Annotated in this window: 75 protein-coding genes and 1 pseudogene (2 of these 76 cut by a window edge); 48 read left to right on the top strand and 28 right to left on the bottom strand. The window is 47.7% G+C overall.

The genetic code is table 11. The features are described 5' to 3' along the window. From GK108_RS18210 to GK108_RS18180, 7 genes are all read right to left on the bottom strand, one after another. Positions 1-2,327: the 5' portion of a carboxypeptidase-like regulatory domain-containing protein gene (locus GK108_RS18210; protein ID WP_163951685.1), read on the bottom strand. It extends 1,021 nt beyond the left edge of the window; 2,327 of the gene's 3,348 nt are visible here — the first part of the coding sequence; it begins with the start codon at positions 2,325-2,327; its stop codon lies beyond the left edge, outside the window. A 40-nt stretch (positions 2,328-2,367) separates the two neighbouring features. After that, entirely contained in the window at positions 2,368-3,606 is a 1,239-nt protein-coding gene (locus GK108_RS18205) for a DUF4249 domain-containing protein (protein ID WP_163951683.1), read from the bottom strand. Between the two features lie 54 nt (positions 3,607-3,660). Further along, positions 3,661-4,722: a beta-alanine-activating enzyme beta-propeller domain-containing protein gene (locus GK108_RS18200; protein ID WP_163951681.1), complete on the bottom strand. Its 1,062-nt coding sequence runs from the start codon at positions 4,720-4,722 to the stop codon at positions 3,661-3,663. Between the two features lie 274 nt (positions 4,723-4,996). Continuing rightward, complete coding sequence (locus tag GK108_RS18195; protein ID WP_163951679.1) at positions 4,997-6,310, bottom strand: cryptochrome/photolyase family protein; 1,314 nt, start codon at positions 6,308-6,310, stop codon at positions 4,997-4,999. A 110-nt stretch (positions 6,311-6,420) separates the two neighbouring features. Further along, positions 6,421-6,768, bottom strand: a complete 348-nt coding sequence (locus GK108_RS18190) for a hypothetical protein (RefSeq protein WP_163951677.1) — start codon at positions 6,766-6,768, stop codon at positions 6,421-6,423. 383 nt (positions 6,769-7,151) lie between these two features. Beyond that, positions 7,152-9,413, bottom strand: coding sequence for a heavy metal translocating P-type ATPase (locus GK108_RS18185; protein ID WP_163951675.1), 2,262 nt, complete (start codon positions 9,411-9,413; stop codon positions 7,152-7,154). A gap of 13 nt (positions 9,414-9,426) precedes the next feature. Further along, complete coding sequence (locus tag GK108_RS18180; RefSeq protein ID WP_163951673.1) at positions 9,427-9,642, bottom strand: heavy-metal-associated domain-containing protein; 216 nt, start codon at positions 9,640-9,642, stop codon at positions 9,427-9,429. A 291-nt stretch (positions 9,643-9,933) separates the two neighbouring features. Between GK108_RS18180 and GK108_RS18175 the strand changes: the two genes are divergently transcribed. Next, entirely contained in the window at positions 9,934-11,490 is a 1,557-nt protein-coding gene (locus tag GK108_RS18175; RefSeq protein ID WP_163951671.1) for a sensor histidine kinase, read from the top strand. A gap of 67 nt (positions 11,491-11,557) precedes the next feature. Here the strand turns inward: GK108_RS18175 and GK108_RS18170 are convergent, their stop codons facing one another. Both GK108_RS18170 and GK108_RS18165 read right to left on the bottom strand, forming a co-directional pair. Next, complete coding sequence (locus tag GK108_RS18170; RefSeq protein ID WP_163951668.1) at positions 11,558-11,920, bottom strand: hypothetical protein; 363 nt, start codon at positions 11,918-11,920, stop codon at positions 11,558-11,560. Positions 11,921-11,999: 79 nt separating this feature from the next. Continuing rightward, on the bottom strand, positions 12,000-14,237 hold the full coding sequence (locus GK108_RS18165) for a T9SS type A sorting domain-containing protein (protein WP_163951666.1): 2,238 nt from the start codon (positions 14,235-14,237) through the stop codon (positions 12,000-12,002). Between the two features lie 139 nt (positions 14,238-14,376). Between GK108_RS18165 and GK108_RS18160 the strand changes: the two genes are divergently transcribed. The 13 genes from GK108_RS18160 (at position 14,377) to purQ (ending at position 32,044) form a co-directional block, all read left to right on the top strand. Then, the gene (locus GK108_RS18160; RefSeq protein WP_163951664.1) at positions 14,377-15,681 is read left to right on the top strand and encodes a UDP-N-acetylmuramoyl-tripeptide--D-alanyl-D-alanine ligase; all 1,305 of its coding nucleotides are present in this window, start codon (positions 14,377-14,379) and stop codon (positions 15,679-15,681) included. Positions 15,682-15,746: 65 nt separating this feature from the next. Further along, positions 15,747-16,391 (top strand): GDSL-type esterase/lipase family protein, encoded by a 645-nt coding sequence (locus GK108_RS18155; RefSeq protein ID WP_163951662.1) that lies wholly within the window; start codon positions 15,747-15,749, stop codon positions 16,389-16,391. A 58-nt stretch (positions 16,392-16,449) separates the two neighbouring features. After that, positions 16,450-18,309 carry an outer membrane protein assembly factor BamB family protein gene (locus GK108_RS18150; RefSeq protein ID WP_163951659.1) on the top strand — a complete coding sequence of 620 codons (1,860 nt, stop codon included), beginning with the start codon at positions 16,450-16,452 and terminating at the stop codon, positions 18,307-18,309. 138 nt (positions 18,310-18,447) lie between these two features. After that, complete coding sequence (locus GK108_RS18145; protein WP_163951657.1) at positions 18,448-19,176, top strand: LytR/AlgR family response regulator transcription factor; 729 nt, start codon at positions 18,448-18,450, stop codon at positions 19,174-19,176. A gap of 27 nt (positions 19,177-19,203) precedes the next feature. Further along, entirely contained in the window at positions 19,204-20,457 is a 1,254-nt protein-coding gene (locus GK108_RS18140; protein WP_163951655.1) for a hypothetical protein, read from the top strand. A 12-nt stretch (positions 20,458-20,469) separates the two neighbouring features. After that, positions 20,470-21,246 (top strand): sensor histidine kinase, encoded by a 777-nt coding sequence (locus tag GK108_RS18135; protein WP_163951653.1) that lies wholly within the window; start codon positions 20,470-20,472, stop codon positions 21,244-21,246. A gap of 303 nt (positions 21,247-21,549) precedes the next feature. After that, positions 21,550-24,492, top strand: a complete 2,943-nt coding sequence (locus tag GK108_RS18130; protein ID WP_163951651.1) for a hypothetical protein — start codon at positions 21,550-21,552, stop codon at positions 24,490-24,492. 1,284 nt (positions 24,493-25,776) lie between these two features. After that, on the top strand, positions 25,777-26,628 hold the full coding sequence (locus GK108_RS18125; protein WP_163951649.1) for a hypothetical protein: 852 nt from the start codon (positions 25,777-25,779) through the stop codon (positions 26,626-26,628). 249 nt (positions 26,629-26,877) lie between these two features. Then, entirely contained in the window at positions 26,878-28,188 is a 1,311-nt protein-coding gene (ahcY, locus tag GK108_RS18120) for an adenosylhomocysteinase (RefSeq protein ID WP_163951646.1), read from the top strand. 193 nt (positions 28,189-28,381) lie between these two features. Beyond that, positions 28,382-29,527 carry a hypothetical protein gene (locus GK108_RS18115; protein WP_163951645.1) on the top strand — a complete coding sequence of 382 codons (1,146 nt, stop codon included), beginning with the start codon at positions 28,382-28,384 and terminating at the stop codon, positions 29,525-29,527. Positions 29,528-29,609: 82 nt separating this feature from the next. After that, entirely contained in the window at positions 29,610-30,350 is a 741-nt protein-coding gene (locus tag GK108_RS18110; protein WP_163951642.1) for a 5'-nucleotidase C-terminal domain-containing protein, read from the top strand. Next, positions 30,328-31,257, top strand: coding sequence for a bifunctional metallophosphatase/5'-nucleotidase (locus tag GK108_RS18105; protein WP_163951640.1), 930 nt, complete (start codon positions 30,328-30,330; stop codon positions 31,255-31,257). Before GK108_RS18110 ends, GK108_RS18105 begins: the two co-directional genes overlap by 23 nt. Positions 31,258-31,357: 100 nt before the next feature. After that, complete coding sequence (purQ, locus tag GK108_RS18100) at positions 31,358-32,044, top strand: phosphoribosylformylglycinamidine synthase subunit PurQ (RefSeq protein WP_163951876.1); 687 nt, start codon at positions 31,358-31,360, stop codon at positions 32,042-32,044. Between the two features lie 115 nt (positions 32,045-32,159). Here purQ and GK108_RS18095 read toward each other — a convergent pair whose 3' ends face one another. From GK108_RS18095 to GK108_RS18055, 9 genes are all read right to left on the bottom strand, one after another. Further along, positions 32,160-33,233 (bottom strand): LacI family DNA-binding transcriptional regulator, encoded by a 1,074-nt coding sequence (locus tag GK108_RS18095; protein ID WP_163951638.1) that lies wholly within the window; start codon positions 33,231-33,233, stop codon positions 32,160-32,162. A 161-nt stretch (positions 33,234-33,394) separates the two neighbouring features. After that, positions 33,395-34,687, bottom strand: a complete 1,293-nt coding sequence (locus GK108_RS18090) for an MFS transporter (RefSeq protein WP_163951636.1) — start codon at positions 34,685-34,687, stop codon at positions 33,395-33,397. Beyond that, a complete protein-coding gene (locus tag GK108_RS18085) occupies positions 34,677-35,444 on the bottom strand; it encodes a 6-phosphogluconolactonase (protein WP_212592831.1) in 768 nt (255 codons plus the stop codon). Before GK108_RS18085 ends, GK108_RS18090 begins: the two co-directional genes overlap by 11 nt. Positions 35,445-35,500: 56 nt before the next feature. Beyond that, positions 35,501-38,335: a TonB-dependent receptor gene (locus GK108_RS18080; RefSeq protein ID WP_163951632.1), complete on the bottom strand. Its 2,835-nt coding sequence runs from the start codon at positions 38,333-38,335 to the stop codon at positions 35,501-35,503. 29 nt (positions 38,336-38,364) lie between these two features. Continuing rightward, the gene (locus GK108_RS18075) at positions 38,365-39,609 is read right to left on the bottom strand and encodes a hypothetical protein (RefSeq protein ID WP_163951630.1); all 1,245 of its coding nucleotides are present in this window, start codon (positions 39,607-39,609) and stop codon (positions 38,365-38,367) included. Further along, the gene (locus GK108_RS18070; RefSeq protein WP_163951628.1) at positions 39,596-42,175 is read right to left on the bottom strand and encodes a glycoside hydrolase family 20 zincin-like fold domain-containing protein; all 2,580 of its coding nucleotides are present in this window, start codon (positions 42,173-42,175) and stop codon (positions 39,596-39,598) included. The genes GK108_RS18075 and GK108_RS18070 overlap by 14 nt, the downstream gene beginning before the upstream one ends. Positions 42,176-42,244: 69 nt before the next feature. Beyond that, positions 42,245-43,726, bottom strand: a complete 1,482-nt coding sequence (locus GK108_RS18065; RefSeq protein ID WP_163951626.1) for a glycoside hydrolase family 28 protein — start codon at positions 43,724-43,726, stop codon at positions 42,245-42,247. 397 nt (positions 43,727-44,123) lie between these two features. After that, positions 44,124-45,215 (bottom strand): alkene reductase, encoded by a 1,092-nt coding sequence (locus GK108_RS18060; protein WP_163951624.1) that lies wholly within the window; start codon positions 45,213-45,215, stop codon positions 44,124-44,126. Positions 45,216-45,305: 90 nt separating this feature from the next. After that, a complete protein-coding gene (locus GK108_RS18055; protein WP_163951622.1) occupies positions 45,306-45,575 on the bottom strand; it encodes an ArsR/SmtB family transcription factor in 270 nt (89 codons plus the stop codon). 267 nt (positions 45,576-45,842) lie between these two features. On the opposite strand from GK108_RS18055, the gene GK108_RS18050 reads away from it, so the two are divergent. After that, complete coding sequence (locus GK108_RS18050; protein ID WP_163951620.1) at positions 45,843-46,721, top strand: c-type cytochrome; 879 nt, start codon at positions 45,843-45,845, stop codon at positions 46,719-46,721. Positions 46,722-46,742: 21 nt separating this feature from the next. After that, positions 46,743-47,294 (top strand): cupin domain-containing protein, encoded by a 552-nt coding sequence (locus tag GK108_RS18045; protein WP_163951618.1) that lies wholly within the window; start codon positions 46,743-46,745, stop codon positions 47,292-47,294. A 59-nt stretch (positions 47,295-47,353) separates the two neighbouring features. Here GK108_RS18045 and GK108_RS18040 read toward each other — a convergent pair whose 3' ends face one another. From GK108_RS18040 to GK108_RS18015, 5 genes and pseudogenes are all read right to left on the bottom strand, one after another. Then, complete coding sequence (locus GK108_RS18040; RefSeq protein ID WP_163951616.1) at positions 47,354-49,132, bottom strand: hypothetical protein; 1,779 nt, start codon at positions 49,130-49,132, stop codon at positions 47,354-47,356. Between the two features lie 380 nt (positions 49,133-49,512). Beyond that, positions 49,513-50,439, bottom strand: a complete 927-nt coding sequence (locus GK108_RS18035) for a universal stress protein (protein ID WP_163951615.1) — start codon at positions 50,437-50,439, stop codon at positions 49,513-49,515. Positions 50,440-50,592: 153 nt separating this feature from the next. Then, positions 50,593-51,678: pseudogene (locus GK108_RS31315) on the bottom strand (AI-2E family transporter). A gap of 156 nt (positions 51,679-51,834) precedes the next feature. Beyond that, positions 51,835-52,521 (bottom strand): class I SAM-dependent methyltransferase, encoded by a 687-nt coding sequence (locus GK108_RS18020; RefSeq protein WP_163951608.1) that lies wholly within the window; start codon positions 52,519-52,521, stop codon positions 51,835-51,837. A gap of 49 nt (positions 52,522-52,570) precedes the next feature. Then, positions 52,571-52,786 (bottom strand): hypothetical protein, encoded by a 216-nt coding sequence (locus GK108_RS18015; RefSeq protein ID WP_163951606.1) that lies wholly within the window; start codon positions 52,784-52,786, stop codon positions 52,571-52,573. A 392-nt stretch (positions 52,787-53,178) separates the two neighbouring features. Between GK108_RS18015 and GK108_RS18010 the strand changes: the two genes are divergently transcribed. From GK108_RS18010 to GK108_RS17910, 21 genes are all read left to right on the top strand, one after another. Beyond that, entirely contained in the window at positions 53,179-53,769 is a 591-nt protein-coding gene (locus tag GK108_RS18010) for an RNA polymerase sigma factor (protein ID WP_163951604.1), read from the top strand. 58 nt (positions 53,770-53,827) lie between these two features. Then, complete coding sequence (locus GK108_RS18005) at positions 53,828-54,889, top strand: FecR family protein (protein ID WP_163951602.1); 1,062 nt, start codon at positions 53,828-53,830, stop codon at positions 54,887-54,889. 250 nt (positions 54,890-55,139) lie between these two features. Further along, entirely contained in the window at positions 55,140-58,604 is a 3,465-nt protein-coding gene (locus GK108_RS18000; RefSeq protein WP_163951874.1) for a TonB-dependent receptor, read from the top strand. A 14-nt stretch (positions 58,605-58,618) separates the two neighbouring features. Further along, on the top strand, positions 58,619-60,433 hold the full coding sequence (locus GK108_RS17995; RefSeq protein WP_163951600.1) for a RagB/SusD family nutrient uptake outer membrane protein: 1,815 nt from the start codon (positions 58,619-58,621) through the stop codon (positions 60,431-60,433). Positions 60,434-60,650: 217 nt separating this feature from the next. Further along, entirely contained in the window at positions 60,651-63,125 is a 2,475-nt protein-coding gene (locus tag GK108_RS17990; protein WP_163951598.1) for a glycoside hydrolase family 95 protein, read from the top strand. 155 nt (positions 63,126-63,280) lie between these two features. Beyond that, positions 63,281-64,960 carry a glycoside hydrolase family 43 protein gene (locus GK108_RS17985; protein ID WP_163951596.1) on the top strand — a complete coding sequence of 560 codons (1,680 nt, stop codon included), beginning with the start codon at positions 63,281-63,283 and terminating at the stop codon, positions 64,958-64,960. Positions 64,961-65,138: 178 nt separating this feature from the next. Continuing rightward, positions 65,139-65,471, top strand: coding sequence for a GIY-YIG nuclease family protein (locus tag GK108_RS17980; RefSeq protein WP_212592830.1), 333 nt, complete (start codon positions 65,139-65,141; stop codon positions 65,469-65,471). A 240-nt stretch (positions 65,472-65,711) separates the two neighbouring features. Next, on the top strand, positions 65,712-67,931 hold the full coding sequence (locus GK108_RS17975) for a glycoside hydrolase family 127 protein (RefSeq protein WP_394366282.1): 2,220 nt from the start codon (positions 65,712-65,714) through the stop codon (positions 67,929-67,931). A 201-nt stretch (positions 67,932-68,132) separates the two neighbouring features. After that, positions 68,133-68,654, top strand: coding sequence for a VOC family protein (locus tag GK108_RS17970; RefSeq protein WP_163951592.1), 522 nt, complete (start codon positions 68,133-68,135; stop codon positions 68,652-68,654). A gap of 29 nt (positions 68,655-68,683) precedes the next feature. Continuing rightward, the gene (locus GK108_RS17965) at positions 68,684-70,255 is read left to right on the top strand and encodes a glycoside hydrolase family 43 protein (protein WP_163951590.1); all 1,572 of its coding nucleotides are present in this window, start codon (positions 68,684-68,686) and stop codon (positions 70,253-70,255) included. Then, positions 70,248-71,102 carry a sialate O-acetylesterase gene (locus GK108_RS17960; RefSeq protein WP_163951588.1) on the top strand — a complete coding sequence of 285 codons (855 nt, stop codon included), beginning with the start codon at positions 70,248-70,250 and terminating at the stop codon, positions 71,100-71,102. The genes GK108_RS17965 and GK108_RS17960 overlap by 8 nt, the downstream gene beginning before the upstream one ends. A 30-nt stretch (positions 71,103-71,132) precedes the next feature. Further along, entirely contained in the window at positions 71,133-72,686 is a 1,554-nt protein-coding gene (locus GK108_RS17955) for a carboxylesterase/lipase family protein (RefSeq protein ID WP_163951586.1), read from the top strand. Between the two features lie 30 nt (positions 72,687-72,716). Continuing rightward, positions 72,717-73,889 (top strand): esterase, encoded by a 1,173-nt coding sequence (locus GK108_RS17950; RefSeq protein ID WP_163951584.1) that lies wholly within the window; start codon positions 72,717-72,719, stop codon positions 73,887-73,889. A gap of 98 nt (positions 73,890-73,987) precedes the next feature. Beyond that, positions 73,988-75,064 (top strand): alpha/beta hydrolase, encoded by a 1,077-nt coding sequence (locus GK108_RS17945; RefSeq protein WP_163951582.1) that lies wholly within the window; start codon positions 73,988-73,990, stop codon positions 75,062-75,064. A 29-nt stretch (positions 75,065-75,093) separates the two neighbouring features. Beyond that, a complete protein-coding gene (locus GK108_RS17940) occupies positions 75,094-76,209 on the top strand; it encodes an alpha/beta hydrolase-fold protein (RefSeq protein WP_163951580.1) in 1,116 nt (371 codons plus the stop codon). 216 nt (positions 76,210-76,425) lie between these two features. Then, positions 76,426-78,276, top strand: coding sequence for an alpha/beta hydrolase-fold protein (locus GK108_RS17935; RefSeq protein ID WP_394366281.1), 1,851 nt, complete (start codon positions 76,426-76,428; stop codon positions 78,274-78,276). 154 nt (positions 78,277-78,430) lie between these two features. After that, positions 78,431-79,546, top strand: coding sequence for an endo-1,4-beta-xylanase (locus GK108_RS17930; RefSeq protein ID WP_163951576.1), 1,116 nt, complete (start codon positions 78,431-78,433; stop codon positions 79,544-79,546). A gap of 259 nt (positions 79,547-79,805) precedes the next feature. Beyond that, complete coding sequence (locus GK108_RS17925; protein ID WP_212592837.1) at positions 79,806-80,819, top strand: glycoside hydrolase family 43 protein; 1,014 nt, start codon at positions 79,806-79,808, stop codon at positions 80,817-80,819. Between the two features lie 86 nt (positions 80,820-80,905). Beyond that, positions 80,906-81,967 carry an endo-1,4-beta-xylanase gene (locus tag GK108_RS17920; RefSeq protein ID WP_163951573.1) on the top strand — a complete coding sequence of 354 codons (1,062 nt, stop codon included), beginning with the start codon at positions 80,906-80,908 and terminating at the stop codon, positions 81,965-81,967. 111 nt (positions 81,968-82,078) lie between these two features. Then, positions 82,079-84,586 carry a glycosyl hydrolase 115 family protein gene (locus GK108_RS17915; RefSeq protein WP_163951571.1) on the top strand — a complete coding sequence of 836 codons (2,508 nt, stop codon included), beginning with the start codon at positions 82,079-82,081 and terminating at the stop codon, positions 84,584-84,586. Between the two features lie 74 nt (positions 84,587-84,660). Continuing rightward, positions 84,661-86,607, top strand: coding sequence for a sialate O-acetylesterase (locus GK108_RS17910; protein ID WP_163951568.1), 1,947 nt, complete (start codon positions 84,661-84,663; stop codon positions 86,605-86,607). An 82-nt stretch (positions 86,608-86,689) separates the two neighbouring features. On the opposite strand, the gene GK108_RS17905 is transcribed toward GK108_RS17910, so the two are convergent. Together GK108_RS17905 and GK108_RS17900 are read right to left on the bottom strand one after the other, a co-directional pair. Beyond that, entirely contained in the window at positions 86,690-89,215 is a 2,526-nt protein-coding gene (locus GK108_RS17905; protein WP_246224962.1) for an ABC transporter permease, read from the bottom strand. Between the two features lie 100 nt (positions 89,216-89,315). After that, positions 89,316-90,005 carry an ABC transporter ATP-binding protein gene (locus GK108_RS17900; RefSeq protein ID WP_163951565.1) on the bottom strand — a complete coding sequence of 230 codons (690 nt, stop codon included), beginning with the start codon at positions 90,003-90,005 and terminating at the stop codon, positions 89,316-89,318. A 124-nt stretch (positions 90,006-90,129) separates the two neighbouring features. On the opposite strand from GK108_RS17900, the gene GK108_RS17895 reads away from it, so the two are divergent. Continuing rightward, the gene (locus GK108_RS17895; RefSeq protein ID WP_163951563.1) at positions 90,130-90,843 is read left to right on the top strand and encodes an arylesterase; all 714 of its coding nucleotides are present in this window, start codon (positions 90,130-90,132) and stop codon (positions 90,841-90,843) included. 97 nt (positions 90,844-90,940) lie between these two features. On the opposite strand, the gene GK108_RS17890 is transcribed toward GK108_RS17895, so the two are convergent. From GK108_RS17890 to GK108_RS17880, 3 genes are all read right to left on the bottom strand, one after another. Continuing rightward, positions 90,941-95,626 (bottom strand): ATP-binding protein, encoded by a 4,686-nt coding sequence (locus GK108_RS17890; RefSeq protein WP_163951560.1) that lies wholly within the window; start codon positions 95,624-95,626, stop codon positions 90,941-90,943. Between the two features lie 424 nt (positions 95,627-96,050). Then, entirely contained in the window at positions 96,051-98,453 is a 2,403-nt protein-coding gene (gene tamL / locus GK108_RS17885) for a translocation and assembly module lipoprotein TamL (protein WP_163951558.1), read from the bottom strand. Positions 98,454-98,459: 6 nt separating this feature from the next. Continuing rightward, positions 98,460-103,553 (bottom strand): translocation/assembly module TamB domain-containing protein, encoded by a 5,094-nt coding sequence (locus GK108_RS17880; protein WP_212592829.1) that lies wholly within the window; start codon positions 103,551-103,553, stop codon positions 98,460-98,462. 458 nt (positions 103,554-104,011) lie between these two features. Between GK108_RS17880 and GK108_RS17875 the strand changes: the two genes are divergently transcribed. The 10 genes from GK108_RS17875 to GK108_RS17830 all read left to right on the top strand — a co-directional run. Then, a complete protein-coding gene (locus GK108_RS17875; protein ID WP_163951556.1) occupies positions 104,012-105,148 on the top strand; it encodes an outer membrane protein assembly factor BamB family protein in 1,137 nt (378 codons plus the stop codon). Between the two features lie 13 nt (positions 105,149-105,161). Then, entirely contained in the window at positions 105,162-105,944 is a 783-nt protein-coding gene (locus GK108_RS17870; RefSeq protein ID WP_163951554.1) for a hypothetical protein, read from the top strand. A 41-nt stretch (positions 105,945-105,985) separates the two neighbouring features. Further along, positions 105,986-107,146 (top strand): caspase family protein, encoded by a 1,161-nt coding sequence (locus GK108_RS17865; RefSeq protein ID WP_163951552.1) that lies wholly within the window; start codon positions 105,986-105,988, stop codon positions 107,144-107,146. A 55-nt stretch (positions 107,147-107,201) separates the two neighbouring features. Then, positions 107,202-109,397, top strand: a complete 2,196-nt coding sequence (locus GK108_RS17860) for a kelch repeat-containing protein (RefSeq protein WP_163951549.1) — start codon at positions 107,202-107,204, stop codon at positions 109,395-109,397. A gap of 31 nt (positions 109,398-109,428) precedes the next feature. Beyond that, entirely contained in the window at positions 109,429-110,217 is a 789-nt protein-coding gene (locus tag GK108_RS17855; protein ID WP_163951546.1) for a hypothetical protein, read from the top strand. 11 nt (positions 110,218-110,228) lie between these two features. Continuing rightward, entirely contained in the window at positions 110,229-110,753 is a 525-nt protein-coding gene (locus GK108_RS17850) for an OmpA family protein (RefSeq protein WP_246224960.1), read from the top strand. A 42-nt stretch (positions 110,754-110,795) separates the two neighbouring features. Then, positions 110,796-111,941, top strand: a complete 1,146-nt coding sequence (locus GK108_RS17845) for a caspase family protein (protein ID WP_163951541.1) — start codon at positions 110,796-110,798, stop codon at positions 111,939-111,941. 71 nt (positions 111,942-112,012) lie between these two features. Beyond that, the gene (locus GK108_RS17840) at positions 112,013-114,058 is read left to right on the top strand and encodes an outer membrane protein assembly factor BamB family protein (RefSeq protein ID WP_163951539.1); all 2,046 of its coding nucleotides are present in this window, start codon (positions 112,013-112,015) and stop codon (positions 114,056-114,058) included. 60 nt (positions 114,059-114,118) lie between these two features. After that, positions 114,119-114,901 (top strand): caspase family protein, encoded by a 783-nt coding sequence (locus GK108_RS17835; protein ID WP_163951537.1) that lies wholly within the window; start codon positions 114,119-114,121, stop codon positions 114,899-114,901. Positions 114,902-115,117: 216 nt separating this feature from the next. Further along, positions 115,118-115,343, top strand: the 5' portion of a protein-coding gene (locus tag GK108_RS17830; RefSeq protein ID WP_163951535.1) for an ATP-dependent Clp protease ATP-binding subunit. The gene runs 2,315 nt beyond the window's last position; the window shows 226 of its 2,541 coding nt (coding positions 1-226); the start codon lies at positions 115,118-115,120; its stop codon lies beyond the right edge, outside the window.

Below are 115,343 nucleotides of genomic sequence, written 5' to 3'. Positions count from 1 at the left end.
GCCAGTTTGTCGCCCAGACTCCGCTCATAATCGGCATACAGAGCCAGTTCCAACGCGTTTTCGGTAGGCGTTGTTACGTAATTGACACTTTCGCTTTGGCCGGGCAGCAACGTTCCTGGCTCTACCCGGTAATGCGTTCCACTAACACCCAGTTCCAGCTTCTGATTATTCAGTTGATAATTCAGGCTTGATTTCACCTGCCGCTGCAGAACCGATGACCGCAATGTTACGACGTTGCCACTTAATTCGGGCGATAAAATCCGTGGAACATAGTGAACATACGTACCGGTTGTTTGTAGATTGAGTCGTGGAGAAATCGACCGGAACCAGCGAGCCATCAGATTAAGTGTCTGGTGATCGTAGCGAGTTGCGGTTCCGTTGACATTGGGAAGATTAGCTAACAAATCGGTCTGAAAAGCATCTTTACTGGTGTACCCCATGAACGTCATTGTATTTTTATCATCCATCCGCCAGAAGGCTTTCAAGACAACATCACCGAATTTAGCCTTGATATTGGCCAGCTTATCGCTGATAACAGGCAATAGAAAATCGTTGAACGCCCCGCGTCCCGATACCAGTACACCCAGCTTTCCCTTCACAATGGGTATATCGGCGGTGAGCTTATTGGACACTACGCTGACTCCTCCCGACAGGCTGAACTGCTCCAGATTGGGATTACGTAATGATACGTCCAGCACGGAGGCTGCCCGCCCCCCAAATCGAGCCGGTACGTTTCCCTTGTATAGATCAACTGTACTGAGCACGTCGGAAGGGAATACCGAAAACAGCCCAAACATATGGGTTGGGTTGAAAATAGGCGTTTCGTCCAGCAAGATCAGGTTCTGATCAGTGGTGCCACCCCGAATATTAACCCCATTCGATGCTTCGCCAACGCTTGATACGCCCGGCAACATTTGCAAACCTCGCAGCAGATCTACTTCTCCCAGCACCGCCGGCAATTTTTTCAGTGCGTTAACATTCAACTGATTGACGCCCAGAATAGGCTGCCGAACCGTTTGATCGAATCCTTTGGTAGTTACCACAACTTCTTCGAGCTGACTCGCTACGGACACCATGGCTACGTTGACAGTTATTGGTTCACTTCGTACTTGAAAAATCTTCCGCACGGGTGTATAGCCAATGATTCTGGCAACCAGTAAATGCTCGCCAGGCGGCAAGTCGATGGAGTAATATCCCTTGCTATCCGTAGTGGTGCCCGTTAAACTTTTGCGATAATCGATTACGATAGCAGCTCCCGCCAACGGCTGACCAGTAGCGGAATCCCGAACGACCCCACTGATCCGGAATCCGCTAGCCTGATTTAAGGAAGGCTGTTTTTTCCGAAATACGACAGGCTCAGATTGGGTGACGGGCGCTTTAGCAACAGACGTTTTCACGACTGTCGTTGCCTCGTTTGTAGCCAACGTTTTTTCTGGCACTACGGTTTGGGCCTGGCTCTGCCCGGCAGTTGGTAGGGCTCGGTCTAGGTATCCCTGCGTACGTAGCCAGTTGACCAACTGATTGATCCAGATCGTCCAGGATTCACCAGACTGATCGATGGTTTTTCCATTCCCACCAGCGGCATAAATGTGTAATTCGGCCGAGCGACCTGCTTTAATCCAATGCTGATATAATTGCGTATGCTGAATGGCAGCCTGCTGCGTGTCTCCCGTTGTGATAACAACCCATAACGCGGGTGCATCAGGAGGCACCACGAGCGTTGATACTGATTGATTAGCAGTGTTAACCGAGGCTACAAAATCAGGCCGGCTAGCTGCTACGTATCGCTGGGCTAGTTGCAATACCAATTCCCCGCCAGCACCAAAACCGAGTAAGCCAATACGGGTAGTTTGTATTTTCAACCCTGTCGCATGCTGCCGAAGATATTCGATCGCCCGCGGGCCATCTTCAAGAGCCTGGGAAGCGGCACTCAGCGAATCGGCCTTACCTGTTCCTGAAAGACTTTGCTGTAGCGCTTTATGTTTTACTATGAATGCAGCGATCCCCGTATCAACTAGTCTTTTTGCTACGTTCAGGCTCAGGCTATCAATCGTCTGGCTTTTTAAATTGTTATCCGGAAAGATCAGAACAGCGGTTCCGGTGGCTTTTTTAGAATCAGGCAAAAAGGCCGTCAGCGTAGAGTCGTTCAACAGATAACTTAGCTTTCCCAGGCTATCGATACGTATCGCTACTTCCGATCCTCCCTTTTCCGAACCCAAAGCCCTCTCTTTATACAATCGGGTACTAGTCTGCGAATAAGCCGACACACCCGCCAACAAGCTTAGCCAAAGCAAAAGGATATTTTTTCCCATGTATAGCTGGTTCATAGGTAGATTTAAGGTTTCACGATTGCCATAATGGACCTATTTAATCATTCCAACCGGGGGGTAATTGATCCGTACGATTGCGGTTGGGCACACAAATGGACGACGTAGAGGCCCCTCCGAATGGACTAGGATTACCCGGCAATGATGATTCCAGATTTGGATAGCGACCATTTGTGGCATAAAATAACCCCTGAAAAATACCTGTCGTAACATCCTGTCGACCAATCTTATGTCGGCTCACCGATACCGAAGCCGCCGAAAAGTACCCGACCACATTCTCCGCTGAATTAGACAGGTTACGTATGTTTCCAACAATAGGTGCTGGTGGCGAATCAGCCAGTGTTCCCGTATTCTGCGTCTGATCGGCAAACAGTTTGTAGTAGCGATAGGCATTAGGCGATAAGGACAACAGCTCCACGACAATCAATGCCGGGTCGCGCTGATAAATAGGAACGCTGGCAACTTTATGGCCAACCTGTAGCTGCCCATTGCTGTATACGTCCGAAAAAACATCAATGTCGGTGCTATAAAAAATATCCCAGCAAAGGCCACGACACGGATAGTCAAACATATTAAATGTGCTTAACGTCGTATCCCGAACACAGCCAAGCACATTAATTGGGCCGCTTCCAACGGGCCCAATATCAACAGCCACGTACCTGCCCTGCTGGCAACTGGCACACCAGACTTGTGTTTCATAGAGCCGCCATCTCCATAAATAGAAGTTACGTTCCCCACCAGGGTCCTGCAAATCAACGTATACGTCATTCGCTGGTACGGCTAAGCCGTTTGCGTTTTTCTTGGGTCCTTCCGGATTAAATTGATCATAGGTTTTGGCGATGGATGGCACAGAAACCATTGTTTCTGTCGATGACTCATAGGTAGTGCCATCAGGAGTCTGAAACCGCAGTTGGTACGTACTCCCCACTTTCCCCTGAAAACCATCGGGAAAATTGTATATACCTGGCTGTTTTTCGAGCAGTCTGATCTGTTCAGTCCCATTAACCACCACCACCACAGAAGCACCCTGGATTGGCGTACTCACACTAGCACTGTCGGAGGAGGAGCGGGAACGGCTCAAACTGATTGTTTGAGGCTCGGCAAGATCAGTTACTATACCGCTCACAACAACCAGGTTCGCATTTAATGACAGAGTAGGGTCATAGGCTTCAATACACCCCTGCAAAACGACAACCATTCCCAAAAGAATGTACCAGCGACCATATGTAAGCTTTTGCCAAACGGTCTGATCAACTAAAGCTAGCCAGTTCTCCATCATAAACTATCGTAAACTCTATTCTACAGAAAGACTAAGCCACCTGTATTAACTGATTTATTTTCCGCCACCACTAATTGTTGGATACATACCGATTGTAGCATTCTTTTGGGCAATGACCGGACTGGACACGACAACATTGCCCGTACGAAACTTCCACCGAAGGCGACCCGTAGTTGCCTGTAACGCATATACGTTAAAGTCATTACTCCCTACGTAAACAGATCCATTCGTAACAACCGGCGTCGAGTAAATATCATAGTCTGTTGCGAATCGCCAGCGCTCCTGCCCCGTGGCGGCATCGATCGCATAAAGATTATGGTCTCGGCTGGCCTGATATACCATGCCATTGGCTACAACTGGGCTGGCGTACAATACATTATTTGTCTTAAATGCCCACCGCTGACTTCCCGTAGCGGCATCCAACGCATAGAGCTTACCATCCTGACTCCCCACATACACAACACCGCTGGCAACAACCGGACTGGCATCTACTCCACCACCCGTTGTAAATGCCCATCGCATTTTACCGGTGGCGGCCTCAATAGCATATAGTTTCTTATCCTGGCTTCCTACATAGACAACACCGTTAGCCACAATCGGACTCGACAAAATATAGGTTTGTGTCTTAAACTGCCACCGTAATACACCAGTAGTCGCATCAACAGCATATAGAAAATTATTCTGACTCCCGACGTATACCATACCATTAGCCACAGTAGGGCTGGAATAAAGGCCAAGTGGAGCAGTAAATACCCAAATCAATCCGCCAATTGTGGCATCAATGGCATAGAGTTTACCATCCTGACTCCCTACATAGACAATACCATTGGCAACAGTCGGGCTGGAATACACGATACCTCCCGTCCGAAACCTCCATCGCTCCTTGCCAGTACTGGCATCAATGGCATAGAGATGATTGTCATTACTACCAACATAAATCATTCCGTAGGCAACAACCGGGCTAGATTGTATAGACGTATCAGCCTGGAATGACCATCGTTGTGTTCCGGTAGTAGTGTCGAGCGCGTAGAGATGATTATCAAAACTGGCTACATAGATGAGCGGCTCCGTGACAGACACCGATGGCGGCTTAGTCACGGTTGACGATGTTGGCATCGTTACAATTGACGTAACCCCCGACGTAACAGATTCATCACAACCTGACAGCCCCCAAAGTAGACCTATACATACAACCCAAACTCCTATTAACCGAAGCACAGGGCAGACTAAGAGCATATAATGGCGTCTTTTCGTACAAATAATTATCAAGATTAAGCAATTTATCTTAAATCTAGATTAAATCTGTTTGCATGAAGACGTCAACAATGGCGGAGCGCTCCATCATTCTGGCCCAAATTGCGATGACAACACGTGTAACGACCAGACTCTCTTAGCCTTTAGCCAATGCTTTGCGATAGGCATCGATAGCGCGTTGCCGGGCGAAAGTATGCTCAACGATTGGATGAGGATAGTCTTTACTATCGACTTCGGGCACCCATTTTCGGATGTACTCGCCTTTTGGGTCAAACTTTTTGGCTTGCAAGGTTGGGTTAAACACCCGAAAATACGGCGCGGCATCCGTTCCTGAGCCAGCCGCCCACTGCCAGCCGCCGTTGTTCGCCGACAGGTCGTAGTCGCGAAGTTTTTTACCGAAATACGCTTCGCCCCATCGCCAGTCGATTAGCAGATGTTTACACAGAAAGCTGGCCGTAATCATCCGAACCCGGTTATGCATCCAGCCAATGCTATTAAGCTGCCGCATGCCCGCATCCACAATAGGGTAACCCGTTTCGCCACGGCACCATTTGTCAAACTCCTGCTCATTATTTCGCCATTCGATCCGGTCGTAATCGCGTCGAAACGACTCTTTTTCAACATGCGGAAAATGATCGAGCACCTGGAAGTAGAAATCGCGCCAGCATAACTCGTTCAGGAATGTTTTATCACTGGATTGTTGCGCCTGACGAGCCAGATCACGGATGCTGATTGTCCCGAATCGCAAATGGATGCTGAGTTCGCTCGTACTGTGTTTCAGAGCCGGTACGTCGCGCGTTTTTTTATAATTGTCCAGTAATTTATCGGATACCTTTCTTTCCGGAAAAGGGTTGCCTACCGCCTGGAAATCCATATCTTCCAGCGAAGGCATAGGCAACAGATCAGCCTTCCAAAGATGTTCGAAATAACGCTCTGTCGGATAAGCCTTTACGTAGAATGAAGTCAGCTTCTTATGCCAGGTGCGGCTGTAAGGTGTAAATACGGTGTATGACTTCCCAGTTTTCGTCAGGACCTCATCGCGTTCAAAAATCGTTTGGTCTTTGCTGGTGTGAAAGCCAATGCTACGTTCGGCCAGCAATTCGGCAACGGCCTTATCCCGATCCTTGGCATACACTTCATAGTCGTGGTTGGTGAATACATCGCCAATAGCATATTCTTTGATTAGCTCCTGCCACACATCAATTGGCTTTCCGTACCGAACGACGATCGCCGATCCCAGCTGACTTAACTCACTACGTAGTCGACTCACTTCCTCCACCAGAAATTCGACACGTCGGTCGCATCGATCCTCTAGTTGTTCCAGGATAAGCTGGTCGAAAATAAAAACGGGCAAAACAGGTCGGCCACTCTTCAGGGCGTGATACAAGGCAGCATTGTCGTGCAGACGCAGATCACGACGCAGCCAAACCAACGATAATGTTTCAGGCATAGTACGGAAAATAGACTGGGAGGCTAACTGGTAGTTTAGCCGAAATGTTCACTTACAAAAAAGCCAGCCAACCTGAGGGTTGACTGGCTGTAACTAAAACTTATAATCTATTACTCGGGCTGAAACCGAAGCCTCACCGTATGAAGCTCACTGGCATCAGTGCCATAGCCGTCCAGCTTTTTACCTGTTAACTGACGGAGTAATGCATTGTTGATCTGCTCATTCTGGCTAAACACCTCCAGCTGGCATAATTCGTTTTCTGCATTCACTCGAAACTGAATAACCACGACACCAGCACGCTGCGTTGGCTTAAGTGCGTCGGGGTAGGAAATGTACTTCGCTAACTGCTGCTCCATAGTAGCTTTAGGAGCTTTGGTTTTGCGGGTTTTGGTTGGCGTAGCGTAGGCTTGCACCGCCAGGAAGCCTACCAGCGTAAGAAGAAAAAAGGACTTTTTCATGACTTCGTTTTTTATGATTAATGAACAATGCCCAGTCGCCCAAATCCCTCTATCGAGTCGTAAGGACTAATGTTACTGTAATATTACTCAAATATTACCCAAATGTTACGTCGCTATAAAAACTTAATATTGGAACGTAACGCCCTGTCAGAACGCCCGGCACCAATAAGCCAGCAAATCACTAATAGTCAACATATTACAAATAATACGCACATACAAAGATGATTTTGACCATCACACCCAATGTTAAGCCAATGTTAACAATACGGATTTTATACGTAAACTCCCCCTGATCGATACGTCGTTTAAAGGCTATAGATAGGAAAACAAAAAGGGTCAGCCGAATTAAACAGCTGACCCTTTCCAATAAAAAAATAAACTTTTTAAAGATCCGTTACTCGCAAGCGTAAGCTATTTGTCACGACCGACACTGAACTCAATGCCATGGCAGCTCCGGCAATCATTGGATTGAGCAGGAAACCAAAGCCCGGATACAATACACCCGCAGCAATTGGGATTCCGACCAGGTTATAAATAAAGGCCCAGAACAAATTCTGACGTATCGTAGCAACCGTTTTTCGGGATAGCCGTAACGCTTTAGGAACACTCGTCAGATCAGATGTGATAAGCGTCATTTTCGCTACGTCCATAGCGATATCGGAGCCTTTCCCCATAGCGATGCTCACATCGGCCTGCGCCAGTGCTTCCGAATCGTTTATACCATCGCCTACCATTGCCACAACCTTGCCATTGGCCTGCAACTGTTTCACAAAGGAAGCTTTATCGGAAGGCAGCACATCGGCCTGAAAATGGCGGATACCCGTCTGGTGGGCTACAGCGGCAGCCGTTTGCGGGTTGTCGCCTGTCAGCATATAAACGTCTATACCCTGTTGATGCAGTTTATCAACGGCCTGGCGAGATGTTTGCTTAACCGGATCAGCAATGGCAATGATGGCCAGTATCTGCTCATTGCTGGCAAAAAAAACAACCGTTTTAGCCATCTCCCGTAGCCAATCGGCCTCTCTCTCAACCTGGTCGTTTAACGCTACGTTCTGCTTCTCAATCAATTTTCGATTACCGACAACATACGTAACGCCATCATATTGCGCTTGTACGCCATAGCCGGTGATACTCTCAAAGCTATTGACAGATGCAGCAGCAATACCCTTTTGCTTTATATGCTCGGTTACGGCCTCGGCCAGGGGGTGTTCTGATTGTGATTCCAGCGCATATAAAACGGATTCCAGCTGATTCTGCCCGTTGGGAATGCTTAACCAATGCAAATCCGTTACGACGGGCTTACCTTCGGTAATGGTTCCGGTTTTGTCGAGCACAACAGCATTTACTTTGTAGCCCAATTCCAGACTTTCTGCATCTTTGATCAGAATATTGTTCTCTGCTCCCTTGCCAACACCAACCATAATCGCCGTTGGCGTGGCCAATCCTAGTGCGCAGGGGCAGGCAATCACCAGAACCGTTACCGATGTGAGTAGAGCCGTTGTTAACGCGTTGGGGCCTCCTACAACCATCCACGTAATAAAGGTCAACACCGAAATACCCAGCACAACCGGCACAAAAATACCGGCAATTTTATCGACAAGTCGCTGAACAGGCGCTTTACTTCCCTGCGCTTCCTGTACCGTTTGAATGATACGTGCCAGTACGGTGTTGGCACCGACTTTTTCAGCCCGAAAACGAAAGCTCCCCTTCTGGTTGATCGTACCAGCAAATACAGCTCCGCCCATTGTTTTTTCGACCGGAATAGGCTCGCCACTAATCATACTCTCGTCGATGAATGACGATCCCATGACCACAACGCCATCGACCGGGATGCGCTCACCAGGCCGAACCAATACTATATTACCTGGTTGAACATCGGCAATGGGCAAATCACGTTCTGTTTCTCCATCAATGATACGTACTGTCTTGGGCTGTAACCCCATCAGCTTTTTAATCGCCGACGACGTAGTAGACTTAGCCCGTTCTTCCAGTAATTTCCCCAGGGAGATAAAGGCGATGATAACCGCAGCGGCCTCGAAATAAACGTGCGGGTGCTGCCCACGCATCATCCAGAAATGGGGATTGAACGTAGTAAAAGCACTAAACAAAAAGGCAATCCCTGTACTCAACGCCACCAGCGTATCCATGTTGGCATTGCCATGCCGAGCTTGCTTCCAGGCGTTTATGAAGTAAGACCGACCCAGCCAGAATATAACCGGCGCCGATAGAACCATCATGATATAGTTCCAGTAGCCTTCGGCCGAATCCATCACCGACATGCCAATCAACACAACTGGCACAGACAGGACAATGGCCAAAATCGTTCGCTTTTTCAGCGATTCGTAGTAGTCCCGCTGCGCTTCCTCCTGAACCTGCAACGGGTCTTCGGCATCAATGACAATATCATAACCGATTGAGCGAACAGCCGACTGTAGCTCCTGGGGCGATACGACTTTAGGGTTAAACTGCACCCAGGCATTTTGATTCGCATAATTAACGCCCGCATCACTCACTCCCGGCGTGTGTTTAAGCATCGACTCAACGCTGACTGCACAAGCCGCGCAGCTCATCTCCAGGACCGGATATGTCTTTTTGATGTCCGAAGCCGACGTTTTAGGCGTCGGTTCTCGGAAAATGGTGTCCATACCCACCTCACATTTAGTTTAAAAGTTCGGCTTGGTAGCCCGCCTTTTCGATAGACTGCTTAATTTCGGTAGCGGTAGCGGCCGACGTATCAGCGGTCAGGATTTTGTTAGGATCCTGAATATCTACCTGCCAGTGGCCCTCCCCTACTGTTTCGTTCAGAAACGGAGTAACCGTAGCAATACACCCACCACATTTGATATTTGTTTTAAACTTTACGGTCGTCTCCATAGTTGTAATTCTTTCCTACCTATTTACTACAAAGGTCTCTCGAATTCGAATCTGTTTTATTACAGAATTGCTGCCCACCTTTATAGAATAACCCCAAAGCAACAAATTCAGTTGCGCCTTTAGCTTTTGTACAACGGCTCCTCACGGTTTAGAAAATAGGGCTTACAGGCAAATTAGAAACCATTTTTCGCATTTTGTTTACCTATATCGGCAAATCCTGAAAACTAAAGGCTATGGAAATAGTTTACCTTCAAAAAGGTAAGCACCGTAAGCTCGTTAACTAACCTATTTATGAATGATTTATCCATGAACCCCACTGACGAATCGGCTATTTTCAGGGATGTATTCAATCTCGCTGACAGTGGTATAATGGTGTTTGAGTGGCCAGATTCAGCTAAGGGCGACATTGGTGATCTACGGCTGCTGCTGGCCAACCAATCGGCTCAAGCCATAACTGGTCTTACCGATTCAACATTACCCGATCAGGCACCAGCCCTGCTGTTTCCGTTGCTGACCGAAATTGAGCAAAATCTTCGTTACGTAGCTGAAACAGGAGAAAGTTATCAGACCGAACTGCTTTATCCCTCAACGAATCAGGAAAAGAGCACTTGGTATAACCTCTCAGCGCGTAAGCATGACAATAGTCTTGTTCTTTCGCTTACAGATATTAACGCGCTCAAGGCCGAATCAAACCTTGTCCAGGGCCTGCTATCGAGTTCGATTGACGCCATCATTGCTTACGAGGCTATGCGTGATGACGCGGGCAATATATATGACCTTCGCATTAAAGTAGCCAATGAAATAGCAGCCCGTACTGCTGGCATTCCGCTTGAAGAATTATTGAATAGCACGATAATTACGGAACTCCCTTCCATTGTTACATCGGGCTTGTTTGACCGCTATAAACACACGATTGAAACCGGAGAACCGCAGCAATTTGAATTTCAATACAATTTTGACAGTCAGGATAACTGGTATGAGATTATGACCAGTAAACTGAACGATGGATTGCTATTAACGTATCGGGATATTACGACGGCTAAACGGAACGAAAAGGATCTGCAGGAGTCAATCGAACGGTTAAAACAGTCGAATCAGAGTCTGGAGCAGTTCGCCTACATTGCCAGTCATGATTTACAGGAGCCTTTACGAAAAATTCAATCATTCGGCGACCTGTTACGTAAGCAGCAACAGGATAAACTCGACGAAGCCAGCCTTGATTTGGTCAATCGAATGCAGTCGGCCGCTCAACGAATGAATGTTCTTATTCACGATCTGCTGACATTTTCCCGATTGTCGTGGGAAAAGCTTCCCTTTAGAATTACGAACCTTCAGGACGTAATGAACGACGTAGTAGCTGATCTTGAAACCACTATCCGAACCAAACAGGCTGAACTGACAATTACATCCTTACCCACTATAATGGGTAATCCGGGCCAGCTACATCAGTTATTTCAAAACTTATTAAGTAATGCCCTCAAGTTTGTTCGGGCAGATATAAGGCCTACTATCGTAATCGATTGTAAGCAAGTAACGGGGCAGATTATTCCGTCTATTCTTGGTCAGCTCGTAACCTCACAGGATAAAGAACACACTTTCTACGCAATCAGTATTACCGATAACGGCATTGGATTTGACAGTAAATACGTTGATCGGATTTTCGCCGTTTTTCAGCGCCTGCACACCCGCAACGAATATCCCGGCACGGGAGTTGGGCTAAGCATTGTGCAGAAAGTAATTGAAAACCATCGGGGTTATATAAACGTAGAAAGTCAACCTGGCCACGGAGCAACATTCACGATCTATTTACGGGCAGGTATCGATGAGCAACCCACGCTAGACCTTTAGTACTGACTTTCAGCAGACAGGCGCTTTCCTTTCGGCTCGTTTCTGTCTGCTGAAACAGTCTATATTTTTAATATCGCTCGTTGCCTTCTTCCTCTTCTTCAGCCAACTCCGCGATTTCATTGTCCAGTTCGTCGTCGGAAATATCCTCCAGTAAATCGTCTGGCATCTCATCCATATCCTCGGCATTCGACACCTCATCGGTTGCATGCTGCGCCGTAATGGTATCAGTATAAAGCAACGTATCAGAGGCTTCTTCGTCGCCCGGATTCCAAATATCGGGGTCATTGTTTACGCCTAGCCCGGCGTAGACAACAGCGTCTTTTTCTACATCATTGTCAGGCACGTTTGTATTCTGGGGCGACATTCCTCCCAGTGGCCCGCCTGAGTTCTGATCGACTCGTTGCTGATCGGAGTTATTTGTATTTTCCATACTGGTTCAGTGGTTAGCTTCCTGTCATAAATAAATCAATCACTACATACCTAACCAGTTCTGGAAAAAAGAGTTTTCACTACTTCCACACAACGATCTTCTGTGTTTGAACTGGTCGATTTTCCCCCGACAACCGTAACAGATACGTACCGTCTGCCAGCCCTCCCAGATCGAGGGTCGTTTCATCGCTGGCTTTCACATCCTGCGCTGGCAACATCGCCTGACCCGTCAACGACAATACCTCTAAACGGCCGGCAAAGGGCGGGCGAACGGTCAGGAACCGATCCGTCGGATTTGGGTAAGCCCACGGGCCGGTTTTTTCTTCTGGCAGATTCGTAACAACTATTTTCTGAGACGTATTTTTCAGATAACGAACCCCGCCAGCCACGCTTCCCAGCATCAGATCGGGCAGTTGATCGCCGTCCAGATCGCCCGTTGCCGCAATCAGCCCCTTGCCCGGAAACCCCAGCGAAGGCAGTGAATCGAGTAAGATCAGCGGCTGATCCAGTTTATCCGGAAATTGATAAATCCGGATACGGCCGTTGTTCGAAGCCGCTATTAGTTCATTCTTCTGATCACCGTTGAGATCAACAATCACCAGCGACCTCGCCCGATCGTAGTATGAATTATCGCTATTGAATCCGCCAAAGTTCTGATTCTGCAGCTGTAATACAGGATTCGTGGCCGTTCCGGTATTCCGGTAATATTGAATCGTGCCGTCACTTTTACCGATCAATACGTCCGTTTTCCCATCCCGATCTATATCGAAAAGCGTTGGGCGTTCGCCGGGAATCATTTGCCCGCCTGGGTTTGGCCACAGAATAGCCCCGGAAGCAGTATACTGAACAGCAGTCCCTTTGGGCGCCGTATTCAGGAAGACTCGTATTTCCGCACTACGTCCTGTGCCGGTCAGCACAAGATCAAGACTTCCGTTACCATCAACATCCGTAAAAGCCGGAACTACATCACTCAATCCCAGACTTTGCGTTAAACCCAGGTAATCAGTTGTAATCAGCACAAACGCCGGATTCTGTGCCGTGCCTTTGTTCTCAAAATGCCACAGACCCGCCCGATACGTTGTTCCTGTACGAACACCACTGTAGCCAATCAACAAATCAAGATCACCATCACCATCCAGATCGGCCATAGCGGGAGCTGCGCTTTCGCCCAGATCAAGCATGTTATCCTGAAGAAAATCTTTCTGAACCAATTGAAAATTGGGTTTCTGATTCGTCCCCGTATTTCGATAAAACCAGCTCGACGCCCGAAAATCGTAGCCATAGTTTTCGTTAAAATCAGAAAATGTCGATGCCAGTAAGTCTTTAACACCGTCGCCGTCGGCATCTTCCCAGAACGTAGCTGCATAGGCGGGAAACTTTACTGGATTCTGAGCCGGATAGAGGCTATCAAAAGCCGTAAAATTCGCGTTTTCGTCGTTCGTTCCCGAGTTATACAAGGCGGCAATATTGTCGCAGGATACGAAGCCAAATAATATGTCTTTTTTGCCGTCACCATTCGCATCCAGAATAGCCATTGTGTTCCCAGCGTGTTTAGGCCTTGCCCCAGGGGTGCCGGGTTTAGACATTCCCATCGTACCATCGCATTGAATACCAAAGGTGAAGTCATTGCAGTATTCTTTGATAAAATGCCCCCAAATCTGACAGTTGGTCCGCTGAAAATCCAGACCATCTTTCTTACCGGTACGTTCTACACTCATATTCTGATGGTAGTCGATCAAATTACCAGTCGGATCAAAGGATAGAATGTCCACATCGCCATCGTCGTCATAATCAAGGATGGCGGGTAAATCGGTAGAGCCAGCATACAAAATCTGCCTACCCGCAAAACCAACCGTCATAACCGGATCAGCGGCTATCTGAAACGATACGTTCCCGTTTTGCAGTACGTTACGATACGCCCTGATATTTCCTCCACCTAGGGTGAACAAATCCTTCCGACCATCACCATCGAAATCGACCATGATAAGCCAACTGGAAATTTCAGGAAACAACCGCTCATACTCAGGCGCATGTTGCCAGGCGATTCCACTGCCCGCCGGATTATCGATTGCCAGAAACGTAGTGACTTTATTGGTTGTTCGGTCAAACACCACCAGATCGTCGCGTATATCATTGTTGAGCCGTACCGTTGCGTATTGGGTTGCATTCAATCCACCAGCCCAAGGATTGAGCAGAGCACGTCCATTTACAGTAACCGTTGGCCGCAAATCGTATTGAAAACCGAAGGCAGATGGTGCCGACTGAGCATAATTGATCAGCGGAATCATCAAAAAACAAAGCGTAAACAGCTTTTTCATCTAATTTTGGGCAATATCTCTGTAAAACGATAGGCTTGTCGACCTCACTAGACGTAGTATTAACCTAGTAAACCGGGTTTGACATACCAACCGAATTCACAGAGAACAACGAACTGCGACTACTTTTACGTCTACCAGTATGCTGTCAACGGCAGAACTTTATTCGAAATTTCAGGAATGCACCGGCATCTCAACCGATACGCGCCGGATTACAGCCGATTGTTTATTTGTTGCGCTCAAAGGGGCTAATTTCGACGGGAACCAGTTTGCGGAACAGGCCCTGGCTTCAGGAGCACGCTACGTTCTGGTCGATGATCCGGCGCTGGCAAACCGCGAGGGCTGCTTACTCGTTCCCGATAGCCTTACAGCCTTACAGGATTTGGCACGTTTTCACCGTCAGAACTTATCTATTCCTATTGTTGGTCTTACCGGATCGAACGGAAAAACCACTACCAAAGAGCTTATTGCGGGGGTATTAGCCAAGAATTACCGTACCTATGCTACGGTCGGTAATCTTAATAACCATATTGGTGTGCCCCTGACGGTGCTGTCGATCAATGAGCAGTACGAAATGGCGGTGGTTGAGATGGGGGCTAATCATCAGAAAGAAATTGAGCTACTTTGCTCGATTGCGCAACCAACCCACGGCCTGATTACCAACGTAGGGAAAGCGCATCTGGAAGGTTTCGGTGGCATTGAAGGGGTGCGCAAAGGCAAAGGTGAGCTATATGATTACCTGGCCAGAAACGGACGTACTGTTTTTATTAACTCCCGCGACACTACGTTAACGGCCATGTATCGCGAACGCCTGAAAGCGATCCGCTCCGAAACAACCTTTGCCGAAGCCATTTTTTATCCCGGCGAACCCATCGATTTAATTCAGGAATCGCCCGTCGTCATCTTCCGTACTGAATCAGGACAAGACGTAACAACCCATCTTCCAGGTCGGTATAACTTCGACAATATGCTGGCGGCACTGGCCATTGGACAGTACTTTGGTGTATCGCCAGAAGATGCGAATCGGGCGGTTGCAGATTACAATCCAACCAACAATCGCTCGCAGGTCATCTATAAAGGGTCAAATACTATTCTGCTGGACGCCTATAACGCAAACCCAAGTTCTATGGCAGCCGCTGTCCGGCAGTTTGCCGCCATGGCCGCTAAACGCAAGGTCGTTATTCTGGGCGATATGTATGAACTTGGTCAGGAAAGCGAAGCCGAACACGCGGCTCTGGGCAAATTAGTTGCCGAAAGCCAGTTCGACGTAGTGATTCTGGCCGGAAAAGATATGAAATTCGCCCTCGATTCACTGCCTAAAGCGTACTACATACCAGATAAGTTTTCACTCCATAACTGGCTTATGGATCACCCTATGACCGATACGCATATTCTGGTGAAAGGATCACGAGGTATGGGTTTAGAATCAGTAGTTCCATTTCTGTAAGTAAGGTCGTCTGGAAAGAAGCTTTATTAATCGTATTCACGTAGTAAAACGAGCTACAATTTATTATGACGAAAATCGGTTTGTTGGCTATTCTTTTATTCTCATTCATATGGGTCCAACCTCATCGGTTTGACAACGAAATAGCCGCTTTCGAAACGCAGGATAAGCAAACTCCTCCACCTACCAATCCAATCCTGTTTACAGGTAGTTCATCAATCCGGCTCTGGCCTGATCTACAACATTACTTTCCAGATAAAGTGGTGCTAAACCGGGGGTTTGGCGGATCGGAATTAAGCGATGTCCGTCACTTTGCCGACCGGGTTATTATTCGTTATAAACCCAAACAGGTTGTGGTATATGCCGGGGAAAACGATATCGCTTCGGGTAAGCTAACTGCTCAGCAAACCTATGCCAACTTCGTTGATCTGTTTCAATACGTCCGGCAGAAATTACCCAATGTGCCATTCGTATACATTGCCATTAAACTAAGTCCATCGCGTCGGCAATACTGGGCTGTTGTCAACGAAACCAATCAGTTAATTAGTGACTATATAGCCCGTCAGAAGAACGCGGCCTTTGTTGATATACGGCCATCTATGCTCGGCTCCGATAATCAGCCATTGCCCTCGCTCTTCAAAGCCGATAGCCTGCACATGACCGATGCGGGCTACCAACGGTGGGCTCCGGTTCTGAAGCCTTATCTCAAGTAACAGGCCGTAGCCATCCGCCAGCACGGCTATACGTAACGTAGCCTTTTGATTCTCAACAATGAAAAACCTGGTACCCTTTCTGCTACTGTGTATTTTCAGCAGTATCTGCTTAGCCCAGCCAATACGTTTTGCGTTTGTCACAGATACGCACGTTGGGGCTCCCGAAACAGCTGCCGAAGACCTGCAGCGGACGGTCAACGACATTAATACGTTACCCAATATCGATTTTGTGGTTTTCACGGGCGATGTCACTGACTATGGAGCCGACCATGAGTTTGCCGAAGCGAAACGTATTCTTGATGGCTTACACAAAAAGTGGTACATCTTTCCCGGAAATCATGACACAAAGTGGTCAGAAAATGGCTGTAACAGCTTCAAAAAAGTATTTGGAGCCGAGCACTTCGCCTTCAATTTTGGTAAATATCGATTTATTGGTTGCGGCAGTGGTCCGAACATGCGAATGTCGCCGGGGCTGGTCAGTCGGGAAGACATTCTCTGGCTACGTTCAGAAGTCAGTAAGCTCGAAAAATCGAATCAGCCGGTGATTTTTATGAATCATTATCCGCTCGACAATTCGCTGTCGAACTGGTATTTGGTTATCGATGAAATCAAAAAAACGAACGTTCAGGCGGCTCTCTGCGGTCATGGCCATGCTAATCTGAAACTGGATTTCGAAGGAATTCCCGGAACAATGGGTCGCTCAAACCTTCGGGCAAACGAAGCAGTTGGTGGTTATAACATCGTTACAATTCAGAACGATGAAATGTCGTTTGCGGTACGTACACCTACTGTGGGTAACAAGGCTGGTCAAACAGCTCCCCCCTGGCGTACCATAGCGTTGCAGAATCACAAGTTTAGTCAGGATAAGACACAGTACTCTCGGCCTTCCTATCAGATTAATGAAACCTACAAGCAGGTTTCCCGGACCTGGGAAAAGCAAGACGACAGCGACATTGGCGGGGGCATTATAGCCGACAAAAAAATGGGCTTCTACCCCAATACCAAAGGGCAACTGGTAGCATTGGATTTGAAAGATGGCTCCGCAAAATGGCGTTTTACCACGAATGGCAAAGTCTATTCGACACCTGTGTTGGATAAGAAGCGAATCGTTGTTGCCTCAACGGATGGCACCATCTATTGCCTCAATAAAAACACGGGCCTTCCAATCTGGAAAGTAGCCACCGGCAAACCAATAGTAGCCTGTCCAATTATTGATGGAAACACGATTTATATCGGGAGTTCGGAAGGCAAGTTCCGGGCATTATCAGTAAAAGATGGTTCTGAAAAATGGGCATTCAACGACGTAAAAGGATTTGTGGAGTCTGTACCCATCGTCGATAAATCAACCGTTTATTTTGGTTCGTGGGGTTCTACTTTTTACGCGTTGAACAAAAAAACCGGGCAGCCAACCTGGACCTGGACGAACAATAAAAGCCGCAATTTTTCACCGGCAGCCTGTACACCAGTGCTTACCAACGGACGAATCTTTCTGCAAACTCCCGACCGCACCGTTACGGCACTCAATGCAAAAAACGGTCAGGAAATCTGGAAGTCCAATCAGCACAAAGGTTTTGAAGCGAGCGGGCTTTCAGAAGATGGTTCGTTGTTCTACGTAAAATGCATGAGTGATACGGTATGGGCCTTTTCCACACAGGCCAACGTAGCGCAGCCAGCCTGGTTTGTCGATTGCAAATACGGCGCAGAAATAAGCCCTTCTCCCATTGTCGAACGTAACGGCACCGTCTTTGTACCCACCGACGAGGGCGTTTTGTATGCTATTGATCGAAAAACAAAGCAAATCAGTTGGGCCCACAAATTGTCAAATGCTATGATCAATCGGCTTTTTCCTCTCAGCAAACAAGAGGTGTTAATCACAACTATGGATGGCAAAATAGCCTTGCTACGTTATACTCCCTAACGTAATGCTACGTATCAGTTTATGCTACCTGCTCAGGAGAAATGACTGATTTAGATGTATACACTCTTTGATATTAAGAAACGAAGTTTCACCTTTGATATTTTAAGAAGATTATCCGTCTAAATCGTCCCACCTACTATGAACGTTTTAACGTACTTACTCATTGATGATGATCCATTTTTTGTAGAGAGTTTGGTTAACCAATTAAAGCCCTTCTCCTTTTTGGTATCGGTTGGCCATTGTAAAAACTATGGTGAAGCTTTAGAGGCTGTGCGTTCGAAACAGATCGATTTTATTTTATTAGATGTTAATCTGGAAAGCTCTGATGGGCTTAGCGGATTTGATTTTCTTCGACATCAGACTCAGCTTCCGCCAGTTATTATTGTTAGTAATACACCCGACTACGCTGTTGAAAGTTATAGCATTGGCAAAGCCAAAGATTTTCTAGTCAAACCCATCGATACCAGTCGACTAATGCTGGCTATAAATCGGGCGCTGAACACCAATATTGAGACGAGCCAACTAGTAGACAATAAAAGTATTTTTCTAAAAATGGGACGTCGATTTCAGCGCTTCATCATCGACGACATAGATTATTTTGAAGGCTACGGAATCTATACCAAAGTAATATACAAGGGAACCACCCACGTCATCAATGATACGTTAACCAATCTGGAATCGATGCTGGATGTAAAGCGATTCATGCGTATACATAAATCGTATATTATTAATCTCAATAAATTAATCGGCTTCGATCATAACAAACTGCATTTGCAGAATGCAAATCTCCCGATAGGAATCTCCTATAAGTCGAAGTTAGCGCCATTATTAAGGTTGTTCGATAACGACACGCTGGCTTCAGAATAGAGTTTTTTTTACTTCTTTACTAACTCCATGACCAAGTATTTACTTTGCTTTCTGCTACTGGCAGGGCAGATTGGTATTGCCATCGCTCAACCGGCAAAACCCTCATCTGATATACAAAAACTACGCTCCGAATTAACGAAAGCGCATGATGATACAACACGACTAAAGGCTTATACGAATTTGGGCATATATTACTTGAATGTAATAGCCGATAGTTCATTATACTACGCCTTACAAGGGAAAAAAATAGCTGATAAGTACCCTAATTATACGGAGACACCTCGCTTATGGAATTTATTGGCTAATGCATACGTACGAGTAGCCCCTTCGTTGACTCATAGATCCGGCACTTCACAGGTAGAATATTATTACAGGAAAAGCATGGAAAGTGCTCAGAGGCAGAACAATCCCGATATACTTTATAAAGCCTGGTATAACCTGTGTGTTTATTATGCGGATGCAGATAGTACGTATCAGTTTTCGACATCAGCGTTAAAACTTCTAAAATCACTAAAAGCGAAACGGTCTCTTACCTCCGTTGATTCGATCATTGTAACCAGAATCTATCATAACTTTTGTATGATCCTGGACTTTGATATGAGTTCCCAGCAATTTCAAAAATACTTTACCGCCTATAAAACATTTGTTAAAGCAGGCAGTAAAGAATACGCTAATTTTCGCGTGTTGCAATTTGAACAACGGGCCAGGAGCGGAAAAAAAGCAGACGAAGATGCGATTCAGAACGAGTACGTAGCACTGAAAAAAGAATTAGCTGCTCATGAGTTCCGAAAGTTAGAAATCGATATCTATCTGGCCGAGTATTACTTCACCATAAAAGACTATAAAAAGGCTTTTGATATAAGCACGAAGGCCAAAACGTATGTTAAAAATTTGGAACTCAATACGTTGACATTGAGCGGGTTAAGGCATATGATGCGGGGAAAAAGTGCCTATATGCTTGCTCAAAATAAACTGGCCATTTCGGAGTTAAAACAGGCCCTTTCCTATATGGCGCAGGCTCAAAATTCGATGGGGTATGAAAAGTACACATGCCTACTCTATCTACAGCAGGCTCATAAGAAGGAAGGTAATTACGAACTGGCTTATTCGTATCTGACTCAGGCGACCGAATTACATACACTATTACATAATATTCAGGTAAACACCCTGATGGCAGAAGCCGATATGCAGGTTGAGGAGATCAAGCAAGACCAAAAATTGTATAAAGCACAGGCAACTGCTTTATTGAAAGAACAGGAAGCCAAACTAGCCGGACGCTAGAAGAGAGTGTTAATGGTTCTATTTATAGGGGCGTTGTTAGGGGCAGCGTGGGCCGTGAATAACTATCAAAAAAAGAAAAAACTAAGCGAAATTCTCACCCAGCAAAATACCATTATCAGCCAGCAGGCCGTGTCGTTGCAGGAATCGAATCAACTGAAAGATAAGATATTCTCGCTTTTGAGTCATGATTTACGAGCGCCCTTAAATCGTCTGATTTCCAGTTCAAACCAGACCGCCGAAAACATACATTTTTTTGTTCAGTCTGAACTGAAAAGTTTGCAGGATATTCTGAATAATGTGCTCTACTGGGCAAGTATGCAGCTCAAAGGTGCCACTCCGGTTTATACGTCAGTACCCATAAAGCCGTTAACGGATAGCCTGCTGGAAGAGTATAGATATATGATTGAGGAAAAAGACCTCACATTTCTGAACACAATCGATAAAACCTGTATAGTAAATACCGACGAAAATTACCTGAAAATCATCTTGCGAAATCTGATCAGTAACGCCATTAAGTTTACGCCTGAAAAAGGGTTTATCCATTTGGAATGTAAGCTAGAAGATAATACGGCCAGCATTACAGTGAGAGATACAGGTTCTGGTATAGGTCCTCAGGAAATAGAACGATTATTTCAGTTTCCGGTATCTCGTCCGGGCACCCGAAAAGAACAAGGGCTGGGTTTAGGGCTGGGCCTGTCTCTTGATATTGCAAAAAAAATCAGTGGCGACATTCGCATACAAAGCCAGCCAGGAAAAGGAACGCAGGTAACCGTTTTGATACCGGCTTAATCCAGGCAGGTCGATCCTTACAAAAATCAGGCCATTGAAATAAGTACACAGTATTCATATAACTAGCGTACTTATTTACGTATAACCATAAACATAAATACCTTTTTTAGTTTAACAAACATGTCAACATGCACACAAGTGTAATTAGTGCATATTGACATGTCAGATAGGGGTATACGAAAGCTTTTCCATGAATTGACCCTACCAAAACTACCACTGACACCAACTATCCTGATCTATACATCACATCGGAATTGAATTTGTCGATTTACAAGGTGATTTCATTCATCAAATCACCCTTTTATGGAGACAAATTGTTCTACTTTACGTAAAGAGGAACTCATTTTCCGGGTAAGGCCATTGACTACTCTTATACTATTACTTGGCTGTTGCCTGAGCGCGTACAGCCAGGTAATAAAAACATATAGAGTCTCTGATGTCGATCCGCAATGTGCATTCTATACAAATAATGGCTATCCTACAGAAGGAGGCCATTTAGATATTACGTCAGTAACCACCTACACAGCTTTCCCAAGAAATGCAGGATATGCCTTGAAGGTGGTAGGCACAACCGGGACTTTTAAAGAGTACGCCAACGGAACAGCAACCCTGGATGTGGTGTATAACCTGGCGGATAAAACAACAGGAGCATTGAGTGCTGAGAACTGGACAATGCATATTGATTTAGTTGGTAGAACAACCACTGCCCCTCCTCATTTTCCGATGGGAGGAGCTTGTGGCAATGCAGCAGGAACTGGGTTTGTTTACTACAATGTTAGTCAAGGCACCGTCACGAGCAATATTGCTGGGCATGGGCCTTATATCGTACAAAATAAAGACCAGTCATCATTGGCCCCGACTGATCCTCCTGGCAGTCAATACACGGCTTATTTCCAAATGGGAAATGGTGCATCCTTACGCCATCCAACCGCTTTCGGTCTTGGGGGCTGGTGGGACGTAATTCGTGTTAATAATCCGGATGGAGCTTATCCATTTGGGGTAGGAGACAGTTACTTAGAATTAGAAGAAATACCGTCCTGTACCAACCCGACAGTTTCAATAAATAATACGAATCCGTCAATTTGCCCTGGAGGCAACTCAACATTATCAGTCTCGGGTTGTACAGGAGGCACGGTAGCCTGGAACGATGGTGCTACTGGCGTTACTCGTGTTGTTAGTCCATCGATAACCACTACGTATTCAGCTACGTGTACGATAGGAGATTGTAACGGTTCTGCCTCAACAAGCGTCACGGTCAGCCCCGCACCTGCCCCGACCGTCAACAGTCCAAGCATCTGTGCTGGACAATCAGCGGTGTTAACTGTCTCCAACTGTTCAGGCACGGTCAACTGGGGAGGTGGCATCACCGGTGCCACTCGCACCGTTAACCCGACAACGACCACGACCTATTCCGCTACGTGTACGGTAGGTGCCTGCTCAGGATCGACCATCAGCACGGTGACCGTAACCCCTGCACCTGCCCCGACCGTCAACAGTCCAAGCATCTGTGCCGGACAATCAGCGGTGTTAACCGTCTCTAACTGTTCAGGCACCGTTGTCTGGAACGACGGCTCGACCGGATTAACCAAAACCGTCAATCCCACCACGACCACGACCTATTCCGCTACGTGTACGGTGGGTGCCTGCTCAGGATCAACCACCAGCACGGTAACGGTGAACCCATTACCGACCCTAAGCCTGGCAGCCAGTGCCACCAACGTAACGGTAGGCACACCCGTGAGTCTGTCAGCCAATGGCTGTTCAGGCAACGTAGCGTGGAGCAGTGGCCAGACCGGCAGTGTCATCACCGTCACCCCGATGAATGCTACCCAGACTTACAGCGCCACCTGCACCACACCAGCGGGCTGTAGTGCTACGGCGGCTATCACCGTCACCACTCAGCCAGCGGCTAGCTTAGTGGTGACCTCGGCCACCATCTGTGCTGGGCAATCAGCAACGCTGGTAGCCAGTGGCTGTACGGGTAACGTCACCTGGAACACGGGGGCAACGGGCGCTACCTTAGTTACCCCAACGCTCACCAGCACCACGTCCTACACAGCCACCTGTACTACGGGAACCGGCTCAACCACCACAGCGGTGGGTACCGTAACGGTCAGCCCATTACCGACCCTAAGCCTGGCAGCCAGTGCCACCAACGTAACGGTAGGCACGCCCGTGAGTCTGACAGCCAATGGCTGTTCGGGCAACCTAGCGTGGAGCAGTGGCCAGACCGGCAGTGTCATCACCGTCACCCCGATGAATGCTACCCAGACTTACTCGGCCACCTGTACCACACCAGCCGGATGTAGCGCTACGGCGGCTATCACCGTCACCACTCAGCCTGCGGCTACTTGTGTTTTATCTGTAACAGTAACGCCAGGTAGTTGTGTGAGTGCAACCAATACGTATTCTGTTACGGCTACGATTCAATTGGCTAATGGTCCTACTGGTATATTGACCATCAGTACAGGAGCATTCAGCCAGACTATTGCCACAACAAGTAGTGCCACTACGTATACGGCCGTTCTGAATGGGCTTCACTCCGATGGTGTAACTCATTCTGTTCTCATTAGCCTGGCAGGTTGTACATCCGTTACCAGCACCTATACAGCACCTGCCAGTTGCACAATAACTACGTGCCCACCGCCTGTGCATGTGTGTAAGGGAAGCGGCTATGTTTATCAGCTGAATACGACGCCCGATTTGGGAACCTATCAATGGTATCGCAATGGTATTGCAATATCCGGAGCCACCAGCAGTACGTATAATGCGACTCAGGCCGGTAGTTACTCCGTTGTTGTTAATGGGAACGTAGCGGGAACCTGCCCTGATAATTCATGCTGTCCGGCTATCATTGTCGAGGACTCTATCCCTGATTATCAGGCGCAAACACAAACAGCAACCTGCCAGCCTCAAAGTAATAGTGTTAACAGCGATGGGCGTATCCTGATTACGAATTGGACAGCTAATTCATCCGATACAACCACGTACTATTATGAGATAAACTTAGGAGCTACCTATGATGCATCTCAGCGAATAGCGGGCGGCAGCACAATTCGGGTGCCATCGAACGGTGTTTTGGTCACTAACATACCAAACCCAGTCTCGGTAACGGGTCAAGCCTATACTATTCGAATCAGTAGTAGTGCGGGATGCTTTAAGGATAAATTAGTTATTCTTCCCCAAACAACCTGTAGTTGTCCACCTGCCCAATGCCTTCCATTCGTAATTCGGCGAATCCGATAGTACCCAGCCATCCTCATCGCCAGTACTGGCGATGAGGATATAAAAACAGTTAACTATAGAAGCTACCCCTTGCTGGTAGCGGAAAATAGTATACTACGACATTGGGCATTTTTGTCAGAATAGCTGTGTTTTATGCAGCTATTCTGACAAAAATGCCCAGTTTTTTTTACGCCATAAAATTCAATCGATCATTGCAATCCAGTATCGCGATTCTATGGATTTATCACTTCTGACACTATAGGACCCGATAAATATGTGATGCATTTATCGGGTCCTATAGTGTAGATATATACTTGGTGCGTTGATGTACCCTTATAATAAACATCTGCCTTCTTATTCCAACAGCCAGATCAGCGCAGGCTGTTGACCACAAATACATGTCAAAAATAGCACACAAAAGTTTTTTGGCGAATTGACTTAATCAGCATTGAAGTTCATTCACTTACTCTCATTCATACCCGAAATCGGCTTTAGATTTGTCTCCATAAAAGGCAAATTGATTGAATTAAAATTATCTTTTATGGATGCAGAACAAGTCTATTTCACAAACTAAGAACTCATTTTCATAAAAAATGACTGATAGCTAATCCAGTCCTACTGTGCTGTTTTATGAGCAGATGTAGTCAATTTAATTAGAGTTACCAATCAACTGAATTAACGAATTCGATTATGCCACAATGAGGCTACAATAATCATAAAAATCTAATCAATGAAGTCGATTCCATGTATACTCGCTGGCCTACAGTCTTTTCTAAATCTTTATCATGCAGTCATGCGGCAGCTATCCCAATCCAAGGAAACCAGGCAACAGTTGGGGGAGGTAATTAAGCTAAATGAACTTAGCATACGAAATCGCCTAAATCAGCCCACAAAGTGGAAAGTTGCCGAAATAAAAGCGTTAGCCGCTCATTACAGCCTACCCTACCCAATAGGAGAAAAAGCAGAACGTTGCTTGCTTCAGTTCCAGCAGTTGGTCGACGAACTTGACAAAAAGCCCCGTTGTCGACTGTTAAAACTATGTCAGCTAACAGATCTAAAACTACGGAGCCGAGCCCGTAATGATTGGACAATTGAACAAATACGTCAGCTTTCAGAAGGCTTAAGACAATACCAATAAATCTGTCTGATTGAAGCTTTTTCTCGAACTTCTGCCCTTAATATTCAACTCAATACAGTCCACAATTCCACGCAGGCGATTAGGGAGTCAATACCATTAATCATCTTGGGCAGACGCACTGAGAATATTTTAAGATCACAAACACGCCTGTTCAACCTTCTATCCTAATGAATAAACTAGAAACAGGTCCTGCAGGGCCACTATCCTTTTGCAAGAAAATAAATGATGAGACGGCAACGCCTGTCGTCATTAAGACTTATTCGTTGAAGCCCAAGGTCAAAATGAGTCAGTTGCGAAGAATGGTAAAATCAGTGTGTGGCGATGGATTGGCTGATTTTGAAGAGACGCCTGTATTTTATCGTCAAAAACTAAACGGGAAAAACTACGAGGAAGTTATTCGGGAATTTCACACGCTGTCTACCAATCCAGACTGTTCCGTTCTACATCATCGTATTGATGTATCACAAAGCGTGACCGTAAAGCCCGAACAATGGTATGAGCTTATCCGATTTTTTTTATCCCATTCTTCACAGCTTGATACACCTGTTGCCGTTTTTAATACACCAACCAATAGCCAGCGAATGGATTTAATTCTGCTCGAACAACGAGCGTTTGGCGTGCCAAAATATACCTCGTACGAACGCTGGATTATTAACCAAATGATTAGCATTCGGCTTGGTTTTAGATTAATAAAATTAAATAGTGCAATTCAAGCAATAACTCCTTATCCTAATTGTTTGACTTCGGAAAAAGACTATATCTCGTATATATCGCAGGCAATTCAGACATCATTACTGACCCATCAGCTGGGTACCATTCACGATTTCAAAAATTGGCTAGACGACAGATATGGCATAGAAGTTAGCTTCCAGTCTATTGATCATTATTTTCAGAAGTTGCGTTTCCGATGCAAACATCTCATCTGGATAAAAGCAGAAGCCTTAACGTTTAATAGTCAGAATATTCGCGTTGTTTTGGAGTTCAACCGCATCTTCAAGGCACAACCAGGTATCTGTTAAACCCATAGCAATTAGTGTACAATAAGTCAGGTAGTCAATCTGACACAAGCATTACGATTACAGAACAACAAATTCGTTTCTTCAATATAACATTTACCTGAAAGCCACAACAACCAGAAACTAAAGTATTTCGACTCCAATAGGGATTCTCAGAAGCGATGCTTATTTTTGCATTTTGCTAAGAATTCAACACAAAAGGCGTTAAATCTTACAGACTTATAAGCGCCTTTTGTACTTTACTAAAGCAGTATGCAAACTTCCACGTACGTCCCTTACAAAGTTAAGGACATCGCCCTGGCCGAGTGGGGCCGTAAAGAAATCAAACTGGCCGAAGCTGAAATGCCAGGTTTAATGGCGCTTCGTGCTGAATTCGGCCCGTCGCAACCGCTGAAAGGCGCTCGCATTGCCGGCTGCCTGCACATGACCATCCAAACGGCAGTTCTCATCGAAACCTTAGTTGAGCTAGGTGCCGATGTAACCTGGTCGTCGTGTAATATTTTCTCCACGCAGGATCATGCTGCGGCTGCCATTGCTGCGGCTGGTATTCCAGTTTATGCGTGGAAAGGCATGAACGAAGAAGAGTTTAACTGGTGTATCGAACAGACTCTTTTCTTTGGTGAAGAACGTCAGCCATTGAACATGATTCTTGACGATGGTGGCGACCTGACCAATATGGTTTTCGATGTGTATCCTGAGTTGATTCAGGGTATCAAAGGACTGTCGGAAGAAACGACGACTGGTGTTCACCGCCTGTATGAGCGGATGAAAAACGGTACGTTGCATCTCCCATCGATCAACGTAAACGACTCCGTAACGAAGTCGAAATTCGATAACAAATACGGTTGCCGCGAGTCGCTGGTTGATGCTATTCGCCGGGCAACTGACTTAATGCTGGCTGGTAAAGTTGCTGTTGTAGCCGGTTATGGCGACGTAGGTAAAGGTTCAGCCGAATCGCTACGTGGTGCTGGTTGCCGCGTACTGGTTACCGAGATTGACCCAATCTGTGCGCTGCAGGCTGCGATGGACGGTTACGAAGTGATTACGATGGACGAAGCGGCTACGCGCGCTCAGATTTTCGTAACGGCAACGGGCAACGTCAATATCATTAAAGGTCGCCATTTCAAAGCCATGAAAGATAAGGCCGTTGTTTGTAACATTGGTCACTTCGACAACGAAATCGATATGGCCTGGTTAAATGCAAACTACGGTCATGCCAAGAGCCAGATCAAGCCACAGGTTGACATGTATGAAGTTGACGGCAAGGAAATTATTATCCTGGCCGAAGGTCGTCTGGTAAACTTAGGTTGCGCTATGGGACACCCAAGTTTCGTGATGTCCTGCTCGTTCTCAAACCAGACACTGGCTCAATTGGAGCTTTGGGCAAACTCAGACAAATACGAAAACAAAGTATATGTTCTGCCGAAGAAACTTGATGAGAAAGTAGCCGCTCTTCACCTAGCTCACGTTGGTGCAAAGCTAGAACCACTCGAGCAAGAGCAGGCTGACTATATCGGCGTTGCAGTAGATGGTCCGTTTAAATCGGAAATGTACCGCTACTAGGCCATTCGGGAGATAGCCTAAACTAACCCGCCTTACTCCGTTAGTTTATTGTCTTATCTCCGTTCATAAAAAAGGCGTGACTTCTGCAACGAAGCCACGCCTTTTTTGCGTAAAATTGGTTTGTATTCTAGTTGACAGTCTTAATAAAAGACGCTTATTTGCACCTTTATATTCTACCTTTATTTACTTGACTATGAACCGTTTGCTCTACGTATTGCTGCTATCTCCTCTGCTTACATCGGCACAGGCGACGATCGATACACTACACTGGAGCGCAACACGACGGCTACAACTTTCTGATTTTCGATCACCAACCCATGCGGGTCTGGGAGGCTCCGATTTTCATTACCAATTGAACTACGAAGTTCGGCCCACATCGCTTTGGAGCGAACCCGCCATTGATGCCTACTGCCTGATGTTTCGCAATTTGTCGTGGATATCAGAAACGGCAAAAAACGAACGGACGTTAGCTTACAATCAGGTTCTGTTCGACCTCGTCGAAATTCACGCCCGCCAGATGAAGGCCAAACTGATTGCCCTAAAGGCCGGTCGACATTTTAAGGAACAGGCCAAACAGATAGAGTATTTGACCAACTCTGAGCTAGGGTCTGAAGTCAATCGCTTTCGCAGCGAAACCGGCGGGGGCGACGATGTTCAGATCCTACAAACCTGGCAAAAGCAGGTCATACAGCGGCTCTATGAAATCCCGGATCTGGTCACTACGTACCATTCGTCTAAAGTCGGCTTTGGTGTCTTTTTTGGAGGAGGTGGTGCCTTACCCACGGGTTCTTTATATCAAACCCTGAGTCCACCCGTTGGTCTGTCAATGGGCATTGAAATCGCACTTCGGAGAACCATGCTGCTCGTACAGCCAACCGACTTTAATGCTCAGATTACCCAAACGTTTACTCATCAAGGCCAGTCCTGGGAAGACGGCATGCGGGTTAAGCCGGGCATGCTTGAAATAGGTGTTGGTCATTGGCTTTATGACTCACCACGCTACCGCATAATTCCATACGTCGGTTATCGTTTACTCGATTTGTCGCCCCGTGATCGCTTCGACGAGCGTTACAAAGGGTTGTCATTAATTAATCATGCCCCCACAGTAGGGCTCATTGTCGATTATAAGCTCGGCGATAATACGGAGAAAGCTGATTTATCGCACGATAGCTTTTGGTTTGTTCGCACTAAGCTATCGTTCAGCCCGCTTGTAGGAGCCGATCCACTGTCAGGCGGCTTACTGAATCTACAAATTGGATTAGGTGGCTTTGGGCGCATCCGGAAAGTTTCTTACAAACCTGATCGCACGGTGCTCCCCTTATCCACTAGCGGATTCTAGTACGTAGCAAACAACGTAGTGAAATGGTTTATAACGTTTTATTAACGCACCATTGCCCAGAGTTTGCGAACTTGCGGATATTATGAAAAAATACCTTCTGTTACTGGCCCTGGCTACATTGTCGGCCTGTAACCCTGGCTATCATCTGACAAACCGTACGTCCAATCGAATTGGGGTCGATTCGCTGACCGCTACTACCGATAGTAGCATGGCTAACTTTTTGAAACCCTATCGGCAGGGGCTCGACAAAAGTATGAACGAGGTACTGGCCCGTTCAACCGGACGTATTGAAAAAGGTAAACCCGACGCTCCTCTGAACGATTTGCTGACCGATGCCCTTCTGAAACAAGGTAGCGAGAAGTACGGCAAACCCATCGATTGCTCGCACCTCAACTACGGCGGCATACGTAGTAACTTACCCGAAGGTACTATTACAACAGGGTCAATTTTCGAAGTCATGCCTTTTGATAACCAGCTAATTGTATTAACCGTTACTGGTGCGATGCTACAGGAATTGATGAATCATTTTGCCCAGAAAAATGAACTGGTTATGGGTGGTCTGCGGGCTAAAATTCATAATGGCGCTGTGCAGGACGTAACGTTTACCAACGGACGTACACTCAAGCCTAACGAAACCTATACCGTTCTTCTTAGCGACTATGTTGCCAATGGTGGCGATGACGCCGGTTTTCTGAAAAATCCCGTCCGAAACGAGAACATCAACTATCTGATGCGTGATGCACTGATTGATTATTTCCGACAAGTGGGAAAAACCGGCCAACCTATTAACCCTGTATCTGATGGACGTATTAGCATCGAATAGACGACAATTTCTAAAATTTCTCGGTACCGCAGCGGTTGTCGGTTCGGTAACTCCAGATGTACTAGCCGCTGTCCAACAAGGACCTAAAACAACGTCCGTAACCATACTGCATACCAACGACGTACATAGCCGTTTAGACCCCTTCCCGATGGATGGCAGTCGGAACGCCGGAAAAGGCGGAGTAGCCCGCCGTGCTACACTTATTCAGACAATCAGACAGGAGCAAGCGAACGTATTGCTATTCGATGCTGGCGATATTTTTCAGGGCACTCCCTATTTCAACCTTTACAAAGGCGAACCTGAAATCCTGGCCATGAATCGGTTGGGCTACGATGCGGGAACACTGGGCAATCATGATTTTGATGGCGGCATCGATAATATGGTTACTCAGTTTGGCAAAGCGAGCTTCCCGATCCTGATCGCCAACTATGACTTCAAAAATACAGTTATGGACGGCCGGACAATACCGTTCAAGCTCTTTGAAAAAGGCGGTGTGCGCATCGGAGTTTTTGGCTTAGGTATTCAACCAGAAGGCTTAATTCCAAGAGCTGCCTATAAAGAGACCAAGTATCTGGACCCGATAGAGATCGGAAACGACATAGCGGCCAAGCTACGTATCGACAAAAAATGTGACTACGTAATTTGCCTGTCGCACTTAGGCTTTAAATACACGGAGCCAATCGTTTCCGACAACGTATTAGCGGCCAAGACACGTAACATCGATCTAATTATTGGCGGGCATACCCACACGTTTCTTGACGCACCGGTAGCAGTCAATAATCTCGATGGTCAACCAGTCTGGATCAATCAGGTGGGCTTTGCCGGAATCAATCTGGGACGTATTGATCTGGCTTTCGATAAAGGGAAAGCGGTATCTAGTACCGGAAAGTCCGTGGAAGTAAAGTAAAGTTCGTACCTTTGTAAAAAGCGAAAGCGCTTACGCAGGAATGCAGGCACAGCTCACAGCTATTCTTTCGCTTCATCACTCTTTCGCTCTGTCAATCGCTATGAAATTTGGCGTTGTTGTTTTTCCCGGCTCTAACTGCGATCAGGATGCCGTTGATACGCTGGAATTAATGGGTCAGGAAGTTGTTAAGCTCTGGCATAAAGATCACGATCTACAAGGCTGCGACTTCATTATGCTCCCAGGTGGTTTTTCGTACGGCGATTATCTGCGCACAGGAGCCGTAGCTCGTTTTTCACCCATCATGAATGAAGTGATCGCCCACGCAAATCGGGGTGGTTACCTGATGGGAATTTGTAACGGTTTCCAGATTCTGGCCGAAGCACGGCTGGTGCCGGGCGTTTTGTTACGTAATGCCAATCAGCAATACGTCTGTAAAAACGTTTATCTGACTCCGCAATCGCCGGACGCCCTTCTGACAGCCGGGCTCGATCGGCCTGCCTATAAAATTCCGATGGCACACGGCGAAGGTCGTTATTTTGCCGATGCCGACACACTCAAGGAACTAAACGATAACGGTCAGGTTCTATTCCGTTATTGCGACGAAACCGGAGCCATTACCGATGCTGCCAATCCAAACGGTAGTCTGGAAAATATTGCTGGCGTAACTAATAAAGGCAAAAATGTTTTCGGCATGATGCCGCACCCAGAACGCGCAGCCGATCCACTGCTGGGTAACACCGACGGCCGACTGATTCTTGATCAGATTTTGAAAGCCGTTTTAGTATAAGCAACGTAGCATTCACCAAAAAAGCGAGATCGTCAGACGATCTCGCTTTTTTGGTGGACGTAACAACCTCCAGACGTAGCGTAGCAAGCTTACTAAAAGAATTGCCCGGTGCTTTTTAATTGCGGTAGTACCGATAATTGGCGCTGGTGACAATATCAATCGGTATCAGATAATCCTCTTTAACCGTGGATGAAAAAATCAGGTGTTGAAAAAGCGACATAACGCCCCGATAACCCTGCTCCTGCGGCTTTTCACAAATTAGAAAGTTGATAACTTCTTTTTTCAGGTATTCGATATTCTTCTCAAGATAATCGTAACCGATCAACAGAATATCGCTCCGTCCTATCGATTCCAGCCATTCAGCAACCAAGGCAACCCGTGAATTCGTCACATAAATAATACCGATCTGCGACTCCCGTTCCAGGATGGAATGGAGACGGGTGGCTACTGCGGGATAATCGGTATCGGTTGTATTTAACGGTACAACCAGCTCTTCAGTGAGTTTTTCTCTGAAATAGGCCATAAACCCCTCTTCTTTCCGATAAATAGCCGCGTTACTCTCAATCTCCTTGGCGATATTAACGATAAGTACTTTCTGATTGTCTTTCAGGCAATAATGAACCAGCTGGGCCGATAGGTATCCACTATCGAACAGCTCAGGGCCGATGTAACAAAGCCGCTCCTGATCAGGAATATCGGAGTTCATCAGCACACAGGGGATCTTCTTCTTTTTACAATATTTGAGCAGGATGATCGACTCTTTTTCAAACGTTGGTGTGATCAATACGCCATCGGGTCGGGCTTCGATAATACGTTGGATCTGTTCAGCGAATACAGACTGCAGGTTCTGATCAAAGAAATAAATATCCAGGTGGACGCCATACTGCCTGATCTCGCCCTCCGCTTTGGTGATACCTTCCAGTGGCGCTTTCCAGTATTCAGTCTCCTCCGAAATACCGGGCAGCAACACAGCCAGACGTAACGTTCCTCTCGAAGCCAACGCCAGGCGACTAGCCAGAACATTAGGCTGGTAGTTAAGCTCCTTAATAATAGCCTCGATTTTATCCCTCGTTTTGAGAGCAACCCCCGCCCGGTTATGGATCACCCGATCAACAGTACCCCGTGAGACATTAGCCAGCCGGGCAATTTCCTTAACACCGGAAGTCAGATTATTTTCTTTATCTTCCACAAGTCGAAAGAGTGGTGATTAAGGATCAAATATAAACAAACCGTTGGCCATTTCTGCCTACCAAAGTCAACCGAAAAATGGGTTAAGTAGAGCCTCCCTTGTCGCCTTTCCATGATCGAATATGACCAGGATCAGGAAGTGGGTTGCTACGTAGTTAGGCTTTAAACAACAACAGGCTTCATGTTCGGAGTAAGCCAAAGTATGGTGAGCCAGGCGATGAGATACGACACGCCACAAACCACGAAAATGATATTATACCCAGCCACTAAATTTCCCGCTGCTTTATAAAAATCAAGGGTAAAACCGATGAAAAGTGGAAAAAGGACGCCCCCAATCGCACCCGCCATGCCACCAATACCAATTACCGAGCTGACCGCACTCTTGGGAAGCATATCCGATACGATGGTATAAATGTTAGAACTCCATCCGGCATTGCCGGCAACGGCCAGACTGATCAACGCTACGGCCGCCCACATATCTGTTACGAAACGAGCGCCAATGATCGGCACCACGCAAAGTGCGGAAATCAGCAAAGCGCCCTTTCGCGACCGGGATACCGTCCAGCCATTTTTGATAAACCAGGACGAAAGCAACCCACCGCCGATTGCTCCGACCGTTGCCGCAGAATACACAATCACCAGCGGTAGTCCCGGCTTTTTCAGGTCCAGATTAAACGTAGTATTAAAATACGACGGCAACCAGAAAAGGAAAAAATACCAGATCGGGTCGGTCAGGAATTTCCCCAGAATGAACGACCAGGTCGGTTTGAGGGTAAACAACTTCGTCCACGCGACCTTTTCGGCTGGTACATCCTGCGATTCGGCAACCGTATCGTCTATCCGAATGTATTCCAGCTCTTTAGCCGAAAGCTTCGGATGTTTTTCGGGCTGCTGATAGATGAGCCGCCACGCGATGAGCCAGAGAAAACCAATCGCGCCCGTAATCAAAAAGGCCGCCTGCCAGCCATAAACGCCCAGCAACCAGGGTACAAGAATGGGGGCAACGCAGGCTCCAATATTGGAGCCCGAGTCGAAAATCCCCGTGGCTAATGCTCTTTCCCGCTTCGGAAACCATTCTGTTACCGTTTTGACAGCCGCCGGGAAATTACCGGATTCGCCAATCCCCAGCAAAGCCCTTGCCAGGCCAAAACCGAACGTACCACTCACCAGAGCGTGCCCCATAGCGGCAATGCTCCAGATAGTTACCGAAATCGTATAGCCCGTTTTAGCGCCAATCCTGTCTACGACCCTGCCGAAAACCACTAACCCAATGGCGTAGGTAGCCGTAAAGGCCATCACTATATAGCTGTAATCCTGCTCAGACCAGTTGTATTCCGTTTCGATCACAGGTTTTAGCAGTCCTAAAACCTGGCGGTCGAGATAATTGATAGTCGTGGCGAAAAAGAGCAGTGTACATATAGTCCACCTGTAATGGCCAATTGAGCTAGTTGACATGTTCGATGACTCCTTTTACACTGTCCTCATCCAGAAACAGAACAGCATTCTGTAAAGTACGTAAAATGGTAGAAGGATATCGAACCGAAATGTCGTCTACCAGCGTATGCTGTACCGCTTCCAGCTTGGAAGAGCCGGGAACCATGCAGAAAACCGCTTTCGCTTTCAGGAGAGCTGGCACTGTGAGCGTATAGGCATATTCGGGCACCTGACTAAGTGTAGCAAAACACCCTTCATTGACCTGCTGCTGCCGACTTGCTACGTGCAATTTCACCACTTTGACCAGCTTATTATCATTAAAATCAGCCTCGTATGGATCATTGAATGCCAGATGCGTGTTTTCGCCAATTCCCATACAGGTAATATCGGTCGGATACTGACGTAGTAACGATGAATAGCGCTCGCATTCTGCCTCCGTATCGTCCACGTTCCCATTAAGTCTGAACACGTTCGCAAAAGGCACTTTCGTAAAAATCCGTTCCCCTAAAAAATGGCTGAAATGTTCGGGGGCTCCTTCGGGAAGACCAATGTATTCGTCCATGTGAAACGCATTGACGCGCGTCCAATCCACATTGTGCGTAATCAGCTTTGCCAGAAACTCGTTTTGGGAAGCGGCAGCAGCAAAAATGATGTTCACCATTTCCTGCTCCTCCTGTAACGTATTGATTTGCTGGGCTACCATTTGCGCAGCGTCCTCACCCAGCTCTTCTCTGTTTTTAAATACCTTAATTCGCAGTTTACCTGCGGTCCCATTCATTACAACCGACATCGAATGTGCATTTAATGTTAACTTTTACCTACTACCTGCTTCTTTTAGAAGCGAATTTTTACGCCCGCACGCCCCCAGAAAGAATAGAACTGATTTTGATATATGCGCGACCGTTCGCCGAAATAATCGATTTGCGGAGCTTTAGTCAGGTTTTGAGCCTCGATGTAAAGAGAAATCTTGTCGGTAAGACGATAAGACGAATTGGCATCGATCTGAACCCGCTTATTACGAATTACATCGGTTGCATCCTGATCGCCTAACAGCACGGTATAAGCACCGTTGTAGTTCAGATTACCCTGGATCGTGAATTTCTTGTGGCTAAAAGCAAGCGATCCATTGGCAGTGTGATCGGCCTGACCTGGAAGTCTGAGATTCTTGCGGAACTGAGCATCGGCATTGGAGTTCGTATAGGTATAATTGGCCATAACCGAAAGGCCTTTCAATAGACCCGGCAGGAACGTGAGGTTAGCCTGTACGTTCAATTCGATCCCGAACACATCGGCGGTATTTCCATTCAATGTTCTAAACCATCTCCATCCTGTGTAGCGATCAGCGCCTGGGAATTCGTTTCCTGCGAGCGCAAACACACTGTTGTACTGAAACTTGTCGATTTTTTTGTAAAACAAACCGCCCGAAATAATCCCGAGGTTGTTGAGGTATTTTTCATACATCAAGTCAACATTAGTGGCAAAGGCAGGTTGCAGATCGGGGTTTCCGTCCGTGATGGTTTCGCCGAGAATGCTGATCAGACGACCAGGCACGAGATCCACAAAATTAGGGCGTGAATAACCATACGTCAGCGCAGCGCGAACAAGCGACGATTTGTCCAGATCATATTTAAACTGGATGTTCGGCAATGCTTTCAGATAACTGTTACGTTTCTGGTTCGGGGAAGTAGACGTCCAGGTACCATTCGCATCCGTTTCAACAATGTTTCCCTTGTAGTCGACCTCGGTCTGTTCGAGTCTTAACCCGACCAGCAGCATGAGCTTATTAAACTGAATACGATTCATGACGTAAGCCGACGACACGGTCTCGAATGCGTCGTAGTAGTAGGAATCAATGCTATTGCGAGTAGCAGGCACATTGATAGGGAAAAGACTTGTGCCTAGATTGTTATCCAGAAAGCTGATCGTTTTATCCTTGTCAACACCCAGACCGAAGTTGGTATGACCATCTAATAGATCATCGGATATTTCGGGCGAGCCAGCGAAATTGGTGAGATTTCCGGCAGCAGCAGCCCCTGCATACGTTGTCACAATGGTTTCATCGGGGCGGAAACGCTTGTTATGCATGCGCTTCATTTTTACCCCTGCCTTAAAGAAAGCTGAATTGTTACCGATCTGATACGGTACGCTTGCATTGAGTCGGGCCGTAAAATTGGTTCCATTGGTCGTCCACCAATCCCGTTCTACAGTGTTGTACGTATAGAGCGATGCATTGTTTTTCCAGTCAGTGCCGTATGCTTCCAGGTAATCCGTGCTGATGTCGGAGATGGCCAGCGGAATATTGCCCGTAATGAAGTTATAGATACCCGATCTGTTGACAAACTGCGATTTGTTCATAAAAACACCCGCATCCAGCTTTACTGAGCCAACAACCGTTTCGCCCTGAATATTGAAGTTAAGATTACTGTTATCTTCCGTAGCCGCCTTTATTTCGTTATACCCTCTTCCCCGTGAATTGGTGTATTCGCCATTTTCACCCAAAACGTTACGTGCCGTTTGCATTCGCGTCCGCTTCCGGTAGCGGGTCAGCTCGTTGAAGTGGTTGCTATACATGAAGTTGGCAACAATGTTAGTAGTAGGACTAAAATTGTAGTCTATCGTAGCTGACGTACCGATACGTGTCCGTTCGTTTTCTACGTATAACAGCCGGATATCGGTCGGGAAATAGATATCTCCTTTTCCGTAATTATTCTTCTCCCACACCTGCGCCCGTAACTCATCGTAACCGTTTTTAGTCCTGTAAAAACTACCCGTTGCAATAACGCCCAGTTTCCCGTTCGGGCTCTTGTCATTGGCAAAAAAACGTTTTCCCCAGGAAGCATTGCCAATTCCATTGAGGTTACTGCGCAGATTATTATACCCACCTCCCAAATCCAGGGCAAAACGGGAAGTAAGTGACGTAGCCGTAGGGGTTTTCATATTCACGGCTCCGGCAATGGCGTCGCCATCCTGGTCGGGGGTGAGCGTTTTTACCACTTCCATCGATGAGAGTACATTAATAGGAATGACATCTAGCTGCGCATTTCGAGAACCATCTTCCTGCGTTCCCATAATTTGCTCGCCGTTTACGTTGATATTCGTAAAATTACCGGGTGTGCCGCGCATCTGAACCGTAGAGCCCTCCCCGCTACTATTGCGACCGATGGTTACGCCCGGTAGACGCTGCAACGATTCCGCTACGTTCAAATCTGGGTAGCGGCCCATTACATCGGCAGAAATGACCTGCTTAATATTATCTGAGTTCCGTTGCTGGTTCAACGCTTTTCGCTGTCCTTCGAGGATAGCCGTTACGGTAACTTCGTTCAGGGTCTGGTCAGACGCTTTGAGTTTAGCATTCAGAAAAACGGTTTTCCCGGCATTGACGGTTACGGTCAGCACCTGAGACTGAAAGCCCATATAGCCAACCGTAACCGTCTGGTTGCCCGAAGGCACGCCCAACATCTCATAATTCCCGGCAATATCCGTAACAGCACCAAGGTTTGTACCCTTAATATAGATGGAAGCACCCGGCAGTATTTCACCGTTGACACCGGTAATCTGCCCTTTGATGTTGCCATTGCTGTGTTGCGCAAAACTGTAAGAACCTGACAGACACAGCAGACCTGCCAATAAAAGCACGAGGGTGTAATAGCTCATGGACAATTTTTTCATAGAGAATAGAAAGCAAGTGGGTTGGAGGTTTAGTTGAATTTGTAGCCGATGTAATCGACCAGGAAGCGAAGGGCAAAAATGCTCCCGGTGTCGCGCTGCGTGAGCCAGACTTTCCCTTTTCGGGACCGGGTACGGGTTTCCAGCACGGCACCGCGCAGGTTCGGATCTGGATGATTTTGGGCGTATCGATTTTTTAACAACCAGCTGGCCGACCGTTCGATATTGGCGTCGAATTGTTTATAGCCGTTCTGGTGAAGCTGTATCCAGACTATTCCCGCCAGAGCAGAAGCCGAACCCGTCACAGAACCCTTGTCAGGCTGTCGGCCATTGAGGTAGTTGTCGTAGTAAATTGTCCCGTCGCTTTGCTGCGCCTTGGCAAAAACAGCTGCGGTACGGGCTGCCGCATCCAGGTATTTTTTATCTTTCGTTAACTGAAACGCCTGGATCAGCGATTCGGCATACCAGAGCGAAAAACGTGGGTGAAAAGAAGAGGCTTCTACGGAGTTAGGCATAAAGCTCATCCAAACGCCCTCCGGCCCCTGCTTCTCGATGAGGCTATTGCAGAGATTGATAAAAGCCTCCTTGAATTTTGTATCACCCGAAAACTCGAATGCATCTTTAAACAGCCAGCCTTCCGTGTTAGGGCGTGATACGTCGAACAGGGTTTGTTCTTTTTTATTCTTCCAGAAGGGGCTGCTTTCTTTCAGTACTTCGCCCGTTTTGGCATCGATATTATCGTAACAAATGCCCTTGTTGGCATCATACATATTTTTCATCATCCAGTAGGCCGCCGACGTAGCGACTTTGGCATATTTTGGATTTTTGGTTACCCGCGACAACTCGTAGATACCCGGCGTACCGTCCGACACGGTCGCAAACACAATGAAGTCCTCACCAATTGAGTCACCGTGGCGGGCGTCCACCATACCTTTCAGTACTGGATGATCTTTAATTTCCAGCCCAACCCAATAATTTCCACCTCGTATGGCAGCATCCAGGTAGGTCTTCTTACCCGTTTGCTTATAAGCGGCCAACAGCGCATTCACGGCCTGTCCAGTATGCCAGGGCACTTCGTATTCAAACCACTTCCCTTCTGTCAGGTTGTAGTCACAACGCGACCGGCCCATCTCGTCCATCATCGGTCCAGAAACGTATTGCGCGATCTGATCCACGGCCAGGATATAGTCTTCATTTTTGGCCTGTCCCAGCGCTACATTCGTCCAGAGTGAGAAAAGTAGGTATAAAAACAAGTGACGCGGGTTATTCCACTTCATAGGTTTTATTTTTTGAATTCGTCTGATACTTGTGTTTGGTGTTGACGACCTCTACGTCATCGCCCAGCCGCATGCTGAACAGCCAGGGCAGGCCTGCCTGCTGGGGAATCTTTAACAGAAATAAATGGGTGCCTTTGCTAAGCGGTGTTTCTATTCTCTGTTCTATAGCCGTTTTTCCATTACCGGAAATCACCGCTATTTTCTGACCATCACAAAAGACCTCTGTACCGTTAGTGGCCGTTACAAACACTTCATTCAGAGCCTTGCCATTTACAGTCAATGTGCAATACGCATACCCAACCGCCGAATCAGTTTTTTCAAAGTAATCGGCCAAATCGATCATGCCCCCGTTTTTAGAGGCAAACTTATGCCAGCGGTAATTTTCCCCCTGATAAGTGGCTATCCCTCCCGGAATTGGGGGCTTGTTATATTCCTTATTTTCTGAATAAAGAAACGCGGGAACGGTTCCTTTCTCTGCGGACGGAAACGGTCCGCTCAACAGCCAAAACGAGAAATAAGTATGTGGGGTTTGACGAATATCAAAAGCTATCTCACCTGGCGTGGGGATACTTCCTGTTCCCGTAGCAATTTTTCGTAAGGCCGTCTCAAGCTGAGTAAGGGCAGCGGTTTTAACGTCATAACCCGCCATAATCACATCGAGCCAGTACAACTGATTCTCGCGCAGCCAGGCTTTTTTGAAATTGCTCTGAACACGCACGTATCGTTCCCGCAACTGTCTGATCGCATTGGCCGATTGCAAAACCTGCTTGCGTACCTCCGCCGGTTTAGCTAACAAAGCCTGCCGGTAACGATCGGCTTCTTCAGCCAGAATCTGGCGAGAATCCATAATCAACGTATACTGAGCAATGGAATGAGCCAGTGTCTGGCTATCATTTATATTGAACTGGGGGTTTGCCTTTTCCAGCAGCGCGGCTGCTTCTGCCAGAATCTTTTTTGCTTCGGGTACCGACGTATTGTTTATCCACAACGACTTGCCTTTGTCCGGCAAAAGCTCCTGCTGCCAGATCACGTCATTCATATTGTAGGTCAATGGCAGGCTCCTTAATTCCAGTAATTTAAAAACAGATTGTACGTAGTTCGTATTCACGGTACCATAGGCTGTAGAACTGTACCGGACATCGAAACTGGCTTCATTTCGGGCGGATAGGTCCCAGCTTTTTTCGGCTGCCGCATACACCCCATACCAATCGCCCGAAAAAAGATAGGCCCCGCCATCGTCCCATAACGTAGTGAATACGCCCGTAGCCCCCTGAGCTTTACCTGCTTCCACAAATCCTTTGATGTTGGCTTTGGCCATGACCATATCAGGAAACATCCGGTAGGAATTCAGTATACCCGGACAGACCATAAACTCTAGCCCCCGGCTGGCAAACGGCCTGATCCAGCGATCGTAGTTTTTGGCATCGCCGTATTCCCATGTGAGATAAATAACGTCTTTGGGCAGCATATCCATAATCGTTTCGTGCTGCAATGCTACGTCTCCCCACATCATCATCTTTTTGTTGTGCTTTTTTAAAACACCGTACAAAAAGTTAAGATGGTCGGCATAAAACCGGTCGGCACCAATGCTGTCAATGTACTGCTTCGACTTCCCCTTGTTCAGGTCAAACGTTTCGTCGCAATTCACATTGAACCAGGGTGCATTAAAGGCCGTGCACAGCTCCCCTATTACGTCGCTCAGAAATTGTCTGGCTTTAGGGTCGAGTGGTGAAATCAGCGAGTTTGTCTCGCCCATGGATTGGTATTGCGGTAGTGCCAGAATCTTCTCAAAATGCCCGAAAGACTGGAATCCGCCAATCAGTTTTACGTGAAATTTTTCCGCATAAGCTGATAATTCTTTAATCTGGGCAATCGTGAGTTTGCCATTTTTGGGTGCAAAATCAGGATGGGAAAGCGGCTGCACTACGTGTTCAATGTAAAATGACAGGTAGTTGATTTTCAACTCGGCAAGCCGGGCAATCTGCTTTTTAGCGTAATCAATGGTCGAGATAGGCCCACGGCTGATGTCGTCAAAGATGACACGGGTAGCAAAAGCAGGCCAGTCGGCAATGAAAATTTCCTGTCCCCAATTCGCACGGGTTAATTGCCGCAAGGTCTGCAAACCATAAAAAAGCCCCGTATCGGTATTGGCAGCAATCGTTATTTTACCAGCTTTCGCCTGCAACAGATAGCCCTCATTGCCGATGCTGTCGCGGTAGGCTTTTGCTTTGGCTACGAATGCCCGGTCATTGGCTGGCAGGTTTTTCATCAAAACCAATTCCAGCACTGGGCCGGGCTTACTAACTGTAGTGCTTAGTTCAGAAACAGATTCATTCCAATGCGTTTTCAGCTGCTGTAGTTGTGCTGAACTCACACCATTGGCTAGCCAATTCATTCTCACAGAGTATGAAAAGGGCGCTAATGTATCGCTCACAACCTGCGGAAAAGGGAGTACGGGTAGTAGGCCCCCTGCTTTATTTCCCCCCCAAAGCCCAGCTGCTGTTTCTAAGCTAACCAGCCCAAAAAACAATAACGTACCAGCAAAAGTCAATAAGCGAATCTTCATCAGAATTTTAGATGCATTTACAGGTCCTCTAACGCTATGCTATATACGTATTCTATAATCAGGTAATTTTCATTTCAACAGAGCCTTCACATTTACTGATTTGGCGTCTTTCTTCAAAAAATCAGGCAACCGAAACTGATGTGCTTTAGCCGTGATAGTACCTTGCTCACTTCCGGCAACGACCGCCAGCGTCTTAGTGGCTGGATCAACATCAATATCCTCAACCGAAAAGGATCGGGTATCGGTTAAATACATCACCGGACGCTGATCGGCTTTCACGCAGGCTATACGAATACCAGACATGTTCAGGCCAGTTACATGGCGGATAAAAAAGCCATAGGCGGGAAGATTGCCAAACATGGTTGCTTCAGGATAGCTATCGACCAACTCATCAATTTTTCGCGACATATCAGCCGTTACTCCCCCGCCCGCGAATTCGATCTGAATATTACGAAGCGTGATATTGTCAATAGTAGCGCCGGGAATACCGGAAATTGCACAGCCAGTCATGCCCGCACCGGATGCTACTACGTTAGAAATGTTAACATTGCGAAGTTTACCTATCGGTGGCGCATCGGCGGTTTCAATGTGTTTGCGCGCCCGGTTGCCTAGTCTGACAAACAGGGGCACTTCGGCACCATCAATAACCAGATTATTGACCGTAATGTGTTCCATCACTCCTCCATCGACAATTTCCATAGCCAGCCCGCTGATACCTCCTGGCTTGCCATAGATGGTCTGCTGCTGAGCCGAACGCTTAATAACGCAATTGGAAATAGAGATATTACGGAATCCACCAACCGACTCCGTACCGAATTTGATCGCGCTGCAATGGCTGCTCAATACGCAGTTAGTAATGGTAATATGCTCAGAAACAAGCGGTGATGTACTTTTAATCGTAATCCCATCATCGTCAGAATCGCCTATAACATTGGAAATCGTAACCTGACTGCAGCCATCGATATCCATCATGTCGTTATTCTTGTTCGAGTGGTTCCAGATATGGATGCCATCGATGCGTACGTTGCGGCATCCCAGATAATGTTGCATCCAGAACGCGGAGTTACGTAATGACACGCCAACCACCGTAACATTTTCGCAACCCGCAAACCAGAGGAGGTAAGGCCTGTTCCGGTATCGGTCTGGCTTCTTTAGCGTGTTGGTAACAAACTTCCCACCCTGTCCATCAATCGTACCCGTACCTTCTATCGTTACGTTCTGCTGGTTTTTACAGAAAATCAATGCCTGCTTTGCCCAGTCTTCGCCGTAAAAACGAATGCCGGAATTCTGGTAAGGATAAAAAGAGGCATTGGGTTGTCCCAGCAACGTAGCACCTGCTGCCAGATGGAGGGTTACATTACTTTTGAGAATAAGCGTTCCGGTAAGAAAGGTTCCTTTAGGAATGTAGACGGTCCCTCCTGCACGACTACATGAATCGATTGCCTTCTGAATAAAACCAGTGTTATCGGTTGTGCTATCCCCTGCCGCTCCGAAAGTCCGTACATCATAGAATTGAGCTTTAACGTCTGCCCCTACGATTGCCAGTAACACGAGCAACAGTCCGAGCTTTCGCTGCCCAGTCTGTATCAACGCAGTAGTAATGAACGAACAAAAACGGTAAAACGGACTATTCATTTGACTATACTTATAACAACTTCGTGCACGTGCACGAAAAATTAGAACAAAAATTGGCTTAAGGTTAAGCCAGATCACTCCTTATTGAACATCAGGGATATAACAAACCGTGCACGTGCACAAAATTAGGATAAAAATTATACCAGCCAAATTATTCATTCTTTTTTTGGTAAAATATAGGACTTTCGCTTAAAGGATAATTGACCAACTCATGTCTCAAGTAGTAGGAGAGCAATATTGTCCGCGAAACGTAACGTTCATTAAAAAAGCGAGATCGCCCAGACCTCGCTTTTTTAATGAACATACCAGACTGTTAAGCGTTAGCAGCTTCAAGCACAGGATAGTCGGTATATCCTTTCTCGCCAGGTGTGTACAATGTTGTATAATCAGGCTGATTCAACTCAGCGCCTGTTTTCAACCGTTCAACAAAGTCAGGATTGGCGAGTATAGGTCGGCCAAAAGCAATCAGATCAGCAACCCCGCTTTCCAGAGCAGCTTCAGCCTGTTGGGCATCGTAGCCGCCACTCAAAATAAGCGTACCTGTATAAGCCTCGCGAATGGCCTTCACAATTTGTTCCGGTACTGCCGGTGCTCCCATCGACGTATGATCGACAAGGTGTACATACACCACCCCGATTTCATTCAGTTTGCGGGCAATATATGCATAGGTTTCATCGACCTCAGTATACGGCTTAATATCGTTGAATACGCCATAAGGCGATAATCTAACGCCTACTTTATCCAGGCCAATAGCCTGCCCCGCAGCTTCAGCAATTTCAAGCAGGAACCGGCTGCGATTTTCAATATTACCGCCGTATTCGTCGGTACGTTGGTTGGAGTCAGGACTGATAAATTGTTCGATCAGATAGCCATTTGCACCGTGCAGTTCAACCCCGTCAAAACCAGCATCTATTGCATTTATAGAGGCTTGTACAAATTCCTGAATCGTTTTTCTGACTTCATCGGCTGTCAGCGCCCGCGGAGTCGGATGTGGAGCCATGCCCTCTTCCGTGAAGATTTCACCGGCAGCAGCCAGGGCCGATGGTGCAACTACTTCGGCATTATCGCCCAAATGAAGCGAGTGCCCAATACGTCCAGTATGCATCAGTTGAGCAAAAATCTTACCTCCTTTCGCATGTACGGCAGCCGTTACTTTTTTCCAGGCTTCTACCTGAAGCGCATTATGGATACCAGGAATACGAGCGTACCCTTCTCCATTAGGCGATGGGCCAACGCCTTCGCTAATAATCAGGCCTACCGATGCGCGTTGTGCGTAGTAAGTTGCCATGATGTCGGTCGGAATATGATCCGCGGTGGCCCGGTTGCGAGTCATCGGGGCCATAACAACGTGGTTCTGTAGGGTAAGGCTACCCAACTTTGCTTCTGTGAACAGTTTCTGTGCCATAATGAATGAAGCGTAACAATGATCAGATTGATTACGGCCAGAAAACACAACCAAATATTTAAAAGTTTAAATGTATTTGACTAAATTTTTTCAAGTCAATTTTTCAATAAAGTCGGACAGTTGCTGAATACAGGTTTTGTTCAGTGAAAGATGGACATTACGCCCCTCTTTTTTCGAATCGACCAAACCACTGTCTGTCAGAAGCTTAACATGATGCGATACGCAAGGTTGCGACAAGCCCGTAAGCTCCTGCACGTCGGTCGACGTCAGGCTACCTTTACGCGATAATTCCAGCAAAATAGCCAACCGGTATTTATCAGAAATAGCGCCGGTGGCTTTCTCAACAAAGCGATTTTCCATGTACGTTACGATAAGACGTATTACAAAATTAGCAAATTATAGATCAATAAGGTATTAAGAGCTTCAGTTGAAAAGAGGATCAGGCCCTCTTTTCAACTGAAGCTCTCACAAAGAGTAGTTCACAAATTCCGATAACGTAATCTCTGTGAGAAAATCCGTTTCGCGTAGGTTTTTATCCGTTTTGCGTAGGTGATTCCATAGCCTGTTGGCTGAATTTTGTACCGCAGCTCAATGCATTGAGCTATATCTACAGAAACAACAACTGCTATGTTACGTAAAATTCTTATTTGGGTAGGCAGCATCCTTGGTGTCCTGCTCGTAGTCGCACTAGGGAGCTATTTTTTCATAGCCCACAACATCACCAATCGTACCGAAAAGCCCTATAGTTTCCCAACCGAAACGCTGGCTATTACAGCGGATAGCACGACCTTAAAACGAGGCAACCACCTGGTTGTAATTAAAGGTTGTGTCGACTGTCATGGCGCCAATATGGCTGGCAAGGTAATGATGGACGATGCTCCATTAGGCCGATTGGTTGCTACCAATCTGACAAAAGGGAAAGGTGGTTTGCCAGCTGATTACAGCACAAGTGACTGGCTGATGGCCATGCGGCACGGAGTTGATCGCAACGGCCGACCACTGCTACTCATGCCCGCTCATGAGACTACGCTGCTAACCCAGCCAGACCTGACCGCCATTATTGCCTATTGCCAGCAATTAGCACCAGTCGATAACGTATTACCGGAAAACAAATTAGGGCCGGTTGTTAACATAATGACGTACCTCGACAAAATGCCTTTGCTCTCTGTCGAAAAGATTGACCATACTCACTCTGTAGTGGCCAGTGTTGATACCGCCGAAGGCGTAGCTCTTGGTAAATACCTGGCTATTTCGTGCAGCGGTTGTCATCGCCCGAATTTTAAAGGGGGTGATCCATTAGCGCCCGGCCTCCCTCCCGTACCCAATATCACAAGCACGGGCAACGTAGGCAAATGGAGTCAGGAGCAGTTCATTCAGACGCTACGTACCGGCAAAACCCCCAATGGTCATCAGATGAGCCCAGACGATATGCCCTGGAAAATGACGGCTGAGTATGAACAAAAAGAACTGGCTTCTCTCTATCAGTTTTTGCATTCAGTAAAATAACCTTCCTCTAAACAACCAATCATGAACACGTTACCAAGAACTGTCACCAATCCCGACATTGGCGATAAAGTTACCTTTCTGAAAACAGCCGCCGAAACCAACGGCGAATATGCCCTGGTAGAAGTTGAACTTGCTCCCGGCGGTGGCAATGGCCTTCACTACCATGTTACGTTTATTGAAGTTTTTGACGTAATACAAGGAGTTTTAGGCATCCAGTACGGTAAAGAAATTATGTCGCTGAAGGCCGGAGAGAGCGCAACCGTGCCGCTAAACGTAGTACACCGCTTCTTCAATCCGAGCCCCGATAAGCCCGTAAAATTCCGGACAACGATCAAACCGGCCCGCCACTTTGAGGAAATGATTCGGATCGCCTATGGCCTGGCCAACGATGGGCTTACCAACAAAAAGGGAATGCCCAAAAGCATCTGGGATTTGTCGATCCTGTTTGAGAAAGGCGAGAGTTATCTGCCTACGTTGCCACTACGTATCCAGAAAGGTCTTTTTGGGCTGCTGGCTTACATTGCCCGACTAAAAGGTCGTGATAAGGCGCTACTCAAATATTATTCGGTCTAACAAAAACCAAAAGCGTCGGGAAAGGCCCGACGCTTTTGGTTTTAAGAACATTCCGCTTTCTATTTCAGAATTTTCACGCTGGTTTTTTGATTGCCAGACACAGCCTGTAGCAACAGAATACCTGACGCTTTTCCATCTACCCGAAATACCTGTTCGTCACGACGACTGACCTGTTCGATTCGGCGGCTTTCGAGCGTTCGCCCCTGCAGATCGCTCAACCACAGTTGCACCGATTCTCCGTCAACACCTTCAACCAGAACACGTAGCTGGTCCTGCACAGGGTTACCCAATACGGTCAGCGTTAAGCCCGATTTGATTTCTTCTACGCCAGCACGGGCTCTGCCACAGGCTGCTTTCAAATCCCACATAAGCGTTACTGTTTTTCCGCTCTGACGGGCTGTCAATGTAAACGGTTTAACATCGTTTGCGGTACGACTGTCTTTATCGACAAACTGATCGGGATTGGTTGTCCAGCCTGTAATACCCGGCGCCATAAACTCAATGGGGCTACCATCGCCACCGGTAGTATTAAAACGAATAGCCCCCGTTGAGCAGTTATACGTTGGCGATGCCAACGCCAGCGCATTGCCAGTAGATGGGTTGTCGCCGGTAACGGTAAATTTGAACGTAGTGGTCGCTCCTCCGCCATTGGCACTCGCTGAAGCCGTTACGGTATAAACGCCCGGCGTGTTGGCTGTACCGACCAGAACCCAGGTAGGATTCGGGCTACCGCCCCCTTCCTGTCGGAAAAAAGTAGACACTCCCGGTGGTAATCCCTGCGCATTAACTGCCCAGCTAGTCGTAACGGCGGAGGAGAAATACAGCCCAATCGTGAAATAAACGCTCTGCCCAACCGCTACCATCTGGTCTGGTATGGTACGCACCGAAACGGTAGAATTAGCACTATTGCAGTAGTTCTGCCGCGACCATACATAGCTAACGACCCGGCCACTTTGACGTGCCGAGATGACAAAGGGGGGAATATCGTTGCAGGTACGGGCACACTGATCCAAAACATGGGCAGCCTTGGTTGTCCAGCCTGTAATCCCTGGCGCCATAAACTCAATGGGGCTGCCATCGCCACCGCTCGTCCTAAAAAGAATCTCGCCTGTAGCACAATTATAAGTCGGCTGCGTTAAAACCAGATTATCAGTAGGATTAACCGGTTTACCCAATACCGTAATTGTAAATGTATTTGACGTGGCTAATTCGCCGGTTATACCCCGATAGAAATAGCACGTTACGGTTACGGAATAAACGCCTGGCGCGGCAGGCACACCCGTAAAGTAGGCATTCGTACTGGGCCCCATTGTTGCGTCCCTAAACTCCAGACCCGGTGGCGTACCTACTGCCCCAAATGAAACAGGCGTATAACCCGTTCCGTGGTATACATTCGGGTCTGTGAATTGTTGCGAAACAGCATACCTATCAAGTTTCTCACCAACCGTTATCGTCAGGTTTGCTATTGGCGACACCAGTACCGGCGGTTTGAGCCCACTAACACTACAATAGCTTATTATATCGAATGTGTAACTAGCTGTATACCCACTTTGGGTAGCCGTAATAGGAATTGGTTTTGGGTCTCTCCGAAGTCCTTCCTCCACAGTGCCTGAATTACTAAAAACCGACGATCGGGTTATGCCTGGCGCCGAATACGTAATTGGCGACCCATCACCACCGAGCGTGTTAAACGTAATGGCGCCCGTCGAGCAATTGTACGTTGGCGCAACAAAACGTAGTGGTGTTTGCCCCCAAACAGTAGCCGTTAGGGCTAAACACAGCATCCACACGAGAATCAGCCGATACGTGCCGACATCCGTTCTGTAGTTGTTTTTCATTTCGATAAGGGATTAGGATTTAACTTTACTTAGGACTCACTTAACCAATAAACGGTTGTAATCCAAAAGGTTACACTCTACCCATATTTACTAATCGGCAACCAATTCTTTATAATTTACTTATCCTATAGGTATTAAAATTAACTGTCGGCTCATGGTCTTATTTGGGTTTATTAATAGGTGTGGATAGCTTTTAGGTGGATAGACAGCGTAAAGCGCTTTCGTACTGAATAGGAAACCGCCATGAAAGGTGAATCATTTTTTCAGCTGATTTTCATAAGCTGCTTTTAACGTAAGAGAGATCGCCAGGGTGGGCGATCTCTCTTACACTTACTCGTACTGACGGGCCGTTTTTATAGTGGCGCGTTACGTTGTATTAATCAGCTCGCCTGCACGAGCGAAAAAATTCGTTGCATCGATTTAATACCTCCCCTTATCGGTAAGATGGGCCGATCAACGGATTGATGTGGTCTCATTGACAATACCGGCACTCTAGCGCGCCGGATAACCTGCCGGGCAACGGCACCTTTGAAGAAGTTAGTGAATGATAGCTCCGGGCTAGCCATGAGTATGATCAGACTCGTCTGCAAATCAGCTGACTTTTGAAGTAGCGTGTCAGAAACCGAATCCGTCTCCGTAACCAGCATATCCGCTTTGATCGAGTCTGCTTTCAATCGTTTATCAAGTTGCCTGATAGCCTGGGTCAATAACGTTGTCGTCTCTGCTTGCCGATTATCAAACAAAGCCAGAATTGTTACGTGTGCTTTATTTTTCTGAATGATCCGGCGGGCAAACTCATAGCTATCCAATGCTCCCTCAACTGGACGTAGCGAAAACAAGATCTGCTTAAAATCGGTCGCCTGTGTATTACCTGGCACTGTCAGTACAGGGCAGGGAGCCTCTTTTAGTACGCGGTAGGTATCAGAGCCCAGCAAGTAATCTCGCATACCAGACCTCTCCTCAGACCCCATGACAATTAGATCAGCGCCAACCTCCTGCGCTTTTTCTAGTATACGATCATGAACTATTCCAATACGGCACTCAACGTAACACTGTACCGACTGGCCTTGCAACAATGAATCAGCCCATCGCTGGAGTTTCGATAATTCAGACAGAATTACGTCTTCGGTCGACATTGAAACAACTAATTTGTCGCTTCCAGAAAATGAATAAGTATCGGGATTAATAACATGCAATAACCGGAGAACAGCCTTATGGCGACGACTCATGGCGGCCGCCACTAGTACTGCTGCTTCCGATTTTTCGCTGTACTCGACAGGTACCAGAATTCGTTTTAATGTTGACATTTCCATAACGTAGTAGCATTTTAAAAACAGCTCCTCATCACAACCATTCAGGTCGCTATGCGTACAAAAGGAACTTTCGATATTCTTCGAACATAGCGCCTACTGCTTAGAATTTGCTTAAGCTGTTCTTAGAATTAAGTAAGAGCGACTACGCTACTTCTTCGAAAACGTGTCTTTTAACCGATCTAAAAGACTGGATTCCTCTTCGTCGATTTTACCAATCAGAAATCCGTAGGGCTTTAAAGAATCCACATGATCACAGATAATTTTTATAATACCCAGCACGGGCAGGGCTACAATCATTCCTGGTATTCCCCAAACAGCCTCCCCTATCACAATGGCCAAAATGGTGAACAGTGGATTGATGTTTACCTCAGCGCCGACAATCAATGGTTCAATGAGATACGATTGCGTAAACTGTACAACCCCGTAAACAACTATAATACCGAGCACCATATTACTACTCCCTCCCTGGGCTATGGTTAACAAAATGGTCAGGATACTGCCTGTGAGATTTCCTACAAACGGTACCGTTTCCAGAATTCCGCATAGAATCGCCAGGAAAATGGCCTGCTTCACCCCAACTAGGCTAAAACCAATACCGTACAGTATCCATAGCAGTAGAACCATTATAGCCAGCCCCGTCAGGTACTACTGAGCCACTTTGCTACTCTCATAAAGAGCCTCCCGCGTTTCGGATCGGGAGTCTGAATCGACCAGCTTTAGCACAAACTTCTTCAGATGGTTACGGAAGTATAAAATCAGGTAGGCATAAACAAATATTAATAATGAATCTACGCCTATGCCCAGCAACGAACTCAGGCTTTTGGTCATCATTGTCGACAGTTCCCCAACGCCCGATGACTGTTGTTCTTTTATAAGTTTCTTTTGCTGTTGCGGGTTGATACCAAATTTCTCATCTATGTAAGCCTGAACCTGAGCCATTACCTGTTTAATCCGTTCTTCTATCCCTGCCAGATCGTTGAGTAGATCCGTAGATTGCCATTTGAGGAAAATCAGAAGCCCCATTCCAACGCCCAGTAAGCAAACAATACATATCGTAGACGCCAACCCCCTGTTTATGCCGCGCTGCTCAAGCTTTTTGCTCACTGGAAAAAACAACATGGCCAGTAATCCGCCAATTGTTACAGGAATCAGCACTGTCCGGGCGAAGTATAAACCACCGAACAACAAAAAAAGAAAAATAAGAAACTGAGTAGGCTTGGCCAGTACATGCATGAATCCGTCATCAAAATGAAACAGTAAACCAATGCATAGTAAACTCCCTAAAAAGCGAATAGGAGAACAACCGGGGGAAAATTTTACTTAAAACGCCACAAGCCGAACGTAATGCTGCGTTCGGCTTGTGGCGTTCCTTTGTTCTAAACTTGATTATTACGCTACTACTTCCAAATCATCGATGTCGATCAGAACGGGTGAATCATAGAGTTTACGCATAATGAAACCATGCTCTTTTACCTCCGACAAAGCATGGTGGCGAATCATGCCATTCTGGGCCAGACTGATGTTCTCGATATGATCAACAACGTAATTGGGGAAATAGCGCGTTACGTCGTCGGGCGAAATACTAAACGGAGGAGTCGATAATAACGGCGAATACTCTAGTGTATTCAGAAAATATAACGTACCAACTGGAGTTAGCCATTCGAGCGTTTGCAGATATCGCATACGCATATCGTGAGGCAACATAGTCATTGCAGTACGATCATAAACGATGTCAATTGCACCAATATCTTCGCGATTCAGCCAGAAGAAATCACGGCAGAGAATCGTAATATTGCCCGACACAAATCGGCTGCCAATCTGCCGATACGCCAGGTGGTTCTCGTCAAAAAACTGGATAATTGCTTTTTCTGAAATTTCGACGCCAATAACCCGCGTAGCAAAGCGACTGAAATACAATAAATCTATTGATTTTCCACAGAAAGGAACGAATATCGTTTGGCCTTCCAGCGCAAATGGGGGCAGATGTTTAATAAGATGAGGGTGAATATCGTTACGGTGGAAGTTGGTATAGTGTCCTTTTAATTCCCAGGAGTTTAACCAGAATGCTTTTTCCATGCTAAAAAAGAGAATGAGGTTTCGGTCGTTTGATGATACAAAATTCCGACTAATCCATCATCTCTTTTAGCGCGGATACACGGCTTTTATTAACTACGTAGTAACCCGTGCTTCGAAGCGGAAAATCACGGTTATCGATCGCCGATAGTTTCGGTTCTACAGTAGACCAGTTGGCCTGTGCCGGATTAACGACGAACTGTAAACTATACAATCTTACCTGAAACGTTCGGCCAGATGCAATTCGATTAATTGGTACAAATAGCATGCAAAAATGTTAAAATACAGTCAGTATCGATCAAAAGAAGTCTGGTTTCTATAATTATATTGCTGTAAAATTGTATTCTCATTAACTATAATAAATGAACTTATAAACGATCAGTCAATTATTTTCTCTTCATCATGTAGAGCAGATGCTCAGCAGCAGGCAAATGCAGGCTTTTTTAAGATCAATAGTTACAGAAACAATATAACGCCAACCCATATACGTATATAGGTATCCGTTAGCTATTTTAACCAACTGTTTCAGCGCGATAGCTGACCTGACATCTATAAAAGTTAACGATATGAATTGATTATGATGCTACATTAGCGTACTCGTAATTAGTTACGTATCCAATACAATGGTCTTACTCTTATTTTGACTCTATTCATTACTTTATGACTCCTCCGGACCACATTTTATGGCAATCGTATCGGCAGGGTGATAAACAGGCATTAGGCCGGTTGGCTGAGCGTTATTACCGGGCGCTAAGACACTATGGCCTGAAATTCATGGTGACAGAATCTGTTGTAGACGATTGCATTCAAGAGCTTTTTTTGCAATTGTGGCAAAATAGACTGCAGATTAATGATACTAGTTCCGTAAAACATTACTTATTCAAGAGCTTACGACATCATGTCCTGCTCCATCTTCGGTCTCAAAAGCGGTTCTTGGTCGAAGAGCTGGACTGGGACAGTTCATTAACGGAGGGAATTGACAGTGAATCGCTCCTGATTGAACAGGAAACGCTCACCCTATTAACAACTACCATCCAATCTCAATTAGCGTCTCTGCCCACGCGGGAGCGAGAAGCCTTATATCTTCGTTATTACGAAAATTTGTCTATTGGCGAGATTGCCGAAGTGATGAATATCAATCGGCAATCAGTATCCAATTTTCTGCAAAAAGCCCTGAGTAAACTTCGAAATCAATGGCTTGTGCACCTATTTGGAGGAATTTGGATTTTATGCCAAAAAAATTTCCTTTAAATAGGGTATAGTCGGGCATATTCTTCATACTATCATTATAAGTAGTAGAAAAGTGCCAATGGACAATCATTCTGAGACCCTTTCATCGGTAGAGGATTTCTTAAAAAATGAAGCATTTCGACGCTGGGTCACCGAAAGACAACCAGCGGACAGAGCCTATTGGCAGGCATGGCTGGCGGTAAATTCCGACAAAAAAGAAATTTATGAACAGGCAATCGCCACTTTTCTAGTAGTAGAGGGAAATAAAATTGAGCTTACCGATCATACGGCTAAACAGAAAGCGGAACAGATAGTCGATCAGATGGTCGACTTTTCCGCGCCGGTCAGACCGCTCCTTGGGTGGGCTAAATGGATGGCAGCGGCCGCCATTATAAGCGTACTCGTCTGGTGGCGAATGGATACCGATCAGGTAGGGTCACAGGCAAGAGTAACTCGCGCCACTGAACGAAAAGAGACAAGTTGGAAACAGGTAAAAAATACGACAGGGATACCACTTGTTGTGCTTTTACCCGACTCCTCCTCCGTATTGCTTTCATCGGGCAGCCAACTACGCTTTAATAAACAGACGAACCAAGCACAACGAGAAGTCTATCTGGATGGCGAAGGTTTTTTTGAAGTAACCAAAAAACCAGACAAACCTTTCATCGTCTACACGCCCACACTGACAACGAAAGTACTGGGAACCAGCTTTCAGGTTCGATCTTTTGACAATGAGACATCGGCTTACGTCCGGGTAAAGACAGGAAAAGTTTCCGTATTATCAGCTGTTTCACCTAAAAAACCTATTCTATTACGTGTAAATGAACAACTACGTCTAGATACCAAAACTGACAAAGTTCTTAAGCAAAGCCGTAGCGTAGCTGATGAGCAGTCATCTTCCATCATTAGCGAACAGTTTGTATTTAATTATACGCCCATTCCGGTGATTTTTGGTCAGCTTGAAGACAGCTATCACATGCCAATCATTTATGATCAGCAATCACTTAAGAAATGTACGTTCACTGGGCAGCTAAATGACGTTCCTTTTCTGGAAAAAATTCGGTTGATCTGCCTTGCCATCGATTCCACGTTTGAAGTAGTAGATAATCAGTTAATTATACATAGCCACGGATGTAGCTAAAATTATTTCTACCCTAAACCCCAAACCCGTTTCAACACAATGAATAGTATGTAACAGATCACTTTTTTCACAAAAAAGCGATACTGCTACCAACAGTATCGCTTCGAACGCCCCTAAATGTGTCACCAAAACACATTCTCCCTTCTCTGAAAGGGAGACAGGAATTGTATTGTCATTTTTTCCAGAAAATAACAACGTACACAAACTTATGCAATACCTTTTAATGAACCGCAAGGTTTTGATCAGGATTATGAGAATTTCAAGCCTGCAAATCTTACTTGCTCTAACCTTAGCCAATATCAGTTTGGCTTTAGATAGTAAAGCCCAGGAACTCCTTAACCGACGAGTCAGTATTCAGGCTCAGAATGAGGACGTTGAAATAACCATCAAACGGATTGAGAAACTGGCTAATGTCCAGTTCTTATTTAGCCGTGAGATTATCCAGTCAAAAAGAAAAATAAACTACCAGGCTAAGAATGAGCAGCTTTCCCGCGTCCTGGAGCAGATATTAGCACCGCTCAACTTACGCTATGAGGTAGTTGGTCAACAGATTGTTATTAAGCGAGAAGGAACATCGACAACCTCACTCGACAATAAAACGTCTGGCGATATCCCTAGTGATCAAGCTCAGGATGTACAGATTACAGGCCGGGTAACCGACGAAAAAGGCGAAGGTCTACCTGGAGTTAACATCCAGATCAAGTCGACTCAGCGCGGCACAACAACCGACGAGCGGGGTAACTACCGGATTGCGGTACCTAATACCGATGCTGTTCTGGTTTTTTCGCTGGTGGGTTTTGCCGCACAGGAAGTTACGGTTGGTTCGAGAAGTGCCATCAACATTACCATGGCAACAGACAACAAAACACTCGATGAGGTCGTCGTAGTTGGCTATGGTGTTCAACGTAAACGCGATGTGACGGGCTCAGTGGTGTCTGTAAATGAAACCACATTAAAAGAAGTCCCTGCCCCTAACCTGGTGAACCAGTTGAAAGGCCGGGCTGCCGGAGTAACCATCGTTAGTAACGGAGCTACCCCCGGTTCACAGGGGCAGATTCGAATTCGTGGTAACCGCACGCTAACGAGCGGTCAGGGATCAAACAGCGACGGGCTGGATGGTCCGTTAGTGGTTGTCGATGGTATACCGTTTGGGGGACTCAATGACATCAACCCCGACGATATTGCTAGCCTGGAAATTCTCAAAGACGCATCGGCTACAGCCATCTACGGATCGAGAGGATCGGGCGGTGTTATTCTGATCACGACCAAACGAGGCAAAGTAGGCAAGCCCGTTTTCAGCTACGACGGTTATCATGGCGTAACCAACATCATGGGTAAATTCAACATAATGAATGGCCCGGAGTATGCCCAGTTTAAAGCCGATGCGGCCAAATATAACCGCACCAGCCCCGGAACGACTGCCTACCCCCTTACTCAGAAAGAAACAGAAGCACTGGCGGCCGGTATTTCAACCGATTGGCAGGACTTACTGTACAAACAGGGGTTCAACACCAACCATCAGCTAAGCATGACGGGCGGAGTTGAAAATACGCAGTACTCGCTGGGGTTAGGCTATTTCAACGAGACCGGTATTATTCCCAGCCAGAAGTTTGAGCGCTATACCATTCGTGCCACGATTGATCAACGTATCGGTAAACACGTTAAAATTGGGTTGAACACGCTGAATACCCTTACCTATACGAACACACCAGGGGGTGGCGGTATTCCAGGTGGTCTGGTTCGGTTGACCCCGTTGGCAGCACCCTACAATGCAGACGGATCAGTTAATCTATTCCCGGCAGAAGGCTCCATCGATGCTGCGTCAGTCAGTCCATTAACCATTATTACCAAAAAGGACTCCTATCTGGGTCGTACACGGGCTTTGCGGACCTTTAACAGCCTTTATGCCGAGGTCAATATTTTGCCTGGCCTTCGTTATCGGATGAATGCCGGTTTGAATTTCAGCCAGTCGAATTACAATGGTTACGGTGGACCGCTCACCTATTTCAACAACGCTACGGTTCAGTCGTCATCGAACGCCGAAATCAGTAACACCGAATACTGGGATATCAACCTGCAGCACCTGCTGTACTATGATAAAACAATTGGCAAGCATAAATTCGGCGTAACCGGACTGTATGAAATCACCAAAAACCATTCGTTGGGTAGCCGTTTCACGATTACAGGGGTGCCAGCCGACTACATCAAGACGTCCAACTTCTCACTGGCTTCCGGAACGCCGGTTGCCAATTCAGACTTTGGTAACTCCTTCTCGGAGCTTGGGCTGCTTTCTTACATGGGTCGTGTGAACTATAGCTACAACGACCGCTACCTGTTAACACTTACCCTAAGACGCGACGGTTCCTCTACGTTATCACCAGGTAACCAATACTTTAACTACCCGGCTATTGGTGCTGGCTGGAACATTATTGAGGAAAACTTCATGAAAGAAATACCCGTTGTATCGAACCTGAAAGTACGGGGTAGCTGGGGTATATCGGGTAACCGTAACGTAGGCGCTTATGCAACGCTAGGAGCGCTGTCGGCTGGTTATTACAACTTCGGTACCGGTACTGCCGGACAGCAACTGGCCTATACCGTTACGAGCTTACCTGCTACGGGATTGGGCTGGCAATCGACCTCACAGATTGATTTAGGAATTGACTTTGGCTTCCTGAATAACCGCATTACGGGTTCGGTTGACTGGTATCACCAGCAAACGAAAGACATTCTGTTGTCTGTACCTCTCCCACCGAGCAACGGCGCCGGCTCGACGCTGAAAAACTTGGGCCGGACAGAAGGTAAAGGTCTGGAAACCGCCTTGACGTTCGAGATTTTCCGCAATCCGAAAGGCTTCAACTGGAGTGCCGACCTTACGTATTTCTTCAATCGGGAGAAAATCACCCAGCTTACTACGCCAGCCGAGCAGGCCAATATCGGAGCGGGCTGGTTTGTTGGGCAACCACTGTCGGTTATTTACGATTACAAAAAAATTGGCATCTGGCAAACCGCCGACCAGGAAAATGGTACGTTGGCAAAACAAACGTCACCCGTACAGTTTCCTGGCCAGATCCGGGTGGAGGATGTGAATGGAGACGGTAAAATTGACGCTAACGATCGTCAGATTCTGGGTAATTTCCAGCCAAACTGGGAAGGCGGTCTAACTAATCGGTTCAGCTACAAAAACTTCGATCTGTCGGTTGTCACCTTTGCCCGTATGGGTATGAAAGTAATTGTCCCCTATTTGACGGGTAACTCGACGGGTTCGGGCGGCTTTGCATTCTTCAACCAGGGCCGGGTAAATCAGGTAAAAACCGACTATTGGACCGAAACCAACCCAACCAATGCGTTCCCAGCTCCAGATGCAGCCAGTGCCGTTGCCTATTTTGGTTCTACGCTGGGCTACTACGATGGCTCGTTCGTCAAAGTCAGAAGCATCAACCTGGGCTACACGTTCTCCAGTGAGCTGATCCGGAAAATTGGGATGAGTTCAGCAAGGGTTTATTTCAACGCTACCAATCCGTTCATCATTTATTCGCCATTAGTACGTGACCACCTGGCTGTCGATCCAGAAGGGAACAGCTATGCTAGTGGTCAATCGACGCTGAATCCTCAGGGGGCCAGCGATCGTGGTACGCCGGAACGTCAGATTGCAGTGAACCTGAATAATCCACCCGTACGGCAATTCACCTTAGGCGTAAACCTTAAATTCTAACCTCGAAAGCTACAATGAAAGCCATAAAAGTTGGCGCCGTGCTTGGCCTTACGGCTATCCTGAGCACAGGTTGCGAAAAAATATTACAGGAGAATCCGCAGTCTCAAATCGTTCCATCTTACTTCAACAGCCCGGCTGGAGTATTGGGAGGAATTGCCGGAGTCTATAACGACATCCGGGGCCAGTGGGGCACTGAAGGATTTACGGTAGAAATGCAGGCCGGAACTGATGAGTTCTTACAAGGAGCCAGCGCAGGAACGCCCATCCCATACACATACAACGGCCTTAATGGTAGCAACTTTGGCTCGGCCTGGGGCGTAGCGTTTCAGGATATCAATACGATAAATGGCGTACTCAAGTACGGCCAGACAATCGATTTGCCGGAGGCTACCCGAAAGCAATATCTGGCTCAGGCCAAGTTTTTGCGCGGATTCTGGTATTTTTACCTGGTGCAGACCTGGGGCGATGTTCCACTGCATACCGAATTCATAACAACGCCGTCGCAGGCAGCTTCCCGCCAGCCAGTTGCCCAGGTGTATGAATTGATCATTAAAGATTTGACCGAAGCGGCTGCTGACTTGCCCAATACGCCTACAGCACCCTTCCTGGGAAAAGCAGCCACTAAGCCGGTGGCTCAGCTACTGCTTGCCAAGGCCTATCTGACCCGCGGCTGGCTGAACAATACGGCTTCGGACTTTACGCAGGCAGCCACCATTTGTGACAACATCATTGCCAACAAAGGAACCTACGGACTCGATTTATGGCAGGACTATGGTGATGCCTTTGTGCCCGCCAATGACTATGGTAAAGAAACCATGTTTGTTAGCGATCACGTACTCGATCCCAAATTTGGTTACTACGTAGTGGGAGCAGCAGCTGGTGGCGGTGCAGCCCAGAATCTATCGCCCTGGTTTACCAACTGGAACTATCCGAACAACAGTGGTATCAACTCCTACAAAAGCACAGCGGGCGCTTATGTGAATAGTGGGACCTCCCTTATGATTCGGGACTCGCAATACGGTCGCCCCTACGTTCGTATGCGTCCGAACAGTTACCAATGGACAACTGGTGCCAATGCAGGCAAGAATTATTTCCTGGATCAGGCATTTACAAAGCGTGATGTTGATTCACGATTTATGAGCTCATTCTATACGGTGTATATTGCCAATACCGCTGTTACCAATTCGGCTACGGCTGCCAATAACAAACGGGGAATCAGTTATACAACCGTAGTAGGCGCAGATACCGCCGTCTGGCTACCAGATTTTGAAGTGGCCGGTGCACCACAGTTCGTAGGGACGAGACCGTTCAAAGGGCTTGTTGTTCCGCCTAGCCTGTGGGATAATGGCATTTTCCCAGCGCTGAAAAAGTTCATGGACCCAAGCCGGGGTGCTAACTTCAATGATCCATCGACCCGCCCTTGTGTGCTGTATCGCTTTTCGGACGTATACATGACCGGTGCTGAAGCCTACTTCAAAGCAGGCGATGCAACCAAAGCGGCAGCCCTGATAAACGTAGTACGGCAACGGGCGGCTTACCGCAAGACCAATACGGCTGCTCAAAATTCAGCCGCAGCAACGGCCATGACAATCACGGCAGCTGACGTAACGCTGGACTTTATTCTGGATGAACGCAGCCGCGAATTCTTCGGCGAATGGCAGCGTTGGCATGATCTGGTCCGTACTCGCTCGCTGGTCCGCCGGGTGAAAGCCTGGAATCCGGAAGCTGCGCCTTATGTCCAGGATTTCAATATGCTACGTCCTATTCCTCAATCGCAGATAGACCGCGTAGTTGAGGGTCCGGCATTCACGCAGAATCCTGGCTATTAGGAGTATGAGTATCGTATAGTAAACCAGCGTTTTTTGTCATCCTGACGGCAGGAAGGATCTTCGTAATAGTCAATAAAACAGAAGGCTTCCGAAGATCCTTCCTGCCGTCAGGATGACAAAAATTACGTTGTAGTAATATGGAATATGGGTAAGGATACGCCTTGAGCCTTCTTTTGTCATCCCAGCATATCTACCCCCAACTAGCCACTTACAACGAATGCGACTATTCCTTTGCCTTTTCCTGTTGACCCTATCAACGGCTGGCTTTGCCCAAAACAAAACAGCGTTAAAACTGTGGTATAACAAACCAGCTGAAAAAATATGGGAGAGTGCGTTGCCTATCGGAAATGGCCGACTGGGCGCCATGATTTACGGCAACGTACCGCAGGAAACCATCCAGCTCAACGAACATACGGTCTGGAGTGGAAGTCCCAATCGCAATGATAATCCCAATGCGCTGGCCGTCCTGCCCGAAATCCGGCAGTTGATCTTTGATGGTAAACAAAAGGAAGCCGAGCAACTGGCCAACAAATCGATTCTGACCAAGAAATCGCACGGACAGATGTTTCAGCCGGTTGGTAATCTCATGCTAACCTTCGATGGACACGATACGTACACCAACTACTATCGTGAACTTGATATTGAACGAGCTGTGGCCAAAACGTCGTATACAGTCGGCGACGTTACGTACACGCGCGAAGTGCTGGCATCCTTCCCCGACAACGTAGTAGTGATGCAACTAACCGCCAGTAAACCTGGCAAGCTGTCGTTTTCCGCTTCTTTTTCCACCCAGCAAAAACCGTCCGAAATTAAAACGACGACGGCCAAAGAACTCACCATGACGGCCACTACGTCGGATCACGAGGGCGTGAAAGGCATGGTGACGTTCAAAGGCATAGCCCGAATTAAAAATGCAGGTGGTACGCTCGCTACCACCGATACGTCGCTCATTGTAAAAGGTGCTACGTCGGCAACTATTTACGTAGCGATTGCCACCAACTTCAACAGCTATAAGGATCTTAGTGGCGATGAAAACGTCCGTGCTGCTACGTATCTGAACAACGGTTACTCAAAATCGTTCGCGGCTATCCTCAAGACGCACGTGGCCGCGTATCAAAACTACTTCAACCGGGTAAAACTCGATTTAGGTGATACTGAAGCCGCTAATCTGCCCACCGACGAGCGATTGCGTAATTTCCGATCGGTCAATGACCCACAACTTGTTACGTTGTATTATCAGTACGGCCGGTACCTGCTGATTTCCTCGTCGCAGCCGGGCCGCGCTGGTGAAGTACCGGGTCAACCCGCCAATTTGCAGGGCATCTGGAACAATAAAATGCGGCCACCCTGGGACAGTAAGTATACCATCAACATTAACACCCAGATGAACTACTGGCCCGCCGAGAAAACCAATCTGTCCGAAATGCACGAGCCGCTGTTCAGAATGATTCGGGAACTGTCGGAAACGGGGCAGGAAACCGCCAAGGTCATGTACGGAGCTGGTGGCTGGATGGCCCACCACAACACCGACATCTGGCGGATCAACGGTCCTATCGATGGCGCTTTCTGGGGCATGTGGACCGCCGGTGGGGCATGGCTTAGCCAGCATTTATGGGAGCATTACCTCTACAATGGCGACCGGGCTTTTCTGGAATCGGTCTATCCAATTCTGAAAGGAGCCGCTCAATTTTACGCTGATTTTCTGGTTGAACACCCCAAATACCACTGGCTGGTCGTAACCCCCAGTACGTCGCCCGAAAATGCGCCCCAGGCACACGGTGGCTCATCGCTCGATGCCGGAACAACGATGGACAATCAGATTGTATTCGATGTATTCAGCACGGCCATCCGGGCCGCCGACATCCTGAAAAAGGACGCTGATTTTGTGGCGGTACTTAAGCAGAAACGGAGTAAACTGCCTCCTATGCACATTGGGCAGCACGGCCAGTTGCAGGAGTGGCTCGACGACATTGATGATCCCAACGATAAACATCGGCATATCTCCCATCTGTATGGCCTGTTCCCTTCGAACCAGATTTCTGCCTATCGCACACCCGATTTGTTCAGCGCTTCCCGCACCAGCCTGATTCATCGGGGCGACGTATCGACGGGCTGGAGCATGGGCTGGAAAGTCAACTGGTGGGCCAAACTTCAGGACGGTAACCATGCCTATGCGCTGATCCAGAGTCAACTGACACCACTGGGTGTCAACAAAGACGGGGGCGGTACGTATAACAACCTGTTCGACGCGCACCCACCGTTTCAGATCGATGGCAACTTCGGCTGTACATCGGGCATCACCGAAATGCTCGTCCAAAGTAACGATGGAAGCCTGCATCTGCTACCCGCCCTGCCAGACGTGTGGCCTACGGGGAATATCAGCGGCATCCGGGCTCGTGGCGGTTTCGAGGTAGTCAGCATGGAATGGAAAGAAGGCAAGCTGACGAAGCTCACCGTCAAATCAAATCTGGGTGGTAATCTGCGATTACGATCAATCAATGCGCTGAAAGGAAGTGGATTTACGCTGGTAAAAGCATCGGGCGACAACACCAATCCATTCTACGTAGTGGACGAAACGCCAGCCGCTATCAAATCGCCACAGGCCAACGTAACGCCTTTATCGCTGAAAGAAACGTTTCTGTACGACCTGCCAACGCAATGCGGGAAAGTGTATACAGTGGTGATGGAGTAAGATAGTAACGAGCGCTTTTTTGTCATCCCGACGCCAGGAGGGATCTTCGGGTGAGGAGATTTTTGGGTATCATCCGAAGATCCCTCCTGGCGTCGGGATGACAAAAAAGACGTCAAAAAACGTTAAATAAGTTAAAGTAATTTACCTGAAATCTAATGAACAACCGCCTTTTTCCAGCTCTTTTCGCTACACTGAGTCTGGTAATAAGCTTTTCCGCTTCCGCCCAGACCACGCTGGTCAACCCTATCCTGACAGGTTTCTACCCTGATCCGAGCATCGTGAAGGTTGGAACGGATTACTACCTGATCAATTCGACCTTTTCCTATTTTCCTGGTATCCCGGTCATGCACAGCAAGGACCTGAAAAACTGGAAGCAGATCGGCAACGTCATCGACCGCCCCGAACAAATGGATTTCATGGGCGAACGCCTGACCCGTGGCCTGTTTGCTCCTGCCATCAGCTATCATAAAGGAACGTACTACGTCACCTGTACCGATATCGACCACGACGGCAACTTTGTCGTTACGGCCAAAAATCCGGCCGGGCCGTGGAGTAATCCGGTCAAGGTGCCGGAAGTAAAAGGCATCGACCCATCTATTTATTTCGACGAGGAAACCGACAAAGCCTACATCATCTACAACAGCGATGCACCGGATCGGAAACCCCTATATTCGGGCCACCGCACGATCCGCATGTATGAATTTGATTACAAAAATTTAAAGGTTATTGGCGAAGAAAAGCAACTGGTCAATGGCGGGGTAGATTTGTCTAAAAAGCCCGTCTGGATTGAAGGGCCGCACATCATGAAACGGAACGGCTGGTATTATCTCTACGCAGCCGAAGGCGGTACGTCGGTCAACCACTCCGAAGTGGTGCTACGTAGCAAAGATGTCTGGGGGCCATACGTACCGTTCGAAGGGAATCCAATCCTGACGCAACGGGAATTACCGGCTGACCGGAAAGACGCCATTACGTCGGCGGGACACGCGCAGTTTGTGGAAGGACCGGACGGAAACTGGTATTCGATTTTTCTGGCGGTACGTCCTTACGAAGGCGATTATTACAACACCGGTCGCGAAACCTTCATTGCACCGTTGACCTGGCAAAACGACTGGCCGATGATTGAGCATGGCGAAAAGCCAATCGCCTACAGTTACACCACCAACATCAAGGAAGTCAAACAAAAGGGAGCCTTACCGCAATCGGGTAATTTCGCCTATACACTGACCTTCGATAAGGGTCTGGACCCAGCGCTTCTGTTTATGCGCACACACGACAAGAATTCCTATTCACTCTCGAAAAAAGATGGTCTTACGCTGAAACTGAAACCCGAAACAGTGATGGAGATGGGCAATCCGGCGTTCATCGGAAAGCGCCAGCAGCATCTCAACAGCACCGCCGAAACCGAATTGACCTTTAGCCCGAAATCGGATAAAGAAAAAGCCGGGCTGGTCGTTTTACAGGACGAAGGCCATTTCTATTTTCTATGTAAATCGCAATCGCAGGGGAAGGATGTGCTGCAGCTGTTCAAGAGCGTTCCCCGCGAAAAAACGATGGAACTCCTTGCGGAAACCCCACTGGATTCGAAAGCCGGTAAAGTCGGTCTGCGCATCACCTCGCAGGGGGATACGTACCGTTTTTACGTATCGACCGATGCCAAAAACTGGACGCTGCTGAAAGACAACGTCGATGGCAAGTTTCTGAGTACAAAAGTAGCGGGTGGTTTCATTGGCTGTCTGTATGGCATGTACGCTACGTCGTCGGCTGAGCCAACAACCAACACAGCTTCCTTCCAATACCTGAAATACGAAGGCAATGATTCGATGCTGAAGTAATAGTCGATTGCCAGCACTTCTTTCTTTGTCATCCTGACGATAGGAAGGATCTTCGGAGGAGAATCTGTTTTATACCATCCGAAGATCCTTCCTATCGTCAGGATGACAAAACAGAAAAGACAACAAAAATGAGTCAATGAACGAAAATTTGTAACTCAAGGCCGCTACTATCGTCAGGATGACAAAAAATTCTAAAACCGTAGCGCTTGTGAGTGAATACGCTTTCTATGTTTATATCGTAACCAACCCCGAAAAAACGGTGCTCTATACGGGTATGACAAATGACTTGGTCAGACGGTTACAGGAGCATTATGAATCGCGCGGGCAACCACAGACGTTCGCAGGTAAATACTACTGTCACCGACTCATTTATTGGGAGCATCATCGGTACGTACGTAACGCCATCTCGCGTGAAAAGGAAATAAAAGGTTGGCGGAGAGAAAAGAAGATAGAATTGATCAAGTCGATGAATCCTGATTGGCGATTTCTGAATGATGAGATTCAGTCATGATGACAAGTCGATTTTTTTGTCATAGCGCTTTTTTGTCATCCTGACGGTAGGAAGGATCTTCGGGTGATACAGGAAAACCTTCGCGCTCGAAGATCCTTCCTGTCGTCAGGATGACAAAAAGAAGAGCTTTGGCCGCAAGGCTTTGGTTAAATTGGTGAGAAAAACGAAGTATCTACCTTGAAAACGAACGTAGTATTCATTGCTTTTCTGCTTCTGTTAGGCGGCACGACGTGGGCGCAGATGCAGTCATTTCCGTTGCAAGACGTAAAGCTGACGGGTGGCGCGTTTAAAAAGGCGCAGGATGTTGATCTGACGTACATCCTGGCGCTCAATCCCGATAAATTGCTGGCACCGTACCTGATTGATGCCGAATTGCCGCTTAAAGCCAGCCGCTATGGCAACTGGGAAAGCTCCGGGCTGGATGGGCATATCGCCGGACATTATCTGTCGGCCCTGGCCATGATGTATGCTTCGACAGGCAATGCTGAGATAAAGAAACGGCTCGATTATATGGTTTCTGAACTGGCACGTTGCCAGATGAAAAACGGAAACGGCTATGTGGGTGGCATTCCGCAGGGGAAACTGTTTTGGGAGCGGATTCACAAAGGCGATATCGATGGTAGCAGCTTCGGCCTGAATAATACATGGGTGCCACTCTATAACATACACAAGCTGTTTGCGGGGCTGCGCGATGCCTACGAATATGCCGGAAATAAGCAGGCAAAACAGGTGTTGATTGGCCTGGGCAACTGGTTTATCGACCTCATCAACCCCCTTTCCGACGAGCAGATTCAGCAGGTGCTACGTACCGAACATGGCGGGATCAACGAAACGTTTGCCGATCTGTACATGCTGACAAAAGACAAGAAATACCTCGAAACGGCCCAACGACTATCGCACCGGGCGCTATTGAATCCGTTGATGGAAAAGCAGGACAAGCTGACGGGATTGCACGCCAACACGCAGATTCCGAAGGTAATCGGTTACGAGAAAATAGCCAGTCTCACCGGCAATACTGACTGGTCGGATGCAGCCATGTATTTCTGGCAAAACGTAGCGCAGCAACGTAGCGTGGCGTTTGGGGGTAACAGCGTACGTGAACACTTCAACCCTACGACCGATTTTAGCACCATGCTAAGGTCGAATCAGGGGCCCGAAACCTGCAATTCGTTTAACATGCTGCGGCTGAGCAAAGCGTTGTTTCTGGATAAGAACGAACCCAGTTATCTGGATTTCTACGAACGAACGCTCTACAACCACATTCTGTCGACACAACATCCCGAGAAAGGCGGATTTGTGTACTTCACGCCCATACGCCCGAACCATTACCGAGTGTATTCGCAGCCGGAAACCAGTATGTGGTGCTGTGTAGGCTCCGGGCTGGAAAACCATACCAAATACGGCGAATTAATCTACAGCCATTCCACCAATGACCTGTTTGTCAACCTATTTATCCCGTCTACGCTGAATTGGTCAGACAAGAAAATACAGTTGACTCAAAAAACGGAGTTCCCCTACCAGAATCAGTCTGAACTGGTTCTAAAACTAGCGAAACCCCAGACGTTTGGGCTGAATATTCGGCATCCGAAATGGGCGGAAAATTTTACGGTGCTGGTCAATGGGGAGCCGCAGAAAATAGACAGCAAGCCATCAACTTACGTAACGATAAACCGGAAGTGGAAAACGGGCGACAAACTGACCGTTCGTTTCACTACGGCTACGCAATTGGAATATTTGCCCGATGGCTCCAACTGGGCTGCTTTTGTGCATGGTCCGATTGTATTGGCCGCCAAAACATCGACCAATGATCTGGATGGGTTGTTTGCCGACGACAGCCGCATGGGGCACGAAACCAAAGGCAAACTGTATCCGCTCGACAAAGCCTATGCGCTGATTGGCAGTCCGGATACGTATCATTCCCGAATCAAACCGGCTGACGGGCTGACCTTCCAGTTGGATTCGCTGACGCTGCAACCGTTCTACGCCATCCACGACGCCCGCTATCAGATGTATTTCCAGACATTTACGCAGGCGAACTACGACGAGCAGAAAGCCCGGCTGAAGCAACAGGAAGCAGCAGCCCTGGCGCTCGATGCGAAAACGATCGATAAGGTCAATTGTGGTGAGCAACAACCCGAAGTCGATCACGCGTTTAAAGGCGAAAAAACGGAATCGGGCTACGATGACGAGCGTTTTTGGCGACGAACCCGTTCGGCCATATCCTATGAACTACAAAACAAAGGACAGGCGGGTAAATTTCTTGATGTCAGTGCTTTGGATACCATACCGATAGCCAATATCAGTTTCCTTCTTAATGACAAGCCCGCTGAAGTAATCGTTAATGATGGTAAAACCGTTCGACTGAAAGCGAGCGATGACACGGTAATAACGCTGAAAATCGTTGCCGGCAACGGAAAAAACACTCCTCGTTTTTCTCAAATCAGACTTCTAAAAGACTAAAAATCGATTCATGCGCCTGATGATCAGAGAAAGGGAAATTTGTTGTTAAATTAAAAAGTGTCAATTTGACACAGTTAACCATAAAGTATTGAATGTACCTGTGTTTTTCGACAAGATTTACAGCCGGGCCGCCGGAGGGATCAACAGGATGTGCCGGACAAAAAACATGTCAATCATGTCGAAGAAAAATTTCAAAAACGTATGAAAAAATCAACGGCAAAATGGCTTCTGGGATCGCTCATCCTGTTCATCGGTGGGTTGGCGCAGGCGCAATCCAATTTTAGTAGCAAAGTCATTGGTATAGGCGTAGTCGTCGCTGACCTCGAACGCTCACTGGATTTTTATGTCAATGGGATTGGCATGGTTAAAACAGGCAGCTTCACGATCAATGATGACTTTGGAAAACGATCCGGCCTGACGAATGGAGTACCAGTAGCCGTTACGATGCTGAAACTGGAAAACAGCGCAGAAGCCACCGATTGGAAACTGATGAGCTTCGGCAAAGCGGCTTCTCATCCGAAACCCAAATTCATTCAGGATGATACGGGTATGCAGTACATCACGATCAATGTAAAGGCGCTTAAGCCCATCATCGACCGACTAACGCAGATGAAGGTTCCTTTTCTGGGTAGTACGCCCACCCAACTGAATGCGAACGCACATTTTGTACTCGTGCAGGACCCCGATGGAACCTTTATTGAACTAATTGGCCCACTGGAATAACCGAAGAAAACCGTAACTGACTCACTGACATGAAAACTGCATTGTTTCGCTCTGCTCTGATACTGGTATTGTTGTTGACACAGCTTCTGGCAAACGCGCAAACGGCTCACAACCCGATCATTTTCGCCGATGTACCGGATATGGCCATGATTCGCGTAGGTGATACGTACTACATGAGCAGTACAACCATGCATATGAGTCCGGGCTTACCGATCATGAAGTCGAAAGATCTGGTGAACTGGAAACTGGTTGGGTATGCCTACGATACGTTGGCGAGTGTCGATGCGCTCAACCTGACCAATGGCAAGAGTACATACGGACGTGGTTCGTGGGCTAGCAGTCTTCGCTACCATAACGGTACGTTCTACGTTACTACGTTTGCCCAGACCACGGGAAAAACCTACGTGTATACCACCAAAGACATTGAAAAAGGCCCCTGGAAAGAAACTTCGTTTTCGCCATCTTACCATGACCATAGCTTATTTTTTGATGACGACGGCCGGACGTATCTGATTTATGGCGCGGGTAAACTCAAACTACTTGAACTCAATGCCGATGCGTCGGGTGTAAAGCCGAGCACAACTGAGCAGGTACTGATTGAAAACGCCAGCACGCCATCCGGTACGGGAGGGGGCTTACCGGCTGAGGGTTCGCAACTCTTCAAGGTTAAGGGCAAATATTACCTCTTCAACATTACCTGGCCCAAAGGTGGTATGCGAACTGTGGTCATTCATCGGGCCGATAAACTAACTGGTCCCTGGGAAGGACGAGTCGGTTTGCAGGATTTGGGCGTAGCCCAGGGTGGCCTGATCGATACGCCCGATGGCAACTGGTTTGCCTACCTCTTTCGCGATTTTGGAGGTGTAGGCCGGATTCCTTACTTGGTTCCCGTTACGTGGGAAGCGGGCTGGCCCGTATTGGGTATCAACGGCAAAGTACCCGAAACCCTTGCTTTACCGGCCAGCAAAGGCCTGATCCCAGGCATCGTGCACTCCGACGAATTTAGCCGCAAAAAAGGCGAAGCCCCACTTCCGCTGGTCTGGCAATGGAACCATAACCCCGACAATAGTCTCTGGTCTATCGCTGATCGGAAAGGGTATTTGCGACTTAAAACGGGACGTATCGATACGTCGTTTGTGCAGGCTCGAAATACGCTTACCCAACGTACCATTGGCCCGGAATCGACTGGGGCCACCGCCCTCGACGTAGCGAATTTGAAAGATGGCGACTTTGCCGGATTGTGTCTGTTGCAGAAAAATTACGGTCTGGTAGGCGTAAAGCGCGACAATGGGCAAAACGCCATCGTGATGGTGAGCGCCAGTTCGGGCAAAGCGATTGAGGTGCAACGCGTACCACTCAGCCAGAAAACGGTTTATCTGAAAGCCGAGTGCGATTTCAAAGACCGGAAAGACACGGCGAATTTCTTTTATAGCCTCGACAACAAAACCTGGACCCGCATTGGCGAACCGTTGAAAATGCCTTATACCCTGCCGCATTTTATGGGTTATCGGTTTGGCCTATTTAACTACGCCACTCAACAAGCTGGTGGCTATGTCGACTTCGATTATTTCCGCATTCTGGACGCAATCAACCATGAATAAGCTTCCCCTACTCATCATTTTTTTCCTGTTTGTACTGACTTGTTCAGCGAGCGCCCAGGACCCCAATTTCCATATTTACCTCTGTCTGGGACAGTCGAATATGGAAGGTCCGGCCCCCATTGAACCGCAGGATACGACTGTCAGCTCCCGGTTTCAGGTGCTTTCGGTGCTTGATTGCCCCGATTTAGGCCGTAGTAAAGGGGATTGGTACGTCGCCAAACCTCCTCTATTTCGCTGCAACACACGTCTGTCGCCTGCCGATTATTTTGGCCGTACGATGGTCGCCAATCTGCCCGATAACATCCGGGTGGGCGTGGTGCCCGTAGCCGTTGCGGGTAGCAAAATCGAAATCTTTGACAAGAGCCGTTATCAGGCCTATCTGGATTCATCAGCCGCAGAAAGGCCCTGGATGATCAATATGGCGAAGCAATACGGCGGTAACCCCTACCAACGACTAGTGGAAATGACCAGGTTAGCCCAGCAAAAAGGCGTTATCAAAGGCATTCTGCTGCATCAGGGCGAATCGAACACGGGCGATAAAGCCTGGCCCGCCAAAGTCAAAAAAATATATGACGATCTGCTCGCTGACCTGCAATTACCACCCAATTCAATTCCTCTGCTGGCTGGCGAACTGGTCAACGCGGATCAGGAAGGTAAATGTGCCAGTATGAACCCGATCATTGCTACGTTGCCCCAAACGATACCGCAGGCGCACGTCATTTCATCGAAAGGGCTGCCCGCCGTTCCCGACAAGCTACACTTCACCTCCGAAAGTATCCGAAAATTCGGCCGTCGCTACGCCGTAGAGATGTTGTCGCTGATGGGGTATAAGGCCAGCGCGGAGTAAACACCAAAATCCACCTAAACCCTTAAAACCATGAAACAACTGGCGCTTTTCGTTACGTTCCTGGCGACCTGTATGGCCTTTGCCCAACAACCGTCCCCCGTTAAAGTCGACGGTGGACTCGTTCAGGGCGGGACAGAAGATGGCTTAACCGTCTACCGGGGGATTCCCTTTGCGGCTCCCCCCATCGGAGATTTACGCTGGAAAGCCCCCCAGCCCGTAGAAAAATGGGACGGTGTGCGCGAAACGAAAAAATTTGCCCCAGCTCCCATTCAGGGCGGCAACCCACCGTCGGGTAAAAGCGAAGATTGCCTGTACCTGAACGTATGGAGTCCGGCAAAATCACCCAGCGAACGCCTGCCGGTGCTGGTCTGGATTTACGGGGGTGGATTTAGCTTCGGCGCTACGTCGGAACCCAGCTACAGTGGTGAAAAGCTGGCGAAGAAGGGCGTTGTGCTGGTTAGCATTGCGTACCGGGTTGGACAGCTTGGTTTTCTGGCTCACCCGGAGCTAAGCGCTGAAAACCCGCATCACGTTTCAGGTAATTACGGGTTACTGGACATGATTGCCGGTCTCAAGTGGGTCCAGAAAAACATTGCCGCGTTCGGTGGTGATCAGGGCAAGGTGACCATTTTTGGTGAGTCGGCGGGGGGCATTGCCGTTAGTATGCTGTGCGCGTCGCCACTGGCGAAAGGTTTGTTTCATGGAGCCATCTCGCAGAGTGGCGGTTCATTTGGTCCGTCCCGCCCTACTACGTATCCGGGAGAGAATTTAAAACGTCTTCGCGAAGCCGAAAAAGGCGGAGAAGCCTATACCCAATTAGCGGGCGCTTCGTCCATTGCTGAACTACGTAAGATCGATGCCGACAAACTGCCGGGAGGCCGTGGACCCGGAATGGCGTGGCCGATTATCGATGGTTATGTAATTCCAGACGATCAATACAAACTCTATGAATCGGGAAAATACAACCACGTACCGGTTCTGGTTGGCTATAATTCCGACGAAGGAGCTAGTTTTGGTCCACCAAAAACCCCGCAGGAATATATCGAAAACACCAAAAAGCGCTACGGCAAATTCGCCGACGATCTACTGAAAGCGTATCCGGTCGGGACGAACAACGTACCGAAATCCGCCCGCGATCTAATGCGTGATGCAGCCTTTGGCTGGCATACCTGGAGTTGGGCAAGGCTCCAGGCCCAAACCAGCAAGACGAAAGTGTTCTACTATTATTTCGATCAGCACCCCGACTACCCCGCTGATTCGCCCAAAGCAGGCTATGGCTCAGGCCATGGACAGGATGTTTCCTACGTGTTCGAACACCTCGATCCGTCGAACCCGCAAACGACCAAAACCGATCTGGCTATTTCGGAGGCAATGGGCACCTACTGGACCAATTTTGCCAAATACGGTGATCCCAACGGTAAGGGCGTTCCTCAATGGCCAGCCTTTAGCGAGACTAATCCCACGGTGATGTATTTCAGTCAGACACCACACACCGGCCCCGTTCCCGATGCCGCTTCCCTGAACGTACTGAACAATTACTTCAAATGGCGACGTACCGCCGAAGGGGAAGCCTGGGCCAAGTAACAACTACGTATCCTAAACCCAACTGAAACGATGAAAAGACCTATTCCCTTCTCCTATCCGAACCGGTTGTTTCTACTATGGTTCTTGTGTTGCCTATCGGGTTTGGCCTTTGCCCAGCCACCCCGCGGCCCGCTGGTAGTATCTCCCCAGATCAACGACGACAAAACCGTTACGTTCCGATATCTGGCACCAGCCGCCAGCGCGGTAAAGCTGAGTGCTCAATTCGAGAAAGCCCCCGTTCCTATGACCAAAGGCGAGCAGGGTATCTGGAGCGTAACGGTTGGCCCCGTTAAGCCCGATATTTATCCCTACAGCTTTCAGGTCGATGGCGTAACGGTTATGGACCCGGCTAACGTAGCGTTTTTCCCCAATGAGCGCTTTAAAGCCAGCCTGGTTGATGTTCCGGGCGACAAGCCATTAATACATGCCATGCGCGATGTGGCACACGGTGCGGTTACGTATGAATATTACCCGTCTGTGTCGGGCACAACGGGTTCTGTGGTTGTTTATACGCCACCAGGATACGACAAAAATACGTCGCAGAAATATCCCGTCTATTACCTCATTAGCGGTACGACCGACACCGAAGAAACCTTCTTCAAAGTAGGCAAAACCAACCTGATTCTGGACAATCTAATTGCCGACGGCAAGGCAAAACCCATGATTATTGTGATGCCGTACGGAAATATTGCGGCCCGTATCGCTGAGCAGAAAGGCGGCAGCAAACCCGCCGATCCAACCGTCCGCGATGGCGATGATGCCATCAAACGGGCCAACGATTTCGGCAATGATCTGATTGGCAATATTATCCCCTATGTCGACAAGAACTACCGTACCATTGCAGACCGTAACAACCGGGCAATCGGCGGATTCTCGCGCGGTGGCGGCCAAACCCTTCGGGCGGCTTTTGGCCATATGGACAAGTTTGCGTGGGTGTGTAGCTACAGCTCGTATCTGTCGCCCCAGGAAATGGACAAAAACTTCCCACAGATAGGCAGTAATCCCGACAATACGAATAAGCAACTGAAACTGCTGTGGGTCAGCGTAGGTAGCGACGATTTTCTATACAAAGGCACCGTCGAATTCATGGACTATCTGAAGGCTAAGAAGGTGAATTACAAAAGCCTGATCACCGACGGTGGCCATACCTGGATGAACGTCAAGAAATACGTCGCCGAAACCACGCCACTATTGTTCCAATGACACGGCATTTTTGTCATCCCGACCGGTCCGCCGGTGCGGCAGGAGGGATTACAAAACGACTCATTTTGATCTGTTTAACCAAATAGATTTCCAATCTCATGAAACCTATCAACTATCTCCTATACACCCTTTTTCTTTCGGTCGGTGTGGTTATGGCCCAACGCCCGCCCGCTATCAGTTCACCCGATGTGCACCCCGACCATAGCATTACGTTCCGCTATTTTTCGCGCAATGCCCAGAAGGTTACCCTGAATGGCGAGTTTCTAAAAGCTCCGGTCGCGCTGACAAAAGATACATCCGGTATCTGGAGCGTTACGGTGCCCCCCGTCAAGCCCGACATTTATCCCTACAGCTTTCGGGTCGATAGCGTGGAAGTGGCAGACCCGAACAATACGTACATTTTCGCCAACGAACGCTTCAAACGGAGCATTGTCGACATACCGGGCGACCAGCCACTGATTCATTCGCTTCAGAACGTACCGCATGGCAAAATCAGTTATCGAACGTATCAATCCACGACGCTGGGTCGGCCACGTAGCGTACTGATTTATACCCCACCCGGTTTTAATCCGACTGGCAAAACCAAATACCCGGTGCTTTACCTGATTCACGGCGGCTCAGATACGGAAGAAACCTGGACCAAAGTGGGACGCGCCAACCTGATTGCCGACAATCTGATTGCACAGAGTAAAGCCAAACCCATGCTGATCGTAATGCCGTACGGCAATGTGCGGCCAAGCCCGATGCCTGACTTTACCAAAGACATGGTAAATGACATTGTGCCGTTCGTAGAAGCCAACTATCCGGTACTGAAAGACAGCAAAAACCGGGCGGTGGCTGGCTTCTCGGTGGGTGGTGGCCAAACGCTGAACATCGGCCTGACCAACCCCGACAAATTCGCCTATGTATGTTCCTACGCACCGTATACGGCTACGGAAGAGTTCCAGAAAAACTTCACCAACTGGTCGCCTAATGCCGACCAGATGAACAACCAGTTGAAACTATTCACGATCAGCGTCGGAACCGAGGATTTCCTGTACGAACCGGTGAAGCAAAACATAGCCATGTTCAAGGAGAAAGGACTAAAACCCAACGCGCAGATTGTGCCAGGCGGCCATACCTGGATGAACTGCAAGCTCTATCTGGCCACGACCTTGCCACAGCTTTTTAAATAGGTACAAAACACCCCCAAACCCTTACCAAAATGACAACTAAAACAATAGCCGCGTTCGTTGTAGCCGCTTTAACCAGTGCAACCAGTTTCGCACAGTCAAGCCAAACCGTACTAGAGGATTTCAAACCCTCTACGCTCAATCAGCCGGGACAGGAATACCCGCAGGTCAACTCACAGGGCTACGCCCGCTTCCGCATCAAGGCGCCCAAAGCCGATAGTGTGCGCGTGAGTCTGGGTCTGGGCGGCCGTGGAGGCACTATTCTCACTAAAGGCGACGACGGTTTCTGGACGGGTACAACTGCCGGGCCGATGGACGAAGGATTCCACTATTACAACGTAACGATCGATGGCGGGAAGTTTAACGACCCCGGTGCCATGAATTACTACGGCTCCGTCCGGTGGGAAAGTGGTATCGAGATCCCCGCTCACGATCAGGAGTTTTATGCGCTGAAGAACGTACCGCATGGCAACGTGCAGCAGATTCTGTTCCCATCCAAAAGCACCAATATGGCGCGCCGGGCTTTCGTCTATACGCCACCCGGTTATGAGAAAGACAAATCGAAAAAGTATCCCGTATTGTATCTACAACACGGCTGGGGTGAGGACGAAACGGCCTGGAGCAATCAGGGACATGCGAACCTGATCATGGACAATCTGATTGCCGAAGGAAAAACTAAACCCTTCTTGATTGTGATGACCTACGGTATGACCAACGAAGTGAAATTTGGCAAGATCAGGGAGTTCAAAATCGACCCGTTTCAGACCGTTTTAGTAGACGAACTGATCCCGTATGTAGATGCCAACTTCCGTACGCTCACTAACCGCGACAACCGGGCGATGGCGGGGTTATCGATGGGCGGTATGGAAACCAAAATGGTTACCCTCAACAAGCCAGAAATGTTCGGATACTATGGCCTGCTCAGTGGCGGTGTCTACGCGCCAGAGGATCTGAAGGACAAGCCTAAACCGAAACTTGTTTTCATTAGCTGCGGTAGCAAAGAACGGCCAGACGGTGTTCAGAAAGCGGCTACGGACCTGAAAGCCGCTGGTTATAACGCCGTTTCCTACGTTTCCGACAAAACAGCTCACGAGTTCCTGACCTGGCGCCGGAGCTTGCACGAACTGGCCCCGTTGCTATTCAACTAGATTTTGATTTTTTCTGTCATCCCGACGTCAGGAGGGATCTAAGCGCGGCACAAAAAAATGTTCTCGCTCGAAGATCCCTCCTGACGCGGGATGACGAAAATTCCTGTCAAAAAACCCATCTACAACATGAAGAAAAATGTATTGCTAACCTGGTCGTGTGTTGCGCTGGCGGTAGTGCTGGGGACAACGACTCACGCTCAACCGACGGATAAAGAAATGCCGAAAGGCTTCGATCAGGCTCGGGCGGGTATTCCTGTCGGGAAACTTGACTCAGTTCAGTACGCGTCAAAAACCGTAGGAACAACCCGCAAAGCCCTGATTTATACACCACCGGGTTATTCCAAAAAGAAAAAATACCCGGTTTTGTATCTGCTGCACGGCATCGGGGGCGATGAAAAAGAATGGCTCAAGGGCGGCAATCCGCAAATCATTCTGGACAATTTGTACGCCGACAGGAAGCTGGAGCCGATGATCGTAGTAATGCCGAACGGACGGGCTATGAAAGACGACCGCGCCATTGGCAACATCTTCGAGAAAGACAAAGTGGAAGCATTTGCTACGTTCGAGAAAGATTTGCTAAACGACCTCATTCCGTTTGTCGAGAAGAAATACGCTACGTTGACCGATCGCGAACACCGGGCCATTGCCGGTTTGTCGATGGGCGGGGGACAATCACTGAATTTCGGTCTGGGTAATCTGGATAGGTTCGCGTGGGTGGGCGGATTCTCGTCGGCTCCCAACACAAAAGTACCACAGGAGTTATTCCCCGATCCGGAAGCTGCCAGAAAACAGCTAAAGTTACTCTGGATTTCGTGTGGCGATAACGACGGCCTGATCACGTTTAGCAAGCGGACCCACGATTATCTCTACGAAAAGAACGTACCGCACGTGTACTACGTCGAATCCGGCGTACATGACTTCAAAGTCTGGAAAAACGGGTTGTATATGTTCTCTCAGTTCCTGTTTAAACCGGTCGATACGTCTATACTCACCCAATACACCGTGTTGGGAACGCCCGCATCTACAAACGTACGGAACGCCAAATACCCGCAGATTCTGCCCGACAATCGGGTCGTATTTCGGGTAAAAGCACCCAACGCGCAGAAAGTGCAGATCGACCTGGGCAAAAAGTACGACATGGTGAAAGACACCGCCGGTTTCTGGAACGTAACAACCGATTCGATCAGTCGGGGAATTCATTACTACTCGTTGCTAATCGACGACGTAGCGGTAGCCGATCCGGCCAGTGAAACATTTTACGGCATGAGCCGGATGGCCAGCGGCATTGAAATACCGTATCGCGAAGGCGGATTTTACGCCCTCAAAGACGTACCGCACGGCGATATTCGAATCAAGCGCTACTTCTCCAAAGCCCTGAACACCTGGCGCGACATGTATGTCTATACGCCACCCGGCTATGATGCCAGTACGTCAGAAAAATACCCGGTCTTGTATCTGTTGCATGGTGGTGGCGAAGATCAGCGGGGTTGGGCCACGCAGGGCAAAACCGACCTGATTCTGGACAACCTGATCGCCGAGAAAAAGGCGAAGCCCATGCTTATTGTCATGATGGACGGGAACGTAGCAAATTCGGGTGGCCTTGCCGGATTTAATGAGAACGTACTGAAAGCCTTCGAAAATGAATTAAAAGTGGGCGTCATTCCCTTTGTCGAAAGCAATTTCAGAGTTGAAACGGATGCGAAGAATCGGGCGCTCGCCGGTTTGTCGATGGGCGGTTTGCAGACATTGTACGCGGGTATTAAAAACACCAATATGTTCTCGTCTCTGGGCGTGTTCAGTTCGGGCTGGTTTGCAAATACCCCCAAATTATCCGACCCGCAATATGCCTTCATGAAAGAGAACGCCAGCACGATCAACAGCAACCTCAAAAACTTCTGGATTTCGCAGGGAGGCAAAGAAGACATTGCGCATCAGAACGGCCAGATCATGATGAAAAAGTTCGATGAGATGGGGATCAAGTACACCTACAGTGAGTATGCCGGTGGTCATTCCTGGCCGGTGTGGCGGCACGATCTGTTCATGTTCGCACCCTTGCTGTTTAAGTAATTTTTGCCGTCTTTCTTTGTCATCCTGACGATAGGAAGGACCTTCGCTAATAGTGATTTTTTCTTTTCTACCCGAAGGTCCCTCCTACTTCGGATGACAAAAAAGTAGAAAAAAGAACCCGCTTCCTGAAGCTCAACAGATAAAATAATTCCTTATGCTAACCCAAAAAACCATCCTGACGCTCGGTGCGGCTATATTTACACTGGCCAGCTTCACTACGGAGCCGGGTACCATTCTGGAACCCTCTATCCCATCGCTGAAAGATGCGTTCAAAAAGGATTTTGGTATCGGAACGGCGCTAAACACGGCCCAGATTGACGAGCGGAATCCCAAAACAACGGAGTTTATTGCCCGACAGTTCAACATGGCTACCCCTGAGAACGTCATGAAGTCGGCACTGCTCCATCCAAAGTGGGATACCTATACGTTTGAAATGGGCGATAAACTGATCGAATTCGGGAAGAAGCATAACATCAAAATAAACGGGCATACCCTGATCTGGCACAGTCAGTTACCGGCCTTTGTACGGGGGATTCACAGCCAGGATTCAATCCGAACGTTCTTTACGGACCATATCAATACGGTGGCCGGACATTATAAAGGCAAGGTATTCTCGTGGGATGTGGTCAACGAAGCGCTCAACGAAGACGGTACGTTGCGGAAATCGGTTTTTCTGCAACACCTGGGCGACAATTACGTGACCGAAGCGTTTCGACTGGCACAGGCGGCCTCGCCCAATACAGAGCTGTATTACAACGATTACAACAACGAGCAGCCAGCCAAACGGGCGGGCTGTATTGCTCTGATTAAAAAGGTGAAAGAGGCCGGGGTACGTATCGACGGCGTAGGGATTCAGGGTCACTGGCATGTGGGTCGAGTACCCCTGAAAGATATTGAAGAAAGTATCGTTCAATATGCGGCTCTGGGCCTGAAGGTCATGTTTACGGAGCTGGACCTCGAAGTATTACCCCGAAACGTTCAGGGAGCCGATGTCGGCCAGCGCATGGCCAGCAATGCCACTACCAACCCCTACCCCAACGCCTTGCCCGATAGCCTACAACAGCAACTTGCTACTGATTATGAGTCTCTTTTCAAGTTATTCCTCAAACATAAAGATAAAGTCACACGCGTGACGTTTTGGGGCGTCAACGATGGCGACAGTTGGCTGAACAACTGGCCAATCCGGGGACGCACCAGTTACCCACTGCTGTTTGATCGGAATGATCAGCCTAAACCTGCTTTTTACAAGGTAGTGGCACTGGCGAAGTAAACTTTAGAGTGCCTGGCAATCTGAACAGGCGCTCAATTTCGCTGACTGTTGATAAGCCAGCTTTTTTCATGCTGACGCAGGAAGCATCTTCGCAAAAGCCATTATTGCATCAGCCGAAGATGCTTCCTGCGTCAGCATGAAAAAAATTCTCCCTTGTTCTGCGAAAAATCAACCAGGATTAATGAGTAAACAAAACGATAAAATGACGTACCAACCCTTTCTACAACGATCGCACAAAACCCTTGCCCTGGCTATCCTGATGGGTTGTTCAATGACCGCCTTCGCCCAAACCAACGGCGGCAAGAATCCGATTTCCCAGCCATTGGTATCGCATATTTACACCGCAGACCCGTCAGCCCACGTTTTTAACGGCAAAATTTACATCTACCCGTCGCACGATATCGATGCCAAGGATGTCAGAGAAGACGACGAAGGCGGGCATTTCGCCATGCGCGACTACCACGTACTGTCGCTGGATAAGATTGGCGGCCCGGTTAAAGACAACGGTGTCGCGCTCGATCTGAAGGATGTTCCCTGGGCGGGGCGTCAACTGTGGGCACCTGACGCTACGTACAAAAATGGTACGTATTACCTGTATTTCCCGGCCAAGGACAAACAGGACATTTTCCGAATTGGCGTAGCCACCAGCAAAAGCCCGACGGGACCATTTAAGGCCGAGCCAGAACCGATTAAGGGGAGTTATAGCATCGACCCGACAGTCTTTCAGGATACCGACGGCAAAGCCTATCTCTATTTCGGCGGTATCTGGGGTGGTCAATTACAACGGTGGGACGGCAACCAATATCATCCGAATGGCGCGTTGAAAAAGAAAGATGAGGTAGCTTACCTGCCCCGCGTGGCCCGGCTAAGCGACGATATGAAGTCGTTTGCCGAACCAGTTCGGGAAATTCAGTTGCTGGATGAACATGGCAAACCCTTTCTGGAGAAAGACAACGACAAACGCTTTTTCGAAGCGGCCTGGATTCACAAATACAACGGCAAGTACTATTTCTCGTACTCGACCGGCGATACGCATAATCTCTGCTACGCCATCGGCGACAATCCGTACGGGCCTTTTACCTACAAAGGCATCGTGCTAAAACCCGTTCTGGGCTGGACCAATCACCATTCAATTGTGCAGGTAGGTAACAAGTGGTACCTATTCTACCACGACGTGCAGTTATCCGGCAAAACCCACCTGCGCAATGTGAAGGTGACGGAACTGACGCACAATGCGGATGGGACCATTAAGACGATTGACGCGTATAACTAATTTTTTTTTGACAGGATGAACAGGTTGACATGATTATTTAGCTCGATACATCCTGTAAATCCTGTCAAAAACAACCACTCAATATCATGAAAAAGCTACTCCCTTATTCTCTTATAGCCTTGTCGGTTGCCTTCATTGCCCCCGAAAAGGGCCTGAAAGACTACTATAAAAATTACTTCCCCATTGGCGTAGCGGTTAATCCGCGCATGGTCCAGCCGGGGCCGGATGCGGAGCTGATCAAAGCGCAGTTCAACAGCATGACACCCGAAAATGCCATGAAAATGGGACCAATTCACCCGGAGGAGGACCGCTACAACTGGAAGGATGCCGACGCCATTGCCGAATTTGCTCAGCAGAATAACATCAAACTGCGGGGTCATACGCTTTGCTGGCACAATCAGACACCACGTTGGTTTTTTACCGATGCTGAAGGTAAAACGGTGAGTCGGGACGTACTACTGGCGCGTCTGAAAAAGCACATTACCGACGTTATGGGGCATTACAAAGGCAAAATTTACGCCTGGGATGTGGTGAACGAAGCCGTTCCCGACACGGGAACAAGCATCTATCGGAAATCGAAATTTTACGAAATCATTGGTGAGGATTATATCGAAAAGGCATTTCAGTACGCTCACGAAGCAGACCCGTCGGCGCAGTTATTTTACAACGATTACAATACTGAAAATGCCACCAAGCGGGAGAAAATTTACCAGTTACTCAAAAAGCTGAAAGCCAGGGGCGTGCCCGTCAACGGCGTGGGCTTACAGGCCCACTGGTCGATTTATGAACCGACGAAACAGGAACTGGAGGAATCTATCAACAAGTTTGCGAGCCTGGGACTGAAAATACAGTTCACCGAGGTTGATGTTTCCGTTTATCCTAAAGAGCACGAACGTCGGGAACGTCGCGATACGGACAAAAGCGAATTTACGCCGGAGATGGCTGATAAACAGGCAGCTCACTACAAAATGCTGTTCGAGGTATTTCGCAAGCATCGCGACAAAATCACCGGCGTTACGTTCTGGAACCTGACCGACAAATATTCCTGGCTGGATAATTTCCCTGTTCCGGGCCGCAAGGATTATCCGTTGCTGTTCGACCAGAATGGCAAGCCCAAGAAAGCCTACGAAAGCGTTGTGAAATTTTAATTTTTTGTCATCCCGACCGGTCCGCCGGTGCGGCAAAAAATATGAAAAATGGAGTATGAAAGCTGCCAGTCAAAGGCCTGAAATACACTATCTCACGTTTAAAAAGTAACGATGAAAGTAATCCTGAATATAGTGTTAATCCTGTTGGTCTCAGCCTCTGGCTGGGCCCAGGGCGTCCTTGCTGAGAAGTCCCCGTTCGCGGTTACGGAAGCGGTCATTTACGTGGATAATGGAGAACCTGAACTGGTAAAAACGGCTGCAACCTTGCTACAACAGGACATCGAGCGGGTCACGGACAAAAAAATACCTATTGTTACGAGCATCGATCAAGTCCGTAAAAACGTCATTGTGATCGGTACGCTCTCCGAGTCGGCTTTGCTCAAACAGCTGGTTGCCCGGAAGAAACTAGATGATAAAAGCATTCAGGGCACTTGGGAAGCTTCGTTAACTCAGATGGTTAAGAACCCAATGCCGGGAGTTGCTCAGGCACTCGTCATTACCGGTAACGACCGTCGGGGCGCGGCTTACGGTGTCTTTGAACTGTCGAAGCAGTTTGGCGTGTCGCCCTGGTACTGGTGGGCCGACGTACCGGTTACGAAACGCCAAGAGCTTTTTGTCAAGGAAAACATCAAGCTGACAGATGCACCGAAAGTAAAATACCGGGGCATTTTCATCAATGACGAAGCACCGGCGCTTTCTGGCTGGACGAAGGAAAAATTCGGCGGCTTCAACCATCAATTTTACGAGAAGGTTTTTGAACTCATCCTCCGCCTGAAAGGCAATTACATCTGGCCCGCCATGTGGGGGAATGCCTTTTATGCCGACGACTCACTGAATATCAAAGCCGCCGACAAATTTGGCGTCGTCGTCGGAACGTCGCACCACGAACCACTGATGCGGGCACACGATGAATGGCGACGTTTCGGCAGTGGCCCGTGGAACTACGAAAGCAACAAGGAGAAACTACAGCAATTCTGGCGCGATGGTATCAAGCGGGCAACGAACGAGAAGATTGTCAGTATCGGGATGCGGGGCGACGGCGACGAGCCCATGTCGCGGGAAACCGCTACGTCACTGCTGGAACGTATCGTGGCCGACCAGCGTACCATCATCAGCGACGTAACGGGCAAACCGGCTTCTGAAACGCCACAGCTTTGGGCTTTGTACAAAGAAGTGCAGGAGTATTACGACAAAGGAATGCGGGTACCGGACGACGTAACGTTACTGCTTTCTGACGACAACTGGGGCAATCTCCGAAAACTGCCCCGGCTGAGCGAAAAACCCAGGCAAGGTGGCTACGGCATTTATTATCACTTCGATTACGTGGGTGGGCCACGCAATTACAAATGGCTGAATACAAATCCACTACCCCGAATCTGGGAGCAGATGCATCTGGCCTGGGAATACAACGTTCGGAACATCTGGATTGTCAACGTAGGCGATATTAAACCGATGGAATTTCCGATTTCCTTCTTTCTGGACTATGCCTGGAACCCCGAAAAAATCGACGCTGATCAGCTAACAGCCTATACCGAACAATGGGCCGCCAACCAGTTTGGTACACAGCATGCGAAAGACATCGCCTTTTTGTTGGCCCGATACGCTAAGTACAACTCCCGTCGAAAGCCTGAACTGCTCGATGCCAATACGTATAGCCTCGCAACGGGCGAATGGCAGAAAATAACGGCAGAATATACGGATCTTCTGACAAAAGCAGAGGCCATCAACAACCAATTGCCAGCCAATGCCAGAGACGCTTATTTTCAGCTGGTACTGCATCCGATCAGAGCCTGTGCAAACCTGAACAATATGTATTATCACGTAGCGCTGAACAAAGACGCTTATCAGCATAAGTGGCAAGAAGCGAACCAATACGCCGATAAAGTGAAGGAGTTGTACGCCAATGATTCGCTGATTACGCAGCAATATCATCAACTCAACAATGGCAAATGGAACCACATGATGAGCCAGACACATATTGGCTATACGTACTGGCAGCAACCCAACCGGCAAAAAATGCCGACCGTACGCTACGTCCCATCCGATTCTGTAGTTGCGCGCACCGTTACGCCAGCTCAGTCAACCAAAAGAGGTATTGCTTTGGCGGCCGATCAGTACACGAAAGCGATCAATACGAACGGGATTCACTGGAAGATATTACCTGATCACGGACGAACGGGCTCAGCGGTAACTCCTTTTCCCGTAACAGCCAGCGAGCAGAAGCCTGTCGGTAATGCGCCCCATTTAGCGTACGAAATCGTTGCCGATCGGGCGGGAGAGTTCTCTATCAATGCGTACTTTTCTCCAACGTTAAATTTATTTCGGGACGAAAACGGCCTGCAATACGCCATATCAGTGGATGATGAAGTTCCGCAAATCATTAGTCTGAACAAAGAAGACAAAACCAGCGACAAAGGTATCTGGAACAAATGGGCGGCAGAGAATATCATCATGAAGTCCAGTAAACACACCATCGCCCAACCCGGAAAACATACCGTCAAATTCTGGATGGTGAATCCGGGCGTGGTTCTGCAAAAGCTAGTCCTTGATTTTGGTAGTCTGGAACAAACCTATCTTGGCCCGGAAGAGACCTCTAAAAACTCTTTTCGACAGGATTAACAGGATTCCTATATTATTATTTCTGTCAGCAGGATAAGAAATCATATCAACCCCGTAAATCCTGTCAAAAAACGATGAAACGCTTAACATTACTCTGCTTACTACTGCTAACCGTCAGCCTTTTAACGCACGCCCAGCTTCGTTTACCTAAGTTGATCAGTAACGGTATGGTACTGCAACGGGACGCCACGATCAAGGTTTGGGGGTGGGCCAGTCCGGGCGAGCGTATTACGGTGCAGTTCCAAAAAAAGACGTACAAAACCGTAACTGGGGCCAATGGGCAGTGGCAAGTAAAGCTGCCGCCCATACCTGCGGGTGGTCCGTTTACGATGGACATTACCGGAAAGTCCCGGATTGAGCTAAAGGATATTCTAGTTGGCGATGTCTGGTTTTGCAGCGGTCAGAGCAACATGGTTCACCAACTGAACATTCACGACGTAACGTACGCCCGGGAAATTGCCGAAGCGAATTTTCCACAAATCCGGCAGTTCTGGATACCAACGCTGACGAACCTGCAAGGCCCTCAAAACGATCTGCCAAATGGGCAATGGAAAGCGGCTGTGGGAGAAGATGTTCGCCCATTTTCGGCCGTCGCGTATTTCTTCGCCAAAACGATTCACCAGAAATACAAAATCCCTGTCGGCATCATCAACGCCAGCGTGGGCGGCACCCCCATAGAAGCCTGGACAAGTGAGCAAGGACTGGCTTCGTTTTCGGACCTGACTGCGACTATCGACAAAAATAAAGACACCGCCTACGTCAACAGCCTCACCCGGCGCCCACCCGCAACAGCCAGCCGACCCGCTCCGCCGGTCGATTTAGGGCTGGAAGGGCCGAGCAAATGGTTTGATGTGTCGTACGTACCGAAGGGGTGGCGCCCGATTAACGTACCGGGTTATTGGGAAGATCAGGGTATCAAAGACCTGAACGGCGTGGTCTGGTACCGCAAAGAAGTAGACATTCCCACGTCGATGGTGGGCAAATCAGCTAAGGTTTTTCTGGGACGTATCGTTGATGCCGACGAGCTGTATATCAATGGTAAACAGATTGGCCGCACTACGTATATGTATCCGCAACGGCGGTATCCGGTCCCGGCAGATGTCCTGAAGGCTGGAAAGAACGTATTTGTTGTGCGCGTGACCAACAATGGCGGTAAAGGCGGTTTTGTTCCTGATAAGCCGTATTGTGTGTTCGCCGGTGCCGACACCGTGGATTTAAAGGGGACCTGGTTCTACAAAGTTGGTACCGTATATCGGCCATTCGCCGGTAACGGTTTTGGTGGCGGCAATGCAGCCGGGGGCATCAACGCGCAAAATCAGCCGACGGCGTTATACAACGCTATGGTAGCCCCGGAAATCAACTACGCAATCAAAGGGTTTTGCTGGTATCAGGGCGAAAGTAATGCGGGTAAACCGCAGGAATATACCGCGCTGCTACCCGTTTTGATCAAGGACTGGCGACAAAAATGGCAGCAGGGCGATCTTCCTTTTCTGTACGTGCAGCTTCCCGGGTTCATGGACTACAACTACCTGCCTTCAGAAAGCGGCTGGGCAGTGCTACGGGAAGCGCAACTAAAAGCCTTGTCGGTGCCCAACACGGCTATGGCCGTAGCCATCGATCTGGGCGAGTGGAACGATATTCACCCCGACAACAAAAAAGACGTGGGCGACCGACTGGCCCTGGCAGCCCTGAAAACAGCCTACAATGAAAATCTGGTAGCGTCGGGTCCAATATTTGCCTCATCTAAAACTGACGGAAATAAAATTATCCTCAGCTTTTCCAACGTAGGTAGTGGGCTGATCACCAACGACGGCGAAGCATTGAGTGAATTTGCTATTGCGGGACCGGACAAAAAATTCGTCTGGGCGAAGGCTAAAATCGAGGGGAATAACGTAGTAGTCTGGAGTGATGACGTAGCCAATCCCCAATACGTCCGCTACGCCTGGGCCGACAACCCGGTTAATCCAAATCTGTACAACAAAGAAGGCTTGCCTGCATCACCATTTAGGACGGATCAATAGACTTTAAATAGAACACGGATTGGTATGATCGGTATGATTTACTGCTTTTAATGAAATCATACCGATCATACCAATCCGTGTTCTACACCTCTGAACGTAGTATTTCCAATGGCGAACGCACCAATACGTCGCGGCTATTGAACAGACCAATCAATATCGTCAATCCCGTTACTACAACGGTAACCACCAGCAGTGGCACTATGTCGGGCCGATACGGTACGTCAAAAACGAACTGAGCCAGGGCCCACGTTCCCACAACCGACAACAGAATGCCCGATAAAGCCGCCAGAAAGCCTAACAGACCGTATTCCAGCGCCGTGATACGTAGTATCTGACTACGGCTGGCTCCGAGCGTACGTAGCAAAACACTCTCCCGCATCCGCTGATATTTGCTGATCACGACCGAGCTGCCTAAAACCAGCAAGCCAGTCAGAATGCTAAACAAGGCCATAAACTGAATCACGAACGACACTTGCCCCAGAATCTCATCCACTGTTTTAAGAATCAGTCCCAGGTCAATAGCCGATACGTTCGGAAAACGATTCACCAGATCCCGCTGTAATACGGCCGATGTTTTGTTATCGGGAACCCGTGTCATCAGAACATGGAACTGCGGGGCCTGCTCCAGTACGCCCGCCGGAAAGACAACCACAAAATTGGTCTGTACGCGATTCCATTCCACCTCGCGGGTTCCGCCAACAATGGTTGGAATAAGCATGCCCTGCACGTTGAAATTGAGCGTATCGCCCAGTTTAAGATGCAGTCGATCCAGAAAATCTTTTTCTATCGATACGTAGATGTTCCCATTGGCCTGATAGGGCATTTTGCCAGCAGCCAGCTTTTCCGACGAAATCAACGTATCGCGATACGTAACGCGGTATTCGCGCGTGAACGCCCAGCTTGGTGTTTTCTGCGTCGTATCCTTCTTCGTTACGTCGGGATGTTTACCGTTTATATCGGTAAGGCGCATCGTTACAACCGGCACATCCTGCAACACGGGCAATCGCTGCTGCTGAACCAACGACCGAACGCCCCCAATTTGCTCTTTCTGAATATCGAACAAAACCATATTGGGCTGATTACCACTCGCCGACAATTCGACCCGTCCGAGCAACAATCCCTGCGTTAGATACAACGTAGCAATCAAAAAAGCACCTAGTCCAATGGCCGTCACCAGAATCAATGTCTGGTTGTTGGGCCGATACAAATTAGCCAGACTTTGCCGCCAGACGTAACTCCAGGAAGCCGGAAAAAAGCTACGGACCAGCCATATCAGCCCTAAACCCAGTAAGGTCAGAATGCCAAACGCCACTGTCAGCCCACCCGTAAAGCCAAGAGCCAGCATCAGATTATTGGTTTGCCAGTAGGCGAATCCAACAATGAACCCAACCACCAGCAGATAAACCAGCCAACGTAGTGGATCACGCCCACTCAGATCATCTTCGTATGATGTTCGCAAGGTACGTAGTGGAGATACGTTACGAATAGCCAGCAACGGCATCAGGGCAAACAGTATGGAGATCAGTAATCCTGTACCAATTCCTCCCAATATGGCCGGGCCGGACAACGTAGTGTCGACTGACACCGGCAAAAACCGACCAAAAACCTGTGGGAGAACAAGTTGTATGGCAGAACCAATTATAGCACCCACTGTAGCGCCGATCAGTCCCATCAGGGCTGTCTGTACCAGATAAATCAGTAAAGCCTGTCGTCCGCTGGCCCCGAGTGTCCGAAGAATGGCCACCGACGTAATTTTCTCCTTAACATATAATTGTACGGCACTGGCAACACCCACGCAACCCAGCAACAATGCCACAAACGCCACCAGACTCATGTACTTGGTCAGGTCAGCAAACGAACGACCGGTTTGTCGTTTACGATCGGCTACCGTATCGGCGTTAATCCCTTCTTTATCAAATACAGATTCGTATTTCTTGATAGAAGCGCCCACATCGGTTCCGGGCGTAAACTGGTAATAATATTTGTAGGCGATTCGGCTACCGCGCTGCAATAGTCCCGTACCCGCCAAAAACTGGTTCGGCACAAACACCGTTGGCGCTACTGTGGCCGCAATAGCCGCCTGTCCGGGCGTTTTTGTGACTCGGCCCGCAATCAGAAACGACAGATTTCCCAACCTGACCGAATCGCCCGGCTGTGCGCCCAATTGAACTAATAGTCCATCATCGACCAGAGCAATACGACTCTGCGCCTGCCGAAAAGTCTGAACCGCCGACGCGGGCTCAACCTCCCAGGTGCCGTAGTACGGGAAATTACCTTCCAGCCCTTTCACCTGCGCCAGCCGCACTCCTCCCGTCTTGGGAATGGACACCAACGACGCAAACGACACCTCATACGCCCGATCGCGGCCCAGCGTTTTGACCAATTGCTGGGTTTTCGCTGACGGCGGCCTCGACCACGATAGAGTGAGGTCAGCTCCCAGAAGTTCACGGGCCTGCTCATCAATGCTACGGGTCAGGTTATCCCCAAACGAGTTAATCGCTACCAATGCGGCAATGCCCAGCACGATGGCAGACATGAACAACAACAACCGTTGTCGGCTTCGGCGACTGTCGCGCCAGGCCATCCGAAAAAGCCAGGAGAAATTCATACGTAATACATTACAGTTGATTACAGCGGAACACAGAATGCTGGCAACGTAGCAAAGTACCGATTTTCGTTCCGGTTCCTTCTTTTGGTAGCTTCTGTTGTTAGATACTAGTCGCTACCTGCGTATCCGACACAACCGTTCCTCCCTTGATGCGAATGACTCGTTGTGTTTTGGCCGCCAGGTCCAGATCGTGCGTTACGAGCACGAGTGTTGTCCCAGCCTCGCGGTTGAGTTCAAAAAGCAGATCGATCACCGTTGCGCTGGTGTCGGTATCGAGGTTGCCGGTTGGTTCATCAGCGAATAACAGTTTCGGCCGATTGGCAAACGCCCGCGCCAACGAAACCCGTTGCTGTTCCCCGCCCGATAACTGGGTCGGATAATGATGACCACGAGACCCTAAACCCACCCGTTCCAGGAGACTTTGCGCCGTTTTCTGCGCTCCTTTTTCGCCACGTAGTTCCAGAGGAATCATTACGTTTTCCAGTGCGGTAAGGGTAGGCAAAAGCTGGAAATTCTGAAAGATAAACCCAACGTATTGATTCCGGACAGCCGCCCGCTCATCTTCCGACAGCTTGTCCAGTTGAATATCGTTCAGATAAACACTACCCGACGAGGCATGGTCCAGTCCCGCACATAAACCCAGTAAGGTTGTTTTACCACTACCCGAAGGCCCAACGATTGAGAACGTATCGCCCGGTTCGAGCGAGAAGTTAACCCCATGCAGAACCGTTAGCTCACGGCCACCGCTTTGATAGGTTTTTGTAAGATTTTCAACGCGTAGAATACTCATGAAACCCAAAAGGTTGTTCTAAACAAAGAGATGATGGAGATTTACACGGAAAATTAGAAATTGGGGACTACGTAGCAGAGCGCCCACCGTTCTCCATGTTGTACTCGTAACGACCATAAAACCAATGAAGTTCTTAGACATTCGCCAAACGTTGTATTCTGTGATAAGCGGACTCATGCTCTGCTTAACGGTCTGGGGATGCGGCTCATCCGACACCAAAAAAGAAGCAACCACTACGTCTGACTCGGCAACAGCCGCTACCAACAGCGCATCAGCCTCCGCCCAAAAACCTATTATTCTGTTTTACGGCAACAGCCTGACCGCTGGTTATGGCGTAGAACCCGCTCAGGCTTTCCCGGCTCTTGTCGGTCAGAAGATTGATTCGGCCGGGCTCAGTTATCAGGTCGTTAACGCTGGGCTTAGTGGTGAAACAACCGCTGGTGGCAAAAGCCGCATTAGCTGGGTAATGCGCCAACCCGTTGCGGTATTTGTCCTGGAGTTAGGTGGTAACGATGGCTTACGGGGCATTCCGCTGAAGTCAACCCGCGACAATCTGCAGGCCATTATGGACACTGTCCGGCTAAAAAGTCCACAGGCAACCATCGTGCTGGCCGGTATGCAGATTCCCCCGAATATGGGTACGGATTACACCAAAGAGTTCAGAGGTTTATTTAAAGAGCTAGCCGACAAAAACAAGGCCGTTCTGATTCCTTTCCTGCTCGAAGGCGTCGGCGGAATTCCTAAACTAAACCAGCCCGACGGCATCCACCCCACCCCCGAAGGGCATAAAATTGTAGCAAAGAACGTCTGGAAGGTACTTGAGCCAGTGTTGAAGTAAAAGCAATGAATGTTGTATCATAAATGGGCCAAGCGCACATCCATGATATAATGGCTATCATACCTCTTTCATCTATAATATAATCGGTAAAGCACAATCAATGCTCTACGGGGTACTTTCGTATGTGTTCATCTCCAATATATGTACTGTATTTGTACATATTTGCCTCTTCAAGCTCTTTTTTCAGCATTACTATATTACGACGAATTGCGCCTGAATTAATACGTAATCGCTCGATAGAAGCACCGAAGTGGTAAAGATTGTCATTATAATCATCTTCCAGATAAATCATATTATTGATCTGTTGTCTATAAGGGTATCCTTCTTTATGAAGCTGTATGGCCTGGTAATAATATTGAATAGCGACCTGATAGGAAGTGAGACTATCAAGCGTGGTTGTTAATTGAGGCCCGACCAAGTTTTCCAACGTAGCATCAATATCGATCCCCAACTGGTAACGATTATTCAGAATTCGGCACAAATGCAGGCTTTTGACCCAAGTACCCAGATAGTGATGAACACGTCCTAAAAAGGAATAGCTTAAAATATAATTAATACCATAAGTATTAATTATACGATCGATCTGGCATAAATTAAATATAGAATTGACAACTAATTCGCTATATTCTTTTACCCAAGCCGATAATTTATCAGGAGGAGTATAATCATCTTTAGGATAGTTGTATACGAGATCAAGTTGTTTTAGAATATCTTTAAATCCTCGCTCGTCAGCTTTCAATCTGTCATCTGACTTTTGCCAGTCGCAACGAACAATATCATATAACTTACAAGCGTGAAAATAATGTTCCTCCCAATTTTTTTCGCCTTTTGCAATGGAAAAAATAGGAATTTTATTTATTTGCTGCCCCGGTTTAGCTTCATAAGCATCTTGAATAATTGAACTTAATTTGTCTTCAATATATGTTTTCTTCAATTTATAGTTTATCGTTGTATGGAGTTGATGTTCCATGATCCGAATAATGTGATGTACAATACTCACATAGGGCGATAATAACTTATGCTCAGGAAATTGTCGGAAGCTATCCCAAAGTGAGGCTTTTGTCAAGTAAGGAGCATATTTCATACGTAATAAAGCATAGGCCAGCACTGTTTCTTTTGTATCGGGGTTGTTCGAAAGATTACCATATAGTTCGCTTGATACGTTATGAGGTGTACGTAGCGTATCAATTCCAAAATATCTTTTATTCTTCGATAATTGGGGCCGGTCCGACGAATGACTCATCCAGCTCGATAATTCCAGAATTCGTTTCAGCAAATTCTCTTCCAGACAAGATAAGGCAGCAAAGACAGTAATACTCTGGTTGGGAGGAGTTAGATTAATCGATCGTAAAAGAAAAAGAATTTTTCGCAGCTGAAAAGCTGCATTAGCCGTTTCAGAGGCATTCTGATAAAAAAGACTAGCCAAGTAATATATATGAACAATTAGACGAGGATGAACCCGGCCCTTTAGATCATGGGACGCTTCCTTTTTAAAATACTCAGCCAACAGTTTAGTTCTGGCATCACTTTCCTTAGGAGCCTCTTTAGTATTTTTATAAAAATACCCCAAGGCTTCAGTAACATCAACACAGTTTTCCTGCTTAGTTGACTGCTGCGATTGAACTCGGGTAACAACGGTTGGCAATAAAAAGTCTCCTAGTTTAGCTAAAGCTTGACCAATACTCACTAACCGACGCACGTGTTGCAAGCTTCGATAGGTCGCTTCCTCACGTGTGTTATCAACATAAATCAATATAGTACAGGCTTGAAAACACCCTATTAGATCATTGCCTTCATAGCCTAAAAGTGCTTGTAAAGTTCGTTTATAATAAACATAGGTGGTAAACGACAATCGAGCATCCTCGTGGATATGCTTCATATCACCTATACTTTGTATTTCTTTTTCAGAAGCTATAATAAACTCCTCTTCAATAGTATCGGGGAAGCAGGTTAACATTTTTTCCTGAGCTGACTTTTTTCCTAAATGGAATAACGATCGCCTTGATTTTACACGGGCCTCATTTACTTTTTGCGGTAACACCATGTTTTTGTAATAGAGTGCCGTGCCAACATTACTATAGAAAGTAGCCCGTAGAATATCACGATTATCATAGTCCACAGAAAACAGTTCCATTAGCTTTTCAAATCCCTGTACTACATGTCTGATTTTCTGAAACGTAATACCTTCCTGCAATTTTTCCTGTAAGTAGAGAGTTGCCGAATAAGCCTGCATAATCAGCAACAGAAATTCTCTATAAATTACACTATGTTTATCCGCATTTTCAATCAAATACTTTCCGCCCTCTTCAATAACACCCGCATAGTGACCTAAGGAAAATTCATATGCTTTAATTTTTTCGTATGTAAGCCCCAATTTTAACTTCAGACGTATAAAAGTTACAAATGAATTAGCATACTGTAATCGATCATAATACAACATTTGAATAGCATCCTGATAGGAAATAATAGCATCTTCGTATTCTTCATCCTGAAACCGAACATCCCCTAGTAATCGATTCAGGAAAATAATAGACCCAAACGGGTTCTCCGTTTTCAAATCACGCTCTCCCATACTCCGATGAGAATCACGAAGTTGTCGGATTTTAGCAATCAAATGCGCTTTAATAGAAAAATTTTCGTCGAGTGTAAAATTGAAAGCAGCAGCCTCTTCTTCAAAAAGTTTTGAAATAAAAGTGATCTCATTGTGAGTACGGTCATAAAATTTATATTCGAACAACCCAGATTCTGTTCTACGAATATGATTCTGGCCTAGAAATGTGATAAGTTCTTCAAGAAACGGACGTGAAATAGGTGATTTGTTTGTTGAAAGAATTTCAGGAATAAGTTCAAGATTTTGAGCAGAGAAGGCAAACGGGTGAAATTTAATTAAATTATCAATTAAATAAGGTGTTGAAACCAAGGTGCTATCACTGTATCGCTTCATAAATGAGCTATACATTGTCAGAAACGGTTGAAATAAATAAGCTGTAAAGCCAAGTTTATACTGATCAATGTAAGAAAATCGTAAATAGTGTGATGCAACTTTATTTGTTGTAAAAACAATATCTTTTTCAATATTTTGTTTCAATTCGACTATCTCGTACGATACAATATATTCTTCAAGTAATTTAATTATTTTTTTAGGAGATCCATTACTACGGTAAACTAAATACCCTAGAAAATTTTGCAGAACAAATATTGCTTTACGGGCTTCTTGCTCAATCCGCTGTACTTGCTGGGGTTGGCTATCCCGAAAGCCGGGCGTTAAAGATCGTATCAGAAACGCATAGTAATCAGAAAAAAAATCAGAATTATGTCTTTTGTACTGGACAGGTAACAATAATGTTGTCAGGTGCCTTTCAACTAATACACCTATACTGGAAGATCTTGTCTCGTTACCAGACTTATCTTTCAGAAAACTATCAACGTATATAACTTGATGAAAAATACTGCTTATTGATGATTGGCGATCAGAGATATCCGCCAAGGCAGCCTCAAACATTTCGCGGCCAGCAATAAAAATAAATTTAGCATCTGCACCATTAATAAAATATTTGAGCGACCCTAAAATATGTGTGATTACATGCCGACGTTCCCGTAGATCATTCAAATATGTTCGTTTTTCGTTTCCTTCAGAGTCAATAAAAACCGCATGTTCAAAACCAGGATCAACCTTATCAAGCTCATCAAATACAAAAATACATTCAATGTATGGTTTCAGCTCTGAAATAATGCTAATAAGCTCCGCTTCAATTTCTTTTGGGTTAGCAATTGGATAAATCAATACATCTTTTTTAAAAAGCGAAGAGATAGATGCGGAAAACGTTTCACGAAACTGGTCTTCACTAGTCATTTGAGCATTACAACGATTATGTAATACTTTAAGTCTCTCATAAATCTGTTTGATAGTGAAATGACTACGGTGAAATAATAAATTAACCAGTTTAATGCAGACAACAGTAAATATTGTAATAATCACAAAAACTGTAATTGTCTCTTCAATACGTGTTGCTATGAAGATAAATCTTGCCTTATAAAATAAGCCTATAAATAAGATCGAGTAAAAGCCTAGTAAACTAATGATAATCAACCTTCCAGCGGGTTTGTTCTGAAAAATTTTTTCGTGTAACCAGGAAATTGACTTATATACAAACAGGGTAAGCAAGGCCGATAATGAAACGATACCCAACAGGTTTTCTATAATTGTCTTTACTTGGCCGTCGTCTTTAGAGGTAGGTAAACTGTAATTCATCAATAAAAGAATTACAGTAATGAGTGGCCACAGCCATCCAAATACGTTGCTGATGCTAAACCACCGAACAAATTGGTAATCACGCTGTTTGTCAACACTAGCGATCAACTGGTTAACAATATGCTTAAGGATATCAATATCTTTCAGTTCTGATTGAGCTAAACTCAGTCTGATATCAACTATATCTCTATCAGGATTTATTTCTTTATTATGCCACCAGGCTTTTTTTATGGCCTTGTCAAGTCTTCGGTCCGCTTTAGCTTTACTTCTATAGGTTTGTAATGTTTTGTTGACGAAACTAGTTTTACCCATTCCCCGATAACCAGTAACTAAATAAGCCCCTCGACTGCTACCCTTTCGTAAGATATTTACAAATGACTCCAGTATTTCTTCTCTTCCTAAAAACGGAGCATCATGCTCAGGAGATAAGTCACTATTAGAGGAGTGATGTCTATATTGATACCCGCCAGGAATTTCCAGATAGATATTTTTTATAAATGAATTATAGGCGAAAGAGGGCTGATCAATCATAAGTAAAACAGGCAAAGATGTGGACTTGATACAAAGTCCTACTATTCTTTACTTTACTCATCCAATATTCACATAAAACCCTAATAAACAGGCCTCTTATTCCAAATGAGAGATCATCAACCAGACGAGTAAATCAAGCAAAAGCTAAATTTCAGCTCAAATATCGATACATAATTAAATTGACAACGTTGAGATCTGGCGTCGGCGAGACCGCTCACAAAATATCTTACGATCGATACAATCTAGTTTGAGAATCTCTCTGCACGATCAGCCCGAGGGCATCTCCCCCGAAGGGCATAAAATTGTAGCGAAGAACGTCTGGAAGGTACTTGAGCCAGTGTTGAAGTAAGCAACTCAAAAGCCAAGCGGCCACAAAGATCAGCAAATGACTTTGTGGCCGCTTGGCTTTTGAATAGTCAATAAGTTAGAACGGATACCCGACGGCTATATTAAAGACCAGATTCTGTTTTCGCCATTGGGAATCGCGCAGGTTGATCTGGTTAATAACCCATTCACTACCCTCCGTTTTATAGGGTTTTCGTAGCGGAGTAGCCAGGTCAAAGCGAATCAGGAAATAAGATAGGTCCAGGCGCAGACCAAGGCCCGTTCCAATAGCAATCTGCTTGTAGAAATCGGGATTAAATTTAGCCTCAGGCCCAAAGGTTCCTATATCGGAATAGGTCCAGACATTACCGGCGTCCACAAACACTGCTCCTTCCAGATACTTACCAAACTTAGCTCGAATCTCGGTGTTGGCTTCCAGCTTAACATCGCCACCACCATCCTGAAACAACTGAACCTGTTGTAACGTATCGCGTGTAAACAAACCGGGTCCTATGGCGCGGGCTCTAAACGCGCGAATACTATTTGGCCCACCTACAAAATACTGCTTGACAAGTGGTAACGCCATATCTTTAGAATTACCATATGTAGCGCCTAAACCGGCAAAAATACGATTCGCCCAGGTAATGTTTTTCGACATCTTCCGGTATAAACGTACATCAACATCAGCACGAATATACTGAGCGAACGGAACACCGAAAATAATCTTATCGCCACTGTCGTTCCGTCTGTTTATCAACAGATTGGCCAAATTTCCGGAAGGTTCCACATTCACCGTAAGCCGGAACGTAGTTGGCGAGGCTGACCGGGGCGATGAGTTATAGTTGAAGGTATATAAGCTACTAAGAATAATCTGCCTTGACTTTGAAATCAGAATATACTGACTCATGATGAAGGGGTTGTTGATGGCAGAGTCGAGAAACGCCGTACTGATATTGGACGCCCGAATATAAGTGGCATTGAAAGGCTGAAAAACATGTTCAACCTGCTGGTTTTGCCGCCAGGCATATCCAAACGTAGTTTGAAATGAATTAAGATCATACAAACCGCCCCGCCGAATCAGCTGATAACCCAGTGTTATGTTCGTTTTAGGCAATGCCTGACGCTGATCGTATCGGAATCGGACTGGGCTAACTAAACGCGGAAAACTTAGTATAGCATCGGCGCCAAAACGATAGTTTGTTACGCTGTTGTCGCCACCACCAATCTGAAACTCAATACCCGTATTTGCATTGATCGTCAGCAATTCGGCCCGCCGGAAATAGTTCCGGTTACGCCAGCTGAGAATGGCCTGCGTTCCGTTAAAATTATTAGAACGCGAGGTACCATCAATCTCTAATCGTACCGACTTAGTTGGGTATGGCGTTAAATAATAATGTACATCCAACACGGCCGAATCGCCTTGCTGATCGGGTTCAAATCGATTCCGAACAAACTTAAACGCTCCTAAATTGATGAAACGCGACAGGGTTAAATCCTGAGCGCGACTGTTGTAAAGCCGGCCAGGCTGCACTGCCATAATATCTCTGAACAGTTTCGGATTAAATCGCCGGGTGGAGTCAACAATATGAAACTCTTCATCTGACTGATACGCCTTTCGAAGATTCGTATCCTGCCGGGCTGTTGAGAGATTATAGTTCGGATAAATAAAAACATCCCGGATAGAATAAGGCTCTCCAGCCGCGTTAGGCATATCAGGCTTTATTCCAAAATATAGCTTTGTTCGATGAGTCACCGAATCATTATCCGCCAGGATAGCCACATAATCGGGCAGGAAATAGTAGAAACCCCGTTGTTTGACAGCCTGGCTAATGCGTTCACGCTCCAGCTTGATCGTTTCCAGGCGATAAGGATCTCCTTTTTTTAAGATAGTCCGTCGGGCCGACGTCTTTAACGCTTTCCGAACGGGAGTTGAATCAACCAGAAATGCTACCGAATCAACGTAGAACCGGGGCTTTAAATCGACGGAATACACCCCTCGGGCTTTGTAGCCACTTTCTTTTAATTCACCCGTAACGTCTGAACCAAAATATCCTTCATTCTCCAGGGTTGCTTCCCAGTTTGGAATGTTAGACGAAATAGCTTTCGCGCTGGCCAGCACAGGTTCCTCGCCGAATTTACGCCGAAACCAGGATCGAAATCCCTTTTTCTTTTTAGGCTCACCAAACAGATAATAAAGACCCACTTTGTAAGGAAAACCAAAAAGCTGCTTATTAGGTCTTGGGCGGGCTAGTTCGGCCAGCTGTGCTTCCACAGCTTTCTGATCATCGGTTGAAATCGTGGAGTCGGCGTTGATCTTAATATCAGTTCCAGCATAGAGTCGTTCATTCGAAGGCAGGTGCTTGCCAATATTACAACCGTTCAGCAAAATAGCCACCCCAATCAGGAGCAACGTACATACTGCACGACTTGCGCTCCTAACGTTAGCAGTAATTTTCGTTACGTATTGTATCAATCCAATAAGTATCCTGAATAAATGAGTCATAATGTCTTAATTCAGCGTCGGGCCAGGTGACCGGCGTAGAATATCGGCCAGTGTGTTATAATCGACAGTAACGACAAAGCCAACGCCTGTTTCGATAATATAGCCATCCAACACGGCCTGATAGTCGTTGCGACGATACCCCCGCAGCACATAGCGACCATCCCGCGAAAGAGTATAATTGAGTGATACGTTATCGAATACCTCGTTTGGGTTTCGGGTAGCCGCATTAGCCGTATTTTCCAACACAAAATTTCGCCCTACCGACACAGTCAGCCGACCGTTTAAAAAGCTTTTTGATAAGCCAACATTCAAATCAGTCCGGGCCCCATTGGTTGTTCCGCCCGTATTGGCACTACCAGTCTGCGACATCAGGTTAAAATCGACGTCAAATCCTTTTAGCACGCCAGAAGCGAGTCGGCCCAGCTGGTCTGAAATGAGCTTACTAACGCTATTCCGGGCAATACCTTCCGCCTGTGTATTCAACCCACCCGAGTTCGAGCCAGAAAAGAAATCAGATGGATTTTCGGGCAGGAATCGATTGAGAATCAATAAAGCAAATACCTGTTTGTTCATCTGCGACTGATCCTGTCGAAGTGTTTTGAGCTTATTTTCAATAGTAGTCCCGAATTCAGACGATGCCGATGCGCTGTTAGCATCTTCCAGCTCAGGTTGCCGGATATCGAAATCAAGTTTGGGAGAAGCCAGATTGCCACTCATTGTCAGCGCTACGTTAAATGGTAGCTTACGATTAGTGGCCGTAGCCGGAAGCGTTGTCGTTTCATTACCAATCAGGTCAGCTGGCGAGGTCGACACCTGATAAATAGCCGTAATATTGATATCAGCCTTAAGCGGATCGCCCGTAAACTGAATATAGCCTCCCTTCTGAATCTGGAACTGACGTTTTAGTACTTCGTAAGTCATGGAGTATTCCCCCTCCGTTACGTCATAACGCCCCAGCACGGTCAATTGGCCCGACGCATTCATTCCTACGTTTAACCGGGCGTTTCCTCTGGCGCGGAGGAAATCGCCATTCAATTCATCAACCACAATGGTCAGTTCCGATTTTTCGTCGGCTTCCAGATCCAGCGAAATGGTCGCATTGCTCAGTTGCTCGAACTCCAGCCGGGGCGTTGTAGCTACCGTATCAGGTTTAGGCTTATAAAGGTACTTGGCAATCGCGATCGAATCTTTATGATTGATGAACGTAACGATCTCGTTAGAACGGGCAACACTGGAGGCATCGTCGGGCAACACAATGGCTACTTTGCTGTCATCTTCCAGCCGAACTGTTCCATTGATAGACGGGCTTGAGCCTGTTCCTTTGATCCGTAAATCCGCACTGATAGCGGCCTGTCCATACGCATAGTCATTGTCTTTCCGGGCCGCATTCAACACCTGGAACTTATTCGCCTGAACGCGCAGATTATACGCTACGTCTGGCAGGTTTTTCAGCACGACCGTTCCATTGGTGGTTAACGTCCGACCTAACGTATCACGCACGTTAAAATCCTTCAGCGTAATGGTTTGCTCCGCGAAAGTCAGTTTCTCCTGATCGATCCGGTACGTAGCATTCAGTTGTTTGATATTGAAGGCAACAGAATCGAAGGCGACACTCCCATTCATTCTGGGATTATCCGTGGCCCCTGCTACGCTGAATTCGCCGGTTAGTTTTCCTTTAGCCTGCCGGAGTTCACCAAAACTGAATGCTTCAATCGTTCGGGCATCCAGCCGTTTGAGATTAATGGCCAGATCAAGCGCTTCCTTCGCACTAGACGGGTCGTAAAACCCGGTAATGGTTGCGTCGTTATAAGGACCTGACAGCGCCGTATTGACATTAATCCGATCGTCTGAATCATTCCGGAAGCGGGCAACCAGGTTGCCAATAGGTTGCTGCATTACTTCCAGACTGTCGACATATACGGACCCAATAAACGATAGTTTGCTATCCTCGCCCATATAGTCGCGCACAATCACGGTTCCGTTCAGCTGGCCGCTGGCTAACGTAGTATCCTGATTGGCTAATCGGGCCAGATTGGCCACTTCCAGCGCGCGGGCTGTAACCCGAATGGGAGCATTGCCGTACTGTTCGGTACTGCTTATTTCGAGCGACTGATCATTCTGTTCAATATGAAGCTGATTAATCATAACCCCCTCCTTACCGTATTGGGCAAAGCCGCTCGTATCGGTTTCCCAGCGCTGATAATTGGTCAGTAATCCATTACGGGCAAACTGAAACCGATAGCTGGAATCAATCACACTCAACGTCCCGGCAATACCATGCAACGGCTGATTAATTGAATCTTTATTGACTACCGAGAATCGAAGCTGGTTATTGGCTGCCGTACCGGTCAGATCGGTTTCCCGAATATTCAGACCGTCGTATAAAATCCCGTCGATACGGCCGTTCAGTAGCAGCTGATTACCAACCCCACGTAGTGCTACAGTACTGCCCTTTAGCGTAGTCGTATCATATACAATTACACCTGTACGTAGCGTAGCTGACAGCGTTGTATCGCGGGATGACCCATCGGCCTGGCTGGCCAGGTAGGCATCCAGCCGAACAGTATCCATGCGAGTCAAAGCCGGAACAAACGCCTGGAATATCGGATTCTGGTAGGCTTTCAGGTTAAGCGTAAACGCATGAGGGGGCGGAATAGCCTTGTATTTTAGATCGGGCAGGGCAATGTACTTACTCACTTCGCCCGCCACAATATCATACAACTGAGCATACTCGAACTGGCCGTTGAGCCTCAATCGGGCACCCGGTACCAGCGCCAATACGTTCTTTTCATTACCGTTGGCAGCCAGTCGGGCATACAATGAATCAACCGGGTAGTCTTTGCCCTGCAGCGTTACCACGGCATCGTTGACGGAAACCGTACCGACTGGCTTTACTGGATCAGTTGAGACCATATCCATCACAATACGTCCTTTCAACGATAGGGGATCGTTATAGAGTTTGAGTGCCTGAAGATTCAATTCATTGATGACTGTCTCTCCCGTCACACTGGGGAAGTCGCCTTTCAGCCCAACTTTAGCGTCCAGTTTTACATTCGCATTCGGATCCTTCAAGGCTCCGACAATGTCCACAATTCCGTTCGAAAGCGTACCCGTTGCATCCAGGTTTTGATATGTGTACCCATTCAACTGTGCCGACTGCACATCAAGCCCAAATTTTGTTGATAACGTATTGACATCGATTCCTTTGCCATCAACAGTGGCTCGCCCGGTTATTTTACCGACTGTTCCTTCCTGTTTGAGCCATTTCCCGGCGTCGAATTCATTCAGGTTTAGTGTACCCTTATACGTTTGATTTTTCCCCGTTACAAAACCGGCTAGCTGCCCATCGAACGCTGCCGTACCCCATGCCGTGTTGAGCTTGGCATCCAGAATTAAGTTATTGAGCTGACCAGCAATTTTTCCGGTCAATTGAAGACCGGGCGGCAAGGCTATCGACGATGGTATCGAGCCTTTCGGAGCTAATTTATTAATATCGGCCAGGCTTGTGGTTGCCTCTTTAATGGTCAGATCGACTCCAAGCCGTTCAGGATCTGTTACGTTCGACAAACGCCCGCTGGCCGCAATCCGCGTTCCCGAAAGCATATCAAATTCGAGCTGTGGAATAGTTAAGGCGGCTAACGTACCAACGGCTTGCGCATTTGCTTTAAACACGCCCCCGCGATTTCCGGCAAACGGTGGCGTATCGGCCAGGAAGGGAGCCAGTTGCAGTACGTCATCGACCGATAAACGACTTTGTCGCAGATTGACGCGAACGCCCACTCGTTTCGCAAAACGCGGATCACTTAATTGCCCTAATGAATCATACCGCAACACAACCTGATCACGAATCAACGAAGTTGGCGTCTGGATAAAAAGCCGGGTGAGTGTGGTCGTCGTATCGGTATAGAGCACATCGCCATTCAGGCTTTGCAGAACAAAACCAGACGAAGCCCGAAACCGTCCGTTTCTAAGTTGTCCGCTAATCCGTTGCCCACGTTTACCCAGATCCTCATATACCAGAAACTTCCCATCAATGCCCAAGCTCTGTAAATCGAGATGGCCGTAATCCAGCCCTTGTTTTTGACGAGGAGCCGTTTCGTCGTCGAAACGAATCCGGTTATTGGCAAACCGAACATTGGTCAGTTTGGCCTGCCAGCCCGGCGCTCCCGACGACGTAGTGGAAGCTGGTGACGTAGTAGAGGACTTTTTAGTAGGTTTGGTCAGAATAGCGGTAATGTCGCCATCGCCCAGATCCAGTGATCGGATTCCTATTTTTTCACCATCAAGGTAGAAATAATCTGACTCCATCGCCATTTTTCCTACGTTACCCTGCGTTTTAAAATCGGCCGTTTCGACATTAACATCCCATTTGGCGCGTGTAATCTGCCATTTACCTAACGCCAGATTAAGCGTATCGGACGGATCGCCCGGCGGACTGGGCGGAGTTGGCAAGCCCTCGTATAAGCGAACCTTAGCGTTCAGGCCATCAACTGTTACGTCCGACAGATGATATTTCGACGTAGTGACATCGGTATCGCTGAAATTAGCCCGCAACGCTTCTATATACGTATTTACATCCGCTCCTGTTACGTCGTCGCGGTATTTGAGCCGAACATCTTTTAACGTAATACCTTTCAGGTTGATGGCCATTGGCGTCGAAACCGTATCGGCGGGTTCCGGCTCCGACGACCCTGTATCAAAGGCGTTGAGAATGTACTGGAAGTTGAAGGTCGTATCGGGCAGTGTCCGCCGAATATCCAGTCGAACCCGCTCCAGCTCAATCTGATTGATAGCTACCCGGTTATTCAACAAGCCCCACATATCGAGGTCAACCCGCATACGACCACCGTCCAGTAACGTATCGCCCTGGGGTGTTTTGAAATAAACATCTTCCAGTTCGAGCCAGTCGGGTATAGAGTAGCCTATTCGGCCGATTCGAAAGGGCGATTGCAGTTTTTGTGCGAGATATGAATTGACCTGCTTTGTCACAAATTGCTGCCCCCAGGGCGTGGTGGCAACGAGCACAACAAACCCGGCCAACAGCAAGATGAGGGCAAGCAAACCAAGTAGAACACGAACAATGGTTTTCGACACAGACATTCGTCGTGGTTATTGAGTTTCTGACCAGAAGGCAGCCGATTAGCGTGTCACAATTGGTGACAACGCTATGCCTTCATAACGCGTACAGCGTAAATATGTTAGCTAAATAGCGTCAAACCTACCGAATATACGCCAAAAATCCCCCTTTTGTGGGATTGAATCCTATTGTACGCGCAATCACCTTTGTGTCGTCAAGCAAATCCCAAGCCAACGTACTAGTAGGTTTCAGGTAATGATGAATCGGCGTTTCCTCAACCGGGCAAAGTTTCGACTAACAATTATCGATCGTCAATTCGACCGATTACTCAAACAGATCAACCGAACACTCAAACCCGTAGCACCTTAAGACGAAATGCTCCCGTATTCGCTTTATCTTAAACCTTTTTCGAACGCATTCACAATGAATACATTACGCTTTACCTACTATCGTACTAAAGACGCTTAAACGACAGACATCAATGATACGTACCTTACTCTATACGTCTATTTTGATTGTTCTGTTGCTATCGGGATGCTCAAAATGGAATCTGGACGATAAAATTATTCAACCAACTGAACCGGGTGGTTCAACCCCAAGCTCACTAGTTATTTTCGGCAGTAAAGACAAGAAAGTGTATGCGTTGAATGCGGCCACAGGAGCCAAATACTGGGAGTTTATCACCAACGGCGGTACGATTAACACGAGCGCAGCCTTTGCCAGCGGCACTGTCTTCGTAGCGGGTTTCGATTCGTACATCTACGCCATTGACGCAGCATCAGGAGCCCGAAGATGGTCTAAACTGGCAGCGGGCGATAAATTTGAGAGCAGCCCAGTTGTTGCCGACGGGGTTCTTTACCTGGGTAATGACGACAAGCGTTTTTTTGCCTTGGATGCTGCCACAGGTAACGAGAAATGGCGCTTTACGGCAGGAGGAAAAATTATTCCCAGCCCTGCCCTCGCCAATGGGTTGCTTTATTTCGGCTGCGACGATGGTAAAGTGTATGCCCTCCGAACAGACGGCACTCAAGCCTGGACGTTTCCTACTGGCGGTTACATTCTGTCGAGCCCTACTGTTTCTGGCGGCACCGTGTATATAGGCAGTAGCGACCGAAAACTGTATGCTATAGAAGCCAGCACCGGTAAACAAAAATGGGTTGCTACGCTGGCCGACAAAGTCAACTCCTGCCCTATTGTCGTGGGAACCACCGTTTACGTTGGCTGCGATGATGGTAAGCTCTACGCAGTAAGCGCTTCGGCGGGTACTATTTTATGGACGACCATTAAAACCGGCAGTTTTATGGGTGGAAGCCCAACCCATAGCAACGGCGTAATTTTTGTCGGTAGTGGCGACAACAAAGTGTATGCTTTCGACGCAAACAGCGGTACAAAAAAATGGGAATTCGCCACCAATAACGAAGTGTACGCTAGTCCAGCCGTATCGAACGGGCTGGTTTATATCGGCAGCAACGACGGCAAAATGTACTGTCTGGATGCGGCCACTGGCACCAAGAAGTGGGAATTTGCTACGGGCGACCAGGTTTATGCGACCCCGCTAATTTTAGTCAATGGAGCCGTTAACGGCGATTATCCGTCCATTAGCCCCATCCTAAACTAACCCTTCCTGCACCATGAAATCGTTTTCTAAACTTCTCTTTCTGCTGTCGATCAGTCTAACGAGCCAGTTAGGTTGGGCACAGACATCCGCAACGAATGTTCGGCTGCGCACCGACATAAACGTTAAAAAAGTAATTATCGAATATGAGTTATCGCAAATGCTCCCTGACGATTCCATTTATATTGAACTGGAAACGGCATCAGGACGTATCATTCGGCCCGTCAGCGTCAACGGCGATGTAGGAACGGCTATTAAACCCGGCAAGAACAAGCTCATTGCCTGGGATGTTGTCCGCGACAACGTTCGACTGAATGAAGATGTAAAAGTGCTGTTACGGGTGGGTCGGGTTGTTACGGTAACCAGCCCGGCAACGGTGGCAGCAACACCCGTTAAAAGCAATCCAGAGCCTACCCCACCCCGCCCCACCGCCGACCGTATTGCCGAACCAGGTAGTGTTGTTCGGAAGAAGTCGCCAATTCCTATTATTGGATGGGTCGCTACAGCCGGACTGGCCGGTTACGCAACAGTACTGGCACTCGGTATCAATAAAGATGTTGACGAGTACAACAGCAAGCCATACGCCGAGAATGCCGCTGACCTGCAACGCTTTAACGACATCAAAGACAAGGTTAACCGCAATAAGGGCACCTTTACTATTGTTGCTGGGGCGGCTGCTGCCGTGGCCATAGCCAATGTAATTTATATGGTTGTTGCCAAGCCTAAGCCTAGTCGCACCTCACTACTCATCCAATCCGGAAATCAAACAACCAGTGTTGGTATAAGCCATCGATTCTAATGCTGATCTCCCTTAATCAACCAGTATTTATGTCTCTTGCCATGAAAACGATTCTTTTATCCATATTGGGTTGGTGTATGGCTACTTCCTTGCTGGCACAGCCTGGCTCATCGGATCGAAAACCGGTTGCTACGTTTGAAAGCACTCCTACCCGCCTGAACACAATGACTTTGTTTCCGTCGGTACCCACACCGGCCGTAGCGTCACGTATTGACTGGACAAGCCAGATGGAGGCTGACCAAACCGTTTCGGCACCAACGTTCATTGCCAAAGCCTGCATAACCGCACCCAAACCCATTGCCCGGTATAGTCTGTCATTAAACAACCAGATACAAACGCTGACCCGCGACCTTAAAGTGGAACGCGACAAGGATTGCCAGAACGTTTTTAGTCAGAGTGTGCAGTTAAAAGAAGGAGGTAATACGTTACGTCTCATTGCCTACATGACCGGTGGTGGCGAAGTAACCTCAACGCTTACGGTAACCTACAAGAAGCCGCCGGTATTGGTTCTCGAAAAACGCCTGGCGCTGGTGATCGGTAATGCAGACTATCCGGGGGCCAATAAACTGTCTAATCCTGTTAATGATGCCACTGACATAGCGACTGCATTGAAGCAGTTAGGCTTTGATGTTCTTCAGTTTACGAATCTCGACAATAAGGGAATGCGGCAGGCCATCAACACGTTTGGCGAAAAACTACGGGATTATCAGGTGGGTCTTTTTTACTACGCTGGTCATGGCCTTCAGAGCCAAGGAAATAACTACCTGGTTCCGATTGATGCAGAACCGCTAAGCCCCAACGAGATTGAGTACGAATGCCTGGATGCGCAGCGTGTTCTAACCAAAATGGAAGACGCCCGTACCCGAACGAATATTGTTGTGCTGGATGCCTGCCGGAACAATTCGCTCGATAGAAGCTGGAAAAGCCGGGGTGGTAGCGACAACAATGGGTTGGCCAGTATGAATGCACCGACAGGTTCTGTGATAGCCTACGCCACCGGCCCTGGCAAAACGGCGGCCGATGGAACAGGACGTAATGGGCTTTATACGGGCGCTTTGCTCAAAGCGCTGCAAACGCCCAATCAAACCATTACGCAGCTTTTTCAGCAAGTTAGAGCCGAAGTACTTAAGCAATCCAACAATAAACAGACGCCCTGGGAATCTACGTCGCTGACCGGAGATTTTTATTTCCAGCGGAAGTAGCAGCGCTCGCTATCTACCAATTGCATTTGCCAACTTTTTAGACCTCTTCTTTTCCATGCCTGCTCTTCTACGTAAATTACTGCTGTTGCTGGCAGTCAGTATAACGTTAGCCAACTGCGCTAAGTGGAAGCTGGAGCCGTATGATCTGATCCCCCAGGTCAAAACAGGATCACCCAGCTCTCCGGCCACCACTTCGGTCCAGGTTGAATGCAGCATTACCACCCTGGGACCCAACGCCCTCACCGAGTTCGGCATCGTCGTCTCCTCAACCAACCAGCTACCCACCATCTCCGATACCAAAGTGCCAGCCGCCGGCGCCAACTCAACAGCACAGGTCATGCTCAATGGCCTCCAACCCAACACCACCTATTACTACAGAACATACGCCATCAATGACAAGGGACTCATCGGTTACGGCGAAATCCAGTCCTTTAAAACCGCTACCGTCATCGCCGATGTCAGAACCCTGGAACTGGTGGGAAGCCCAACCCCCACCTCCTTCCAGACTCAAGTGCAGGTGGCCAATGCCAGCGCCGTCACCCTCAAAGAATTCGGCATTGTCTACTCCACCACCAATCAGCAACCCACCACCAGTGACCCCAAAGCCACCGCTAGCGGTAATGGAGCCACCACCACCGTCACCATCAGCAACTTACAGCCCAACACCACCTATTATTATCGGGCCTACGCCATCAGCGATGCCGGGACGGTGAGCTATGGAGAAACCAAACAGATCAAGACCGGCGAGCCAGCCGCTGTGGCCGAAACCCTCGACCTCGTAGGCACCGCCAGCACCACAGCTGTGCAGGTAGGGGTTCAGGTCAGCAATGCCAGTGCCATCACCTTAAAAGAGTATGGGGTGGTCTATTCTCCCAGCAGTCAAACGCCCACCACGGGGGACAGCAAGGTGGTAGCCTCGGGGGTATCGGGGGCTTCGGTATCGCTGACGATCAGCAACCTGCAGCCCAACACCACGTATTACTACCGAGCCTATGCCATCAATGGGGCTGGTACTGTTACCTTTGGAGCCGTTAAGACGTTCCAGACAGCCACGCCAGCCGTAGCCCAAAAACCGGACATTGAAACAGTAGACGCAGTAGACATAACCAGCTCGAAGGCCAATCTGGTTATGCGCATTAAAACCGCGCCAACTGCTTTAGACAAGTATGGCATCTGCTTCTCGAAAACCAATCCAGATCCTCAGCCCAACAGCCAAAACTCGGTAATGCCTAACCGAGACGCTGCCTACAATTTGAATGCGTTGTATGCGTTCGGTACAGACGTGTATTCGCTTCCGCTCGAACCCAACACAACGTACTACTATCGTGGGTACGCCACAACAATTCTAGTAAATGGCAAAGCAGAAACCGGCCTTGGGGAAGTGAAAAAATTCACGACCGGGGCTGCTACGTCTACCTGGCGTCAACTCGCCAACTTTCCCGGAGCAGCCCGCGCCGATGTACCCTCTTTTTCTATTGGCAACAAAGCGTATTTGATTGGCGGAAATACACAATCTGGGCCCACCAACGAAGTCTGGGAATTTGATGCGACCAATAACCGATGGACTCAGAAAAACAACCTACCACGTTCAGGTTCATACGGCGTTGGGTTTTCGTACAATGGTACCGGATACATTGTGGGGCTGGCCGATGGTAATCAGAATGTTAATGCAGAAATTTTGATTTATAACCCTTCCACCGATCAGTGGACGACGAAAGCGGACAATAATATGAAGCGTTTTCTAGCCAACGCCACTGTCCTCGGCAACAAAGCCTACATAGCTGTTGGCAGAGATCAGACATCGATTGTTGAATACACAATAACAACAGGAACTAGCCGAGTCATTGAGGCCAGTAGCCTAGCTGGTTTAGCCTATCCGATTATGTTCCCCAATGGCGATAGATGCTACATCGGTGGAGGAATAAAACTTAGTAGCAACGAATTCCCGGTTCGCGCTTATGAGATAAGTCCCAGTGATGGTTATAAATTATCCAGTAAGCCCGATATGCCGCAACGGCTTATGCAAGGGGCAGTTGTCGCCAGCAGCCGAGTATTTGCGATTGGAAGCGAAGACAGTCGATTGTTCGAGTTTAAGAATGATCAATGGACCCTTCTGTCGTTATCTTCCACTCCGTCCATTAAAGGCGGCAGAACATTCTTCAACATAGGAAACACCGTTTACTACTGCTTCGGCTATACATTCAACAGGCCCACCGACCGTAACACTGAAGTCTGGTCTATAACATTCTAGTTACAGCACATAATCAAGCTACTGACCTACTATGACAACACCTCTAACCCTCTATAAACTACTTATAACGGCTTGTTTAATCAGCTTTCTGAGTGGGCTATCAGCCTATGCTCAGCAGGCTCCGTCCGAAGCAACCAACATTCGGATCGGTGTCGATGAGAAAACAAAACGAATCGCTATTCAGTACGATTTACCCCGATCTAATCCTAACGATTCGTTGTACGTGGAGATAGAAACCAGCTCCGGTAAAAAATTTCGTCCGGCTTCGGTTAGCGGGAATGTAGGGCGAGCCATTTCATCCGGTCCTAATAAAATAATCTACTGGGATGTTGTCCGCGATAATGTACAACTGAATGACGAAGACGTAGAAGTGCTGATACGTATCGTGCGAACCGTACCCATACGTAGACCACCCGTTGCCACTCGCCCTACTCCGCCTAAACCCGCCCCGGTTGTCGTACAGAAAAAATCGCCATTACCGGTCATTGGCTGGATTGCAACGGGTGGCCTGGCGGCCTATTCATTTGTGCTGGCATCGGGCATCAACAAAGATGTGGACGCCTATAAGCAAAACAGTGTGGCTAACACACTACCTGAATGGAACGCTGCTGAAGACAAACGCAAAAGTATCGATAGCCGACGTACGATTTTCACGGTGGTAGCCGGAGCTGCAGCCGTTACGTTGGTTGCCAATGTAGTGTCGCTGGTTGCTCGAAAATCGTCCAGCAATCAACTCACTCGACCGGGCCAGCCACGAACAGCCTGGCAAATCCAACCAGCCAGCCAGTCGGTTGGCGTAGCCCTGGTCCATACGTTTTAATTGCAATGCTTATGAAAGCGACTCTACTTTTGATGGCCTGTTTTGGGGGAATGATTGCGGCTTATGGCCAGGACGGCGGTCCTGCTGTGTCAACGTCACGTAGCGTTCGTCAGAAGATTAGTACGAAAAGTCTTTATACGCCAACAACCGACAACGCAGCAAAGAATAGTACAGCCGTCAGCGCATCGAACAGCAACTTCAAAAAAATGCAGGCTATTCAGTTTGTTCAGAGCCAGGCTGAATTTCTGCCCAGTTCCCAAACAGCCCTGGACGAATTGGTTACTTTTATGCGCGATAAGCCTACTGTAGAAATTGAACTAGGCGGCCATACCGACAACCAGGGCGACTTCGATCAGAACGTAGCGTTATCCAAAAAGCGAGTGGATTTGGTGAAATCGTATCTGGTCAAAAATGGGATCGATGCAAAACGAATTACGACTCGCGGTTTTGGCCCTACCCGTCCTGTTGCCAGCAACCGAACAGAAGAAACACGTAAACTCAACCGACGTGTAGAGATGACGATAACCAAGCAATAAGCCTGCTAAACAACTAGCTACTCATCCGCCCCCCTCTATCTTATGAAAACATATCTACTCATTACAATCGGGTTTCTGCTATCGCTTATTACGTATGCCCAGGAGTCCGAAACCACGATTTCGACGTCTCGCAGTGGTCGACAGAAACTTAATACGCAAGGCCTGTTTACCCCTGAAACGGTAGCTGCACCCCAGATTACGTTTCAGATGGGGAATGGCGAAAGCGATATTGTTCAGACCGACCATATTATCATAAAAGCCTGCATCAAAACCAGCAAGCCCCTGATCCGACTGGAATTATTCGTCAACGATGTTCTTCAGCAGCTCAATCGCGACTTAAAGGTGACTGCGGACCCACAATTAGTATCCTGTGAACATTCGGTAGCTCAGGCCGTGCAGTTACAGGAAGGGAGCAACAAAATTCGTCTGGTAGCCTATAATTCAGGTGGCAACGCGACAAATTCGTTTCTGATCAGGTATGAAAAACCAGCACCCATTGTTCAGGAGAAACGATTAGCCCTGGTCATTGGTAATGCGAACTATCCCTCATCCAATCGGCTGGCCAACCCCGCCAACGACGCAGAGGACATGTCGAAAGCGCTGAAAAATGTTGGCTTTGAAGTCATGCAATTTACCGACTTAGACAACCGGTCGATGCTACGAGCAATCAATGAATTTGGCACCAAGTTAAAAGATTACCAGGTCGGTTTATTTTATTATGCTGGGCATGGTGTTCAGAGCAAAGGCCGTAATTATCTGGTTCCCATCGATGCCAAACCAACGAGTGAAGGAGAAATTGAATACGACTGTTTTTTGGCCGATCGAATACTTACGAAAATGGAAGATGCCCACACACGTACCAATATCGTTGTGCTGGATGCCTGTCGGGACAATCCATTTGAACGTAGCTGGTCCAGAGGTGGCGATGAAAAGGGGCTATCAGCCATGAATGGCCCTAGTGGTACTTATCTGGCTTTTGCTACATCACCAGGTAAAACAGCAGCTGATGGCACGGCTCGCAATGGGCTTTATACTGCCATGCTCCTGAAATATCTCAGTGTACCTGGTCTATCGATCGAAAGTGTATTTAAACAAGTACGTCTGGAGGTAATGAAGCAGAGCAACAACCGGCAAACTCCCTGGGAATTATCGTCACTAATCGGAGATTTTTATTTTATGTCCAAGTAATCCAGTAGAGACAAATCACTACGTCTGTCTTTCGCCAAGTTTACTCCTGCTCTTTAAACTACTATCCGGCCATGCCTATCTTTTTTCGTAACCTGCTACTGTTCCTCGGGATGGCGCTGCTGCTGGCCAACTGCGCCAAGTGGAAGCTGGAGCCGTATGATCTGATCCCACAGGTCAAAACAGGATCACCCAGTGCACCGGCCACCACATCGGTCCAGGTTGAATGCAGCATCACATCCCTGGGACCAAACGCACTCACCGAGTTCGGCATCGTCTTCTCCTCAACCAACCAGCTACCCACCATCTCCGATACCAAAGTGCCAGCCACTGGCGCCAACTCAACAGCACAGGTCATGCTCAATGGCCTTCAACCCAACACCACCTATTACTACAGAACATACGCCATCAACGACAAGGGACTCGTCGGTTACGGCGAAATCCAGTCCTTTAAAACCGCTACCGTCATTGCCGATGTCAGAACCCTGGAACTGGTGGGAAGCCCAACCCCCACCTCCTTCCAGACTCAAGTGCAGGTGGCCAATGCCAGCGCCGTCACCCTCAAAGAATTCGGCATTGTCTACTCCACCACCAATCAGCAGCCCACCACCAGTGACGCCAAAGCCACCGCTAGCGGTAGTGGAGCGACTACCACCGTCACCATCAGTAACTTACAACCCAACACCACCTATTACTATCGGGCCTACGCCATCAGCGATGCCGGGACGGTGAGCTACGGGGAAGCTAAGCAGATCAAGACCGGCGAGCCAGCCGCTGTGGCCGAAACCCTCGACCTAGTAGGCACCGCCAGCGCCACAGCCGTGCAGGTGGGGGTTCAGGTGAGCAATGCCAGTGTGGTTAGCTTAAAAGAGTATGGGGTGGTCTACTCCCCCAGCAGTCAAACGCCCACCACGGGGGACAGCAAGGTGGTAGCCTCGGGGCTATCGGGGGCTTCGGTATCGCTGACGATCAGCAACCTGCAGCCCAACACCACGTATTACTATCGGGCCTATGCCATCAATGGGGCCGGTACTGTTACCTATGGAGCCGTTAAGACGTTCCAAACTACAGCCCTATCCACTGCTTCGCCATTAATGCTCTACGTTGCCAGCACGGATGGGACTCTGTATGCACTGGATCCCAATTCAGGGGCAATAAATTGGAAATTCTCAACGGGAGGTACCCTCAACTCAAATCCTGTTGTGGCAAATGGCAGACTCCTGTTTGGTAGTAACGACGGAAATCTGTATGCCCTCGATCCGGCAAAGGGAACTAAATTATGGAGTTTCCCGGCTGGTGCTTCTTTCGCATCCAGCAGCCCGGTTGTTGATGGCAATACCGTATATATTGGTAATACAAACGGCAATGTGTATGCCATCAACGCAACCACAGGTGCGCAACAGTGGAGCTTCCCCACAAAAGCGCAGATACTTTCTTCTCCCTCTATAGCCAATGGAGTCGTTTACGTCGGGAGTTACGATAATAATGTGTACGCTATTGAGGCTAGTACAGGTAAACAAAAATGGGCTTACACCACAAAAGGCGAAGTACGTTCCAGTCCAACAGTTAGCAATGGCATTGTGTATATCGGCAGTGGCGACAAAGCGATTTATGCCCTTGATGCCCAGACGGGTGCGGTAAAATGGTCTTATTCCACGGGAGGAAAAGTCGATTCAAGCCCAGTTGTTGCCAATGGAGTGCTGTATGTCGGCAGTCGTGATCGTAAGCTGTACGCCTTCGATGCTCAGGCAGGAGGCAACCCCAAATGGACATACACAACGGGCGACGAAATTTATAGCAGCCCGATGGTTACTCCTACGTTCGGCTTAGTCTACGTTGGGAGCGACGATTATAAGGTATACGCCATTGAGAGTAGCTCAGGTACTTTACGATGGTCCTTTACTTCTAAATATTGGATGAGCGCGGGTCCCATTTATGCTAACGGATTAATCTATGCCAGCAGCTACGATGGTCGAGTCTATGCTTTGGAGCCCGCCAGTGGGAGCCAACGTACCAGCTTTTCTTTCCTGAGTAGCTCTGGACTATTTGCGGTACCGGTCATGGCCGTTAATGGCGACGTAACGGGCTTTTATCCCAGCAATAGTGGAGCCAATAAGTAGTGTGAATTATAGGGCAATAGATTCATCAGGAGCCTCAAACTCCTATACACGTTTCATACGATGAAAGCGCAGTCTGTATTTCCCCTTCTACTCAGCTTCGTGTATCTGAGCGTCTTCGCGCAACAGATACCATCTGAAGCAAAAAATAGTCAACAGGGTATCAACAAAAAACGGCTGGCCCTCGTCATTGGCAACAGTAATTATGCACAGGGCGAAAAGTGGCCAACAGCCGTCAATGATGCAAACGACGTAACACAAGCGCTGCAGAAGATCAATTTTGAGGTTCTTCTTTCTACAGACGCCGACAAAGCGACTATGCAAACAGCGATTAACGACTTCATTGGTAAGCTGAAAGACAAGGAGGTCGGGCTAGTCTATTACTCAGGCGGCAGCGCCACAATAGGTAGCGAGCAGTTTCTGATGCCAACAGACGCCCATCCTGCTACAATTGCCGAAACAGAAACATCCTGCCTGCCAGTAAAATCAATAGCAGATGCCATGACGGCCGTAAAAACCAAAATTATTATTCTTGATTCGGACCGCACCAATCCTTTTTCAGAGAGAATAACCTGGCGTTCAGCCGATGGGATACATTCTATGAATGCAGATGTCGGCTTTGTTATGGCGTATGCCACATCGCCAGGTCGCCAGGTCATTCGTACCACAGACCGGAATAGTCTTTATACAAGCGCCTTCACAAAAGCCATTGGCGTACCCAATAAATCAATCGCTCAGGTTTTCAATATAATCAGAGAAGATGTTATGAAGCAATCAAATTATAAACAAATGCCCTGGGAATCAACTTCGTTAACCGGCGATTTCTACTTCCAGCCAACGAACTGAGTAAAGGGTGTTTTCTTACCGTAGCATTCCTACGACTAACCCTGAGAAATCCCTGTACTCCTATCTGCACCAAACTACCAATGACGATCCAAATGATTATGAAGCGATTACAGCCGTTCACTCAACCAGACCGTCATTCACTCAAACCTCCATTTACGGTGAAAAACTAATCTGTAAGTTAACACCACGTTTGGAACTTAACCGACTATCCAGACCATGCTAACCCTTTCTTATACAGAAGAATTACGAAGAGCTATCAGCATTGCCCAGGCCGTTGCGCGAGAGCATCAGCACCTGACTTTCTCACCTGGACATTTGCTCACTGGTCTGCTCCATAACGATGTGGGACTGGCTTCGCAACTGATTGTGTGGGACATCGACGTACCGTATCTACGCGACTGGGCCGACATTCGCGTCGAATCGTACCCAAAATCAGCCCGGA

The organism is Spirosoma terrae, from assembly GCF_010435915.1.
GTDB lineage: Bacteria > Bacteroidota > Bacteroidia > Cytophagales > Spirosomataceae > Spirosoma > Spirosoma terrae.
The sequence above is the reverse complement of the archived record's forward strand: the minus strand, read 5'-3'. Positions and strand labels throughout refer to the sequence as shown.

What these genes read in the sequence shown, in the direction of transcription:
- GK108_RS18205 (WP_163951683.1), bottom strand. Translation starts at nt 3,606, where the DNA reads ATGATGGAGAACTGGCTAGCTTTAGTTGATCAGACCGTTTGGCAAAAG.
- GK108_RS18200 (WP_163951681.1), bottom strand. Translation starts at nt 4,722, where the DNA reads ATGCCAACATCGTCAACCGTGACTAAGCCGCCATCGGTGTCTGTCACG.
- GK108_RS18195 (WP_163951679.1), bottom strand. Translation starts at nt 6,310, where the DNA reads ATGCCTGAAACATTATCGTTGGTTTGGCTGCGTCGTGATCTGCGTCTG.
- GK108_RS18190 (WP_163951677.1), bottom strand. Translation starts at nt 6,768, where the DNA reads ATGAAAAAGTCCTTTTTTCTTCTTACGCTGGTAGGCTTCCTGGCGGTG.
- GK108_RS18185 (WP_163951675.1), bottom strand. Translation starts at nt 9,413, where the DNA reads ATGGACACCATTTTCCGAGAACCGACGCCTAAAACGTCGGCTTCGGAC.
- GK108_RS18180 (WP_163951673.1), bottom strand. Translation starts at nt 9,642, where the DNA reads ATGGAGACGACCGTAAAGTTTAAAACAAATATCAAATGTGGTGGGTGT.
- GK108_RS18175 (WP_163951671.1), top strand. Translation starts at nt 9,934, where the DNA reads ATGAATGATTTATCCATGAACCCCACTGACGAATCGGCTATTTTCAGG.
- GK108_RS18170 (WP_163951668.1), bottom strand. Translation starts at nt 11,920, where the DNA reads ATGGAAAATACAAATAACTCCGATCAGCAACGAGTCGATCAGAACTCA.
- GK108_RS18165 (WP_163951666.1), bottom strand. Translation starts at nt 14,237, where the DNA reads ATGAAAAAGCTGTTTACGCTTTGTTTTTTGATGATTCCGCTGATCAAT.
- GK108_RS18160 (WP_163951664.1), top strand. Translation starts at nt 14,377, where the DNA reads ATGCTGTCAACGGCAGAACTTTATTCGAAATTTCAGGAATGCACCGGC.
- GK108_RS18155 (WP_163951662.1), top strand. Translation starts at nt 15,747, where the DNA reads ATGACGAAAATCGGTTTGTTGGCTATTCTTTTATTCTCATTCATATGG.
- GK108_RS18150 (WP_163951659.1), top strand. Translation starts at nt 16,450, where the DNA reads ATGAAAAACCTGGTACCCTTTCTGCTACTGTGTATTTTCAGCAGTATC.
- GK108_RS18145 (WP_163951657.1), top strand. Translation starts at nt 18,448, where the DNA reads ATGAACGTTTTAACGTACTTACTCATTGATGATGATCCATTTTTTGTA.
- GK108_RS18140 (WP_163951655.1), top strand. Translation starts at nt 19,204, where the DNA reads ATGACCAAGTATTTACTTTGCTTTCTGCTACTGGCAGGGCAGATTGGT.
- GK108_RS18135 (WP_163951653.1), top strand. Translation starts at nt 20,470, where the DNA reads ATGGTTCTATTTATAGGGGCGTTGTTAGGGGCAGCGTGGGCCGTGAAT.
- GK108_RS18130 (WP_163951651.1), top strand. Translation starts at nt 21,550, where the DNA reads ATGGAGACAAATTGTTCTACTTTACGTAAAGAGGAACTCATTTTCCGG.
- GK108_RS18125 (WP_163951649.1), top strand. Translation starts at nt 25,777, where the DNA reads ATGAATAAACTAGAAACAGGTCCTGCAGGGCCACTATCCTTTTGCAAG.
- ahcY (WP_163951646.1), top strand. Translation starts at nt 26,878, where the DNA reads ATGCAAACTTCCACGTACGTCCCTTACAAAGTTAAGGACATCGCCCTG.
- GK108_RS18115 (WP_163951645.1), top strand. Translation starts at nt 28,382, where the DNA reads ATGAACCGTTTGCTCTACGTATTGCTGCTATCTCCTCTGCTTACATCG.
- GK108_RS18110 (WP_163951642.1), top strand. Translation starts at nt 29,610, where the DNA reads ATGAAAAAATACCTTCTGTTACTGGCCCTGGCTACATTGTCGGCCTGT.
- GK108_RS18105 (WP_163951640.1), top strand. Translation starts at nt 30,328, where the DNA reads ATGGACGTATTAGCATCGAATAGACGACAATTTCTAAAATTTCTCGGT.
- purQ (WP_163951876.1), top strand. Translation starts at nt 31,358, where the DNA reads ATGAAATTTGGCGTTGTTGTTTTTCCCGGCTCTAACTGCGATCAGGAT.
- GK108_RS18090 (WP_163951636.1), bottom strand. Translation starts at nt 34,687, where the DNA reads ATGTCAACTAGCTCAATTGGCCATTACAGGTGGACTATATGTACACTG.
- GK108_RS18085 (WP_212592831.1), bottom strand. Translation starts at nt 35,444, where the DNA reads ATGAATGGGACCGCAGGTAAACTGCGAATTAAGGTATTTAAAAACAGA.
- GK108_RS18080 (WP_163951632.1), bottom strand. Translation starts at nt 38,335, where the DNA reads ATGAAAAAATTGTCCATGAGCTATTACACCCTCGTGCTTTTATTGGCA.
- GK108_RS18075 (WP_163951630.1), bottom strand. Translation starts at nt 39,609, where the DNA reads ATGAAGTGGAATAACCCGCGTCACTTGTTTTTATACCTACTTTTCTCA.
- GK108_RS18070 (WP_163951628.1), bottom strand. Translation starts at nt 42,175, where the DNA reads ATGAAGATTCGCTTATTGACTTTTGCTGGTACGTTATTGTTTTTTGGG.
- GK108_RS18060 (WP_163951624.1), bottom strand. Translation starts at nt 45,215, where the DNA reads ATGGCACAGAAACTGTTCACAGAAGCAAAGTTGGGTAGCCTTACCCTA.
- GK108_RS18055 (WP_163951622.1), bottom strand. Translation starts at nt 45,575, where the DNA reads ATGGAAAATCGCTTTGTTGAGAAAGCCACCGGCGCTATTTCTGATAAA.
- GK108_RS18050 (WP_163951620.1), top strand. Translation starts at nt 45,843, where the DNA reads ATGTTACGTAAAATTCTTATTTGGGTAGGCAGCATCCTTGGTGTCCTG.
- GK108_RS18045 (WP_163951618.1), top strand. Translation starts at nt 46,743, where the DNA reads ATGAACACGTTACCAAGAACTGTCACCAATCCCGACATTGGCGATAAA.
- GK108_RS18040 (WP_163951616.1), bottom strand. Translation starts at nt 49,132, where the DNA reads ATGAAAAACAACTACAGAACGGATGTCGGCACGTATCGGCTGATTCTC.
- GK108_RS18035 (WP_163951615.1), bottom strand. Translation starts at nt 50,439, where the DNA reads ATGTCAACATTAAAACGAATTCTGGTACCTGTCGAGTACAGCGAAAAA.
- GK108_RS18020 (WP_163951608.1), bottom strand. Translation starts at nt 52,521, where the DNA reads ATGGAAAAAGCATTCTGGTTAAACTCCTGGGAATTAAAAGGACACTAT.
- GK108_RS18015 (WP_163951606.1), bottom strand. Translation starts at nt 52,786, where the DNA reads ATGCTATTTGTACCAATTAATCGAATTGCATCTGGCCGAACGTTTCAG.
- GK108_RS18010 (WP_163951604.1), top strand. Translation starts at nt 53,179, where the DNA reads ATGACTCCTCCGGACCACATTTTATGGCAATCGTATCGGCAGGGTGAT.
- GK108_RS18005 (WP_163951602.1), top strand. Translation starts at nt 53,828, where the DNA reads ATGGACAATCATTCTGAGACCCTTTCATCGGTAGAGGATTTCTTAAAA.
- GK108_RS18000 (WP_163951874.1), top strand. Translation starts at nt 55,140, where the DNA reads ATGAGAATTTCAAGCCTGCAAATCTTACTTGCTCTAACCTTAGCCAAT.
- GK108_RS17995 (WP_163951600.1), top strand. Translation starts at nt 58,619, where the DNA reads ATGAAAGCCATAAAAGTTGGCGCCGTGCTTGGCCTTACGGCTATCCTG.
- GK108_RS17990 (WP_163951598.1), top strand. Translation starts at nt 60,651, where the DNA reads ATGCGACTATTCCTTTGCCTTTTCCTGTTGACCCTATCAACGGCTGGC.
- GK108_RS17985 (WP_163951596.1), top strand. Translation starts at nt 63,281, where the DNA reads ATGAACAACCGCCTTTTTCCAGCTCTTTTCGCTACACTGAGTCTGGTA.
- GK108_RS17980 (WP_212592830.1), top strand. Translation starts at nt 65,139, where the DNA reads ATGACAAAAAATTCTAAAACCGTAGCGCTTGTGAGTGAATACGCTTTC.
- GK108_RS17975 (WP_394366282.1), top strand. Translation starts at nt 65,712, where the DNA reads ATGCAGTCATTTCCGTTGCAAGACGTAAAGCTGACGGGTGGCGCGTTT.
- GK108_RS17970 (WP_163951592.1), top strand. Translation starts at nt 68,133, where the DNA reads ATGAAAAAATCAACGGCAAAATGGCTTCTGGGATCGCTCATCCTGTTC.
- GK108_RS17965 (WP_163951590.1), top strand. Translation starts at nt 68,684, where the DNA reads ATGAAAACTGCATTGTTTCGCTCTGCTCTGATACTGGTATTGTTGTTG.
- GK108_RS17960 (WP_163951588.1), top strand. Translation starts at nt 70,248, where the DNA reads ATGAATAAGCTTCCCCTACTCATCATTTTTTTCCTGTTTGTACTGACT.
- GK108_RS17955 (WP_163951586.1), top strand. Translation starts at nt 71,133, where the DNA reads ATGAAACAACTGGCGCTTTTCGTTACGTTCCTGGCGACCTGTATGGCC.
- GK108_RS17950 (WP_163951584.1), top strand. Translation starts at nt 72,717, where the DNA reads ATGAAAAGACCTATTCCCTTCTCCTATCCGAACCGGTTGTTTCTACTA.
- GK108_RS17945 (WP_163951582.1), top strand. Translation starts at nt 73,988, where the DNA reads ATGAAACCTATCAACTATCTCCTATACACCCTTTTTCTTTCGGTCGGT.
- GK108_RS17940 (WP_163951580.1), top strand. Translation starts at nt 75,094, where the DNA reads ATGACAACTAAAACAATAGCCGCGTTCGTTGTAGCCGCTTTAACCAGT.
- GK108_RS17935 (WP_394366281.1), top strand. Translation starts at nt 76,426, where the DNA reads ATGCCGAAAGGCTTCGATCAGGCTCGGGCGGGTATTCCTGTCGGGAAA.
- GK108_RS17930 (WP_163951576.1), top strand. Translation starts at nt 78,431, where the DNA reads ATGCTAACCCAAAAAACCATCCTGACGCTCGGTGCGGCTATATTTACA.
- GK108_RS17925 (WP_212592837.1), top strand. Translation starts at nt 79,806, where the DNA reads ATGGGTTGTTCAATGACCGCCTTCGCCCAAACCAACGGCGGCAAGAAT.
- GK108_RS17920 (WP_163951573.1), top strand. Translation starts at nt 80,906, where the DNA reads ATGAAAAAGCTACTCCCTTATTCTCTTATAGCCTTGTCGGTTGCCTTC.
- GK108_RS17915 (WP_163951571.1), top strand. Translation starts at nt 82,079, where the DNA reads ATGAAAGTAATCCTGAATATAGTGTTAATCCTGTTGGTCTCAGCCTCT.
- GK108_RS17910 (WP_163951568.1), top strand. Translation starts at nt 84,661, where the DNA reads ATGAAACGCTTAACATTACTCTGCTTACTACTGCTAACCGTCAGCCTT.
- GK108_RS17905 (WP_246224962.1), bottom strand. Translation starts at nt 89,215, where the DNA reads ATGAATTTCTCCTGGCTTTTTCGGATGGCCTGGCGCGACAGTCGCCGA.
- GK108_RS17900 (WP_163951565.1), bottom strand. Translation starts at nt 90,005, where the DNA reads ATGAGTATTCTACGCGTTGAAAATCTTACAAAAACCTATCAAAGCGGT.
- GK108_RS17895 (WP_163951563.1), top strand. Translation starts at nt 90,130, where the DNA reads ATGAAGTTCTTAGACATTCGCCAAACGTTGTATTCTGTGATAAGCGGA.
- GK108_RS17890 (WP_163951560.1), bottom strand. Translation starts at nt 95,626, where the DNA reads ATGATTGATCAGCCCTCTTTCGCCTATAATTCATTTATAAAAAATATC.
- tamL (WP_163951558.1), bottom strand. Translation starts at nt 98,453, where the DNA reads ATGACTCATTTATTCAGGATACTTATTGGATTGATACAATACGTAACG.
- GK108_RS17880 (WP_212592829.1), bottom strand. Translation starts at nt 103,553, where the DNA reads ATGTCTGTGTCGAAAACCATTGTTCGTGTTCTACTTGGTTTGCTTGCC.
- GK108_RS17875 (WP_163951556.1), top strand. Translation starts at nt 104,012, where the DNA reads ATGATACGTACCTTACTCTATACGTCTATTTTGATTGTTCTGTTGCTA.
- GK108_RS17870 (WP_163951554.1), top strand. Translation starts at nt 105,162, where the DNA reads ATGAAATCGTTTTCTAAACTTCTCTTTCTGCTGTCGATCAGTCTAACG.
- GK108_RS17865 (WP_163951552.1), top strand. Translation starts at nt 105,986, where the DNA reads ATGAAAACGATTCTTTTATCCATATTGGGTTGGTGTATGGCTACTTCC.
- GK108_RS17860 (WP_163951549.1), top strand. Translation starts at nt 107,202, where the DNA reads ATGCCTGCTCTTCTACGTAAATTACTGCTGTTGCTGGCAGTCAGTATA.
- GK108_RS17855 (WP_163951546.1), top strand. Translation starts at nt 109,429, where the DNA reads ATGACAACACCTCTAACCCTCTATAAACTACTTATAACGGCTTGTTTA.
- GK108_RS17850 (WP_246224960.1), top strand. Translation starts at nt 110,229, where the DNA reads ATGAAAGCGACTCTACTTTTGATGGCCTGTTTTGGGGGAATGATTGCG.
- GK108_RS17845 (WP_163951541.1), top strand. Translation starts at nt 110,796, where the DNA reads ATGAAAACATATCTACTCATTACAATCGGGTTTCTGCTATCGCTTATT.
- GK108_RS17840 (WP_163951539.1), top strand. Translation starts at nt 112,013, where the DNA reads ATGCCTATCTTTTTTCGTAACCTGCTACTGTTCCTCGGGATGGCGCTG.
- GK108_RS17835 (WP_163951537.1), top strand. Translation starts at nt 114,119, where the DNA reads ATGAAAGCGCAGTCTGTATTTCCCCTTCTACTCAGCTTCGTGTATCTG.